This window comes from Nocardia veterana NBRC 100344 (assembly GCF_000308855.1).
GTDB classification, from domain to species: domain Bacteria; phylum Actinomycetota; class Actinomycetes; order Mycobacteriales; family Mycobacteriaceae; genus Nocardia; species Nocardia veterana.
In genome coordinates, this window is sequence record NZ_BAGM01000056.1 from 1 (window position 1) to 114,518 (window position 114,518).

The window sequence follows — 114,518 nt, forward strand, 5'->3', positions numbered from 1 at the left end:
GCCGCGATCGCGGTTCGATCCGGCTCACTACGAACTCGTCGTCCGGGCACTCGGTGTTAACGGGGGTAACGGTTGTACCGGCGGGGACCGGACCGGTCCGGCGGCTCACGGAACGGTCGAGCCGTCCGAAATGTGTTGGCGCGCAATGTATTCGGTGGATGTGCGCGAAACGGTCGCGGCCGACGGACTCCGGTCGTTCGAACGGTTGTCGCCCTGCCACATCTGCCGACGCCGGCCCGGAATGCGATCAAAGTCGTTGGTGCCCAAGAGTTCCGGCGCGGGCGTGCTTCGTGATGGGTTGGTTCCCGGGGTAGATGAGCGAACCGGCGCGTGCGAGGCCGCCCGCCGACGGGGTATGGATGTGTGTGAGAGGGCCACGTCCGATTCCGAAGCCGGCGGTCCCGGCTGGGGCAGCCGGAGCCGCCCATTTGGTGCCGAGTGTGGGACTCGAACCCACACGTCCGTGAGGACAACGGTTTTTGAGACCGTCGCGTCTGCCAGTTCCGCCAACTCGGCGCACCGGGAGGAAATGATAGCCGGTGGGTGCCCAGGTTGCCGAATCGGTCCGGCACGGCCGGGTTCGCGCTGGGTAGATGGGTTGTGTGCGAGGTTGAACGGTACGCTTTAGGACACTCGGGTGTGCGTGGCCGGTGACGGGGCGGGTCGGCTGCGCACATCGGGTGTCGGCATCGGAATATCGAGGGGTCTGTCTATGGGAACGAATGCAGGGGGCGCGGGCGCGAAGCAGGACGCGCCGGCTGCCGCGAAGCGTGTCGTGGTGGCCGAGGACGAGGCGCTCATCCGGATGGACCTTGTGGAGATGCTCTCCGAGGAGGGCTACCAGGTCGTCGGCGAGGCCGGTGACGGCCAGCAGGCGGTCGACCTGGCCGTGGAGTTGCGGCCCGATCTGGTCATCATGGATGTGAAGATGCCGCGTCGCGACGGTATCGATGCTGCCGCCGAGATTGCGTCCAAACGTGTTGCGCCCGTGGTGATTTTAACCGCCTTCAGTCAGCGGGACCTGGTGGAGCGGGCGCGCGACGCGGGCGCCATGGCCTATCTGGTGAAGCCGTTCACGAAATCGGATCTGGTGCCCGCGATCGAATTGGCGGCCAGTCGTTTTCACGAGATCTCCGCGCTGGAACAGGAGGTCGCGACGCTGTCGGACCGGCTGGAGACGCGCAAGCTCGTGGAGCGGGCGAAGGGCGTGCTGATGCAGACCCAGGGCCTGACGGAACCCCAGGCGTTCAAGTGGATTCAGCGCACCGCGATGGATCGGCGCACCACGATGAAGGCGGTCGCCGAAGTGGTCCTGGAGAATCTCGCGCCGAAGTCCTGACCGGTCGGCGCGCGGTTGCGGATGCGGGCCGGTGGCACGGCCGGTGGTCGCTGATCGAGGCGTGCCTGTGACCGGTGGCGTGAACGCGCCGGGCCGGGTCGTCGTGCCGGCGGAAACAGCGGAGGGTGGCCGCGCCCGCGTCCGACATGCGCCGGTCGCGCCCGGTGCCGGGGGATGTCGGTGCATATCCCTAGACTCTGTGCCGTGACTCCAGCCTCCACCGATCAGCGTCAGGGCAGTGTGTCGTCCACCACCGCCGCAGCGGCAGCGCCGAAAGCCGGCAGTGCCGGTTCGGCCGCGCCCGGCGAGCGGCCCACGTTGTTGTTGCTGGACGGCCATTCCCTGGCCTACCGCGCGTTCTACGCGCTTCCGGCGGAGAATTTCAAGACGGTCACCGGGCAGACCACGAATGCCGTCTACGGCTTCACGGCCATGCTGATCAATCTGCTTCGCGACGAGCGGCCCACGCATGTGGCGGCCGCGTTCGACGTCAGCCGTAAGACGTTCCGGGTCGAGGCGTATCCGGAGTACAAGGCCAACCGGATCACTACTCCGGACGAGTTCCGCGGGCAGGTGGAGATCACCCAGGAGGTGCTGGGCGCGCTCGGCATCCCGGTGATGGCGATCGAGGGATACGAGGCCGACGACATCATCGCGACGCTCGCGACTCAGGCTGTGCCGCAAGGGTTTCGGGTGCTGATCGTCACCGGCGACCGGGATTCGCTGCAATTGGTGAACCCCGATGTGACGGTGCTGTATCCGAAGAAGGGCGTTTCCGAGCTCACCCGGTTCACCCCGGCGGCGGTCGAGGAGAAATACGGCCTCACTCCCGCTCAGTACCCGGATTTCGCCGCGTTGCGGGGCGACCCGAGCGACAACCTGCCCGGTATCCCGGGGGTGGGTGAGAAGACGGCGACCAAGTGGATTCGTGAATTCGGTGATCTGGCCACTCTGGTGGAACGGGTCGACGAGGTGCGCGGCAAGGTCGGCGACGCGCTGCGCGCGAATCTGTCGAATGTGGTGCTGAACCGCCAGCTCACCGAGATGGTCCGGGATGTTCCGCTGCCGTACACGCCGGAGCAGCTGGCCCAGCAGCCGTGGGATCGCGACAAGATCCACCGGCTGTTCGACGATCTCGAATTCCGGGTGCTGCGGGACCGGCTGTTCGAGACCCTGGCCCCGCCCGAGCCCGAGGCCGAGAGCGGTTTCGAGATCAGTGGCGGTCCGATCGCGCCCGGCGCCGCCGCGGACTGGCTGGCCGAACATGCGAAATCCGGTGCTCGCCATGGCGTTTCGATCGTCGGGACGACCACGCCGGTGCACGGTGACGTGAAGGCGATCGCGATCGCCGCCGCCGACGGCGAGGGTGGCTATTTCGATGTGGTCGCGCTGACGCCCGAGGACGAGTTGGCCCTGGGCCGCTGGCTCGCCGACGCCGACATCGCCAAGGCGGTGCACGAGGCCAAGGCGGCCGTGCACGCCCTGCGCGGGCGCGGCTGGCGGCTGGCCGGGCTGACCAGTGACACCGCGCTGGCGGCCTATCTGGTCCGGCCCGGCCAGCGCACCTTCAACCTCGACGATCTGTCGCTGCGCTATCTGTCGCGTGAGCTGCGAGTCGAGGCGGCCGAGGACGCCCAGCTCTCGTTGCTCGACGACGAGGACCAGGTCGACACCGAACTCGCCCAGGCCGAGATCCTGCGGGCGCGGGCGGTGGCGGACCTCGCCGAAGCCTTCGACGCGGAATTGGATCGCATCGAGTCCCGGTCCCTGCTCACCGAGATGGAGCTGCCGCTGCTCGGCGTCCTGGCCGAGCTGGAACACGCCGGTATCGCGGTGGATACCGACCAACTCGAGCAACTCCAGCGCGAATTCGCGGATCGGGTGGCCGCCGCGGCGGACGCGGCCTACGAGGTGATCGGCAAACAGATCAACCTCGGTTCGCCGAAACAACTCCAGGTGGTGCTGTTCGACGAACTGGACATGCCCAAGACCAAGCGGACCAAGACGGGCTACACCACCGATGCCGACGCGCTCGAGTCGCTGTTCGAGAAGACCCAGCATCCGTTCCTGGAGCACCTGCTCGCCCACCGCGACGCGACCCGGCTGAAGGTGACCGTCGACGGCCTGCTCAAGTCGGTGGCCGACGACGGTCGGATCCACACCACCTTCAATCAGACCATCGCCGCGACCGGTCGGCTGTCCTCCACCGAACCGAACCTGCAGAACATTCCGATCCGCACCGACACCGGCCGCCGGATCCGGGACACGTTCGTGGTGGGGCCCGGTTACGAATCGTTGATGACCGCGGACTACAGCCAGATCGAGATGCGGATCATGGCCCATCTGTCCAAGGATGCGGGCCTGATCGAGGCGTTCAACTCGGGCGAGGACCTGCACAGCTTCGTCGCCTCGAAGGCCTTCGACATTCCGATCGCCGAGGTGCATCCGGAGATGCGCCGCCGCATCAAGGCGATGTCCTACGGTCTGGCCTACGGGCTGTCGGCCTACGGCCTGTCGCAGCAGCTGCGAATCAGTGCCGAGGAGGCCAAGGCCCAGATGGAGGTGTATTTCTCCCGGTTCGGGGCCATTCGCGACTATCTGCGGGATGCGGTGGACCAGGCCCGCAAGGTCGGCTACACCGAGACGCTCTTCGGGCGCCGGCGCTATCTGCCCGACCTGGATTCCAGTAACCGCCAGCGTCGTGAGGCCGCGGAGCGGATGGCGCTCAACGCGCCGATCCAGGGCACCGCCGCCGACATCATCAAGGTCGCGATGATCAATATGCAGACCGCGATCGCCGAGGCCGGTCTGCGCTCACGCATGCTGCTGCAGATCCACGACGAACTGGTCTTCGAGGTGGCGGCCGGTGAGCGCGAAGCGCTGGAGTCGCTGGCCCGCCGGCAGATGTGCAACGCCATCGAACTGTCGGTGCCGCTCGAGGTGGTGGTGGGTGTCGGCCACAGCTGGGATTCCGCGGCGCACTGACCACGGCCGGTCCGTCCCGTCGGTGCGGTGACCCGGCCCGACCGCGTGCGTAGGCTGGCGGCGATGAGTGTGATCGACTGGGACCACAACGCCTTCTACCACTCGACGCTGCTGCGGCGGCTTCCGGCCGGATGTGGGCCGGTGCTCGAAGTCGGTTGCGGGGCAGGAACATTGGCCGCGGCGCTGGCCGGGCGTGCGGAGCGGGTCGATGCGCTCGACCGCTCGCCGGAGATGATCGCGGCGGCGCGGCGGGTCGTGCCCGCCACGGTGACGTGCACGGTGGCCGATGTGCTCGACCATCCGCTGCCCGAGGCCGCCTACGACGCGGTGGTCTCGCTCACCGCCCTGCACCACATGCCGCTGGATCTCGTCCTGCCGCGGTTGGCCCGGGCGCTGCGACCGGGCGGCGTGCTGGCGGCGATCGCGTTGCCTCGACCGGATCCGCTGCGCGAATGGCCGGTCGAAGTCGCCGCCGCGGCGGGGCATCGAATCTTCGGAGCGGCATTCGCGGTGCTGCGCGCGACCGGGCACCGATCGTGGTTCGCGCACGAACCGTCGCACGACGCGATGCCCGTCGTCCTCGATCCGCCGTTGACCACCCGTGAAGTGGCCCGCCGGGCGCAGGCCGTCCTGCCCGGCGCACGGGTGCGGCGGCTGGTGTTCTGGCGCTATCTACTGGTCTGGCACAAGCCGGGAGTGGCCGGCAACTGAACCCGCCGAGCGCATCCGGGCGCGCTCAGCGCCACCCGCCGTGGCCTGCGCCGATGCCTCCCGCGCCACGGCACGGATCGTTCGTGTGCCGTTCACGGAAAAATGTGACGAAGTTACTCGTGGGTTCCGCGGCGATATTGTTGCCATCGCCGAGTCGAATCCATATTCTCGAAGCCGTGCCGAATCCCGCCGCAAGCCACAGCGCCGCGCGCAGTGTCGCCGATCGCGACCGCGTGGTGCTCCTGCCGCTTACCGCGATGGTGGCTGCTGCGCGACTTCTCGTAGTACCTCGCCGTAGCGGGAGCTGATTCGGACCGGCCCCCTCGCTGCGGCCGTTGAAGATTGTTTGCGCTGGTCCCCTCTGTCATCCGACCAACGACAAAGCTTCGGGAAGACCTAGTCCAATGACGATCACGATCGATACACATGCCTTCATCGCGGCCGCGCCCAAGGGGCTGCGCGCCGAATCCGCCGACCTGACGCCCGCCGAATTCTACGAGCGCTACTGCGGCCACAACGGTCCGATCAAGCTCAGCGACTGGTCGCCGGTGGGCCGGGAGGCCACCGCGACCTACACCGCGACCCTCGAAATGGCCGGTCACCTGCGGACCGTGGTGTCCGCGGGTAGCCCGGTCGCGGCGCTGACCTCCGCCCTCTACGACGAGGGTTATCCGCTCGAGATCCTGCAGTTCCATCAGCGCCGCACCGACGCCGGCACCGCCACCTTCGTCCAGTGCGAATGCAACGGGCGCCGCGGCTGGGGTGCGGCGATCGCCGGCGACGGACCGGAATCGACGGTGCGGGCCATGATCGCCGGCATCAACAAGCTCGGTAACTGACACCCGCTGAGCGGCGAAAAACCAAGTGCCGCATCCTGTTTCGATTCGAAATCGGATGCGGCACCGGTGTGTCGGCAGCTTCGGTGATCAGCCCTGCTGCTGCTCTTGCTCGGCGAGCTGCTTGCGCACCTCGTCCATATCGAGCGCCTTCACCTGGGAGACGAGATCTTCCAGGGCGGCCGGCGGCAGGGCGCCCGGCTGCGCGAACACCAGCACACCCTCGCGGAACGCCATGATCGTGGGGATGGAGCGGATGTTGGCGGCGGCCGCGAGGCTCTGCTCGGCCTCGGTGTCCACCTTGCCGTGGACGACGTCGGGATGCTGCTCCGAGGACGCCTCGAACGTGGGCGCGAACGCCTTGCAGGGCCCGCACCAATCGGCCCAGAAATCGACGAGCACGACGTCGTTTCCGGTCACGATCTCGTCGAAATTCTGCGCGGTCAGGGTCTGGGTGGCCATGGGTTCCTCTCGTGTCGTTGTATGCGGTGCAACGCGGGCTGGTGCGGTTATCTTCCGCGGGTCAACCGTGGAGCCCGCCCCCCGGGGCGATCGGCCACTCGATCCGCCGATCACCGTCCCACCGCCGGATACCCACCACCGTAGCCGCAGAACCCCGGTCGGACGCCACAGCGTCGACGGCGGTGGCCATCAGATCCGGCCGCAGCCGCCGAGCCAGCGTCACGTGCGGGGTCCACGCGCCGGGCCGCATGGTCGCCGGAACTCCCGGGCAGGCGTCGACCGCGGCGGCCACGTGGCGGTGCAATGCGAGCAGCTCGTCGGTGGGCACCACCATCCGCACCAGAATCGGATGCCGGGCGCCGAAGATCAGCAGTCCACCCAGCCGGATCGGTAGCGGCCGAAACGGAAGGGCGCCGAGCGTGCGGTCCAGCCGCGGCCAGATTTCGCGGGCGACGGCGACGGTGATGTGCGGCCGGTGATCCGGTGTGGGACTGTGGATTCCGGCCGCGGCCAGCGACCGCCACTGCCGTCGGATCTCCGCCTCGGCCGCGTCGTCGAGCACCAATTCCACCGATTGCACCATGGTTCCCGTCAATGTACGCGCGCCGGCGAGCCCGGTTCGGGGATCGGTGGACACCGGGATCGCCCGGTCGCCGCGCCCGGGGGCCGGCGGGGCCGATGCGGGTGTGGTCGGGCGGCACCCAATAGGGTTGCCCGGGCGGACGGCCGGGACGGGGTGCGAACACAAGGAGTGGGTGCGGTGGAAACGCGGCGGACGGTGCGACTCGGGCTGATCGAGGGCGACGGCATCGGCCCGGAAGTGGTGCGGGCGACTCGTTCGGTGGTGGACGAAGCGCTCGGGGCCGTCGGCGCGCCCGCGCCGGAGTGGGTCGAGTTGCCGATCGGGCATGCGGCGATCGCGGACTGCGGCGATCCGCTGCCGGAGACCACCCTCTCCGCGCTCGCCGAACTCGACGCCTGGGTTCTCGGCCCGCACGACAACGCGTCCTACGCCCCCCAGCACCGCACCGGAACCCCACCCGGCGGTGCGATCCGCAAGCGCTTCGGTCTGTACGCCAATATCCGACCGGCCCGGGCGTTTCCCGGGGTGCGGGCAGCGGCGCGGGATATCGACCTGGTGATCGTGCGGGAGAACAGCGAGGGCTTCTACGCCGACCGCAACATGTTCGCCGGGTCGGGTGAATTCCGTCCCACCCCCGATGTGGCGATGGCGGTCGCCGTGATCACCCGGGCCGCCTGTGCCCGCATCGCCCATCAGGCCTGCGCCCTCGCGGCGGCTCGGCGCGGCCGGTTGACCATCGTGCACAAGGCGAATGTGCTGCCGATGACGATGGGTTTGTTCCGCGAGGTCTGCTTCGAGGTGGCGGCCGGATATGCGGGTGTCGAGGTCGACGACGAACATGTCGATGCCGCCGCGGCCCACTTGGTGCGGGCTCCCGGCGACTACGACGTGCTGGTCACGGAGAACCTGTTCGGCGATATCCTCTCCGATCTCGCCGGTGAGCTGGCCGGTTCGCTCGGCCTGGCGGCGTCGCTGAACTGCTCGGCCGACCAGGCGATGGCCCAGGCCGTCCACGGCGCGGCCCCCGCCCTGGCCGGTCGCAACCGGGCGAATCCGGGAGCGCTGCAACTGTCGGCGGCGATGCTGTTGCGCTGGCTCGGCACCCGGGACGACGCGCCGGCGCTGAGCGAGGCCGCCGACCGCATCGAGCGGGCCGTGGCGGCCACCCTGGCCGCCGGTATCGCCACCGCCGACCTGGGCGGACTCGCCTCGACCAGCGAATTCACCGAGCAGGTGTGCGCCCGTGTGCATCGCCGCTGAATCGGCGTGTACCCGCGCCGCCCGGTGCCGGCGCCCGTTAACCTGCGCATTAACCTTCGGTAACCGACCGGCGCATTCCGTGCCGATCACCTAGATTTCGAATGCTGGATTGCTACACGGCGGCCTGTCCGGTGACGACGGCTGCGCGAAGACGGAGGGCTGCGTGTCTGGTCGAGTCGGCGCCCGCGGGTACATCCTGCGGGTCGCGTGTGCGATCGCCGGTGCGGCGGTGCTGGCGACCGGATGCGTCGACAACACCGAAGACGAATCGCCCAAGGTGCCCAAGGTGCCGGTGACGAAGGTGGAATCGATCGCCGCGCAACTGCCCCCGAAGATCGCGCAGGGGGGCCGGCTGGTGGTCGGTGTGAACGTGCCCTATCAGCCGAACGAGTACCGCGATCCGCATACCGGACAGATCATCGGCTTCGACGTGGATCTGATGGACGCGGTGGCCGCGGTACTCGGCGTGCGCGCCGACTATCAGGAAGCGGACTTCGAGAAGATCATTCCGGCGATCGAGGCCGGCACCGTCGATGTCGGCATGTCCTCGTTCACCGACAACCGGAACCGGGAGAAGACCGTCGATTTCGTCGACTACTTCTCCGCCGGGATCCAGTGGGCGCAGCGCAAGGGCCGGCCCGTCGATCCGAACAACGCCTGCGGTAAGAAGGTCGCGGTGCAGCGCACCACCACCGAGGACATCGACGAGATCCCCGCCAAATCCAAGGCCTGCACCGACGCCGGGAAGCCCGAGATCCACAAGATGGCCTACGACGAACAGAGCGCGGCGGCCACGGCCCTCGTCCTCGGTCAGGTCGATGCCATGTCGGCCGATTCACCGGTCACCGCCTACGCGATCAAGCGCAATTCCGACACCATCGAGGCAGCCGGCCCGGTCTTCGAGGCCGAACCGTACGGCTGGCCGGTGCCGAAGGGCTCACCGCTGGCGCCGGTCCTGCAGGCCGCGCTGCAACATCTGATCGACACCGGCGCCTACCGCACCATCGCGCAGAACTGGGGCGTGGAGGCCGGTGCGATCACCACCTCGGTCATCAACGGCGCGAAAGGCTGAGTGCACATGTCCGCGCAACATTCGTCCGGCTCGCCGGGCCGCCCGTCCGAGCCGGATCTGCCCGAGACCATCGAGGCGGTGCCGCTGCGGCGGCCGGGCCGCTGGCTGGCGGCGGCGGTGCTGCTGATCCTGCTCGCGCTGTTCGTCTACGGTGCCGCCACCAACCCCGCCTACCGCTGGGACACCTACGCCAAATACCTGTTCGATCGCCGGATATCCGAGGGCGCGCTGGTCACCCTGGAGCTGACCGTGCTCGCGATGGCCATCGGCGTGATCCTCGGGGTGATCCTCGCGGTGATGCGGTTGTCGCCGAATCCGGTGCTGCGGTCGGTGTCGTGGGTGTATCTGTGGATCTTCCGCGGCACCCCGGTGTACATCCAGCTCGTCTTCTGGGGCCTGTTCCCCGCGCTGTACAAATCCATTCAGCTCGGAATCCCGTTCGGCGGGCCCAGTTTCGTGCAGTGGGACGTGCAGGACTGGTCGCAACCGTTCATCTTCGCCATGATCGGGCTGGGCCTGAACGAGGCCGCCTACATGGCCGAAATCGTGCGCGCCGGTGTCAATTCGGTGGGTGAGGGTCAGCGTGAGGCCTCGATCGCGCTGGGCATGTCCTGGGGCCAGACCATGCGTCGTACCGTGTTGCCGCAGGCGATGCGGGTGATCATCCCGCCGACCGGCAACGAGCTGATCTCCATGCTCAAGACCACATCGCTGGTCACCGCGATCCCGTTGACCACCGATCTCTACGGACGCGCCCGCGACATCTACGGCATCAACTTCCAGCCGATCCCGCTGCTGCTGGTGAGTGCCACCTGGTACCTGGCGATCACCAGCGTGCTGATGGTCGGCCAGTTCTATCTCGAGCGGTACTACTCGCGCGGTGTGACCCGGCAGTTGACCGGTCGGCAGCTGCGTGCGCTGGCCACCGCGAAGCACACCACGGAGGCCGGAAAATGAGCGCTGCCGCAACCTCTTCGGAGGTGCCGATGATCCGGGCCGAGCGCGTGTGCAAGAACTTCGGCACCCTGCAGGTGTTGCAGGGCGTCTCGCTCGAGGTCGCCCGCGGGCAGGTGATGTGCCTGATCGGCCCGTCGGGGTCGGGGAAGTCGACCTTTCTGCGCTGCATCAATCATCTGGAGCGGGTGAATGCCGGCCGGCTCTACGTCGACGGCGAGCTGGTCGGCTATCGCGAGCGGGGCGGCAAACTCTATGAACTGCATCCGCGCGAAGCGGCCCGCCAGCGCCGCGACATCGGCATGGTGTTCCAGCATTTCAACCTGTTTCCGCACCGCACCGCGCTGGCGAACGTGATCGAGGCGCCGATCCACGTGAAGAAGGTCGCCCGCTCGGAGGCGGTGGCCCGGGCGCGGGAACTACTGGATCGAGTCGGTTTGGCGGACAAGGCCGATGCGTACCCGGCGCAGCTGTCGGGTGGGCAGCAGCAGCGGGTCGCGATCGCCCGAGCGCTCGCCATGGACCCGAAGCTGATGCTCTTCGACGAGCCGACGTCGGCCCTGGACCCGGAACTGGTCGGCGAGGTCCTCACGGTCATGCGGGAATTGGCGGATTCGGGGATGACGATGGTCGTCGTCACGCACGAAATGGGGTTCGCTCGCGAGGTGGCCGACCAGTTGGTGTTCATGGACGGGGGCGTGGTCGTGGAGGCGGGTGATCCGCGCGCGCTGCTGGCCGACCCGCAACAGGAGCGGACCCGGGCCTTCCTGTCCCGAATCCTCTAGCGCGGAAACGGGACTCGGCAAGCCCGGGGTCGGTCAGGAGCGGCGGGTGAGGACGACCCGATCGGCCAGCACCTCCGCGCCGCCCGCCGGGGTGAAATAGATCTCCATCACCGTGCGGTCGGGTGATTCGAACCGGATCACGGTGCGCATCGGCGTGGTCTTGCCGGCGTTGGCCGGACCGAGGATGCCCGGATCGGTGAAATCTCCGGTCATGACGATATCGGCGGCGGAACCGCTGTTCTTCGCGCCCCGATAGGTCATCATCATCGGCGTCATGCTGTCCACGGTCGACCATTCGTAACGGTCGTCGGTGGGGGAGTAGCCGAGCGCGCCCTGCCGATAGTACGGCTTGTCACCGAGAGTGCCGTCGACCTCCTCCTGGAGAAAGTTGTTGCCGGTCTTCGTGATCCAGTGCCAGCGCGAGACGGTATCGTGCGCGACCAGCGGGTGGTCGGGGGTGCCGCCGGCCACATAGGTGGATTTCTCGACCGACCATTCACCGACCAGCCGGTCCAGCCGGGTGTGTCCGGCATCCTGGTGGGCGACCGCGGTGGCGATGGTGGTGGGGGCAGCGGACGGCTCGGCATCGGAGCCGCCGCAGGCCGCCGTCACGACGGCGACGAGGACGAGGACCGGCGCCAGCCGCATTCGCAGGGACGTCTTCACGATCGACACCTCAGTTCCCGTCGAATGCCGTTGCGCGCGAGACCTTCTCCCACGCGTGAATGTCGTCCCGCACCGCGTCGAGGTGGCCGAGCAGGGTATCCACCGAATCGCTGCCCAGCGGCAGTCGCAGCGGTGTCCGCTCGGCCTCCAGCGCGGTACGGATCGCCGCCGCGGCCTTGGCCGGATCGCCCGGCTGGGTGCCGTCACCGTCTCGGACCATCCGGCGGGTCTTACCCGCGGTGTCGGCGTACACCTCGGATTCGGCGCTGAAATAGGCTGCGCCCGAACCGAACAGGCCGGTGCGGAAGGCACCGGGCTCCACGACGAGCACCTGGATGCCGAACGGCGCGACCTCGTCGGCGAGGGCCTCGGAAAAACCCTCCAGCGCGAATTTGGTGGCGCTGTAGGCGGAAAAGCCCGCGAACGACATCTGACCGCCCACGCTGCTCATCATGACGATCGCGCCGCTGCGCTGGGCCCGCATCTGCGGGAGCACCGCGCGGGTGAGGGCGGCGGGACCGAACACGTGCAGATCGAACAGGTCGCGCAGCTCCCGATCGGTGGTCTCCTCGACTGCCCCCACCTGCGTGCGGCCGGCGTTGTTGACCAGGACGTCGATCCGCCCGTAGCGGGCGATCACATCGGCGACCACCGCGTCGATGCGGTCGGTGTCGGTCACGTCCAGTGCGACGGCCTCGATCCGATCGGGATGGGCGGTGACGAGATCGTCCAGTGCCGCGGTGCGGCGGGCCACCGCGACCACGATATCTCCGGCGTCGATCGCCTCCTGGGCGATCGCGCGGCCGAAGCCGCTGCTGGCCCCGGTGATCAGCCAGACCTTGTCTGTACTCACGCGAAATTCTCCTCGGTAGTTCTCGGTACGAGAGAAATCTTCGACTGTCCCCAGTGGTGGAGTCCAAGACCTTCGGCTATAACCATCGGTTATGGACGTGCACGGGCGTGATCTGCGATATTTCGTCGCGGTGGCCGAGGAGCTGAACTTCACCCGGGCGGCGCAGGCCCTGTTCATCTCCCAGCCCGCGCTGTCGAAACAGATCCGCGCGCTGGAAGCGCAGATCGGCGGTCCCCTGTTCGACCGCGACGGCCGCTCGGTCCGCCTGACGCCGGTGGGCCGGGTGCTGCTGCCGCACGCCCGGAAACTGCTGGCGGATTGGGATCGGGCGTGGACGGAAGTGGAGGCCGCGAAGGCCGGTCAGCACGCGACCGTGACCATCGGAATCAGTACCAGCCCGGGGCGCGGCCTGCTCCCGGCGATCCGGTCTCGGTTCGGCACCGCCTTTCCCCTCGCGAAACCGGTACTGCGCCAAACGGGTTGGTCGGACCCGACCGCGGGCTTGGCCGACGGTAGCGCCGATGTCGCCTTCGTCTGGCTGCCGTTGGCCGAACCGGACCGCTACGAATGGCTCGTGGTGGCCCGCGAGCCGCGGCTGGTGGCGCTGCCCGCCGATCACCGGCTGGCCGAGCACTCGGTGATCGACTTCGCGGATCTGCTCGACGAGCCGTTTCTCGCGCTGCCGAAATCCGCGGGCGCACTGCGTGATTACTGGCTCGCCGTGGATGCCCGCGGTGGCCGCGCACCGATTGTCGGCGCGGAGATCACCAGCACCGAGGAAACCTACGAGGCGCTGCTCAACGGCGACGGGGTCGTGCTTCTCGCCGCCGGCAACGTTCCGCTCGTCGCGCACGAAGGAGTGGTGGTCCGGCAGGTGCGTGGGATCAGCGCGAGCGAACTCGCGCTGGCCTGGCGGCGTGGTGAGACGCGCCCCCTCGTGCTCGGCTACCTCGAGGCATGTCGCCGGGCGGTCGGCCCGCGTTAGGGCGGCGTCGCCCGCCGCGATCGGTCACCGGAGCAGCGCCTTCGCCCGGCCCAGCGCGATCCGCAACTGTCCGAGCAGCACTTTCGCCGCGGGCGATGCGGGGCGGTCCGAACGCCAGGCGAGGGCGAGCTGTCCGTGCATCCGCGGCTCGGTGATCTCGACCATCCGGACACCTGCCGCCGCGGCCTGTTCCGCGCTGAGCGCCGGAGCCACCGCGATGCCGAGTCCACCCGCGGCGAGCCGAACCAGCAGCGCCGGTGCGGCCGCTTCGAATTCGATGCGCGGCGTGAAACCCGCGGCGGCACAGCAATGTTCGAGCACTCCGCGGATTCCGGTTCCGCGCGGGAGGCAGATCAGGGAGCGCTCGCGCAGTTCGGTGAGGGCGATCCGATCGCCGAACTCGTCGTCGTCGCGGGCCACCGCCGCCGCCAGCGGGGTCTCGAAGATGATGTCGACGCCGAGGCGCCGGTCGAGGTCGTCGCCGGTCAAGCCGATCAGGGCGATATCGAGTTCGCCGTGGACCAGCGCGGCGAGCATCTTCTCGGTGGTGTCCTCGGTGAGGGTGATGCCGACCTGCGGATGATCGCGGTGGAAGGCGGACAACACCGCCGCCACGTCGAACTCCTCGGTCGCGGCGCCGGAGATGAGGCCGACCCGGACCTGGCCACGCAACAGTCCGGTGAACTCGTCGACGGTGAACGAAACCTGTTGCGCGGCTGCCAATGCCGCGCGGGCGTGTGGCAGCACGGCGGCGCCGGCGGCGGTCAGGGTCACGGTCCGGCCCGAGCGGTCCAGCAGCGGTTGGCCGAGTTCACGTTCCAGCTGCCGGATCTGCGCCGACAGTCCGGGTTGCGCCAGATGCAGCCGCTGTGCTGCCCGGGTGAAATTGGCCTCCTCGGCGACGGTGACGAAGTAGCGCAACTGCCGAATTTCCATAACTGAGGATTCTAGTATCGAGAAGAACTATCTGTTTTACTTCTCACATCGGCCGCGGCAGAGTTCGAGATATGACGAAGTCGACCTTTCCCTCCGAACTGCCCACCGTCACCGGCCCGATCTTCCGTCCGGGTGCGGACGGGTACGACGCCGAGATCTCCGGATTCCAGACCGCCTACACCCACCGCCCGGATCTCGTCGTCGGCGCGGTCCATGCCGAGGACGTCCGCGCGGCCGTGGAATTCGCCGCCCGTCACCGCCTGCCCGTCGCGGTGCAGGCGACCGGGCACGGCCTGTCGGTACCGGCCGACGGCGGTGTGCTGATCAGTACCCGGCGCATGACCGAGGTGCGCGTCGATGCACACGCCCGCACCGCCTGGGTGGCCGCCGGCGTCCAGGCCGAGGCGTTGATCGCGGCCGCGGTCGCTCACGGGCTCGCGCCGCTGAACGGCTCCTCGCCCTCGGTCGGCGTGGTCGGTTATCACCTCGGTGGCGGGCTCGGCATTCTGGCCCGGACCTTCGGCTATGCCGCCGACCACGTGCGCGCCCTGGACCTGGTGACCGCCGACGGGCGCCTGCGCCGGCTCACACCCGGCGACGAATTGTTCGGCGCCGTACTGGGTTCCGGCGGGAATTTCGGTGTCGTCACCGGGATGGAACTGGAGTTGTTCCCGATCACCGAGGTCTACGGTGGCCGGCTGATCTTCGATACCGCGCTGGTGGAGTCCGCCCTCGAGGTGTGGCGGCAGTGGACCGCCGAGGTGCCGGAGGAGATGACCGCCGCGATCACGATGATGACCATGCCGGATGTCCCGGCGATCCCGGAACCGCTGCGTGGCCGCTATGTGGCCACGGTGAATATCGCCTTCACGGGATCCGCAGCGGCGGGCGAGCGGTTGGTCCGGCCGCTGCGCGAGGTCGGCCCCCGGCTCGCCGACGACCTGCGGACGATGCCGTACAGCGACACCCACGGGATCTACAGTGACCCGCCCTTCCCGCACGCCTACACCGCGACCAATGCCCTGCTGACGGACCTGCCCGCGGATGCGGCGGCCGCCTTCCTGGATGTCACCGGTCCCGGAGCGCCGATCGCGGCGGTGGCCGGCTTCCGTCATCTGGGCGGTGCGCTGCGCCGGCCCGGGCCCGTCGGCATCGCGATGGATCATCGAGAGGCCGAATACAACGCGCGCATCATCACGATGCCGAGCGCCGAGACCGCCGAGGTGCGCGGTTTCCACGAGCTGGTCGCGAAGACGCTGTCGCCCTGGACCGTCGGGCACAACCTGAACTTCCTCTACGGCGGCGGCGACTGGGCCGACGAGAGTCAGACCCGCGCCGGATACACCCCCGCGACCTACGCGCGACTGCAGGCGCTCAAAGCCGAATACGACCCGGCGAATCTGTTCCGCTGCAATCGCAACATCGTCCCGGCCTGACCCGGCGCTGGACGGCCGGAATATCTCGGCGCTATCGTCGTGATATCACTTCAATATTGGGAGGATGTCATGGCGCTGCGCCCGGCCTTTCGGCTGAACGGGTTCTTGATGCTGCTGGTGCTACTGGTGGTCGGTGCCGCCGGCTTGATCGGCGGGGTCGCGGCCACCGACGCGGTCCGTGCGGACGGCGGCCCCGGCGCGGCGATCGGCGCGGGTGCGGGCTACGTGATCGTCGGGGTGGCGGTGGTTCTGCTGACCGGTCTGACCACGGTGAGTCCGAACGAGGCCAAGGTGCTGCAGTTCTTCGGCCGCTACATCGGGTCGGTGGCCGATCCCGGCTTCTTCTGGGTGGTGCCGCTGACCACCCGGCGGCGAATCTCGTTGCGAGTCCGCAACTTCGAGACACAGAAGCTGAAGGTCAACGATTTCGACGGCAATCCGGTGGAGATCGCGGCGGTCGTGGTCTACCGCGTGGTGGACAGCTTCAAATCCGCCTTCGCCGTCGACGACTACGAGGAGTACGTGCAGACCCAGTCCGAGGCCGCGGTCCGGCATCTGGCCACCGTGCATCCGTACGACGCCGCGCCGGAGGCCGCGCCCACCGGGTTCGCCGCCACCGCGGACTCGGCTCCGGCGGGTGATTCCGCGCCGACGAGCCTGCGAAACGGGACCGAGGTGGCCGAGGAACTGACCGCCGAACTGCGCGAGCGCACCGCCCTGGCCGGTATCGAGATCCTCGAAGCCCGGATCACCCACCTGGCCTACGCGCCGGAGATCGCACAGTCGATGCTGGTCCGTCAGCAGGCCGCCCAGGTGGTGGCCGCGCGCAGCCGGATCGTGGAGGGCGCGGTCGGCATGGTCGGGATGGCGCTGCAACGGCTGACCGACGAGGGCATGGTCGACCTGGACGAGGAGCGGCGGGCCTCGATGGTGTCGAATCTGCTCGTCGTGCTCTGCGGCGATCGGTCGGCGCAGCCCGTCGTCAACACCGGAACCCTGTACTCCTGATGGTCAAGCGCGAGCCCAAGAAGGTGCTCGTCCGGCTCGATCCGGCCGTCCACGAGGCGATCGCCAAGTGGGCGGCCGACGACCTGCGCAGCATCAACGCACAGATCGAGTACGCCCTGCGGATGGCGCTCGACCAGGTGGGGCGGTCGCCGCGGCGCGCTGGGGAGACCCCCGAATGAAAACAAACCTGACACCCGTTTAGTCCGGAATTTATTACCACCTGGTCACGCATTGAACACAAAACGCCCCAGGAAGTGCGAAAAGGTCACAGATGGGTAGCTTGGTTGCGTGCCAATCGTGTTCGAAACCGGGGGACTGCAGCAGCTTGACCAGACCACGTGGGGGAATCCGGCCACCCGTGACATCATCACGCTGAGCTACATCGATCTGGTACCGGACTTACCCGCCCCGCTGTCCGACATCGACACATTGCGCCGCCGTCTCACCGAACTGCAGGCCGAATTCGGCTGCCTGATCGAGGCCCACGCCATCACCGTGGACTCGCAACCGGCGCTGTTGCGGCTGGAGAAGTTCCCCCTGGCCGATCAGGCCAGCGGCCTCGGCTTCACCGCCGGCATCGTCGTGCCGAAGGCCGGCTGCAGTGCCATTCTCAAGATCATGTGCCCCGAAACCGGACGGTCTGGGGTGCGGGAGGCCGCGGTGGTGCCGAAGGTCGGGTTCGCGAACATGTTCCCGCCGCATCCGTACGCGCCCGAGGTGAAGGGCAAACTGCCCTACAACGTCGCCGACGACGCCCGTTGGGATCCGCAGTTCCCGGACCATCCGCTGACCCGGGCGCGGCGCTGGATCACCCACATCAGCCGGACCGCTCGCATCGATCCCCGCTTCGCGGCGCTGCCACCGTTCCCGGGCCCGGCCGCCGACGCCACCGCCGGTGCGGTGGAACCGGCAACACAGCCCGCGCCGGCGGCCAAACCGGATCCGGGCAAGACCACGCCGATTCCGGCGCAGGCGCCGGTGACCGACGGCAAGGCGCCCGCGACGCCGCCGCCGTTGCCGCGGGCCGCCCGAGCTAGTGCGGCCGCGGCTTCTCGGTGACGAAAATCGCTGTGCCGGGAAAGATCTCCCCGCGCAACGGGCTCCACTGACCCCATTCCCGGTCCAGCCACTCCGGCCACTCCGGTTCGACGATGTCGAGCAGGACCAGGCCCGCGCCGACGATGTCGCGGACCCGGTCGCCGATGGTGCGGTGATGCTCGACGTAGACCGGCTCGTCGTCGGCGTCGACCTCGACATAGGGAGTGCGGTCGAAGTAGGGGACGGTGGCATGCAGGCCGTCGGGGCCCGGATCGTCGGGGAAGATCCAGCGCATCGGATGGTTGACCGAGAACACCCAGCGCCCGCCGGGGCGCAGCACTCGCGCCACCTCGCGCATCACCTGGCCGGCATCGGCGACGAACGGCACCGCGCCGAAGGCCGAACACGCCAGATCGAACGATTCCGCCGCGAACGGCAGCGCCTCGGCACCGGCCTGCACCAGCGGCACCTGCGGCCCGCCCCGGGCCATCGCGGCGAGCCCGCGATCGAGCATCGCGCGTGACAGGTCCAGGCCGACCGGATCGGCGCCCTGCGCGGCCAGCCAGCGCGAACACGGCGCGGACCCGCAGCCGATCTCGAGGACGCGCCGCCCGCGCACCTCACCGAGCAGATGCCAATCGCCCTCGTGCAGGCCCTCCGGACACCAGACGAATTCCCCGGAGTCGGAGTCGACGCCCAGGAAATCGGCGTGAGCGTCGTGATACTGCGCGGCGTCGGCGTCCCACCAGCGGCGGCTGGCCCGCTGGCTGGCCGCCGACCCGACCTTCGTGCGACTCACCCGAGCCGTGCCGAGGACGGCCTCGGCCTGGGCGTGGCGCTGCGCACCGGACGATTCCGGAGACTGCTCATCCGACATGGCTGGCAGCGTATGGCACGGGCGGGAGGTACCGGGCCGCGGCGGCACGGTTGACATTCGACGTGACGGGTACCACAGTGTGCGGGAACGGTGTTCGAGGCCGGATGCGTGATGGGGGTGCGGGCAGGGGCCCGTGTTTGCTTGGCGTAAGTCACGTCGCGTACGCTGTTTCCCGCGAGTGTCTTCGGCATTTGCGTAACCGCTGACGGTACTGTAGCGCTCGGTACTGCGGAGCCACTGGTGCTACACGGCCAATGGTATTGCGGAGCACCGGTGTAGCGGGGTTTCGCAGCAGCAGGGGTTACGGATTTCGGAAGTCGCCCGCAGGCTGTGGTTCCACAGCCGGTGCTGTGAGTTTCTGCAGTGAGTACAGCGTTGTGCTGTGTCGCAGCGATGTGCTGTGCATGGCCGTCAACGTAGTTCCACCGCTGTGACTTCACAGCAAAACCGAGAGTTCCAATGTCCACTACCGACCACAATCCGTCCGGAGCAACCCAACATATGCCCACCACCGTCACCTCGCCGCAGGTAGCCGTCAACGACATCGGCTCCGCCGAGGACTTCCTCGCCGCCATCGACAAGACGATCAAGTACTTCAACGATGGAGATATCGTCGAAGGCACCATCGTCAAGGTCGATCGGGACGAGGTTCTGCTCGACATCGGTTACAAGACCGAAGGCGTCATCCCTTCCCGCGAACTGTCCATCAAGCACGATGTCGACCCGGCCGAGGTCGTTTCCGTGGGCGATGAGGTCGAGGCCCTCGTTCTCACCAAGGAGGACAAGGAAGGCCGCCTGATCCTGTCGAAGAAGCGCGCGCAGTACGAGCGGGCGTGGGGCACCATCGAGGAGCTCAAGGAGAAGGACGAGGCCGTCAAGGGCACCGTCATCGAGGTCGTCAAGGGTGGTCTGATCCTGGACATCGGCCTGCGTGGCTTCCTCCCGGCCTCCCTGGTCGAGATGCGTCGCGTCCGCGATCTGCAGCCGTACGTCGGCAAGGAGATCGAGGCGAAGATCATCGAACTGGACAAGAACCGCAACAACGTGGTCCTGTCCCGCCGCGCCTGGCTGGAGCAGACCCAGTCGGAGGTCCGCAGCGAGTTCCTGCACCAGCTGCAGAAGGGCCAGGTCCGCAAGGGCGTCGTGTCCTCGATCGTCAACTTCGGCGCGTTCGTCGATCTCGGCGGCGTCGACGGTCTGGTGCACGTCTCCGAGCTGTCCTGGAAGCACATCGACCACCCGTCCGAGGTCGTCGAGGTCGGTATGGAGGTCACCGTCGAGGTGCTCGACGTCGACCTGGACCGCGAGCGGGTCTCGCTGTCGCTCAAGGCGACCCAGGAAGACCCGTGGCGTCAGTTCGCCCGCACCCACGCCATCGGCCAGATCGTGCCCGGCAAGGTCACCAAGCTGGTTCCGTTCGGTGCGTTCGTGCGCGTCGAGGAGGGCATCGAGGGCCTGGTGCACATCTCCGAGCTGGCCGAGCGCCACGTCGAGGTGCCGGACCAGGTTGTCGCCGTGGGCGACGACGCGATGGTCAAGGTCATCGACATCGACCTGGAGCGTCGCCGGATCTCGCTGTCGCTGAAGCAGGCGAACGAGGACTACCACGCCGAGTTCGACCCGTCGAAGTACGGCATGGCCGACAGCTACGACGAGCAGGGCAACTACATCTTCCCCGAGGGCTTCGACCCCGAGACCAACGAATGGCTCGAGGGCTACGAGAAGCAGCGGGAGGAGTGGGAGAACCGCTACGCCGAGGCGGAGCGTCGCCACAAGATGCACACCGCTCAGATGGAGAAGATGGCGGCCGACGCCGCCGCCGAGGCCGCCAACGGTGGTGCCTCCGGCAACTACTCCTCCGAGAGCGGCGCGCAGGCCTCGTCCTCGAGCTCCGCTGAGCCGGCCGGTGGTTCGCTGGCGAGCGACGCCCAGCTGGCCGCGCTGCGCGAAAAGCTGTCCGGCAACGCGTAATCGCTGAGCTGTACGAAGGCTCCGGTCCGAAAGGGTCGGAGCCTTCGTCGTTGTTGGGGTCGGTCGGACGCGCCGAGGAGAAGGTGGCATCGTGACCGACCACAGGCCGGGCTCCCGGTGCAGCAGGGCTGTCCGGGTGCCGCCGATTGCGCGCCCTTTCCGGGCGGCACGGGGGCTAGGACCGGGGCGGTCCCGGCGCCGGGGCTGTGCGGCCTCGGCGCCGCGGAGACCGGTCGAGACATCGCCGATGGATGGTTTCCGAAGGCGCCACCGGCCGGTCGACCGGATTGAACCCGTTGCCCGTCCGCGGTTCCCGGCGGTCCGTTATTGTCGGCGCAGATCTTGACACTGTCCTTTTCACCTACGCGGAAGGTCTCGGCACCGGCATGGGTCTGTTCGACGGCATCAATCGGCGTGATTTTCTGGCGAAGGCGATGGCGGCCGGTGGTGTCGGCGCGATGGCGGCCTGGGCGAACCCGATCATCGAACGCGCGTACGCCGCCGATCCGGCGGGGATGGGCGGGCTCGGTGACATCGAGCATTTCGTCCTGCTCATGCAGGAGAACCGCTCCTTCGACCACTATTTCGGAACCCTTTCCGGCGTATGCGGATTCGACGACGCGTCGACGGCCTGGAAACAGTACGGCTACGCACCCGGTGTGGGCCCGACGTCCGAGGGCTACCTTCTCCCGTTCCGGCTCGACACCACTCGCGGCGCCACCCTCGACGGCGAATGCATCAACGATCCGGACCACTCCTGGGCCGGCATGCACGAAGCGTGGAACGGCGGCGGCAACGATCGCTGGATGCCGATGTCGGTGGCCAGCGTCGGCGCCGCGAACGGCCCGGCGGCCATGGGTTACTACACCCGCGCCGACATTCCGGTGCACCACGATCTCGCCGACGCGTTCACGCTGTGCGACCACTACCACTGTTCGGTCCTCGGGCCGACCGACCCCAACCGTCTGTACTGGGTGTCGGCCACCATCGATCCCGACGGCCGGGCCGGCGGTCCGCTGGTCGAAACCCCGACCCTGATCCCGCAGAACGCCTACAGCTGGCGTACCTATCCGGAGAATCTGTCGGACGCGGGGGTCAGCTGGAAGATCTACAACAACCGTGACGTCGGGCCGATCTCGTCGGTGATCCTCGACGGCATGATGGGCTGTTTCAAGCAGGCCGCCGACCCGAATTCCGAACTGGCGCAACGGGGTAAGGCACCGGTCTATCCGCAGGACTTCGCCGCCGACGTCGCCGCGGATCGGCTGCCGTCGGTGTCCTGGGTTATTCCACCGCTGTTCAACTGCGAGCATCCCGCACTGCCGCCGGCCCTGGGCGCGGTCGGCATCATGCAGGTGCTCGACATCCTGACATCGAATCCGCGGGTCTGGGAGAAGACGGCCCTGATCGTCAGCTACGACGAGAACGGTGGCTTCTTCGACCACGTCACCCCGCCCACCCCGCCGCCCGGGACGCCGGGGGAGTACCTGACGGTAGATCTGAACCGGGTGCCGGCCGCCAAAGGTGTGGCCGGCCCGATCGGATTGGGTTATCGGGTCCCGTGTTTCGTCATTTCACCGTATTCGCGCGGCGGTTTGGTCGCCTCGCAGACCTTCGACCACACCTCGCAATTGCGTTTGCTCGAGCGTCGTTTCGGCGTGGAGGTCCCCAATCTCACCGCCTGGCGACGCAGCGTTACCGGGGATATGACGTCGGCATTCGATTTCGCGAAAGCGCCGGATGCCACGCCGCCGCGGATCACCGACCCGAAACCGAAATCGGATGCCGCACTGGCCCAGTGCGGGCCGAATATCGCGCTCGGAACCGCCGGTTCGGGAATTCCCTATCCGGTCCCGCCCAATGCCATGCCCACCCAGGAGCCCGGTAGCCGCCGCAGTCCGAGCGGTCTGGTCTGAGTCGGGAAAAGACCGGCGGCCCACCGGATCCGGTGGGCCGCCGCGAGCCGAAGGTCCTGGTCAGCTCGCCGTGGCCGGAACCCAGCGGGCCGCGGCGCCACGACTGCGCATGGCCGCGAAGCTGTGCCGTGCCGGACTGAGCAGGGCGGTGAACCACGAGCGGCGATGTTCGGCCAGTGCGGCGGCAACGGCGGGAATTCGGACGCAGTGCACGGTGCCTGCCATACCCAGCCGGTGGCGACCCGACTGGATGTTTGTGGTGCGCAATGATCTTCCTTCGCTAGCTCGGTGGCCTGGATCGCCTGCGGCGAAACAGTAGCGGAACAAAGGTGACGGGTTGCGGATTTTGCCTGACTTTCACCCCGGCGTGTCGGAAAGTTGCCGACCGCAGGTCGGTATCCGGCGGAAAAAGTTGCGAATTGATATCGCCCGCGTCACGGAATGGGTAATTGCCGTCCGGGCCGGGTGAGAATCGTTCGGGCGATGGGTAATCAGTTTCGCCGGGGCACGGGCCGGGATGCGGACGCGCGAGCCGGTCGGGCGGATGCGAGACTGGGGAAATGTTGCGTATCGGTCTCACCGGAGGCATGGGAGCGGGAAAGTCGACGGTGGCACGGCTGCTGGTCGAGCACGGAGCGGTGCTCGTGGACAGTGACGCCATCGCGCGCGAAGTCGTCGAACCCGGCACCGAGGGCCTGGCCGCCCTCGTCGACGCCTTCGGCCCGGAGATCCTGGCCGAGGACGGCAGCCTGAACCGCCCGGCGCTTGCGGCGGTCGCCTTCGCCGACGAGCAGTCGCGCACCACCCTGAACTCGATCACCCATCCGCTGGTCGGGCGCCGCACGACCGAGCTGATCGCCGCCGCGCCCGCGGATGCCATTGTGGTGCAAGATGTTCCGCTGCTGGTCGAGAACAATCTCGGCGCGATGATGAATCTCGTCGTGGTGGTGATGGCCGACGAGCAGATCCGCGTGCACCGGCTCGAGCAGTTCCGGGGCGTGAGCCGCGCGGACGCGCGGGCGCGGATCGAGGCGCAAGCCAGCGACGAGCAGCGGCGGGCGGCCGCGGATGTCTTGTTGGACAACAACTCCGGCGCCGAGGCGTTGGCGCCGCAGGTGCAGGCGCTCTGGGAGCGGCGCCTGGTGCCCTTCGAACACAATGTGCGCACCCGGACTCCGGCGAGTTCGTCCGGTGCGGTGCGCTTGGTCGAGCCGGATCCGCAGTGGCCGGCGCAGGCGCAGCGGCTGATCGGTCGCCTGTGGCTGGCCTGCGGTGGCGACGCCCGCCGCATCGACCACATCGGTTCCACCGCGGTGCCCGGGCTGGCCGCCAAGGATGTGATCGATATCCAGATCACGGTCGCCGACCTCGCCACGGCCGACGCGTTGCGAGATCGGTTGGCGGACGCCGGTTTCCCGCCGATCGATTCGGTGACCCGTGACAACCCGAAGCCCACGGCACAGGATCCCGCGGGTACCGATACCGCGTTGTGGGCGAAACGCCTGCACGGCAGCGCGGATCCGGGCCGGCTCGCGAATGTTCATGTGCGCGTGGAAGGTTCGCCGGGGCAGCGGTTCGCCCTGGATTTCCGGGACTGGCTGCGCGCCGACGCCGACGCCCGCGCCGAGTATCTGGAGATCAAACGCCGCGGCGAGGCGGAGGCGGCGGGGAAGCTGGGCGACGAGGCCGTAGTGGCCTACCTGGCGGTGAAGGAACCCTGGTTCGACAAGGTCTACGAGCGGATTTCACCGGCCTAGTCGCGGCTGGGCGCGGCCCGCCGGCCGTCGAGTTCTCGCCGGCCGTCGCCCCGGGCCGGCTCTCTCAGCGCCGGCCGAGCGTGATGCCACGCGAGCGCAGCCATGCCTCGAAATCGTGTCCGTGCGAGGCGATTCCGTCGATGGCGGTGGTGGCGGCCTCGATGGCCTGCTGTGCCTGCGCGGCGCTCAGATATCCGGCGGCGTGGGCGGCCAGGAGTTCGTCGACGTCGAGCAGAATCGCCTCCCGTCCGGTGCGTACCACGATGTCGAGGTAATGGTCGACCGACTTCCACCGCTGCGGCCCCGTCTTGGTGAAATCGCCGATATCGAGGTAGAAGTCCTGATCACGCAGGTGAGTGGGGCGGAAGTGGAAGACGGTGGCGCGCAGCGACAGTTCCGGTAGCAGCCAGGACTCGAGGTAGTGGAATTCCGGGTGATCGGCCGGGCGGGCCATGTAGAGCCCCCAGGGCTCGCTCCGAAACGTCTCGACCGGCCGCACGAAACCCTTCGGATCGGTATTGGTGGACTCGGCGAGGTCGAAGTATTCGATTTTCGGCCGATGCAGATCGACCACATGCCCCTGCGTCATGCCCTGAATCTACCGTCGCGAGGCCGCGGAAGGCCCGCTCGCGCCGATGATCGTTCCGTCGCGGCGCGAGCGGGTCGGGACGCGGTCACAGCCAGTGCAGCGTGATGCCCTGGGTGGCGAGCCAGCGTTCGAAGTTGTGATCGTGCGAGGCGATGCCGTCGACGACGGCCGTGGCCCGTTCGAACGCGCGCTGTGCCGTCTCGGCCGACACATGGCCGGCCGCATGCGCGGCGAACAGTTCGTCGACCCCGCGCAACTCGCAGACGTGGCCGTTGCGAGCGACGATATCGATGTAGTGGTATTCGGCGCGCCAGCGCTTCGGCTCGATCTTGGCGAAGTTGCCGATATAGATGTGATAGATCGGATCGCGATCGTGCGCCGCGTTGACGTGGTGCATCGTGACGCGGATCGCCTGCTCCGGCAGCAACCAGGTCTCGGTGTAGCGGTAGGGCGGGGTATCGGCAGCTCGTACCAGATACAGTCCCCACGGTTCGACGTGATAACTGTCGACCGAATGGACGAAACCGCGGGAATCGGTTCTGGTGAGATCGGCGATGTCGAAATATTCGACGTGCGGTCTATGCGCCGCCGTATCCGATGGGGGCACCGGAATCGGTGTTTTTCGGCCCGGAATGTTGCGATTCGACGGCATTGGGCTGACTCCATTGGGCGCGGCAGTGCGCAGAGTCCGGGTGACACGTTCAGCGAGGAAACCGGCCATAACACTTGCCCTTCTCGACTTCCGACCGGATCAGCGTACACCCGGGCAACCCCCTCCGGCGGGGTGAAAACGACACGCAATTCCCCTGATTCGGCCGTGTCGTTATCGACGAGGCGGCTTGCGCTACCGGACATTTCGGGCATTTGGTCAGTTGATTCACAGCCGGGTGAGTGGTTGCCGAAGTAGTGCTCCCGCAGTCCTGGCAAACCTCCGGCCCGAGTGTGGCGCCGGGCCGGATTCCGCGCCGGCGGGGGCGCCGGTGGCCGAACGGGTGGCGGCAGGTTGGGCGAAATGTCGAATTATTCTGCGCGCCAGGGATTCCGGCCCATGGTTGGCGAAAGATGGTGCGATATTTCGGATTGTTCGAAATGTCCGAAAAGGTCGGCCGGGAATTGCGTTCCGGAGAGCGTGCCTGGGGGCGAAATGGTTGGAATTCAGCGTGTTTCGAGGGGGTGGATTCGGCGCGCCCGCCGGCGGGATCGACGCCCGAGCGCGGCCGGCTCCCACCTTCGGTGGGTGATGTCGGGCGCTCCGGGTGCGACGGTGTGCCGGCGGGGCCCGTGACCCGGTCCCGGCGCCGAGGAGCGGGGGCGCATGTTTTGCCTCGCGGTTGCCCGCACGGCCGGATTCACCCCACGCGATCCGACGGGCGGCCCGGGTCCGAGCCAGGTGCGAGACCCACCGCACCGATACGCAGTCGTGCCCGGAAAACAAATCTCCGGGCGTGTCGCTGTGCCCGCGGTCACGGCGCCGGTACTTGTCGGTGGGGCGGCCTACCCTGGTGACCATGGCTTTCGCAACGGAGATCCCCGCGGATTCGGACGCACCCGGCGGGCAGCCGCTGGCGCATTCGGAATTCCGGCCGATCGGGTCGATCGAACGCTCCGACGGGCGGTTCGAGGTCGTGAGCGAGCATCAGCCCGCCGGTGACCAGCCCGCCGCGATCGCGGAGCTGGAGCGGCGGCTCCGGGCAGGGGAGAAGGATGTGGTGCTGCTCGGCGCCACCGGTACCGGTAAGTCGGCGACCGCCGCCTGGCTGATCGAGCGGGTGCAGCGACCCACCCTGGTGATGGCGCCGAACAAGACGCTGGCCGCCCAGTTGGCCAACGAGCTGCGCGAGATGCTGCCGCACAACGCGGTGGAGTACTTCGTCTCCTACTACGACTACTACCAGCCCGAGGCCTACATCGCGCAGACCGATACCTACATCGAGAAGGACTCCTCGATCAACGACGATGTGGAGCGGCTACGGCATTCGGCGACGTCGAGCCTGCTCTCGCGCCGCGATGTGGTCGTGGTCGCCTCGGTCTCGTGCATCTACGGCCTGGGTACGCCGCAGTCGTATCTCGATCGTTCGATCCAGCTGGAGGTGGGTAGCGAGGTCGACCGCGACCGGCTGCTGCGGCTGTTGGTCGACGTTCAGTACACGCGCAACGACATGGCCTTCACCCGGGGCTCGTTCCGGGTCCGCGGCGATACGGTCGAGATCATCCCCTCCTACGAGGAACTCGCGGTGCGCATCGAGTTCTTCGGCGACGAGATCGAGGCGCTGTACTACCTGCACCCGTTGACCGGCGATGTGGTGCGTCAGGTCGACACGCTGCGTATCTTCCCCGCGACACACTACGTCGCCGGGCCGGAACGAATGGAGCGCGCGGTCGCCGATATCGAGACCGAACTCGAGCAGCGGCTGGCCGAACTGGAGCGGCAGGGCAAACTGCTCGAGGCCCAGCGGCTGCGGATGCGCACCCAGTACGACCTGGAGATGATCCGGCAGGTCGGGTTCTGCTCCGGGATCGAGAACTATTCGCGCCACATCGACGGCCGCCCGGCCGGGTCCGCGCCGGCGACGCTGCTCGACTACTTCCCGGAGGACTTCCTGCTGATCATCGACGAGTCGCATGTGACCGTCCCGCAGATCGGCGGAATGTACGAAGGCGATATGTCGCGCAAGCGCAACCTGGTCGAATACGGATTCCGGCTGCCGTCCGCCGTGGACAACCGGCCGCTGACCTGGGAGGAGTTCGCCGACCGCATCGGCCAGACCGTATACATGTCGGCGACCCCGGGTCCCTACGAACTGGGCAGCACCGGCGGTGAGTTCGTCGAGCAGGTGATTCGCCCGACCGGCCTCGTCGACCCCCAGGTGGTGGTGAAACCGACGAAGGGGCAGATCGACGATCTGGTGCACGAGATCCGGCTGCGCACCGAGCGCGACGAGCGGGTGCTGGTCACCACCCTGACCAAGAAGATGGCCGAGGATCTCACCGACTATCTACTCGGACTGGGGGTGCGGGTGCGGTACCTGCACTCGGAGATCGACACCCTGCGACGGGTCGAGCTGCTGCGTCAGCTCCGGTTGGGCGAATACGACGTGTTGGTCGGCATCAACCTCCTGCGCGAAGGTCTCGACCTGCCCGAGGTGTCGCTGGTGGCGATCCTGGATGCCGACAAGGAGGGCTTCCTGCGCAGTAGCACGAGCCTCATCCAGACGATCGGCCGCGCCGCCCGCAACGTGTCCGGTGAAGTGCACATGTACGCCGACAAGATCACCGACTCGATGCGGCAGGCCATCGACGAGACCGAGCGCCGGCGCGCCAAGCAGATCGCCTACAACGAGGCGAACGGCATCGATCCGAAACCGCTGCGCAAGAAGATCGCCGACATTCTCGATCAGGTGTATCGGGAGGCGGACGAGACGGAGGTCGAGGTCGGCGGCTCGGGCCGCAACGCCAGTCGCGGCCGTCGCGCCCAGGGGGAGCCAGGCCGGGCCGTCAGCGCCGGCGTCTACGAGGGTCGCGATATCGCGAATATGCCGCGCGCCGAACTGGCCGACCTGGTCGCCCAGCTCACCGATCAGATGATGAACGCCGCCCGCGAACTGCAATTCGAGCTGGCCGGCCGGCTGCGTGACGAGATCGCGGATCTGAAGAAGGAGTTGCGGGGGATGGATGCCGCCGGGTTGAAATGAGCTCCCGGACAGTCTCTTTCCCGCGAACGTGGCGGTGCCCCGGTCGGGCCGGGGCACCCGCGCGGCCCGGATCAGCCCTGGGTGGCCATCCATTCGTCCACCCGCCGCTCGGCCTCTTCGCGGGAGACGTCCTCGATCCGCGTCATGACGACCCACCGATGGCCGAACGGATCCATCACCAGGCCGTAGCGGTCGCCGGTGACGAAGGTCTGCGGTTGCTCGACCCGGGCCGCGCCGTGCGCCTCGGCGCGGGCCACGACCGCGTCCGCGTCGGGGCAGTAGTGCACGATGCTGGTGTGAACCCAGCCCGATTCGGGTGCGCGCACCCCGTGGTCGGGGATCGGCATACCCACCTGGATCGTCGAATCGCCGATGGCCAGTTCGGCGTGCGCCGCCTGACCGTCGGGAAGGTCGTTGCGGCTCAGCACCTTTGCGCCGAAGACCGCGGAATAGAACTCGATGGCCTTGTTGCCGTCCGGCACCGCGAGGAAACAGTTGATGGCGTGATAGCCCTCGGGGATCGGGTTGACATCGTTGCTCATGCCCACCACTTTCGGCGAAGCCGCCGCGAAGATCTTGTAAGAACGCGACCGGCGCCAGGAGGCGGCCGTGTCGCGGGCTGACGCTCGGCCGCAACCGGCTGCGCTGCAGCCGGTTCCGGTGCCGCCGCCGGAGGTGACCAAAGGGATCCTGCATCCGCGGGAGCAGGCGCGTTACCGCCGCCTGGAACGGTTCCCGGCCGGGCCGGTCACGGCGGAGTACGTCGAGTGGTATTGGTCGGTGTCCTGGGATCTGCGCGGCCGCGAGCCGTATCAGGCGCAGGTGTTGCCGTTTCCCTCGATCAATGTGACCTTCGAGGACAGCGACACCCGCCGCGGCGGATTCGTCAATGGCGTCAGTACCGCCAAGTTCGTCCGGGAATTGTCCGGCCGGGGGCAGACCTTCGCCGCCAAGTTCCGGCCCGGCGGTTTCGGCGCCTTCACCGGCGTCGACGTGGGTGCGCTGCGTGATACGGCGGTCGAGCTGACCGAGGTGCTTCCGGAATCCGCCGGTCTGGCCGAACAGGTGCTCGCGGCCTCCCATGCCGAGCAGCGGCGCGCGATCGTCGACGCCTTCTTCGCCCGCGCGGTACGGCACACCGAGCCCGATGACACCTATCGGCTGGTGCTGCGCATCATCGCGGCGATGGAAGCCGACCGCGATCTCACCCGCGTCGATCAGGTCACCGACCGGTTCGACATCCCGGTCCGGACCCTGCAGCGGTTGTTCCGTCGCTATGTCGGCGCCGGACCAAAATGGGTGCTGCGCCGCTATCGCCTGCAGGACGGTGCGCAACTGCTGGCGCAGGGCCGCACCGACGACCTGGCGGCGCTGGCGCTGGATCTTGGCTATTTCGATCAGGCCCATTTCAGCCGCGAATTTGCGAACGAGATCGGAATGGCACCGCTGGAATACGCCCGCGCCTCGTTACTGTCACAGCACGCCACACCGCAGTAGCCGGCCCCGGAGCGATGATCCCCCGTGGATCCGGGGGCGGGGAATATCGGGAACCATAAGTAGTTGAATTCTGTACTACCAGCCCGGCAGTAGCGCTGCCGGTCGACAGAGGAGTTCGCGATGAGTGTTCTGGTATTGATCGGGCGCATCCTGTTCGTCATCCTGTTCGCCAGTTCGGCCATCGGGCATCTGACCCAGGCGGATGCGATGGCGGGTTACGCCCGCAGCAAGGGTGTTCCCATGCCGAAGGAGGCCGTGCTGGGGTCGGGCGTGGTCCTGCTGCTCGGTGCGCTGAGCGTGCTGCTCGGCGTCTGGGCCGATCTGGGCGCGCTGTTGCTGTTCGTATTCCTGGTGCCGACCGCATTCCTCATGCATCCGTTCTGGAAGGAATCCGATGCGCAGGCCAAACAGGGCGAGATGATCCATTTCAACAAGGATCTGGCGTTGGCGGGCGCGGCGCTGATGCTGTTCGCCTTCTTCGCGCACGTCGACGATCTCGGCGCCACAATCACCGGTCCGCTATTCCACCTCGGCTGAACGTCGCACAGTCACGCAATTTCGTAATCCCGGTAATTGCGCGGCCATTCCATCGGGCCGCGGTTCCGTGACCGACAGCGCGAATTGTGAGTTCTCACGAGTGGCCCGGCCGCCGTTCGTGTGCTCGGGGCAATCGGCGGGCGGGCAAATGGAGAATGTGTTGTTGTGACGAAAATCCCAGTGCCCCAACCAGGTTCGGCGCTGCGATGCCGGTCGCATCCGGCTTGCGCCGCCGACCGCATCGGCGCTGGTGAGGCGGGTTCGGCCGGCCTTCCGACGCGGTCGGTGTGGGATGGGTGGCGAAGGGCACCGGGTGTGATGTGTTGCGATTTCTGAGGATTCCGGCTCGATAACGGTTATGGTCTAGCGCAGTTGCCGCGCGTGTGTTTCTGCTCGGAATTGCGCGCCGGCATCCGCCCACTTGTACGTTTGGAGGAAAGATGACCGCCTACCGGTCCATTGTCGTCGGTACCGATGGCTCGGACTCGTCGTATGTCGCTGTCGAGAAGGCCGCCGCATTGGCCGGCGACGCGGGCGCCACCCTGTACGTCGCGTGCGCGTACTACCCGACCGACGACCGCGATGTGGCCGCCGCGGCCGACGTCCTCAAGGACGAGGCCTATCAGGTGCGCGGCTCCGCCCCGACCAACGAGATCCTGCGGGTCGCGCGGGACAAGGCCGTCGCCGCCGGCGCGACCAACGTCATCGAGAAGGCCGTTGTCGGCGAACCCGTGGAATCGCTGCTGAATCTGGTCAAGGAGGTCGACGCCGATCTGCTGGTCGTCGGTAACCGGGGCCTCAACACCCTCACCGGCCGCCTGCTCGGCTCCGTGCCGTCGGACGTCGCCCGCAAGTCTCGTAGCGACGTCCTCATCGTGCACACCGTTCGCTGACCCGCCGATCGTCCCGGCCCGGGGTGCTCAGCGCAGTGCGCCGAGGACCTCGGGCAGCGCGCCGGTGTGCACGACCGATAATCGCTGCGTCGCGCGAGTGAGCGCCACGTAGAGATCGTTGAGGCCGCGCGGCGATTCGTCCAGGATCGCCTGCGGTTCCACCAGTACGACGGCGTCGAATTCCAGGCCCTTCACCTCCGCGACCGTCAGCACCCGGACGGAATCGCCTGCCAGCGAAGCGAATTCACCGACGGTCGCATGCGGGGCGAGGACGGCGGTGATACCCGGCCGCTCCGCCTCCGCCGCCACCAACTCGGTGACCGCGGCGAGCGATCCACCCACCGGCACCTGCACCGCCCGCGGCGGGAAGCCGGATTCGCGCACCGACCGCGGGATCGTCGCCTCCGGATCGATGGCCGCCAGCACATCGGCGGCCACCGCCATGATCTCGGCGGGGGTGCGGTAGTTGACCGTCAGTTCGGTCAGCTTCCAGCGTTGGGCGACATACGGTTCGAGCATTCGCTGCCAGGACGAGGCACCGGCCGGATCGCCGGTCTGCGCCACATCTCCGACCACTGTCACCCAGCGGTTCGGGATCCGTCGCATCACCATTCGCCAGGCCATCTCCGACAGCTCCTGGGCCTCGTCGATGATCACGTGGCCGTAGGTCCAGCTCCGATCGCCCGCCGCGCGTTCCGCGGTGGTCTGGCGATTGCGCACATGCTGGCGTTCGGCGAGTTGGCCGGCGTCGATGAGGTCGTAGGCCATCAGGATCTCCGGATCCAGATCGTCTTCGAGGTCCTGCGGCGCCGAACCGGTCAGGATGTCGAGCGCCTCCTGGGCCTCGGCCAGCTGCGCCCGCCAGCGGCGTCGCGACCGCTCCCGCTCCTCGGCGTCGTCGATGCCGAGCAGTTCGGCCAGCTCGTCGAGCAGCGGCGCATCGGCGGCGGAGAATTCGGGCTCGCCGCCCGGTCCGGCGGCGCGGAACAGCTCCTTGCGGTCCTCGGCGCTCAGCTTGTCCGCCGCGCGGGCCAAGCGCTGGGGGTCGGCCCACAGCTCCGCCAGCACCTGTTGCGGGGTGAGGATCGGCCACAGCTGTGCGATCGCGTGCTGGATACCGGCGTCGGCGCGCATCTCGTCGCGGATCTCGGTGAGATCGGCCTGGCTCAGCAGATTGCGGGCGTTACCCGCGGGCCGGCGGCCGGCGGCGGCATCGGCTTCGTCGACGGTGTCGGCGAACTGGTCCTTACCGATGATCTGAGCCAGCTGATCGGTCAGCGCGTCGACCACCGCCGCCGCGAAGATCGGGCGAGCGAGGTTGTGCGGCCGCCGGGACGAGCGCGCCCGGCCCCGGGCCCGGGTGGCGATCTTGCGATCCAGCGTCAGCTCGTACCCGTCGAAGTCGAGGCGGACCGGTTCACTCGGGACCTCCTGCCGGTCGCGCACCGCCTTCTTCAGCACATCGATCATCTCCAGCGAACCCTTGAGCTCGCCGGCGCGCAGCGAATCCTCCAGTGTCGCTTCCACTCCCGGATAGAGATTGCCGATAGTGGAAAGCAGCACCCCGGTTTCCCCGAGCGAGGGCAGCACCTGGCCGATGTAGTCGAGGAAGGTCGAATTGGGTCCGATGATCAGGACGCCGGCCTTGTCCAGCTGCTGGCGGTAGGTGTAGAGCAGATAGGCCGCGCGATGCAGTGCCACCGCCGTCTTCCCGGTGCCCGGGCCGCCCTGAACGACCAGCACACTGCGGTGCTCGGAGCGGATGATGGCATCCTGCTCGCTCTGGATCGTCTCGACGATATCGGTCATATGCCCGGTGCGAGCGGCGTTGAGGGCCGTCAGCAGGGCGCTCTCACTGCCGACCCCACCGTCGTCGGAATCGATGGCCCCGGCGCGGCGCGCGGCGTCGAGATCGAGATATTCGTCGCTGATCCCGGTGACCGTGCGGTTGCGCGACCGGATGTGGCGGCGGCGGGTCACCCCGTCGGGCGCGGCGGTGGTCGCCAGGTAGAACGGGCGTGCCAGCGGCGCCCGCCAATCCAGCAGCAGCGTGGCGTAGTCGTCCTCCTCGTCGAGGATGCCGAGCCGGCCGATGTAGCGGTATTCGCCGTCGGCCGTGTCGGAGCTCGCCTCGGCCGCCAGATCGATGCGGCCGAAACACAGACCGTTCTCGGCGGCATCGTATTTCGCCAGGTCCTCGGAGTAGAGCTGGGTGAACGATTCGCGCTCGCTGCGAGCCTGCGGCGTCCCGCCGGATTCGAGCAGTACCGTGCGCAGCCGGCGTTGAGCGTATGCGCGCATCCCGTCCAGCCGCTCGTAGAGCAGGCTGAGGTAGCTCTGCTCACGCTCCAATTCGGCCGCACGGTCGCCGGCCGGGCGATCCTCGGTGAGGCGATCGGGCAAAACGGAACTCCTTGTCACCACAGGGCCGAGCCGGCCGCGCGCGAAGAGAACGGAATCGTCGAGTCTAGTTCGGCTTTCCCGGACTTGCCGTATCCGCAGGTGAACGCGGTGCCGACCCGGTAGTGAAATAGTGCACCACCGGACCGGAACGGTACTAGGGCGCTCAGGAGGCGTGCGTATTGTTCGGTCGCCGCCCCAGGGCGCTGCTCTCGGAGGTGGCCGGTTTGGCGCGGTACATCGCCAGGTCCGCGTCGTGCAGGACCGCCTCCGGGGTGCGCGGGTCGCCCGGCTGTAGCGCAGTGACGCCGATCGAGGCCTCGATGTGGATGCGGTGTCCCCGGGCGATGATCGGTTCCGCCATCGTCTGGCGCAGCCGGGCGATCAGCCCGTCCAGGTCGGCGGGCTGGGTTCGGCCCGACAGCAGCACCAGGAATTCGTCCCCGCCGATGCGGCCGACCACATCGTCGGTACGCAACCCGCGTTGCAGGCGCTGGGCCACGATCTGCAGCACGGTATCGCCGATGGCATGGCCGAGGGTGTCGTTGATGGATTTGAATCCGTCGAGATCGATGAACAGCACATTCGAGACCGGAGCCTGTTCGTCGACACCGAGCGCGGTCGCCAGCCGGGAGAGCACCAGTGAGCGGTTGGCCAGCCCGGTGAGCGGGTCGTGGGTGGCCTGGTACTCCAATTGCCTTCGGCTGGCACGGAATTCGGTGACATCGTTGAACGAGGACACGGCCGGTGAATCGGGCGCGCCGGGATTGAGCAGACGGCTCGAACCCGACAGCCAGCGGCGCTGCCCGTCCGGGCGGTCCACGCCGAAGACGTAGCGGGAGATGGTCTCGCCGGTGGCGAGGGTCCGGGCCACCGGATGATGGTTCGGCGCCAGCGGCTGGGCGTTGGAGTCCAGCAGGGACAGCGGCAGCGAGTCGATGCGCCGGCCGACCAGGTTGTCGCCCTCGTGGCCGAAGATGCGCAGTGCGGCGGGGTTGATCGATTCGATCCGGCCGTCGCGGTCGATGACGACCACACCCTCCTCGAGTTGTGACACCACGGCGGTGAAATGTTGTTCGGCGCGGCGCTGGGCGGCCTCGGCCCGCCGCTGCGCGGTGAGGTCGTGGATCACCACCTGGTACGCGAGCCGGTTCTGCCAGACGGTCAGCACGGATACCGTCTCCACGTCGACCGCTCGGCCGTCGCACCGGATCAGCGTCATCTCCGCGGTCTCGGAGGCATCGCCGGTCTGGTGCAAGCGGGCGATGCGCTCCATCATCGCCGGTACGTCCCGATGCGCCACGAACTGGGTCACCGGGTGGCCGACCACCTCGTCCACGCCGGACGCGGCCAACAGTCGCACGATCGCCGGATTCGCGTACACGACGACGCCGTCCTCGTGGACGACGACCCCGTCGGGACTGTGCTCGACCAGGGTGCGGTACCGCTGGGCGAGCTGTTCGGCATCGATCACGGCGTCGGTCCGGTTCTCACCTGCCTCAACCACATGTAACCCCCTGATCATGGACTGTTCAGGTCAATCGGCGCACGGATCATTCTCATGGTGACGCATGAGGGATCACAGCGCCTGTGATATTGGTTCGGTCACAGTTCGAGTTCTTCATCGGGCCTGTGAGTGATCATGACAGGTGGCCGATTCCATTGTGATCAGGAACGGTACGCTGTCGGGTTCGGGTTCGAGACCGGAGGCGGTGTCGGACCGGGCGAACGCCGGGCGCATCAGCCGGGCCGGGTGTAGGAGCAGGAATGCCGAGCACGATCCCGAGATACAGACAACACTATCAAGATCGTATGCCGATCGCGGGTATCGGCGTGGTCAGCGGTTACGGCTGGGGCCGGGAGACGCTGTGGCGTGGTCTGAACAGCGGTAAAGCGGCCGCCGGCCTGTACCCCGGTTACGGGCCCGACCGCGACGAGTACGCCTGGGTGTCGGTGGTGCCCCCCGGCGGCGACGAATCCCTCGGTCCGAGCCGGTACGCGCGTGCGGTCCAGGAGGCCGCCCGGGAGGCGATCGCCGATGCCACCCGACGCGGCTGGCGGCCGGGCGGCACGGTCGGGGTGGTGCACGCGATCGTGCTCGGCGATGTGCGCGACTGGCAGGACTTCTACACCGCCGACGGGGGCCGGCGCCGGACGCGGGACTACCTGCGGCTGCTGCCGTCCACGCCGATCTCGGTGCTGATGCAGGAATTCGGCTTCCACGGCCCGTCGATGAACGTCTCCGCGGCCTGTAGTTCCGCCAACGTCGGCCTGATCACCGCGCAGATGTGGCTCGACCAGGGCTTCGCCGACGACGTGATCTGCGTGACCACCGATCTGTCCGCGAGTCCGGAGATGGTGCACCACTTCGTGCAGATGGGCGCGGCGGTCGCCGATGCCGAACCCCTCGACGCCTGCCGGCCGTTCCAGGCGGGCAGCCGCGGCTTCAGCTTCGGTGAGGCGTCGGTCGCGTTCGTCCTGTCCCGCCGAGCCGACCGACCGTACTGCGCGGTGCTCGGTGGGGCGATGACGAATGATGCTTATCACGTCGTCTCCGTGGACCCGGGGATCGAGCGGATACTGGAGTGTGCACATCAGGCCCTGGACCGGGCGGGCGTGCGGCCTGCGGAGGTCGCGTACTACAACGCCCACGGGCCCGGGACCCACCAGTCCGATGCCGCCGAGCGGATGCTGCTGGCGCAATTGTTCGACGATCGCCCGCAGATCTATTCGATCAAGCCGCTGACCGGGCACTGCATGGGCGCGGCGGCCGGCGTCGAGATCGCGGCGGCGGCGCTGGGCTACGAGCGCGGTGTGGTGGCGGCGCCACCGATCGTGGCCGAGGCGCACCCGCGCCTGCTGGACGGGCCGACCCCGTTCGAGGGCGGGGTCACCGTCAAGACCTCGCTCGGGATGGGCGGGCACAACTCCGTGGTCGTGCTCGGACCGGCGGACTAGTCGCCGCCGGGAACGACGCCGGCGCCTGGCCCGGACCCGGCGCCGCATCGAACTTGTCGGTGGGTGTGCTTAGCATGGCGGCTGGGGGTGATTCTGGACGCCGAATTTCGATCGAGAAGGGACAGCCGGTGGCGGATCTGTTGACCGTGCGCGGAGCTCGGGAGCACAACCTGAAGGGAGTGGACCTCGACCTGCCACGTGACAGCCTGATCGTGTTCACCGGGTTGTCCGGCTCCGGGAAGTCGAGCCTCGCCTTCGACACGATCTTCGCCGAGGGACAGCGCCGCTACGTCGAATCGCTGTCGGCCTATGCCCGCCAGTTCCTCGGGCAGATGGACAAGCCGGACGTCGACTTCATCGAGGGTTTGTCCCCGGCGGTGTCGATCGACCAGAAGTCGACCAACCGCAATCCGCGCTCGACCGTCGGCACCATCACCGAGGTCTACGACTATCTACGTCTGCTCTACGCCCGTGCCGGTACGCCGCACTGCCCGACCTGTGGTGAGCTGATCGCCAAGCAGACTCCGCAGCAGATCGTGGACCAGGTGCTGGAGATGGAGGCCGGGACCCGCTTCCAGGTCCTCGCACCGGTGGTGCGCACCCGTAAGGGCGAATTCGTGGACCTGTTCGACCAGTTGAACACCCAGGGCTACTCCCGGGTGCGGGTGGACGGTGTGGTCTATCCACTCACCGAGCCGCCGAAGCTGAAGAAGCAGGAGAAGCACGACATCGAGGTCGTGGTGGATCGGCTCGCGGTCAAGCCGAGCTCGAAACAGCGCCTGACCGATTCGATCGAAACGGCATTGCGGCTGGCCGACGGCATCGTGGTGCTGGATTTCGTCGATCGCGACGAGCACGCGCACGACCGCGAGCGGCGGTTCTCCGAGAAGCTGGCCTGCCCCAACGGCCACCCCCTGGATATCGAGGATCTGGAACCGCGCTCGTTCTCGTTCAATTCGCCCTACGGCGCCTGCCCCGACTGCGCGGGCCTGGGTATCCGCAAGGAGGTCGACCCGGAGCTGGTGGTGCCGGACCCGGAGCTCAGCCTCAACGAGGGCGCGATCGCGCCGTGGTCGCGCGGACAGACCGCCGAATACTTCAACCGGTTGCTGTCCGGCCTGGCCGAAGCCATCGGATTCTCGATGGACGCCCCGTGGAATAGCTTGCCGCTCAAGGCCCGCAAGGCGGTGCTGGAGGGCAGCTCCGATCAGGTGCACGTGTCCTACACCAACCGCTACGGCCGCAAGCGGTCCTACTACGCGGATTTCGAGGGTGTGATGCCGTTCCTGCAGCGGCGACTGGAGAGCACCGAATCCGAGCAGATGAAAGAGCACTACGACGGGTACATGCGCGATGTGCCGTGCCCGGTGTGCCAGGGTGCGCGGCTGCGGCCGGAGATTCTCGCGGTCACCCTCAACGCCGAATCCGGTCGCCGCTCCATCGCCGAAGTGTGTGATCTGTCGATTCGCGACTGCTCGCGTTTCCTCAACTCGCTCGAGCTGGGTGAGCGGGAGGCCGCGATCGCGGGTCAGGTACTCAAGGAGATTCAGGCCCGGTTGGGGTTCCTGCTCGATGTCGGCCTGGAATATCTGACCCTCTCGCGGGCGGCGGCGACCCTGTCCGGTGGTGAGGCGCAGCGTATCCGGCTGGCCACCCAGATCGGCTCGGGCCTGGTCGGCGTGCTCTACGTGCTGGACGAACCGTCGATCGGTCTGCATCAGCGGGACAACCGCCGACTGATCGAAACCCTCACCCGGCTACGGGATCTCGGGAACACCCTGATCGTGGTCGAACACGACGAGGACACCATTCACGCCTCGGACTGGGTGGTCGATATCGGCCCGCTCGCCGGTGAACACGGCGGTCAGGTCGTCTACAGCGGTCCGTATCCCGGACTGCTCGCGGATCCGAATTCGCTCACCGGCGCGTATCTGTCGGGCCGGGAGGCGATCGAGGTCCCGCTCATGCGGCGGCCGGTGTCGAAGAAGAAGCAGCTCACCGTCGTCGGCGCGAGCGAACACAACCTGCGGGGCATCGACGTCGCCTTCCCGCTGGGCGTGCTCACCTCGGTCACCGGCGTCTCCGGCTCGGGTAAGTCGACACTGGTCAACGACATCCTGGCGACCGTCCTGGCCAACAAACTCAACGGCGCGCGGCAGGTGCCCGGCCGGCACACCCGCATCAACGGACTCGATCATCTGGACAAACTGGTGCAGGTCGATCAGTCGCCGATCGGCCGGACGCCGCGCTCGAATCCGGCCACCTACACCGGAGTCTTCGACAAGATCCGGACGCTGTTCGCGGCTACCACCGAGGCCAAGGTGCGCGGTTACCAGCCGGGGCGGTTCTCGTTCAACGTCAAAGGCGGCCGTTGCGAGGCCTGTTCGGGCGACGGCACATTGAAGATCGAGATGAACTTCCTGCCGGATGTGTACGTGCCGTGCGAGGTGTGCCATGGCGCTCGGTACAACCGGGAGACGCTCGAGGTGCACTACAAGGGCAAGACCATCGCCGAGGTGCTGGATATGCCGATCGAGGAGGCCGCCGAATTCTTCGAACCGGTCACCTCGATCCATCGGTATCTCAAGACCCTCGTCGATGTCGGGCTCGGTTATGTGCGCCTGGGGCAGAGCGCGCCGACGCTGTCCGGTGGTGAGGCGCAGCGGGTGAAGCTGGCGGCGGAACTGCAGAAGCGGTCCACCGGTCGTACCGTCTACATCCTCGACGAGCCCACCACGGGTCTGCACTTCGAAGACATCCGCAAACTGCTCGGCGTCATCAACGGTCTGGTGGACAAGGGCAACACCGTGATCGTCATCGAGCACAACCTCGACGTGATCAAGACCTCCGACTGGGTGATCGACATGGGGCCCGAGGGCGGGTCCGGCGGTGGCACGGTGATCGCGCAGGGCACGCCGGAAGATGTTGCGGCCGTGGCCGAGAGCTACACCGGGCAGTTCCTGCGCGAGGTGCTCGGCAAGCCGGGTGCCGCGGCGACCACAAGCACCAAGGCGAAGAAGCCCGCGGCCAAAACCGCAGCGCGCAAGACCACCGCTCGCCGCCGGACCGCTGCGGTCGGCTGATGCGGCGCGCTGCGCGACCCACCGGTCTCCGGCGGGTCGCGCAGAGCCGGCACCGTGCCCTCCGCGGGTACCGGATCAGACGGCGTCCCAGCTCTCCGCCCCGCGCCGGCGGCCGAGCTGGCGACGCCGGAAGAAGACCTCCTCCACCGAAACCGAACCGGCCGCCACCGCTGCGGCGATCGTGGCCAGCCGCGGATCGTCGTTGCGTTCGTCCAGATGCCATTGCACACCGGCGCGGCGTTCGGGCGGCAGTGCTGCCCAGATGCTGCCAATGCGCGCCTGCACCGAACGGTCGCCCGCCGCAACGATTTCCAGTAGCGCGGGCCACAGATCGGCCTCGGTCGCATGCGACGGCAGCGTCGCGATGAGGGCATCCGCCTGCTGGGCGAACATCCGGGCCAGTTCCGGGCGCAGCGCACCGTCCGTCTGCGCCAGCACAGCGAACAGACCGCGCCACGGCGCCGGGTCGGAGCAGTCGGCCAGCCCCTGTACCAGGGCGGCGGCCACCGCGGTATCGGCGAAGATCGGCAGCCTGGCGATCGTGGCCACGGCGGGCGGGTGCATGGCGGCGAAGAAGACGGTCAAATCCCGGACCGCGTTCCCGTGGATCGCGGTCACCACCAGATCGCACAGCGCGCCGGGCGAACCCACCTGGACGGCGATATCGCCAACGGCCGCAACGACATCGGCGTCGCAGCGGGCGAAAATAGACAGCGCGGCCAGGCACAGTTCCGGTGAACCGTGGAGCACCGTGTGCAGCATCCGCGGCATCCGGCGGGCCGGGCCGGTGAGCAGCTGACGCAGCACGGAGGTCAGTGCGGTCGTGGAGTACGCGAACGATGCCGAGAAGATCAACCCCTCGTCGTCGGGGACGCCGCGTTCCACCGCCGCGATCAATCGCGGGGTGGCGTAGCCCAGAAACGGTCCCGCCGTGATGTAGTCACGGCGGCGCAGCACCTCGTTGAGGATGTGCACGATCGGCTCGGGCGGCGCGATATCGGCCAGTTCGCCGACGGTGCGGGGGTCGAGGTACGGCGCGCAGTCGGCGGCATAACCGACACCCAGCAGCGCCACGGTCTCGGCGGCCTTCTTCGGGTGGTCGATGCCGACCGCGCCGGCGGCCCGGCCGGTCAGCGCCGGTGGCACGAGCTTCTGCACCAGCGGCATCGAGATACTGAGCGGGATGATCGGCACCAATCGGCTGATCCGCCGGAAGGTTTCGGCATGTTGGTCGAAGATGATCGCCGCCATGCGCTGCTGAATATCGTGCAGGTGGTGTGCGCCCAGTCGTTCGAGGTGGGCGATCCGTTCCGGCGGAACGTGCAGGGTGCGGGCCAGCAGGATGAGTTGTGCGCGGGTTACCGGATCCGTCATCAGTCCAGCAGATTCCCGAACATGACCTTCTTCGCCGGTCCCCGCAGCGGTCGCGGCAGGGCTCCGATCATCGCATCCACTGCGTGCGAGAGGCCCTGCGCCTCGGCACGTTTGGCGGCGGCGAACAGGGCCGCCAGGTCGGCGCATTCCGCATCGGTCAGCAGATCCGTGGCGGGCAGTGGCCCGCCGAGTTCGTTGTCCAGATCACCTCTGGCCGTCATGGTGCACCCCGGTATCTTCGCTTCTTCCGCTGGAACGTACCCACGGAGACCTCGGGCGAATCATAGAAGCGATCTATGGGACGCCGGGGCGAAATGTGGTGGCTTTGGGCCACTTCACCGCCGCACCCGGCCGTGCTCGAGGACGACAACGAGACCGCGCGAACGACCGCGGGACTGCCGCGTGCGAATCGAGCCGTGGAACCTGCGACGATCGAGAGATGGCGATTCCGACTGCATTCACCGAACTCCTCCGCGTCCGGCATCCGATCGTGTCCGCGCCGATGGGTGGTGAGGCCGGGGGAGCGCTGGCCGCCGCGGTGTCCGAGGGCGGCGGCCTCGGTTTGATCGGCGGCGGTCGCGGCGATCGGGATTGGGTCGAGCGGGAACTGCGCCTGGTGACCGAGAACACCACGGCCCCATGGGGAATCGGATTTCTGAGCTGGGCGATCGACCGGGCCGTGCTCGAGCACGCGCTGGCCTGGCAGCCGGCGGCGGTGCTGCTGTCGTTCGGCGACCCGACGCCGCTGGCGGCGACGGTTCGAGACGCCGGGGCGATTCTCATCGCGCAGGTCACCGACGTGACCGAAGCGCAGGTGGCGTTGGATGCCGGTGCGGAGGTGCTGGTGGCGCAGGGCAGCGACGCCGGCGGGCACTGCGCCGCCGCGGGAATCGGAACGCTGTCGTTCGTGCCGACGGTCGTCGATCTGGCCGGGTCGGTGCCGGTCCTGGCGGCGGGCGGTATCGCCGACGGGCGGGCGATCGCGGCGGCGCTGGCCCTGGGCGCCGCCGGCGCGATGCTCGGCACCCGCTTCGAGGCCACCCACGAGGCATTGGTGACCGGTCCGGTGAGCAAGGCGTTGGTCGATGCCCGCGGTGCCGACACCGAGGTGAACTGGACCCTCGATATCGCGCGCGGCGCGCCCTGGCCGGAGAAGTATCCCGCCCGCACCCTGCGCAATGCCTTCCTCGACCGATGGCGCGGTCGAGACGACGAGTTGCGCGCCGACGAGGCCGCCCTGCGCGAGTATCGCGCGGCCGCCGCCCGCGACGATGTTGCCGCCGTCCCGGTCTGGGCGGGCCAGGCCGTCGACCGCGTCGCCTCGATTGCCTCGGCCACCGAACTGGTCGGCGAGCTGGCGGCGGACACCGAAGCGGCCCTTCGTCGTATTTCCTTGCGCGGCAACTGATTGCGGCCGGCCCGGCCCGGCTCCACTCCGATGCGCGGCACCTGTCCGGCTGTCGAGTGAGCCCCGGCCTTGACGGCCCCTGTCGCCGGGCGTCATTATGAACACACGTTCATGAACAAGTGTTCATAATGCGGGAGGAGACCGTGATGGCCGAGATCGTCAACACCGCGCAAGCCGAGGCGTGGAACGGATATGAAGGGGAACACTGGGCCGGCCATGTGGACCGATACGACGCGGTGAACGCCGGAATCAACGAACCGTTGCTCTCCGCCGCGCGGCTGACGGCAGGGGATCGGGTGCTCGATATCGGGTGCGGGAACGGGCAATTGACGCGGCTCGCGGCGCGGCGTGTCCGGACTGCCACCGGTGTCGATCTGTCCGGGCCGATGCTTGCCCGGGCTCGGCAGCTCGCCACGGAGCAGGGCGTGGACAACGTGTCGTTCCACCAGGGCGATGCGCAGGTGTTCGAGTTCGACCCGGGCTCGTTCGACGTGGCGCTGAGCCGCTACGGCATCATGTTCTTCGCCGACCCGGTCGCGGCCTTCGCCAATATCGCCCGGGCGCTGGTGCCCGGCGGCCGGCTCGCGATCGCCGTGCCGATTCTCGCGGGGTCGCAGGTCGGAGCCGTCTTCGCCGCGATCGCCACCCACTTGCCGGGATTCGGGATCGGGCACGGGTTCAGCGCTTTCGCCGATCCGGGGGCCACGGCGGAACTACTGGGTGCCGCCGGATTCACCGACGTCACCAACGAGCGGGTCGACACCGTCGGTGTCTGGGGTGCCGATGTCGCCGACGCCACCGAATTCATGCTCGGGTGGGGCCCCGTGCGATACCACCGGCAACGCAACGATTTCGCCACCGACGACGCGGTTCGCGCGGCGCTCGGTACCGCCCTGGCACCCTACGCCGGGGATGAGGCGATCCGGCTGCGCTCGGCCTCCCGGCTCATCACGGCCACGGTCGCACTACCGTAGGTTTCATGTCACCCAGACGGGCAGCGGCACTGCACGACCGCGACATTCCCGATCTCCGCGCTCATCTGATCGCGACCGCCGAGAAATTGTTCGCCGACCAGGGCAGTGCCGGGCTGACCGTCCGTGCCATCGCGCGGGCGGCCGGGGTGTCCGACGGGGTGCTCTACAACCATTTCGCGGACAAGGAGGAACTCCTCGCCGCCGCGCTGCGCGCCCACGTCGACTCGGTCGGCCGCGGCTTCGGACCGCTGCCTGCACCCGGCAGCGCCACCGTGGCGGAGAACCTGATGGTCTGCCTGCGGCAGGGCCTGGCCCTCCATCGGGCGGTGCTGCCCGTGTTCGCGGGTTTGCTCACCCAGCCGGCCGTCCTGGCCCGCTTCGCCGAAGCCGAAGGGCGGCAACGACTCTGGCGCGACGAACTGATCGATTATCTGCGCGCCGAACGCGAACTGGGCCGATTGGCGGCGGAAGCGGATGTCGAGGCGGCGGCTGCCGTGCTGGTGGGCATCTGTCACGACGAGGTGCTGTCGGCGCTGCTCGCCGGTGCGTCACATCCGGCCGACCCGCCGCCGCTCGAATCCGTCGTCGCGACCCTGCTGCGGGGGATCGCCCCGAACCGGCCGGAATCCACGCCCGGTGGAGCCGAGTGAGGCCGGCTTCGCGGGGCGCGCGTTACCCGGAGGGGTCGGGCGCTCAGTAGACCGGTCCGGTGTACTTCTCGCCCGGTCCCGCACCGGGTGCGTCCGGATGCGCCGACGATTCGCGGAACGCGCGCTGCAGCGACTGCAGGCCCTCGCGAATCGGTCCGGCGTGCGGGCCGAGGTATTCCACCGAGGCGGTCACCAGTCCCGCGAGCGCGGTGATGACGCGACGGGCCTCGTCGAGGTCGCGGCGCGGGCTGGAATCGGGGTCCTCGTCGGCCAGACCGAGCTTTTCGGCGGCCGAACTCATCAGCATCACCGCGGCCCGGCTGATCACCTCGACAGCGGGGATATCGGCCAGTTCCCGGACGTTCTCCGCCTCGTCGGACACGGTCGGGATGGGGTCGCCGGCATGCTCGCTCATATCCGTAGCATGTCATCGAGTTCGTGCCGACGGGTTGCGGGGGCGGCCGATTGGGAGTAGAGGCCCATCCGGTGTTAAAGTGGTCGGCGACGACCGCCCCGGTCCCGCGTTGGAACCGATCCAGCTCACCGGCTCGGGGCTGTAAGTGGAGCCCGACTCCCACCACCGGCCGGCCTGCGTGCCTGGCTCGATGGTCCGGTCACCCGCCGCGACGGCGGGTTCTCGTTCGGATTCGTCCGTGACGAGGTCGAGGTGGCAACCCGCGTGACGGGTGCCCGCGACGACCGGTCGACATTCGGGCCCCGTAGCGGTGAAATACCGCGACGGGGCTTTCGTGTTGGGTATGGGGTTGCAGTTGTTGCTCGCGGTCGTTGGATGACACCGCTTGACCTAGGAGGCCCCATCAGCACTGAGACCCGCATCAACGATCGCATCCGCGTGCCCGAGGTCCGACTCATCGGACCGGGGGGTGAGCAGGTGGGGATCGTGCGTGTTGAAGATGCACTACGCGTCGCCCAAGAGGCTGACCTCGACCTCGTCGAGGTCGCACCGGACGCGCGTCCACCGGTCTGCAAGATCATGGACTACGGCAAGTTCAAGTACGAGACCGCGCAGAAGGCGCGCGAGTCCCGCAAGAACCAGCAGCAGACCGTGATCAAGGAGCAGAAGCTCCGTCCGAAGATCGATGACCACGACTACGCGACCAAACGGGGACACGTGATGCGGTTCCTCGAGGCCGGGTCGAAGGTCAAGGTCACCATCATGTTCCGTGGTCGTGAGCAGTCGCGGCCCGAACTCGGTTTCCGGCTGCTGCAGCGGCTGGCCTCCGACGTCGCCGATCTCGGCTTCGTGGAGACCTCCGCCAAGCAGGACGGCCGGAACATGACGATGGTCCTCGCGCCTCACAAGGGTGCGAAGACCCGCGCGAAGGCGCAGACCGCCGCGCAGCAGAGCGCGCAGCGCGGTGCGGCGCCCGCTGGGGGCGACGCCACGGCCGGGACGGCGGCGCCCGCACCGGAAACCGAAGCGGCCAGCCCGCAGTAAACCGATACAGCCCGGCGGTATCGCAGGAATGCGATGCCGCCGGAACGAGACGAGATTGAGGAATCCATGCCGAAGATGAAGAGCCACAGCGGCACCTCGAAGCGATTCAAGGTGTCCGGTCGCGGCAAGCTGCTGCGCCAGCAGGCGAACCGTCGCCACCTGCTCGAGCACAAGCCGAGCCGCCGGACTCGTCGTCTGGACGGCACGGAGGTCGTCGCGCCCGCTGACGTGCGTCGCGTGAAGAAGCTGCTCGGTATCTGAGCGCACTCGCGCACCGTTCCCTCTCCCAACCTGTGGGCGCCGCCGCGCCCCTCGATCGAACAAGGACTGACCAGTGGCACGCGTCAAAAGGGCCGTCAACGCTCAGAAGAAGCGCCGTTCCGTGCTCGAGGCCTCCAAGGGCTACCGCGGGCAGCGCTCGCGGCTGTACCGCAAGGCCAAGGAACAGCAGCTGCACTCGCTCACCTACGCCTACCGCGACCGCCGGGCCCGCAAGGGTGACTTCCGCAAGCTGTGGATCGCGCGTATCAACGCCGCGGCTCGGCTGAACGACATCACCTACAACCGCTTCATCCAGGGCCTGAAGGCCGCGGGTGTCGAGGTCGACCGCAAGATCCTCGCCGAGCTCGCCGTCTCCGACGCCGAGGCGTTCGCCGGCCTGGTGGCGGTGGCCAAGGCCGCCCTGCCGGAGGATGTCAACGCTCCGGCCGCCTGAGCTGCGACCAGTTGACCAACACGTCGAAACGACCCGCGGAGCGCGGCTCCGACGACCGGACGAATCCGGAACTGTCGGAACGTAATCCGCGGGTCGTTTCCGCTGTCAAGCTGCACCGCTCCGCCGCTCGCCGCAAAACCGGCCGGTTCCTGGCCGAGGGCGCCAATTCCGTTGCCGCGGCGCTGGATACCGAGCGGGTCGAGGAGCTGTTCTATTCGCATCGCGCCGCCGAACGGGAACACGAGCTGGTGGCCACGGCCGCCGCGCTGGGCGTGCGTACCAGCCTCGTGAGTGAGCGGGCCGCCGAACATCTGGGGGAGACCGTCACGCCGCCGGGTTTGGTCGCGGTGTGCCGGCTCGTGGATGTGCCGCTGGAACAGGTGCTTTCGGGCACCGCGTCGCCGCAGGCACGCGATGCGGCGGAAAGCGGAGCGGCCCCGGCCCGGATGCTGGCGGTGCCGGTCGAGATGTCCGACCCGGGTAATGCGGGCACGTTGATTCGCGTGGCCGATGCCGTCGGCGCGAACGGTGTCGTGCTGGCCGGCGACTCGGTGGATCCGCACAACGGCAAATGTGTGCGCGCCTGCGCGGGCAGCCTCTTCCATGTGCCGATCGCGCGCGAGCGCGATATCGACACGGTCCTGACCGCGTTGCGCGACAACGACATCACCGTGCTCGCCACCACCGCGCGCGGCGAGGTCGATCTCGACGACGCCGACGAGCTGCTCCGCACCGCCGGTGAGTCCGGGGGCACCGCATGGCTTTTCGGTAACGAGGCGCACGGTCTGGACCCGGCGCTCGCCGCCCGCGCCGATCATCGCATCCGAATCCCCATCCGCGGCCGCGCGGAAAGCCTCAACCTGGCGGCGGCCGCCGCGATCTGTCTCTACGCCGACGCGCGCGTGCGTCATCGCCGATAGCACCCGGTCGGGTGGGGGCTTCTCGGGATCGCCGGCGATTTCTCCGCCCGGCTCGCGGCGGCCGGCAGTCCGCGCTCCCGCGCGGCGGCCACGGTGTCCGGTCCACCACGCATGCTGTGCCGACCGGTGCGACACGGCGACAAGTAGCGAATACGACTGTGGGCGCCGGACATTCCTGCCCGGCGCCCACTCGTGTGCCGATCAGTCCCGCGGGTGCGCCAACTCGATCACATGGTCGTCGTCGGTGCCCGCGGCCAGGGTGAGTGTGGAGGTGGTCGCCGGGTAACCGGCCGCCACCACCGTGTAGTCGCCGACCGCCAGATCGGCGAACCGGTAGCTGCCATCCGCGCCGGTGGTGGTGCTGTCGAGCACCGCACCCCCGGCATCGATGAGGGTCACCCGGGCATCGCGCAGCGGACCGTGGGCGCCGTGCACGACACCGCGCAGCTGGGCGCCGCGGGAGAGCACCACGTCGAGTTGGGTGATGCCCTGCCCGGAGACTTCCGCCGGTACCGCCACCGGCTGGAATGTGGCGGCGTTGACCGCGACGGTCACCGGTCCGGGCACGAGGTCGGTCAGCGCGTAGTCACCCTCGGGTCCCGACGCACCTGCCGCCAGGACGTCGCCGCGGCTGTCGGTGACGATCACCAGCGCATCGGCCACCGGCGTCCCGTCGTCGGCCGCCCGCACGGTACCGGCCAGACCGCTCATCCCGCTCAGTCGCACATCGTGTTCCAGCGGCCGCGCGGCTACGGTGACCGTCGTGGCCTGCGGCTGGAAGCCGTCGGCCGAGGCGATCAGCACATACGAACCGGGTTCCGGTGCGTCGAGCGCGTAGTGTCCGTCGCCGCGGGCGATGGTGCGGCCGATCTGGCGCCCGGTGGGGGAGATCAGGGTGAGCGCCGCGCGCGTCACCGGCGTGCCGTCGCCGGACCGGACGCGGCCGTGCACCGTGATCCCGGTGCTCACGAACTCCTCCGGTACCAGGCCGGACGCGTCTTCGGCCATGACCTGGGCCGGCAGCACCGGCTCCGAGGAGGACTCGGCGACCTGTGCCAGTGCGCCGGTGGTGCGCAGGGCGACCTCCTTGATGAACAGGGTCAGCAGGAACGCGACCAGTGCGATGGGCGCGGCGAACAGGAACACATCGGCGATGCCGTGGCCGTAGCCGTCCTCGACGATCGTGCGGACCGGGCCGGGCAGCGCGGCGAGGTCCGGGATCTGGCTGCCGCCACCCATGCTCTGTGCCGCGGCCGGGCCGAGATGACTCAGGCCGTCGCTGATGTAGTCCTTGACCCGCTCGGCCATCACCGCGCCCAGTGCCGACACCCCGATCGCGCCGCCCAGGCTGCGGAAGAAGGTGACCAGTGAACTCGCCGCGCCCAGTTCGTGCGGCGCCACTTGGTTCTGCGTGCACAGCACCAGGTTCTGCATCGTCATACCGATGCCCAGGCCCATCATCGCCATGTAGAGCGCGACCAGCCAGTAGTCGGTGTCGTAGCGGATGGTGCCGAGCAGGCCCAGCCCGGCGGTCACCAGGAATCCGCCGCTGACCAGCCACGCCTTCCACCGGCCGGTCCGGGTGATGATCTGGCCCGACACCGTCGAGGAGATGAACAGGCCGCCGATCATCGGGATGGTCATGATGCCCGACATCGTCGGCGATTCACCGCGTGCGAGCTGGAAGTACTGGCTGAAGAACACGGTGCCCGCGAACATCGCCACACCGATGAACAGCGAGGCCGCCGAGGCCAGGCTGATGGTGCGGTTGGCGAACAGGTGCATCGGCACGATCGGCTCGGCGGCCCGCAGCTCGACGAAGACGAACGCCACCGCCAGCACCACCGCGCCGAGCACCATCGCCAGCGTCTGCCAGGACAGCCACGCGTACTTGTCGCCGGCGAAGGTGACCCACACCAGCAGCAGGCAGACCGCGGCCGTCACCAGGAAGGCGCCGAGCCAGTCGACCTTCACCTCCCGCTTGGTGACGGGCAGGCGCAGCGTGCGCTGCAGCACGACCAGCGCGACCACGGCGAACGGGACGCCGACATAGAAGCACCAGCGCCAGCCCAGCCAGCTGGTATCGGTGATGACCCCGCCGAGCAGCGGGCCGCCGACGGTCGCGACCGCGAAGACCGCGCCCAGATAGCCGCTGTAGCGGCCGCGTTCGCGCGGCGAGATCATCGCCGCCATCACGATCTGGGCGAGGGCGGACAACCCGCCCGCGCCGATGCCCTGCACCGCGCGACAGGCGATCAGCATGCCCGGATTCTGGGACAGACCCGCGACGACCGAACCTGCCACGTAGATCAGGAGGGCGATCTGGACGAGGGCCTTCTTGCTGAAGAGATCGGCGAGTTTGCCCCACAGCGGGGTGGTGGCCGTCATCGCGAGCAGGGACGCGGTGACGACCCAGGTGTAGGCGGACTGTCCGCCGCCGAGGGTGCCGATGATCTTCGGCAGCGCGTTGGTGACGATCGTCGAGGAGATGATCGCGACGAACATGCCCAGCAGCAGGCCGGAGAGGGCCTCCATGATCTGCCGGTGCGTCATCGGCGCCGCGTCGCCCGAATCCGGGGATCTGCGCGCGACGTCGTTCGCGGAGGTGGTTGCCATCGTTCTCTTTCGGAAGCGGTCGATGCGGCGGCCGGGTCGGCTGCGCCGCATCAAGACGTGTTCGGGGACTTATCAAACAAGTTGATTAACGAAAGTAACTATAATCCGGTGAGAACGCCGCGCAAAGGCCGAACGGCCGGTGTGTTCGATCACATCCGGTCGGAACGGGTGAAACGGACGGTCAGTCGTCCCGAAGGCAGGCGTTGATCTCCTCGGCCCATCGGGGTGTCCGCACCGCGTCGGGGCCGATCACCTGCATGGCCGTCATGACGGTGATGAGCATGCCCGTGGCCATGAATTGCCGGGCATCGTCGGTGTCGGCGCCGGTCAGTTCGCGCACCAGGTCGTAGATGCGGCCGAACCGCTCGCGCACGTGGTCGCCGATCGCGGGATCGGCACTGGCGGAGAAGCCGTGCAGCATGATCAGCGGCAGTTCCCGCTCGGCGAGGAACACCTCGTAACCCTTGCCGAGCGCCTGCAAGGCTTCCTGCGGCGTCGCATTCGCCGGGGCATCGGCGCGGGCAGCGCGGAAGACCTCTTCGATCCGTCCGCAGGCCCGGTTGACCGCGGCGACGAACAGGCGCTCCTTGGTTCCGAACAGCCGGATCACGTACGGCTGCGATACTCCGGCGAGCCGGGCGATCTCATCGGTTTTCGTTGCGGCGTAGCCACTTTCGGCGAAGGCGTGGACGGCGGCCGCGAGTACCTGCTCGCTGCGCTCGGCCGCGGTCAGGCGGGTGCGGGTCGAGTCCGCCATGGTCCTCCTCGCAATCGTCGGGAACGGTCACCGTAGCGCGGCGGCGGGCGGATCGAGGCCGGCGCCGGCGCCTGTTGACATGTTATCAGCGGATGCATACTGTGACTCACATCAAGTTATCAGTCGATAACAACAAAGGATTCGCAATGACCACCATCACCCTCGACACGCCACCTCGCGCCGGGAGTTCCGCACCCGGTCGGCGCCCGCTCGCGGCGATCCTCGCCGCCGTCGGCATCCCGATGTTCATGGTCACCCTGGACAACCTGGTCGTGACCAACGCCTTACCGGTGATCCGGACCGAACTCGGCGCATCCCTCGCCGACCTGCAATGGTTCGTCAACGCCTACACTCTGTCCTTCGCATCGCTGCTGCTCACCGCCGCCGCGCTCGGCGACCGGTTCGGGCGGCGCCGGGTCTATCTCGCGGGCATCGCCCTGTTCACGCTGGCCTCGGCCGCCTGCGCGCTGGCGACCGAACCGTGGATGCTCATCGCCGCCCGGGCCATCCAGGGCTTCGGCGGCGCCGCGGTGATGCCGTTGTCGTTGACCCTGCTGGCGAATGCGGTGCCGGTCGCCAAGCGCAGTGCCGCGATCGGAATCTGGGGCGGCATTTCCGGCCTCGGCATCGCGGTCGGACCCGTGGTCGGCGGCCTGGTCGTCGACGGACTGAGCTGGCAGTGGATCTTCTGGCTCAACGTGCCCATCGGAGTGCTGGCACTGCCGTTCGTGGCACGCACGCTGAGCGAATCCTTCGGTGGCGGAAAGCGTTTGGATCCGCTCGGACTGGTGCTGTCCGCCGGTGGTGTGCTGTCGCTCGTCTGGGGCGTGGTGCACGGCGCCGACGACGGCTGGACTTCCGGACCGGTGCCGGCCACCCTGATCGGTGGGGCCGTGGCCCTGGTGGCGTTCATCGGCTGGGAGCTGCGCACAGCGGCGCCGATGCTGCCGATGCGGTTGTTCCGCTCGCGGGCGTTCGGGGTGATGAACGTCTCGGCGTTCGCGTTCGCGGTGGGCGTCTTCGGCTCGATCTTCCTGCTGGCGCAGTTCTTCCAGGTCGTGCAGGGCTACTCGCCGCTGGCAGCCGGGGTGCGGACCCTGCCGTGGACGATGGCGCCGATGGTGGTCGCACCGCTGGCGGGGCTGGTGGTCGATCGGGTCGGGGCGCGCACGCTCATCGTCGCGGGTCAGGTCTTGCAGGCGGCGGCGCTGGCCTGGATCGCAGCGTTGCTCTCGGCGGACACGTCCTACAGCGCGGTCATCGGACCGTTCGTCCTCGCTGGTGTCGGGATGGGCCTGACCTTCGCTCCCGGCTCGACCGTCGTGATGGCCAGCGTCGCACCCGGCGACCAGGGCGTGGCCTCGGGCACCAACAACACGATCCGCGAGGTCGGCGTGGCGATGGGGGTGGCGGTGCTGGCATCGATCTTCGCCTCCTACGGCTCCTATCTCAGCCCGGCAGATTTCGTCGCCGGGATGGTGCCGGCGATCCGGGTGGGAGCGGTGATCGTGGCGCTCGGTGCGTGCGCCACCCTGCTGCTGCCGCGCCGGATCACGCGGTCGAGTAGAGCCGTCGGCTCGACGCTGGTGACGGCCACCGTCGCAGCGGCCAGGAGGCGCACTGCCCGGATGTCCGGGCGGTGCGCCGGCTGCGTCGATCACCTCGACGTCCCGGGCGCCACGCCGTCCTCGTCGCGGCTGCCGAGACGGTGATGCCGGTGTTCGAGGCGTGGCCCCGCCTTTCGATTGCCGGAAATCTCCGTGCGGGCGGGCTGCTGTCATCACCTACTATCCGACCGGCGACAATATAGTTTCGATGCCGACTGGATAGCATCAATACTCAGATGACGCGTCGCGACATTGTCCGGAGCGACCGCCCAGGACCCGTACCAGCCCAGGGGAGAGACGAACCATCGTGGCCGACGAGAAGGATGCAGCCGAGCAGTCAGCGACGCCGGCGGAGGCGCTCAGCGAAGAGGCTCTCTCCGCTGCTGCCGCCGCCGCGGAGAAGGCGTTCGCCGCGGCGGCCGACCTGGATGCGCTCGCCGCCGCCAAGACCGAGCACATGGGCGGCAAATCGCCGATCGCGCTGGCCCAGCGGGCGATGGGCAGCCTGCCCAAACAGGACAAGGCCGATGCCGGTAAGCGGGTGAACGTGGCCCGCGGCCGTGTCGCGGAGGCATTCGAGGCCCGCCGCGCCCAGCTGCTCGCCGAACGCGACGCCGCGGTCCTGGTCGCCGAAACCATCGATGTCACGCTGCCGGCGCGCCGCGGCCCGATCGGCGCGCGGCACCCCATCACGGTGATCTCCGAGCAGATCGAGGACGTGTTCGTCGGGATGGGCTGGGAGGTCGCGGAGGGCCCCGAGGTCGAGACCGAACACTTCAACTTCGACGCGCTGAACTTCCTGCCCGACCACCCGGCCCGCACGATGCAGGACACGTTCCACGTCGCGCCGTACGTGCCGGCGTCCGAGGCGGGAGCCTCGGGGGCACGCTCCGTCGCCGATCCGGACGCGGAAGGCTCCCGCCAGGTCCTGCGCACCCATACCTCGCCGGTGCAGGTGCGTTCGATGCTGTCGCGCGAGCTGCCGATCTACGTGGTGTGCCCGGGCCGCACCTTCCGCACCGACGAACTGGACGCCACCCATACCCCGGTCTTCTCCCAGGTCGAGGGCCTGGCGGTGGACAAGGGGCTGACCATGGCGCATCTGCGCGGCACGCTGGACGCCTTCGCGCGGGCGCTGTTCGGTCCGGAGACGCGAACTCGGATGCGGCCCAACTACTTCCCGTTCACCGAGCCCTCCGCCGAGGTCGACGTGTGGTTCCCGGACAAGAAGGGCGGCGCCGGCTGGGTCGAGTGGGGCGGCTGCGGCATGGTCAACCCGAAGGTGCTCGTCGCCAGCGGAATCGATCCCGAGGTCTACAGCGGATTCGCCTTCGGTATGGGACTCGAGCGCACCCTGCAGTTCCGCAACGGCATTCCGGATATGCGCGACATCGTCGAGGGCGATGTCCGCTTCACGCTGCCGTTCGGCATCCGCGCCTGAGTCCGGCCGACACCCCCCAACCCGAGAACCTTCTTACGAGGAAGCGAAACGTCAAGTGCGAGTAGCGCAGTCCTGGCTGACCGAAACCCTGCGGCGGACCACTCCCGACTGGTCGCTGACGCCCGAGGAACTCGACGCCGGTTTCGTCCGCGTGGGCCTCGAGGTCGAGGAACTCGACACGCTGCAGCCGGTGACCGGCGATATCGAGCATCCGCTGGTGGTCGGCCGGGTCGCCGAGATCACCGAGCTGACCGAGTTCAAGAAGCCGATCCGCTTCTGCAAGGTCGATGTCGGCAAGCCGGAACTGCAGGAGATCATCTGCGGCGCACGCAATTTCGCGGTCGGTGACCTCGTCGTGGTAGTGCTGCCGGGCGGGGTACTGCCCGGCGGATTCCGGATCACCTCGCGTAAGACCTACGGGCACGTGTCCAACGGCATGATCTGCTCGGTCGCCGAACTCGGGATCGGTAAGGACCACTCGGGCATTCTGGTGCTGGAGCCGGGCACCGCCGAACCGGGCGCTGATGCCAACGAACTGCTGGGCCTCGACGATACGGTGGTCGAACTCAACATCACCCCGGACCGCGGTTACTGCTTCTCGGTGCGCGGCCTGGCCCGCGAACTGGCCTGCGGTTTCGACCTCGACTACGCCGATCCGGCGGTCCGCACCCTGCCCGACGACGAGGCCGATGCCTATGCCGTCACGGTGGAACCGGAATCCGGTTGCACCCGCTTCGCCGTTCGGAAGGTGACCGGCGTCGACCCGAACGCGGTGAGCCCCTGGTGGTTACAGCGCCGCCTGCTGCTGGCGGGCGTGCGCCCGATCTCACCGGCGGTCGACGTGACCAACTACGTCATGCTCGAACTCGGACAGCCCCTGCACGCCTTCGACGCCGCGAAAGTGACCGGCCCGCTGGTGGTTCGGCGCGCCCACACCGGGGAGACGCTGCGCACCCTCGACGATGTCGAGCGGGTGCTGAACGCCGAGGACGTCGTCATCACCGACGATTCGGGCGTGATCTCGCTGGCCGGCGTCATGGGCGGTGCGAGCACCGAAGTCGGTGCGGCCACCACCGACGTACTGCTGGAGGCGGCCACCTGGAATCCGCTCGCGGTCTATCGCACCGCGCGCCGGCACAAGCTGGTCTCGGAGGCCGGCAAGCGCTACGAGCGCGTGGTGGACCCGGAGATCAATGTCGCCGCGCTGGATCGGGCTGCCACCCTGCTGGCCGAAATCGCCGGTGGCACAGTCGAAGCCGCGTTGACCGACGTCCGGTTGCCGGTGCCCGCCGTGGAACCGATCCGGATGGACATCGATCTGGCCGATCGGACCGCCGGTGTGGTCTACCCGACCGGCACCTCGGCGCGGCGGCTCGCGCAGATCGGCTGTGCGGTCGAGGTGAGCGTGAGCGAGACCGGGCACGGTCAGCTGGTCGTGACCCCGCCGAGCTGGCGCCCGGACCTGGCGCAGCCCGCCGATCTAGTGGAGGAGGTGCTGCGGCTGGAGGGACTCGAGCAGATTCCCTCGGTACTGCCGACCGCCCCCGCCGGCCGCGGCTTGACCCCGGTGCAGCGTCGTCGCCGAGCCGTCAGCCGCGCGCTCGCCTTCGCCGGCTGCGTCGAGGTGCCCGCGCCGATCTTCATGACCGCCGGTGTCTTCGACACCTGGGGCCTCGACGAGGACGATCCGCGGCGCAACACCCTGCGCGTGCTCAACCCCCTCGATGTGGAGAAGGCGGAGCTGGCGACGACGCTGTTGCCCGCGTTGCTGGAGGTCGCCGCCCGCAACATCTCCCGCGGCGAACGCGATCTGTCGATCTACGGCATCGCGCAGGTCGTGCTGCCCGGTCCGAATACGCACGGCGTCGCCGCGCTCCCGGTCGACCGGCGGCCCAGCGACGAGCAGATCCGGGAACTGATCGACTCGCTCCCCGACCAGCCCGTGCACGTGGCCGCAGTTCTCACCGGCCGCCGGGAGCCGCGCGGACCGTGGGGTCCGGGCCGGGCCGCCGAGGCCGCCGACGCCTTCGCCCTGGCCGATGCCGTCGCCGATGCCGCGGGTGTCACGATCGAGCGCCGGGCCGCGGCCTATCTGCCGTTCCACCCCGGCCGCTGCGCGGAACTGCTGGTCGACGGCACCGTGGTCGGACACGCCGGAGAGTTGCACCCGGCGGTCCTCGAACGCAGCGGGTTGCCGCCGCGAACCTGCGCGTTGGAATTGGATCTGGACGCCCTGCCGCTGCGCGAATCCCGGCCGGCCCCCGTGGTTTCCGCCTTCCCGGCGGTACTGCAGGACGTGTCGGTGAGCGTCGAGAAGTCGGTGGGTGCGGCGCAGGTGGAGTCCGCACTCCGCACCGGCGCGGGTGAGCTGCTCGAGGACATCGCGCTGTTCGATGTGTACGAGGGCGCCCAGGCGGGCGAGGGCCGCAAATCGCTCACCTACGCCCTGCGGTTCCGCGCCACCGACCGCACCTTGACCGAGGACGAGGCCAGCGCGGCGCGGGATGCCGCGGTCGCCGCGGCGGCCGATGCGGTGGGAGCCGTGCTGCGCGGCTGACGACCGGGCTACGCGTAGATCTCGCCCGGCCACATCTCGCCGGTGATCATGCCCCGGGTCCGCATCTCCTCGAGCCGGGCCTGGGCCGCGGCGATCTCGGCGCCGCGAATGCCGTGGAGATCGCCGACCACCGCCGCCAATCGCTGCGGCGTCGCCTGTTCGACGGCGCGCATCGTGTTCTCGCTCAACGGTTGGTACTGGAACTCCTTGACGAACGGCGACACCAGCTGCAGACCTTTCACGGGACGCGGGAAGGTCATGCGGTTGTCGTAGCCGGTGAGGTCGCCGGCGGGTGTGGCGCCGTGGTTCACATCCCGGTCGACCGCGCCGACGGTGTAATCGAGCACCGCCATCTGTTCGCGCTGTTCCGGGTGATACCGCTCGAGCGGCTGTGGTGGGCTGAGCCCGGGCACGAATTCCTGGCCGGACCCCGGGCCCAGCGGTCCGGAGATCCGGCCGGTCGGCGGGATCCGTCCGAATTCGAACAGCCGGTCCGCGCGGTAGGTGCCGATATCGCGTGAGGTCCGGGACCGAGGGTCGCTGGGAAAGCCCTTGAAACTGTAGGTCGAATCGCGCGACTCCGGTTTGTAGATGTACTTCTTTCCGTCGTCGCCGTCGACCAGGAAGGTGTTCCCGCGCCGGTCCCCGTGCGGCGTCATATTCCGGTACTGCTGGCCGAGCAGCCGATTCTCCGGCACCGTCAGCTCGCTCTTGAACCGGATGAGATCCTCGCCCGCGGCGATGTCCGCCTTGTCGAACACGCCGCCGGACAACTGATCAGGCGGGCATTCTCGGCGAGGAAGTTCGCCGCGGCACGCCCCTCCAAACCGAGATCGTCGACGGCCCGTTTGGCAATCCGCTCCAGGGCCTGTGCGATCGCGCGATTCACAGGAGCGATCGTAGAATGCCGGACGGGGCCATGACGCTGTGCCGGCGTGGTCGTCGGCGGTAGGAAGGTGATATGCGACATCCGGCCGAGGGCGTACTCAATGCGCTGACCTTTCATCCCGAGCGGCGGATCACCATGACGCCGGCGCAGTTCGGTCTCGAGTACGAGGATCTCTGGCTCACCGCCGCCGACGGCGCCCGGATCAATGCCTGGTTCGTGCGGGCGGAGCAGCCGGTTGCACATGTCCTCTACGCGCACGGCAACGGCGGCAATATCGGTGACCGCTCGCCGATCCTGGCCCTGCTGGCCGCCGCCGGGCTCGACGTGCTGACCTTCGACTACCGCGGGTACGGCCGCAGTCCCGGCCGGCCGAGCGAACGCGGTCTGTACCTGGACGCCCGTGCCGCCCGCGCGGCGTTGTCGGAGCAGCCCGGGGTGGATCCGAAACGGGTTGTCTACCTTGGTAAATCGCTCGGCGGCGCGGTGGTGACCGAGTTGGCCACCGAGTATCCGCCCGCCGCGATGATTCTCATGTCGACGTTCACCGGTCTGCGCGACGCGGCCCGCGCGGTCTATCCGTTCATCCCGAAACCCTTGGTGCCGAACGCGTTTCCGACGCTGCGACGGATCCGGGACGTGCACGTGCCGACCTTCGTCATGCACGGTGACGCCGACGAACTGCTCCCGGTGGCGATGGGCCGGGCGCTGTATGCGGCGGCGCCCGGACCGAAGCGGCTGCTGATCTATCCGAAGGCCGGCCACAACACGCTGGTCTCCATTCCCGGCTGGTCCGGCACCGTATCGGCGTGGGTTCGCGATGTTCTCGCCGGGGTCGCGCCGGTGTCCGGCGACTGAAAGCGGCCCGAGCGCCGCGGCGATGCGTAGCCTGGGAGCATGTCCGAAACCGGTGATATGGCGGCCCTGCTCGCTGCGCTGCAGGATGCGGATCTGCTCGAGGTCGTGGCGACCGCGACCACGGGCCGGCCCGGGCTGGAGAAGTTGCATCTGACCGCGGTCGAACTGGCGTCGCGCGACACTCGTACCGCACCCGTGCCGGATGTGAGTTCCGACACTCCGGGTGCGGCTGCCGCCGTCCCGCCGCCGATCTCCGGCGGATTCGGGCAGGTCGCGGTGGGGTCAGGGGTGCCGCTGCCGCCGGAGGGGTTCGGCGTGCCCGGTGGATACTCCGAATCCGGAGTCCCTACTTTCGAGTCAGTTCGCGATAAGGTCGAGCAGCGCTACGGCACCGCGCAGGGGATGAGCGAACTCGATCGGCAGACACCGGCGGGCCGCAGCGCCGACGAACAATGGCAGGCGCGGGAGAAGGCCGCGCGGGACCGCCTGGACGAGATCCGGAAGTCGATACACGGCGACGACGTGTGATTCCGCCTGGTCCGGGGCCCGGACAGGTGAAGGGGAACCGATGACCGCAGCACAGGACATCGCCGCGAAACTGCTCGACGCGCAGGTGGACTATCTGCTCGCGGAGGTGACGGGAGATCGGTTCGCCGAGGTCGTCGCCCGCGATGTCGACGATGTGCTGGCGGTCGCCGACACCATCGTCTTCCGCGATGTGGTCTCGGTCGACGACGCTCGGCAGACGGTGCACACCGTTGTGAACCGCATCGGCGGCAGCCCCGTACTGCAGGATTCGGTGGCGGTTTTCGCCGACGCCATCTACGACAACATCGCCGAGAACAACGACTACACCCTCGGCGACGTGGTGGACCGCGAGCCGGTGGAAGCGTTGCTGGAGAAGATCTTCGGCATGCACCAGGCCCAGGAACGCATCCTGGAGCGATTGACCGAGAGCCCGCTCGTCGCGACCGCGGCCTCGAAATTCGTCGACAAGCTGATCGACGATTTCATGGAGTCGAACCGGCAGATGGCGAGCAAGGTGCCGGGTGTCGGATCGCTGGTGTCGTTCGGCACCAACGCGGCCAAGTCCGCCCGCAGGGCCGCCGAGAAGGCCAGCAGCGGGACCTTCATCGGCGATATGGCCGGCAAGGGTGCGATGTTCGCGCTCAAACGCACCAACAACGCGATCCGGGAAATGCTGCGCGACGCGCCCGTGCACGGCGCGGCGATGGAGTTCTGGGACCTGCACGCCGGCGAGCCGGTCAGCGGCCTGCGCGACTACCTGACCCAGGCCGATCTGCGCGAGCTCGCCCTGCTGGTGCATCGCATCGTCGTCACCACCCGCGACAAGGAGTACGTGGGTGTGTTGCTCGACGAGTGCGTGGACGTGTTCTTCGCCAAGTACGGTGACCACACCCTCGGTGCGCTGCTGCCCGAACTCGGTCTGTCCGCCGACGACATCCGGACCGAGATTCTGCGCTACGGCCCGGCGGTGGTCGAGGCGGCGAAGCGAAACGGCGTGCTCGCCAAGCTGATTCGCGAACGCCTGGAACCGTTCTACACCTCCGAGCCGGTGCTGGCCATCCTGGCCGACGCCGCGTCGTAGCCGCCGGATCGAAGGAGCCCCGCGAGCCGCGCGAGCTGGCCGGTGAATTCGGTGGGGTCGAGCGCGGCGATCCGCAGGAGAATGTGCTCGGCACCGGCGCGGGCGTAGCGATCGAGTTGTGCCGCAAGGTATTCGGGTGTGCCGGTCAGCAGCACCTGGATCGCTTCGACCGTCTCGACCGGCATCGCGTAGGTTGCCCGCGTGTAGCGTTCGAGCGCCGAAAGGCCCACTTCGGGGTCGTCGGATACGTAGACGGTCGCGAAAAGCGCAGGCGTCACCGATGATTCGCCGCGCCCGGCCGCGACGGCAGCGGCGCGAACGGTGGCGAGCCCTTCGCTGTAGGTGTTCACTTCCGGCGGGTAGGGGAGCCAGCCGTCGTAGTGGCGCCCGGTGCGGGCCAGCGCGGCGGGGGTGATCCCGGTGGCCCAGATCGGCGGTCCGCCCGGTCGGTCCGGCTGCGGCACCTCCGGCAGCCAGTCGTAGTGCAGCACCCTGCCGTGGAAGGGGGCGGTATCGCCGGACCACAGCCGCCGCCACAGTGCGACCGTCTCGTCGAGATGGGTGAAGCGGGTCCGGTAGTCGACGCCGACCAGGTCGAATTCGGCCCGGCTGAGCTCCGGGAACCCGGCGCCGACGCCGAGGATCAGCCGACCGGAGGCGAGCTGATCCAGCGAGGCCAGGGTGGCCGCGGCGTGCACCGGATGCCGGTAGGCCGGCATCAGCGCGGCGGTGCCGAGCGTGATCCGCTCGGTCATGGCCGCGGCGGCGGCCAGGATCGTCAACGGTTCGATGCGGGCCCGGCTCAGCGAGTCGCCCAGCCATACCGAATCGAAGCCCATACCCTCGGCGGTTGCCGCCAGGTCTGCCAGCCCTCGGGCCGCGCCGCCACGCTCCAACTGCGCCACTCCGCCGGGGAGGAGGAGGCCGTATCGAATGTCGTTCACGCCCAGCAGTCTTCGCGTGGCGGCCGGGTAGGGACAATTCCCTGGCGGGTATCGCCGGGTGTCGGCATCGCGCGCTCGACGTCCGGCGGACGTACCGGTACGACGGTTCGAACACGGCGAATTCGCAGCTTCCTATTCAGTTCGCGTTTCCTAACTGGTTTGAAATGGCGGTAAATGGGGTAAAGTCGGTCGTTTTGTGAGAACCAACCGCACGGTATTTCGATATCTTCCCAGTCCTGGCCGCAACGGTTTACGGCAGTACGTTGTTTGAAGTTTCAAAGTTGTCCACCGGAAGGTCCGGTCATGAGTACAGACCACCGGCCCGTCGAATTGTCGGCTCTGGCCGCAGCGTTGCACACCGAGCAGGACGGCTATCGAAAGTCGTTACGCAGCCGCCAGTTGCAGATGATCGCGATCGGCGGGGTGATCGGCACCGGACTCTTCCTCGGTGCCGGCGGACGTCTCGCCGGCGCAGGTCCGGGGCTGTTTCTGGTCTACGCGGTCTGCGGCGTGTTCGTCTACTTCGTACTGCGGGCACTCGGGGAGTTGGTGCTGTATCGGCCCTCGTCCGGCTCCTTCGTTTCCTACGCGCGCGAATTCTATGGCGAGAAGCTGGCATTCGCCGTCGGTTGGATGTATTTCTTTCACTGGTGTATGACCGGCATTGTCGACATCACCGCGATCGCGACGTATGTCCGATATTGGAATGCCTTCACGGGGGTGCCACACTGGGTCATCGCACTGGTCGCGCTGGTTGCGGTCGTGGGCACGAATTTGATCTCGGTGCGCTGGTTCGGCGAACTCGAATTCTGGGTGGCGCTGGTGAAAGTCGTCGCCCTCGTCGGGTTCCTGGTCGTGGGCTCGGTCTTTCTGGCCGGCCGATTCGTCATCCGGGGAGAGCCCACCGGGCCGAGCGTGCTCGCTCATCACGGCGGCTTGTTCCCGACCGGCGTGCTGCCGCTCGTCACGGTGACCACCGGTGTCGTATTCGCTTACGCGGCAGTGGAATTGGTCGGTATCGCGGCCGGGGAGACGGAAAACCCGCACGAGGTGATGCCGCGCGCCATCAATTCGGTCATCGCCCGCATCGGGGTGTTCTATGTCGGTTCGCTCGTCCTGCTCGGACTGTTGTTGCCCTACACGGCCTTTCGTGAGGGCGAGAGCCCGTTCGTCACCTTCTTCGCCCGTATCGGTGTCCCAGCCGCCGGATCGATGATGAATCTGATCGTGCTCACCGCCGCGTTCTCCAGCCTCAACGCCGGCCTGTATTCGACCGGCCGCATTCTGCGTTCGATGTCGGCGAACGGCAGCGCCCCCGCGGTGGCCGCCCGGATGTCGCGCACCGGCGTGCCCTACGTCGGAATTCTGGCCACCGGCGCGATCGCGCTGATCGGCGTCGGGCTCGAAGCGATCGTGCCGGACCAGGCCTTCGAGATCGTGCTGAACGTCTCCGCCCTCGGCACGATCATGTCCTGGATGGTGGTCCTGCTCTGCCAGCTGCGGTTGTGGCGACGCTGGTGGGACGGTATTTCCCACCGGCCCGCCTACCGCATGATCGGCGCACCCTACACCGGCATCGCCACCCTCGTATTCCTCGCCGGCGTAATCGTGCTGATGGCATGCAGCGGCGACGCGATTCAACGCTGGGCGGTCGTGGCCACGGTCGGGGTGATGGGACCGGTGCTGGTCGGGGGATGGTTCCTGACGCGCCGAAAGGTCTTGCGCATCGCGGCCATCCGACACGACCACACCGGGCAGTTCCCGGTGGTCGCCGAGCGACCGTGGCCCGGGCGGCCCGCGGAGCCGGAAGTGATCGTGATGGACCGACAGCAATTCGGCGCGCGCAGTGAGGGACATCGCTGACGCGGCGGGATGCGGCTCGCCCGTGCCGCCCCGGAGAGGCACAGTCGACCGGCGGATGGCGTCCGCGCTGTCGTGCGTGCGGAAAGGCCGCCGGGTAGGGTCTCGGAAATGCCGATCCTGTTCGACACCAGCGGGTTACAGCAGACCGGTCCGGATATCTGGGACTCGCCGCGGACGGGTGATCGGGTGATCCGCCAATACACCCCCGGAGTCCCGACGATCCCCGCTCCGCTGGAAGATCTGCCGGCTCTGCGGCGCGAGCTCGCCGAAGCCAGTGCCGAGCGGGGCTGTCTGATCGAAGCGCACGTCGTTTCCTTCGCGGACCTGCCGGCGCTGGTGCGTTTCGAGAAGGTACCGCATTGGAACCGGCCGCACGGCCTGATCTACACCGCCTCGATCATCGTGCCGAGAGCGACCGGCGCTGCATCGTTGCTCGTGCTGTGCGCCGAGAACGGCCCCACCGGATACCGCGACGTCACGGTCGCGGCCAGAACGGGAATCGACGCCGCCCATCCGCCGCACCCGTACGCACCCGATCGTGCGAGTGCCCTGCCCTACAGCGCGGCCGATGACGCTCGGTGGGACCCCGAGTTCCCCGATCACGCGCTGACCCGTGCCCGTCGATGGTTCGCCGAGCTCGCCCGCACTGCGCGCCTCGATCCGCACTTCGCGGCGCTGCCACCGTTCACCGGCCCGATTCCGGATTTCCCGGGTATGACCCCGCTGAGCGATCCGCCACCGTCCTGGCTTCGGTAGGCCCGAACGGCGGGACGTCGGTCCTGGCGCGGCGTGACAGCCTGTGCCGCAAAGGGTTTCGGGCGGCCGTCCGCGCAGCGGTTGCGCCGACGGTCGGGCGCGGTCGAGACCGCGCGGGTGCGAACCGTCCGTCTCGGCCGCGGAAGCAGCGCTGCGGCGGCCGAGGTTCGGCTCCACGTCCGAGACCGTTTCCGCGCCGGTACGCCCGGTAGTATCCGGAGCGATCGCGAATCTGTTTCATCCGGTAAGCGAGCTTCGGCTCGGGGCGACGGTGGCGTGCCGCCGCCGATCACAGCGGTGGAGGAGAGCGGATGGCGAAAACGAATGTGGCCGATCAATTCGTGCACGTTCTCGTGCAGGCCGGAGTACGGCGGATCTACGGTGTGGTGGGCGACAGCCTCAACCCGATCGTCGACGCGGTGCGCCGCACCCCGGACATCGAATGGGTGCATGTGCGCAACGAGGAAGCCGCCGCCTTCGCCGCGGCGGCCGAGGCGCAACTCACCGGCCGCCTGGCCGTCTGCGCCGGCAGTTGCGGCCCAGGGAACACGCACCTCATCCAGGGCCTCTACGACGCCCATCGCACCGGTGCGCCGGTCCTGGCGCTGGCCTCCCACATCCCGTCCGATCAGATCGGCACCCAGTTCTTTCAGGAGACGCACCCGGAACGACTCTTCGTCGAATGCAGCGGCTACTGCGAAATGATCAGCCGGCCCGAGCAGATGCCACGCATGCTCCGGATCGCGATCCAGCACGCCCTGGCGCGCAACGAGGTGGCGGTGGTGGTGCTGCCGGGCGATGTCGCGCAGTTGGACGCCGCGCACCCGACCGGCGAAACGAGCCTCGTCGCCGAACTCGGCCGCGTCGTACCCCCGCCCGATCAGGTGCGGGCGCTCGCCGACGCCCTGAATGCGGCGCGAACCGTCACCCTGTTCTGCGGCGCCGGTGCGCGGGACGCGCACGCGGAGGTGATGCGGCTCGCGGAGCTGGTGCACGCACCCATCGGGCACAGCCTGCGCGGTAAGGAATGGATCCAGTTCGACAACCCCTACGACGTGGGAATGAGCGGCCTGCTCGGCTACGGCGCCTGCTACCAGGCCATGCACGACGCCGATCTCGTCGTCCTGGTCGGCACCGACTTTCCCTACGACGAATTCCTGCCCGGAGCCCGCACCGTGCAGATCGACCACGATGCCGCCCGGCTCGGCCGTCGCACACCGCTGCAACTGGCCGTGCACGGCGACGTCCGGGAAACTCTGCGCGCGGTTCTGCCCCTGGTGGAACAGAAACCGGACCGTGAATTCCTGGACCGCATGCTCGCCGAGCACTGCCGGCTGCTCGAGCAGGTGGTCGCGGCCTACACTCGAAATGTCGCCGACCACAAGCCGATTCACCCCGAATACGCCGCCGACATCCTCGACGAACTCGCAGCCGACGATGCGATCTTCACCGTCGACACCGGCATGTGCAATGTGTGGGCGGCCCGCTATCTGACCCCGAACGGCCGCCGCCGGGTGATCGGGTCGTTCCTGCACGGCACGATGGCCAACGCGCTGCCGCATGCGATCGGGGCGCAATTCGCCTATCCGGGCCGGCAGGTGATCTCGATGTCCGGCGACGGCGGGCTGGGCATGCTGATGGGCGAACTGCTCACCGTCGCGCTGCACCGGCTGCCGGTCAAGATCGTGGTCTTCGACAATGCGTCGTTGGGGATGGTACGACTGGAAATGCTGGTGGACGGGCTGCCGAATTTCGAAACCGACCATGCGCCGGTCGATTTCGCCGCCGTCGCCCGAGCCGCCGGTATCCACGGCGTCCGGGTCACCGAGCCGTCCGATATTCGCGCGGCCCTGGCCGAGGCGCTGGCGCATCCGGGCCCCGCGCTCGTCGACCTGGTGACGGATCCGAACGCGTTGTCCCTGCCGCCGCACATCACCGCCGCGCAGGTTCGCGGCTTCGCGCTGGCCGCCAGCAAGATCGTGCTGACCGGTGGGGTGGGCCGCATGATCGATATGGCCCGATCCAATCTGCGCAACGTGCCGCGCTGACGTCGTCCGCGGGGCACGCGCCCGGCGGCGCTCAGGCGTACCGCTCGCGGAGTTTGCCCTTGACCAGCTTGCCCGTCGGGGTGCGGGGCAGTTCGTCGGCGAAGTCGACGCTGCGCGGCACCTTGTAGTGGGCGATGCGCGCACGCAGGAAGTCGCGGAGCCGTTGTGCCAGTTCGGGTCCGGGTTCGGCGCCCGGTGCGGGCTGGACGATCGCTTTCACCGATTCGCCCATCTCTTCGTCGGGCACGCCGATCACCGCCACATCGAGAACGTCGGGGTGCAGCGCCAGCGCATCCTCGATCTCCTGCGGATAGATGTTCACCCCGCCGGAGATGATCATGAATGCCTTGCGATCGGTCAGGAACAGATAGCCGTCGGTGTCGAGGTAGCCGATATCGCCGGTCGTGGTCCAGGTCGGATGGTCCGGATGGATCGCCTTCGCCGTCTTCTCCGGATCGTTGTGATAGTCGAACGGGACTTCCTCGCGCTCGAAATAGACGGTGCCGATCTCGCCCGCGGGCAGCTCGCGCCCGTCGTCGGCGCAGATGCGAATGGTGCCCAGCCCCGCCCGGCCGACCGAGCCGGGTTTGCGCAACCACTGCTCGCTGTCGATGAAGGTGGCGCCGTTTCCCTCGGTCGAGGCGTAGTACTCGTGCAGCACCGGGCCCCACCAGTCGATCATCGCCCGCTTCACCTCCACCGGGCACGGCGCGGCGGCGTGGACGGCGACGCGCATACTCGAGACGTCGTAACGGGCCCGCACGCTCTCGTCGAGTTTCAGCATCCGCACGAACATCGTCGGCACCCATTGACTGTGGGTGACGCGATAGCGCTCGATCGCGGCCAGCGCCCGTTCGGCGTCGAACCGTTCCATCACGACCACGGTTCCGCCGAGGGCGTGCACCACACCGCCGAACCGCAACGGCGCGGCGTGGTAGAGCGGCGCCGGCGAGAGGTACACGGTGTCGGTATCGAAACCGTAGAGCGGGCCGAAGACGGCGGTGTAGGTGTCCCCCGGTGGATCGCCGACCTGCCGGTCCGGCAGTGGATGTTCGATGCCCTTCGGGCGTCCCGTGGTGCCCGACGAGTACAACATGTCGGCACCCCGCGGCTGATCGGGCAGCGGTGCGGAAGACGATGCGGCCAAAGCCTTTTCATACGAGTCGTACCCTGCGACCTCACCACCGAACGCCAGCCCGATCTCGACGCCCGGGGTCTGCGTCGTCACCTGGGTGGCGACCTGCGCCAGTTCCGCCGACACGATCAGCGCGCGGGCCCCGCAATCGTTGACGATGTAGCTGATCTCGTCGGCCGACAGATGCCGGTTGACGGCCGTGATGTAAAGCCCGGATCGCAGCGCGGCCCAGTACACCTCGTACACCTCGAGCACGTTGCCGGACAGCAGTGCGATGTGATCGCCACGCCGCAATCCCGCCTCGCGCAGATGGCGAGCCAGGCGCACGGAGTTGTCCTCCAGCTCGCGATAGGTCAGCGCCGTCCCGCTCTCGGCCAGGACAACCGCCGGTTTATCAGGGAAACGATCGACATGTGCACCGGGATACACAGCACTCCTCCACACCGCGGCCGACGGCCGCACCGCGCCCGCCGGTCGATCCGGGGCCTGCCGCGCCGCTGCGATCCGGCCCCGCCGGAACACCGTTCCGGCGAGCGCGACGATAGCGGAAAGTGAACGACAATTCTGCAGTAATCGGCAAATTGCCATGAGGTGTGCCGGTGCGTGATCGCCTCCCGGCCACGGGCGGCGAGCGATCCGGTTGCGTTGCGCAGGGCAGTGCTGGCGGGCCCTGATCCGGCTCGGCGCCGATGAGAAGCGGGTGGGCGATGAATGGCAGTTCGCCCACCGCGCCCGGTCTGCGGCGTCGTCCGATGCCCAGGTTTTTCGGGGCATAACAGCCGGACCGCTGATTCGATAATCGGGTAGAGCCCATCGCGAAACAGGAGGTTTCCATGCGTATCAGGCGTTTCTGGGCCATTGCCGCCGGTGCCGCGGTGGCAGCGGCCGCCATGGTCGGCTTCGCCGTTCCCGCGCAAGCGGATTCGGCCGGCGCGGACCTCGAGGTGTACACCTACTGCGGCGGTGCGCTGCCGGGATTGCCTCCCCAGCTGAGCGTCATCATCCGCAATATCGGTGACGCGCCGGCGCAGAACGTGACGGTCGACTACTGGACGCCGTTCGGTCCGGCCGGTTCGCGCTCGGAATCCGTTGTGGCGCCGGGACAGATCATCAACTACCCGATCGGCACGGCGCGCACACTGGAACTCGTCACCGCGCGGGTGCGCAGCGCGACACCGGACGTCAACGTCGCGAACAATGTGGTGGTGGACCCGATGTACTGCACCGTGTCGTTCTGAGTTGCGGCGACGCCGGTGTCGGTCTCGGGCCGCCGTCCGCGGCACAGTGCCGGAGCGCGCGCTCCTGACTGCCCGTCACGAGTGGCGCGGCGCTCGCCGGTCCGCGACTGCATCGCGACAGTTCGGTGAGTGCGCGGCGCGGATCGCGCTCGCTTAGGCTGAGCCGCACGCGATGTCGACAAGGGGAGCGCCGACCGATGAATCCGTACCCGCCCGGATATTCCGCAGTACCACCGCCGGCCTGGGGTGCGCCGCCGAACTACCCTGGCGTTCAGCAGTTTTCGCGGCCCGGGCCGGCGCGGAACCGCAGCGCTGCCGACATCGTCGCCGGTGTCGGTTTGATGGTCGCCGCGATCGTCAGTGCGGCGCATTCGATATGGGGGATGTTCGGCCGGGGTGGCGGCTACTCCGTCTTCGAATACGGGATGGGCGTCGTCTTGATCCCGTTCTGGGTGGTCTGTCTCGTCGCACTGGTCGGCGGCATCGGGTTGTCGGTCGCCGGGTCCGGATCGATGCGACTGCGTACCGTCGCATCGTTGGGAGCGGGACCGCTGCTTCTCACGGTGGCCCAGCATGTTGTCGCGCTCTTCTTCGACTCCTACCTGCGATGGTCGGACAACGGCAATTGGCTGGTGATCCCGACAGCCGTCGCCGTCCTCGCCGCGGTGGGAGGTTTGGTCGCGGGAAGGCCCGGGACGTCCGCAGGCCCGGCGTACCCGCCGCTGCCTGCGGGTTTCGCCCCGTACCCGGGCATGTCTGGCCACCCCGGCGCGCCCGCCGCCCCGCCCGGTTACCCGGTCCACCCCGGCCCGGCGGCGCCCCAGTCCTCGACGCCCCAGTCCTGGCCGCAACATCCCGGCCTGGCCGCTCCCGATGCGTCACCCTTGTCCGGCCCCAGTGGGACGCAGCGGCCGGAGCCGAGTACGCCGCAGCACTGACACCGGTTCGGGTGGTCGCTCTTCGGAGCCCACCGCGTCCCCTGGCGGTGCCGCGACTGCCCACGCGCACCGGGATCGGATCGGTGACGCAACGGATCGTGCGAACCCCGGCGATTCCGGCGGTTCTCCCGCATGCCCGCAGAGGTGTGCACGAATCGTTCCGGCCTGCCGCTTCGAGGGCTGACTGCGATAGCGGAACAGGCGTCCCCGACAGGTGGGCGAGGACGCGATGTCCATTGGTGAGTTCGACGGCGAATCCCGCATCCCGCAGACATTCCACGACGTGCCCGTGTACCTCGATGGCCGCCTGCTTCATCCCCACACCAACTCCACGGCATTGCTCGAATATTCGGCGCCGATGCTCGCGAACAGGGCGGCGGCAGTGGTGTCGGCTTCGTCGATTTCGGCCGAGTCCCAGGGTTTCCCGGCGTGATGGAGTGACGTCAGTGCGCACCTGAGCAGGGCTCCGGCGATGCCGCGGCGCCGCGCGTCGGCCCGCACCGTTTCTGCCCCACTGTGAGAAGGGCGGACAATACTGCTCCGACAGCTGTTGTGGTGGAGGCCTCGGATATGGCGGGTGAGCTCGAGCTGCGGTACGTAGGGCCGCTGATCGTCCGGCGCATGAGCGAGGCCGTCGACGATATCGCGGGTGCGTTCGCTCGCAGGTTGACCGGCGGCGCGGGTGAACTGACGCGCTCCGCGGGGCATGCGCGGCACACCGACGGCGAGGCCCGGGACATCCTCGAGGGGACCGTGCTCGAGAGTCCGGGCGTGCGCATGTCGGGGGACAGGATCGTGGCGTTGCGCGGCACGGATGTCTACGGGGCTCCGATCGAGGTGGATCCGAAGCGGATCGCCTACGAGCCGTTGCGCGACAGCGACGGCGAATACGTGGGTATCTCCTTCCCGACCAGTGCGGCGAGCGCACGTGCTGCCGGAGACTGGGCCGCCGGTCGAATGCTGGGGATCGAGACCGCCGGTGTCGTCAAGCTGCCCGGTGCGGTCGTTAATCGAGCGGGGCCGGGACTTCCGCACGAGCCCGGCGCGGCGCTGCCGCGAGCGGTGGAGGTTCGCCGCACCTCTGACCTGCGGACTCCGTTCGTCGTGATGGGAAGGTTCGACAACGACGGCGCCGTGGTCATGGTGCGCAACACTCCCGGTGACGGCCGTCCCGAGGTCGAACCGGTACATCTGCCGGCCGAGTACGTCGGTCGTGTCATTCGTGACAACACCGTGTACGCGATGAAGAGTCTCGACGAACCGCGGCGCCCCGTCACCCTGGTGTCGCAGAACGACAGTCCGGTCGACGGCTCGGTGTCGAAAGCCATCGCCGAGCAACTGCACGAGTCCGCCGCCCGCCCGACCTACCCCTTCGACCGGGTTCCCGGCGAGCAGGGAACGGTCACCGGCGTCGTCCACCCGACCCGGACGATCGGACCGCTGTGGCCCGAATCCACTCTGGAAGCCCGCGGGTCGGTGACCGCCGACGGGCGCTTGACCAGTGAATACGCTGTCCATGAGCCGCCTTCCGGCTAGGTCGTCGAACCACCCGGTGCGGCGTGGATCCGGCCCGATGCAGCGCTGGGTCGACACATCGAGACCGGGGTCATGCCGGTGCGCGCTAAGCTCGGCTTCACCCCACCCGTGAATGAGCTTGCATGATCGTGCATAATCATCACATGGCGGATACCTCGAGTGGGCCCGTGCTGCGGGTCGCGGTAGCTGGTGCGAGCGGATACGCGGGCGGTGAGGTCCTGCGCGTGCTGCTGGGGCATCCGGAGTACCGAGCCGGGCGCCTCGAGATCGGGGCGCTGACCGCGGGATCCAACGCCGGGACCACGCTGGCGCAGCTGCAGCCGCATCTGCTGCCGCTCGCCGATCGGGTGCTCGAGGCGACCACCCCGGAGGTGCTGGCCGGGCACGACGTGGTGTTCCTCGGGCTGCCGCACGGGCAGTCCGCGGCCATCGCGCAGCAGTTGCCGGAGTCCACGGTGATCATCGACTGCGGTGCCGATTTCCGGCTCACCGATCCGCAGGACTGGGAGACCTATTACGGATCCCCGCACGCCGGCAGCTGGCCCTACGGGTTGCCCGAGCTGCCCGGCGCCCGGGAACGGTTGCGCGGGGCCACCCGGATCGCGGTACCGGGCTGCTATCCGACGGTGTCGAGTCTGGCGCTGGCCCCGGCGGTCGGGGCCGGCATCGTCGAACCGGATGTGACGGTGGTCGCGGTCAGCGGCACCTCGGGCGCGGGCCGCAAGCTCGACGTGGGGTTGCTGGGTTCGGAGGTGATGGGTTCGGTCCGCGCCTACAACATCGCCGGCGCGCATCGGCACACCCCCGAGATCGCGCAGAACCTGAAGGCCGCCGCCGCGGCGACGGGTGCCGAGATCGGCGATATCACAGTCTCTTTCACGCCGGTGCTGGCTCCGATGCCCCGCGGCATCCTGGCCACCTGCACCGCGCGCCTGCGGCCGGACGCCGCCGGTGCGGTGGCCGACCAGGCCGCCGTCCGGGCGGTCTACGACAAGGCCTACGGCGACGAACCGTTCATCCACCTGCTGCCCGAAGGCGTACTGCCGCAGACGGGTTCGGTGGTCGGCTCCAATGCCATCACCCTGCAGGTGGCCGTCGACACCGCCGCGCGGACGCTGGTGGTGATCGGCGCGATCGACAATCTGACCAAGGGCACCGCGGGCGCCGCGGTGCAATCGATGAATCTCGCTCTCGGTCTCGACGAGACCGCCGGACTTTCCACCGTAGGAGTGGCACCGTGACCGATACCGATATCGCCGGCGGCAAATTGGTCCGCACCCAGGGCGTGACCGCACCGCTCGGCTACCGGGCCGCCGGGATCGCCGCCGGTATCAAGGCCAACGGAAAGCTCGATCTGGCACTGGTTTTCAACGAGGGCCCGGAATACGCGGCCGCGGGTGTGTTCACCCGCAACAAGGTGAAGGCCGCCCCGGTGCTGTGGTCACAGCAGGTGCTGACCGGCGGCCGCCTGCGCGCGGTGATCCTGAATTCCGGCGGCGCCAACGCCTGCACCGGTCCCGGCGGCTTCCAGGACACCCACGCCACGGCCGAGGAACTGGCGAAGGCGTTGAGCAACTGGGGAACCGAAACCGGCGCCGGTGAAATCGCGGTCTGCTCAACGGGTTTGATCGGTGACCGGTTGCCGATGGACAAACTGCTGCCCGGGGTGACCGAGATCGTGCACGAGATGGCGGGCGGGCTGTCCGGCGGCACCGATGCCGCGCACGCCATCATGACCACCGACACCGTGCCCAAGCAGACCGCGTTCCACCACGCCGACAAATGGAATGTCGGTGCGATGGCCAAGGGCGCGGGCATGCTCGCCCCGTCGCTGGCCACCATGCTCGTGGTGGTCACCACCGATGCCGTCGCCACCCCGCAACAGCTGGACACCGCGTTGCGCAACGCGACGCGGCTCACCTTCGACCGGCTCGACGTCGACGGTTCCTGCTCGACCAACGACACCGTGCTGCTGCTGGCCAACGGCGCCAGCGGCGTCACCCCGAGTCAGGAGGAACTCGATGCCGCCGTGCTGGCGGTCTGCGACGACCTGGCCGCGCAGCTGATGGCGGATGCCGAAGGCGTGACCAAGCGGGTCGAGATCACGGTGACCGGCGCGGTGAGCGAGGACGAGGCGCTGATCGCTGCCCGCGCGGTCGCCCGTGACTCGCTGGTCAAGACCGCCTTCTTCGGCTCCGATCCGAACTGGGGCCGGGTGCTGGCCGCGGTGGGCATCGCCCCCATCGAATTGGATCCGGATCGGGTCACCGTCTCGTTCAACGGAAATCCGGTGTGCGTGAACGGAACCGGCGCTCCCGGCGCACGGTCGGTGGACCTGTCCGGGCCGGACATCGCGGTCCTGGTGGAACTGGGTCTCGGGGACGGCACCGCCACCGTGCGCACGACCGACCTCTCGCACGGCTACGTCGAAGAGAATTCGGCCTACAGCTCATGAGTACCGAAGCGACACCGGAGGTTCCGGTGACCACTCAGGATCTGTCGGCGCTCGACAAGGCCCACGTGCTGGCCGGTGCGCTGCCGTGGCTGCAGAAGTTCCGGGACAAGATCGTGGTCGTCAAATACGGCGGCAACGCGATGATCGACGACGATCTCAAGCACGCCTTCGCCGCCGACATGGCGTTCCTGCGCACCGTCGGCGTCCATCCGGTGGTGGTGCACGGAGGCGGCCCGCAGATCAGTGCCATGCTGAAAAAGCTGGGGCTGCAGGGGGAATTCCGTGGCGGCTTCCGCGTCACCACCCCCGAGGTGATGGATGTGGTGCGGATGGTGCTGTTCGGTCAGGTCGGCCGCGAACTGGTCGGACTGATCAACGCGCACGGCCCGTACGCGGTCGGCATCTCCGGTGAGGACGCGCGGCTGTTCACCGCCACCCGCCGCACCGTCACCGTCGACGGCGAGCAGACCGATATCGGCCTGGTCGGCGACGTCACCGCCGTCAATCCGGACGCGGTGCTGGATCTCGTGCGCGCCGGGCGCATTCCGGTGGTGTCCACCATCGCGCCCGATGCCGACGGCGTGGTGCACAACATCAACGCCGATACCGCCGCCGCGGCGCTGGCGCAGGGCATCGGCGCGGAGAAACTCGTGGTGCTCACCGATGTCGAAGGCCTGTACACGAATTGGCCCGACCGCTCGTCGCTGACCACCCATATCGACACCGACGCCTTGGCCGCCCTGCTGCCGAGCCTGGACGCCGGCATGGTGCCGAAGATGGAGGCCTGCCTGCGCGCGGTGCAGGCCGGTGTCCCGACCGCGCACGTGATCGACGGCCGGGTGCCGCATGCGGTACTGCTGGAACTGTTCACCGGGGAAGGTATCGGAACGATGGTGACCCCACCCGAGACGGCAGGAACGACGAACTCATGAGCGACAACGGAACGAGCACGGAGCAATTGCAGCAGCGGTGGTCGTCCGCGCTGATGAACAACTACGGCACCCCGAAGGTGGCGCTGGTGCGCGGCTCGGGCGCGGTCGTGTACGACGCCGAGGGCAACCGTTACGTCGACTTCCTCGGCGGTATCGCGGTCAACAGCCTGGGCCACGCCCATCCGGCGATTCTGGAGGCCGTCACCCAGCAGCTCGGGATCCTCGGCCACGTCTCGAATCTGTATGTGAGCGAACCGGTTCTGGAACTGGCCGAGAAGCTGCTGGCGCATTTCGGTGACGGCAACGGCCGGGCGTTCTTCTGCAATTCGGGCACCGAGGCGAACGAGGCGGCGTTCAAGATCGCGCGCCTCACCGGCCGGCACAAGATCGTCGCCTGCGACGAGGCCTTCCACGGCCGCACCATGGGCGCGCTCGCGCTGACCGGCCAGCCGTCGAAGCGGGCGCCGTTCGAGCCGATGCCGCCGGGCGTCGTGCACGTACCCTACGGCGATGCCGCGGCCCTGGCCGCCGCGGTGGATTCCGATACCGCCGCCGTCTTCCTCGAGCCGATCATGGGGGAGAGCGGCGTGGTCGTGCCGCCGCCGGACTATCTGGCCGAGGCCCGCCGGATCACCGCCGAGCACGGCGCGCTGCTGATCCTCGACGAGGTGCAGACCGGAATCTGCCGCACCGGACCGTTTTTCGCCCATCACGCCGCGGGCATCGTGCCCGATGTGATGACGCTGGCCAAGGGGCTCGGTGGCGGTCTGCCCATCGGCGCGGTGCTGGCGCAGGGCCGGGCCGCGGAGCTGCTCACTCCCGGCCTGCACGGCACCACCTTCGGTGGTAACCCGGTCAGCGCCGCGGCGGCGCTGGCGGTGCTGCGGACCATCGACGAGCAGGGGCTGGCGGCGCATGTCGAATCGGTCGGCAAGACGCTGATCGACGGCATCGAGGACCTCGGCCACCCGCTGATCGACCACGTGCGCGGCGCGGGTCTGCTCATCGGAATCCAACTGACACAGGACGTTTCGGCGAAGGTCGAGCAGGCCGCGCGCGCCGCCGGCTATCTGATCAACCCGCCGAAACCGAATGTGATCCGGTTGGCCCCGCCGCTGATCCTGACCGAGGCGCAGGCGGAGGGCTTCCTCGCCGATCTGCCCGGCATCCTCGACGCGGCTTCCCAGGAGAGTGAGTGACCATGGTGCGGCATTTCCTGCGCGACGACGACGTCACGCCCGCCGAACAGGCCGAAATCCTCGCGCTGGCAGCGGAATTGAAGGCGGCGCCGATCTCCCGGCGGCCGCTGGAAGGCCCGCGCGGCGTGGGGGTGATCTTCGAGAAGAACTCCACCCGCACCCGGTTCTCCTTCGAGATGGGTATCGCGCAACTCGGCGGGCACGCGGTGGTCGTCGACGGCCGGGACACCCAGCTGGGCCGTGAGGAAACCCTCGCCGATACCGGCCGGGTGCTCTCACGCTACGTCGACGCCGTCGTCTGGCGGACCTTCGAACAGCATCGGCTCGACGAGATGGCCTCGGCGGCAACGGTTCCGGTGGTGAACGCGCTGTCCAACGAATTCCATCCGTGCCAGGTGCTGGCCGATCTGCTGACCTTGCGGGAGCACAAAGGCGAGCTCGCGGGTCGCAAACTCACCTATTTCGGCGACGGTGCGAACAATATGGCGCATTCGCTGCTGCTGGGCGGCGTCACGGCCGGGCTGGACGTCACCATCGCCGCGCCCGAGGGTTTCCAGCCCTACGACTGGGTGCTCGAGGCCGCCCGCAAACGGGCCGCCGAAACCGGCGCCACGATCACCCTGACCGACGATCCCGTCGCGGCGGCCACCGGTGCCGACGCCCTGGTCACCGACACCTGGACCTCGATGGGGCAGGAGAACGACGGCCTCGACCGGGTCGGCCCGTTCCGTCCGTTCCAGCTGAACGCCGAACTGCTTGCCCACGCCGCCTCGGATGTGGTTGTGCTGCACTGCCTTCCGGCGCATCGCGGCGAGGAGATCACCGACGAGGTGCTCGACGGTCCGCACAGTGTGGTATGGGACGAGGCCGAGAATCGGCTGCACGCGCAGAAGGCGCTGCTGGTGTGGTTGCTGGAGCGACGATCGGGCGGTGCGGCGTGAGCACGGCGAGAGCGAACGGGTCGGCTGCCGGATCGGAGGGTCCGCGCACCGGCCCGGCCATCGCGCGTACCCGCGCCGGGCGCCAGCAGCGCATCGTGGAATTGTTGTCCGCCCACGCGGTTCGCAGCCAGACCGAGTTGGCGGCCCTGCTCGCCGACGAGGGCATCGAAACCACTCAGGCCACGCTGTCGCGCGATCTGGACGAGCTCGGCGCGGTGAAGCTGCGCGCGGCCGACGGTGGCGCCGGCATCTACGTCGTCCCCGAGGACGGCAGCCCCGTGCGTGGTGTCACCGGCGGTACGTCCCGGCTCTCGAAACTGCTCGGCGACCTGCTGGTCTCCACCGATCACAGCGGTAACCTCGCGGTCCTGCGCACACCGCCGGGCGCGGCGCACTTCCTGGCCAGCGCGCTCGACCGCGCGGCCCTGCCCGAGGTGGTCGGTACCATCGCCGGCGACGACACCATCGCGGTGATCGCCCGTGAACCCATGACGGGTGCGGAACTGGCCGCGAAGATCGAACACCTGGCATAGACGGCCGAACCGGGGATCGACCCGCCTGATACGTGTGCGTTACGGCGTCAGCCCCAAGGCCGCTCGAAGTGCCGCCCTCCCGCGTTCAGCGGCGCGGGGATCCTCGAGGAGTTGTATTTCCTGGTTGACGGCCATCGTGATGCCGATGACAGTGGTGACCAGTTCGTCCGCCGGACGATGGGCGCCCCCCGATTCCGCCTGGTAGGCAAGGATTTCGGACTCCAGCGCCGCACGTGCGCTGGTCACGTAGTCGCGGAGACGGTCGCGCAGCACTCCCGGCCGGCCGTCGAGTTCGGTCGAGGCCGCGGTGACGAAACAGCCTCCCGGAAACGGGCATTCGGCCAGATAGCCGATCCAGTTGTCGATCAGATGCGTCAGCCGCTCGGTGCCCGGCGGTAACCCGTCCAGCGGGGCGATCACCGCGTCTCGAAAGATCGTCCCGGCCTGCTCCAACGCGCTCAGCTGCAACTGCTCACGCGATCCGAAGGGCCCCACGACCCCGGCCTTGCTCATGTCCAGGCTCTCGGCGAGCGATCCGATGGTCACCCCCTCCACGCCGATCAGCGAGGCCTGTTCGACCGTGGCCGAGATGATGCGCTCGCGGGTCTGGGCGGCATCGGCGGCGGAACGGCGAGGGGACATGAGCCAAGTATAGCGTCCGATCGTTTGCTATAGTCATTTGGCGAACGCTCGTACGCTAAAATGTGAAAGGTGTTGTCATGAGCGAACTTCTGCGGCTGGACGCGATGGCTCTGGCCCTGATCGGCCATGATGTGGTTACGCTCGAGGACGCGGATCTCACCGCGCCGACGCCGTGCGCGGGATGGAATGTCGCCGACCTGATTACGCATATGAACGAGCGGCACGAGGCGGTCAACGCCTCCGTGCTCGGCACCTCGGCCGAATTCGCGGACGATCCGCGCGCCGCGTTCGCGCACATCACCGCCCGGTGGATCGCGGCGATCGAGCGCTCCGGCGAGGTCGTGGAACTGCCGCGGTCCGGCCCGCTCGCCACCGAGCGAGTGCTGGGCATCCATCTGGTGGACATGCTCACTCACCGCTGGGATCTCGCGCGGGCGTTGAACCGCCCCTGTCCCGTCCCGCGGCGAATGGCGGCGGTGGCATTGCCGATCGCCCGGTCGATCACCGCGCCCGGCAGCCCGCTCAACGGCCCGGGCGGCGCCTACCGGCCCCGGCTCGCCGAGGACGAATCCCGCCCGCCACTGGACAATATTGTCGCCCTCCTCGGCCGCGACCCGGACTGGCGCGCCTGAGCGCCGGCCCTACGGCTTGCGCGCGACCGCGCCCCAGCAGTTGACCTGGGCGTCGAGCCAGGACGGGGGCTCGATGGCGGGTCGCCAGCGGTTGACGGCGACGACACCCGGGTCCAGCAGTTCGAGTCCGTCGAAGAACGAGGCGAATTCGTCACGCGTGCGGGCCTGCACATAGACGGCGCTGCGCCGATACATCTCGAGCGCCCGCGCCATACCGTCGGGATCGAGGTCTTCGGTGATGTGGGATGCGATGACGAACGAGCCGGGGGCCAGCGCGTCGAGCAGCGTTTTCAGCACACCGGCCGGATTCTGTTCGGCGGACAGGAAGTGCAGCACGGCAACCAGACTCAGCGCGACTGGACTGGACAGATCCAGCGTCTCGCGCAATTCCGGTGCGGACAGGATGGATTCGGGCTCGGTCAGATCGGCCTGCACGTAGGCGGTGCGGCCCTCGGGCGATCCGGTGAGCAGAGCGCGCGCGTGCGCGAGCACCACCGGGTCGTTGTCGACGTAGACGACACGGGCCTCCGGGGCCCGCTCCTGGGCCACCTGGTGCAGATTGGGCTCGGTCGGAATGCCCGTGCCGATGTCGAGGAACTGTTTCACTCCGGCGTCGGCGAGGACATCGACCGCTCGATGCATGAACTGGCGGTTGTGCCGGGCCCCGATCCGCACGGTCGGGAACCCCTCCATCACCTTCTCGAGGGCGAGCCGGTCGACTTCGTAGTTGTCCTTTCCGCCCAATGCGTAATCGTAGATGCGGGCACTGCTGGGTACCCGGGCATCGGCGGTCGCACTGCTGTCGGATGCGGTCATCACAGTCCTGTCGGCACGAGGGCTTTTCGTCGGATGATAGGCGAAATCAAGCGCTCGTGCACGGATTATGTACGGGCAAACGCGTTGCCGACCAACAGGATTGGCCGATCTCCCGGTCGGAAGCGGATTCCGGCCGGGCGGGATCGGCTTCGCCGTCGAGATTCGGAACGGGAGTCAGCCGACGACCGCGGGTGCGAGAACGTCGGCACACCATTGCCGGAAACCGGTGGGGGAGTAGGACTCCGGTGTGCGCGGGGTGTCGTAGAGGCCGTTCTCGACGGCGGTGGACATGTCGATCAGACCCTGGGCCCAGGCCGCGCTCACCCCATGGCCGGTCAGTGCGGCCTTCTGGTCGGCCGCCGAGATCTGCCGGTAGTGGATCGGGCGGCCGAGCACCTCGGACATGATGCGGGCCATGTCGTGATGGGACAGATCCTCCGGGCCGCGGATCTCGATGCTGTCCTGCCCGGTCCAGGAACGGTCGAGCAGCAGGCGGGACGCGGTGGCGGCGATGTCGCGGGTGGCGCAGCTGGGTAGGGGCAGATCGCCGGTGATGGTGCCGAAGAACGCCCCGGTATCCCGGATCGAATCGACCTGGTGGAGCAGGTTGTCCATGAATCCGGGCGGGCACAGCGACCGGTAGTGCACGCCGCTGCTCTCGATCAGCGCGTCCATCGCGAAGATCGCCGAGATCTGGCCCGCTTTCCGGCCGTGCCCGCGGCCCAGGCTGGAGACGGCGACCACTCGGTCGACCTCGTCGAGCGCGGCGCACAGCGGCGTCACGAACTCCAGCACGTGGCCCGGCACGCTCGACGCCGACGGATCCGGCGGAACCAGCCAGAACACCGAGTCGGCGCCCTTCAGTGCCGCCGCCACGACCTCCCGGTCGGTGGTCGAGCCCTGCACCACCTCCACTCGCGGGCGCAGCCGCGGGTCCAGCCGCCCCGGATCGCGGGCGATCACCCGGATCTCCTCGTCGCTGTCGGCGAGGGCGATGAGGACCTGGTGCCCGATACTGCCTGTAGGTGTGGTCACGACGATCATGAACTGCTCCTGAACGAGTACGAGATAAGTAAACTACACCGTACCGTTTACTTTGGTGGAAGGGAAGACCGTATGGCGAGGCGTGGCGATCGACTGCGCGAGCACATCCTCTGGACGGCCAAGGACGTCTTCCTCGAGCTCGGTTTCGAACGCACCTCGATGGATGTGCTGGCGGCGCGCGCCGAAACCTCCAAACGCACCCTCTATGCGCACTTCGACAACAAGGACACGCTGTTCCTCGCCGTCGTCGGCTTCATCCGCGGTCTCCATCTGGCCCGCCTGCGCACTCCCGAGGAGTACGGCGACGACCGGATCGAGGCGGTGACTCGATACTGCGTTCGGTTCCTGCAGTCGCTGGTGTGGATCCAGTCGGTGCGGACCTGCCGGCTGGTGGTTGCGGAGGCCGCGCGTGTTCCGCAGGCCGCCGCCGACTACTACGACGCGCTCTTCGGAACCACTCGCCGTAACCTCGCGGCGTACCTCGGGGCCGAGTGGTCGCTTCCGGACGCGGAGGCCTTCGCCGCGGTGGACGACATCCTCGGGCGCGCGGTCTATCCGCGCTTCACGGCGGTGCTGTTCGGTGTGGCGGAAGCGCCCGCGGAATGGCCGGACGACCTTCCGGGGCCGACGGATCCGGACTATCGGCGGATCCACCGGATCGTCACGGCGACTCTCGACGCCGGCTGAGCGACGATCGGGCCGAGGTGTCGGTGCCCGTGCCTATGGTGTTGCCCATGACGCTGACCTTCGAGCGCTACTGCGACGAGATCGTTTCCCAGACAGAGTTGTTGCGGCAGACGCTCGCCGGGGCGGACACCGCGACACCGGTGCCCAGCTGCCCCGGGTGGTCGGTCGGGCAGTTGGGTCGTCATCTGGGCGGGGCGCAGCGCTGGGCCACCGCCGCCGTGAGCCGGCGGGTACGAGAACCGTTGCCGGAGGACGAATTCGCCTTCCGTGACCTGTCCGGCTATCTCGACGAGGATTCGGAACAGTTGCGGCAGTGGCTGGCCGCCGGCGCCGACAAGTTGGCCGCGGCATTACGCGAGGCCGGCCCGGGCCTGCCGTTGTGGACACCCGTGCCGGTGCAACCCACGAGCGATTTCTACGCGCGTCGGTTCACCCACGAAACGTTGATCCACCGCGCCGATGCCACCCTCGCTCTCGGCGCCGACTACCACGCGGATCCGGTGGTCGCCACCGATGCGATCGACGAGTGGCTGACGCTCGGTTCGCTGCCGTTGATGTTCGAGTACAAGCCCGAGACGCGGGAGCTGCTCGGCCCGGGGCGCACACTGCACTTCCATGCCACCGATGCCGATCCTGATCTCCACGCCGAATGGACCGTCGACCTCACCGGCGAGGCCATCGCCTGGCGGCGGGCGCACGAGCGGGCGGCCGTCGCCGTCCGCGGGCCGCTGACCGAGCTACTGCTGGTGATCTATCGGCGCCGCCCGCTCGCTGACGCCGATATCGAGGTGCTGGGCGATGGCGAGCTGTTCGACTTCTGGTTGGACCGCGTCAGTTTCGGCTGATCCGGGCAGGGCTCGCCGGGTGGCCTCAGGCCAGCGGGTACTGTCCCGGCGGGTAGCTGCCGCCGTGGCCGCCGGGCGCGCTCGAACTTCCGGCGCTGATCAGGTCGGCGATGAGGTTGATCACCGATTGGCCGATCGCGAGGACGTCGGATCCGATCGTGCTGAAATAGCCCGCAAACGTGGACAGCATGGTTCGGCCTTTCCCAGGGCGTTGGTGCCGTTGGTTTCCAGGGTGACATACCGGGCGCGACGGAGTGCCGCAATCGTGTTGAACCTCACGGGCTTTCGCCGTGAATGTCCGTGGTTGTCCGGTCCGGCGCCGAGCGGTGCGGCGGGCCGGGCCGAGACCGAAGCGGACTCCCGCACCCCCGGTTATGAATGGGATTGCATCATCATGCATAATCATTTGCAGTCGATGTGAGCCGACCGCCGGCGGGAGCGGCAGCACATCCTCGCTGGTGACAGCGCGCACACCGCATACGTACGAACCTGAGGAGCATTAGTCATGGCCGATCGCGTCGTACTCGCCTATTCCGGCGGGTTGGACACCTCCGTTGCCATCAGCTGGATCGGCAAGGAGACCGGGGCCGAGGTGGTCGCCGTCGCGATCGATCTGGGCCAGGGCGGCGAGGATATGAACCTGGTGCGCCAGCGCGCCCTGGACTGCGGCGCGGTGGAGGCCATCGTGGTCGACGCCCGCGACGAGTTCGCCGACGAGTACTGCCTGCCCACCGTGCAGGCCAATGCCCTCTACATGGGCCGCTACCCGCTGGTGTCGGCGATCAGCCGGCCGCTGATCGTCAAGCACCTGGTCGAGGCCGCGGAGTATCACGGCGCGACCACGGTCGCCCACGGCTGCACCGGAAAGGGCAACGACCAGGTCCGCTTCGAGGTCGGCATCGGCGCGCTGGCTCCCGATCTGAACGTCATCGCCCCCGTGCGCGACTATGCGTGGACCCGCGAGAAGGCCATCGCGTTCGCCGAGGAGAACGCGCTGCCGATCACCGTGACCAAGAAGTCGCCGTTCTCGATCGATCAGAACCTGTGGGGCCGCGCGGTGGAGACCGGCTTCCTCGAGGATCTGTGGAACGCCCCGACCAAGGACGTCTACGACTACACCGTCGACCCGACCATCAACTTCGAGGCGCCCGACGAACTGATCGTCACCTTCGACAAGGGTGTGCCGGTCGCCATCGACGGTCGTCCGGTCAGCGTGCTCGAGGCCATCACCGAGTTGAACAAGCGGGCCGGCCGCCAGGGCGTGGGCCGCCTGGATATGGTCGAGGACCGCCTCGTCGGTATCAAGAGCCGCGAAATCTACGAGGCGCCGGGCGCGATCGCCCTGATCACCGCGCATCAGGAGCTCGAAGCCGTCACGATCGAGCGCGAGCTCGGCCGCTACAAGCGCCAGGTCGAGCAGCGCTGGGGCGAGCTGGTTTACGACGGCCTGTGGTTCTCCCCGCTCAAGCGCGCCCTCGACGCATTCGTCCGCGACACCCAGGAGCACGTCTCCGGCGAGGTTCGCATGGTGCTGCACGGCGGCAACGTCGTGGTCAACGGCCGCCGCAGCGAGGAGTCGCTCTACGACTTCAACCTGGCCACCTACGATGAGGGCGACAGCTTCGACCAGTCGCTGGCCAAGGGCTTCGTCCAGATCCACGGCCTGTCCTCCAAGGTCGCCGCCCGCCGGGACCTGTCGAAGAAGTAAGGCGTTCGCACTGCCGGCCGGGCCGCGCGGCGGGCCCGGCCGGTGCGTGGCCCGGCCGCTCGCTCCTCGATCGTCGTGGCCCCTCCGGCCCGGGCGGGTTTCGGTATCGCAGGCATCGCCGAGGACGGTATCTCGGCGGCCCGGACCGGCGATGTGCCGCGGATCCGGTGCGCACGACGGCGCGGAGTAGCCTGCGACCGGGCGGAACGACACGACCGCAGGATGCGCGACGTGCGGCGCCGCCGGCCGAACGGGAGGAGATGTCCGTGCGCAGTGACGACGACAGCTGGGATATCACCGAAAGCGTCGGCGCGACCGCCCTCGGTGTCGCCGTGATGCGGGCGGCGGAGACCCGGCGCTCTGATGCGCTGTTTCGCGATCCCTACGCCGCGCGTCTGGTCGAGGCCGCCGGATCGGGCTGGAACCACATCATGCGCGCGCAGGTCGCGGCCACGTCGGACGGTGCCGATTCCGACGGCGAGGGCGGACGGGGTTACAGCTCGGCCTGGATGCTCGTCGCCCGCACGGTCTACTTCGACGAATACCTCGCCGCCGCCTCCGCGGCGGGTGTCCGGCAGGTCGTGATCCTCGCGAGCGGGCTCGATGCCCGCGCCTACCGGCTCGAATGGCCCTCTGGCACCGTCGTATTCGAGATCGACCAGCCGAAGGTGCTGGAGTACAAGGACTCCGTGCTCGCCGGGGTGCAACCGGCCGCCGACCGGCGCGTGATCGGCGTGGATCTGCGCCAGGACTGGCCGAAAAGGCTGTGCGACAACGGTTTCGATTCCGCCGCGCCGACCGCATGGCTGGCGGAGGGACTGCTGCGCTACCTGCCGGGCGAGGCGCAGGACCGGTTGTGCGGCGATATCGCGGCGCTCAGCGCGCCCGGCAGCCGGATCGCGCTGAACATCGGTCGCGGCGGGCGGGAGGATTCGCCCGCACTGCACGCGCTGCGGGAACGCCGCAAACGACTGCTCGCCGAGGCCGGCATCAGGCTGAAGCTCGAAGAGCTCTGGTATCCCTGGGAAGGCCGCACCGACCCGCGCGATTGGTTCACCGCGCACGGCTGGGCGGTGACCGCCGGCGATCCGGCTGTCGTCTTGTCCGACCACGGCCGTGAGCTGCCCGAGGCCGCTCGCGCCGAACTGAACCGCCACATTCTGATGACCGCCACACGAGGAGACGAGAACCGATGAGCCGAGCCACCAACGAAGGCGCGCTGTGGGGTGGGCGTTTCGCCTCCGGCCCTGCCGCGGCCATGGCGGCGCTGAGCAAATCGACCCACTTCGACTGGGCGTTGGCGCCCTACGACATCCGTGCGTCCAAGGCCCACGCCCGCGTCCTGCACAAGGCCGGGTTGCTGTCGGATGCGGATCTGGCGGGCATGCTGGACGGGCTCGACCGGCTCGCCGCCGACGTCGAGTCCGGGGCCTTCACCCCGGCCGAATCCGATGAGGATGTGCACGGCGCGCTCGAGCGCGGTCTCATCGAGCGGGTCGGCGCGGAGCTCGGTGGCCGGTTGCGCGCGGGACGTTCGCGCAACGATCAGGTGGCGACCCTGTTCCGGATGTGGTTGCGGGATGCGGTGCGCCGCATCGCCTTCGGTGTGCTCGAGGTCGTCGACGCGCTGGTCGAACAGGCCGCGGCCCACCCCGACGCGGTGATGCCCGGGAAAACCCACCTGCAGGCCGCGCAGCCGGTGCTGCTGTCCCATCAGCTGCTGGCTCATGCGCATCCGTTGCTGCGCGATATCGACCGGTTGCGCGATTTCGACAAGCGGGCCGCGATCTCCCCCTACGGCTCCGGGGCGCTGGCCGGTTCGTCGCTCGGCCTGGACCCCGAGGCCATCGCCGCCGACCTGGATTTCGATGCGGCCGCCGCCAATTCGATCGATGCCACCTCCGCCCGCGATTTCGCCGCGGAGGCCGCGTTCGTCCTGGCCATGATCGCGGTGGATCTTTCGCGCATGGCCGAGGAGATCATCATCTGGAGCACGCCGGAATTCGGCTACATCACCCTCGCCGACGCCTGGTCGACCGGCTCCTCGATCATGCCGCAGAAGAAGAATCCGGACGTCTCCGAACTGACGCGCGGTAAGGCCGGTCGTCTCATCGGCAATCTCACCGGTCTGCTCGCGACCCTCAAGGCGCAACCGCTGGCCTACAACCGCGATCTGCAGGAGGACAAGGAGCCGCTGTTCGATTCGGTGGCCCAGCTCGAGCTGCTGCTGCCGGCCATCGCCGGGCTGGTCGCCACCCTCACCTTCCACACCGATCGGATGGCCGAACTGGCGCCCGCCGGATACACGCTGGCCACCGACATCGCGGAATGGCTGGTGCGCCAAGGGGTTCCGTTCCGGGTGGCACACGAGGCGGCCGGGGCGTGCGTGCGTGCCGCCGAGGCGCGCGGCGTCGGCCTCGACGAGTTGACCGATGCCGAGTTCGCCGCGGTCGATCCCGCCCTCACGCCGCAGGTGCGTGCGGTGCTCACCGTGCAGGGATCGATCGCGTCCCGCAGCTCGCGCGGCGGTACCGCCGGGGTCCGGGTGGCCGAACAGCTGGCCGAGGTCCGCGCCACCGCCGCCCAGGCGCGGGACTGGCTGAGCTGACCGCCGGGCGGTGCGGTCGCCGCGCCCGATATCGTGCGCGCATGATGTTCCTGCTGCTCGGTTTGGCCATCGTGTCCGAGGTGACGGCGACCGTATCGCTGAAGTTGTCGGAGGGTTTCACCAAACCGGTGCCCTCGGTCGTGGTGGTGATCGGTTATATCGCTGCCTTCGCCTTCCTGTCGCAGGCGTTGAAGCGGGGGATGTCGGTCGGCGTCGCCTACGGCGTGTGGTCGGCGATCGGCGTGGCCCTGGTCGCCACCATCGGCGCCCTGTTCCTCGACGAGCGTCTCTCGGCGGTACAGATCGGCGGTATCGGTCTGCTCATCGTCGGCGTGCTGGCGCTGGAACTCGGGGGCGCGCACTGAGGCGGTCGCGCCCGGCCGGCAGCTAGGGTCAGTCCTGAACCCGCACAGCGTATTCCGCGCTTTCGAGGGCGTCGAGAACATCGTCGCGATGAGCCGGCCCGCGGGTCTCCAGGGTCAGCAGTACCTCCACCTCGTCGATGGCGAGGTTGGCGGGGGTGCGGGCGTGCACGACGTCGAGCACATTGGCGCCGGTGCCCGCGACGGCATCGAGTAGCCGGCTCAGGCTGCCCGGCCGGTCGGAGATCGTGATCCGGACCGCCAGGTAGCGCCCGCCGGTGCTGAGCCCGTGACCGATGATGCGGGTCAGCAGGATCGGATCCACATTGCCGCCGGAGATGACGGCGCAGACCGGCCCCTGCAGGCGCAATTGCTCGGCCGGCAGGCTCAGCAGCGCCGCGACCGCCGCCGCGCCCGCCGGTTCGACGACGAGTTTGGCCCGTTCCAGACACAGCAGAACGGCGGCGGACAGAGCATCCTCGCCCACCGTGACGATCGCCGGCTGATGGGCGATGACGTGCGCGAAAGGCACCTCCCCGGGCCGCCCCACCGCGATACCGTCGGCCATCGTCGACATTCGTTGCAGGGCCACCGGCTGTCCGGAGCGTAGCGAGTCCGGCCAGGCTGCCGCGAGGGCCGCTTGCACGCCGATCACCCGCACCTGCGGCGCGACCGGATGCAGCGCCGCGGCGATCCCCGCGAGCAGTCCGCCGCCGCCGGTGGGAACCAGCACCGTACCCACGTCGGGAAACTGTTCCAGCAGTTCCGATCCCACGGTGGCCTGGCCCGCGACGATATCCGGATGGTCGAAGGGATGGATCAGCGTGGCGCCGGTGCGATCGGCGAATTCCTGTGCGGCCGAGAGTGCCTCGTCCACGGTGTCGCCCACCTGGTGAATCGTGGCGCCGTAGGCGCGGGTGGCGACAAGCTTCGGCAGCGGCGCACCCAGCGGCATGAAGACCGTGGATGCGATCCCGAGACTCGCTGCCGCCCAGGCGACACCCTGCGCATGATTGCCGGCGCTGGCCGCCACCACCCCGAATTCACGTTCGGCCGGGGTCAGATTGGCGATCCGGAAATACGCGCCGCGTGGTTTGAACGAGCCGGTGCGCTGCAGATTCTCACATTTGAGCCGCACCTCCGATCCGGTTCGCTCGGACAGGACGCGAGAGGCCAGCAGCGGTGTGCGCCGAATCACGGGCGCCAGCAGCTCCCGAGCCGCGCTGATGCGATCGAACCCGATCAGCTCCATGGCCGCCATGCTGCCAGAGGCCGGCCCGGAATCCGCGTATCCGGCGGGCCGGTGCGTTCGACCGCCGAATCGGCGGCCCCGACGACCGGCTGCTCGCGCGCCGAGCCGCCGCTCAGCGCGCGGCCCGTGCGGCGGTCAGCACGCCGTGCAGCCACGGCGTGAAATCCGCTGGGCCGGAGGCGATGTCGGCCTCGAGGCGATCCGCCTCCATCCAGCGCACCGCGGCGACCTCCGCCGGATCGGGATCGTCGGGCAGGTGGTCGAATTCCCCGACCAGCACGTGATCCCATTCGTCTTCGACCCGTCCGGTCGCGGGATCGTCCGCTCGATACCGGTAGACGCCGACTTCGCGCACCGGTGCGGTGATGCGCAGTTCCTCGGCCAACCGGACGGCGGCGGCCTCGGCAACCGACTGCCGCGGGGCCGGATGCCCGCAGCAGGTATTCGACCAGCGCAGCGGGAAGCGAGTCTTGACCCCGGCTCGCTGCTGCAACAGCACCCGCCCGTCCGGTGCGAACAACAGCACGGAGAAGGCGCGGTGCAGCCGTCCGGGCGCGGTGTGGGCCTCGGCCACCGCGCAGTTACCGATCGCGCGGCCCTGCTCGTCGACCAATTCGACGGGCAGGGACTCGCGGTCGGCCGTGCTGTCGGGCGATGTGGTCTGGGTGCCGGTCACCGCCCTACCTTATCGGCGGCGATCACCAGGTACTGGAAGCTGCCCTCGCGGTAGGCCGTGAGAAACGGTTCCTCCACCCCGGTGGCCAGCTCGCATTCGCTGCGCAGTTCCCAGTACGGGATGGTGGCCGCGGTCAGATCGGTGACCGCGATGGGGACCAATCCGTTGGCGCTCATCGCCCGGAAGTACTCGCCACGCGTATGGATCATGCAGCCGTAATGGGCATCGATCCAGCTCACCGCCGCCGATCGCCCGCCCGTCACGTCGTTGGAGCAGCCGGTCACGCAGACGTAGCGCCCACCGGGTTCGAGCAACCGGGAGAATTCGGCGAACAGGTCGGGCAGTTCGACGTACATGTCGGTCTCGTTGGTCCAGATGGCGCGCATGGAGCCGGAGTCGAAACCGGGGGGAATCGAGGTCATGCGTGGTCGTGATAGCGGCGGCTGTCGGCGTGCCAGGCGCGGTTGCCGCCCATCCAGGCCCAGAGCCCGGCCAGGAAGCGGCGCTGCTGCGGAGAGCCGGCGGCCGCCAGCGCCGTGGCTTCGGCTTCGAAACGATGCACCAGTTCGTCGTGGACGGCCGCGGTGCGCTGCACGGCCGCACGGCGCGAACATCCCTCCTCCGCGGCCAGCACGGTCGGCAGGTTGAATTCCCTTCCGCCGGAAAGGTCTTCGCGGGCCATCGAATACAGATCGTTGACCATCTGGGCGGCCAACGCCGCCGTGGTGACCGCGCGGCGCATGCGTGGATCGCAGTATCCGGCCGCATCCAGTTCGTAGCCGCCGACCGCGTCGATCGGGGCCATACAGGGTAGGAAGCTGTGCGGTTGGCGATTCGCGAGATACTCCCAGACCGGCGGCATCCGGTGAGCCGCCCGCCAGCCGGCCTCGGCGCCCAGAGCGATGAACCAGCCGCCGATTTCGGTCCGCAACCGGGCCAGCTGGGCCGGGCTGGAGTACCGCGCCAGATGCTCGAACGAGGTGCGAAAGGCCCGCAGGATCGGATCGCCGTCCAGCGCCTGCTCCAGCTGTGCTTGATATCGGGCGGGCAGGTGGACCGGATCCATGACGGCCATGGCCAATTCGAGCCGTGGGCCCAGTTCGGCGGCCGCGTCCGAGGGGGTGCCGTCGGGTGCGTGATCGTCGGCGTCCTCCTCGCAGTAGTAGTCGTCCACCGACCATTCCGAGACCGCGCATTTCGCCGCCGCGAGCAGCCGGTCGGCATCGTCGCAGTCCGGATGGGCCAGCATGATCAGCCGCCCGAATCCCGCCTTCGCCAATTCGTCCAGACGTCCCTCGTAGAGCCCGATATCCCGGGCCCATCGCAGAATCCCCTCGTCGACCGCGGCGGCAAGGGCGTGATCGTCTCGCTCCGGCGGCGGGCAGTACAGCGGCGGGATGTCCGATGCGCTGCCCGGTCTACCCGAAAGCGTTGACCCAGTGGATATTTCGCCGGTGGCTCCGGCCGGTGGAACGAATTTCTCGCGTGGTGGTCGCAGCGGTGCGAGCAGCCCCGAGGTGCCGAGCCCGGTCGGGGCGAGCAGTCCGCGTGGAACGGTGTCCGCGACCATCCTGTGCGCCGTGATCGGGCCGGTCGGCAACGGACCCGAGAGCGGAATCCGAGCCGGGGGAGCGTGGTCGAGACTGCCGAGCAGGGTGGCGATCGCCCCGGCCAGATCATCACGAGCCGGCGGTGCGGCGACCCGGGAGAGTAACGACATCCGCGCTCACCCCGTCAATCGCTCTGCCGGGCGACGGCCACATTGTCGAGAATTCCCAGTGCGTCCGGAACGAGGACGGCCGCCGAGTAGTAACAGCTGACCAGATACGAAATGATCGATTGGTCGTCGATGCCCTTGAAACGCACGTTCAGGCTCGGCTCGTACTCGTCCGGAATTCCGGTCTGATGCAGTCCGATCACACCCTGATCCTTCTCACCGACCCGCATCGCCAGAATCGATGTGATCTGGGTGTCGCTGACCGGGATTTTTCCGCACGGGAGGATGGGAACACCGCGCCACGCCGGTACGCGACGGCCCTCGATATCGACCGGGTCGGGATAGAGGCCGCGTTTGTTGCATTCCCGCCCGAACGCCGCGATCGCCTTCGGATGGGCGAGGAAGAATTTCGTACTCCGGCGCATACTCAGCAATTCGTCGAGATCGTCCGGCGTCGGCGGGCCCGATTCGGTGTAGATGCGCTGTTTCAGGTCGCAACTGTGCAGCAGACCGAACTCGGGGCTGTTGACCAGATCGTATTCGCGGCGTTCGTGCAGGGCCTCGATCGTGAGCCGCAATTGCTGTTCGATCTGGTTGTGCGGATCGTTGAACAGATCCGCCACTCGCGTGTGGATCCGCAGCACACTCTGCGCGGCGCTGAGTTCGTATTCGCGCGGAGAACTGTCGTAGTCGACGAAGGTGCCGTCCAGCACGGGCTCTCCGGCATGCCCGGAGGTGATCTCGATATTCGCCTCGCCGTATTTGTTCTGCGGCCGCACCGGCGATTCCGCGACGCGCGACAGATGATCCGCCAGCGCCGGTGCCTGGTCGACCAGCCGGTCGAATGCGGTGCGCGCCAAGGTGAGCAGTGTGACCGGCGTCGCCGTTTTCACCGTGACCGGCCAGATGGCATCGCGATCGGTCAGCATGGCGTCGCCGAAATAGTCGCCGTCGCCGAGTATCCCGAGTTTCGTGGCTTCGCCGTATTCGCCGGTGCCGATTTTGGTGAGTTTTCCGTGCACGATCAGCATCAGCTGGTCCACCGGATTACCGAATTCGGCGATCACCGCGCCGGGCTCGAGGTCGCGCTGGACGAACTGCTGGGCCATGGCCGCGAGAATCTCCTCGTCGTCGACCTCCCGCAGTGCGGGCAGTTCCTGCAGTTCCAACGGGATGACCTGGGCGCGGCCGCCGTCGATGACGAATTCCACCTCGCCGTTGCCCACCGTGTGCGTGAGCCGCCGGTTGACCCGGTAGACACCACCCTCCACCTGGGTCCAGGGCAGCATCCGGGTCAGCCAGCGCGAGGAGATCCCCTGCATCTGGGGTTCGGACTTGGTGGTGTGGGCGAGTTGATGGGCGGCGGCGGTGGACAGGGACTTGCGGACGTGGTTGTCGGTCTGCACGGGAAGTTCGAGAGTCATCTGCGGTCCTCACCTCGGAGAGTGGGCGACGGATGCGGACAGCGCCGAGCCTGTTCGGCGCGCGAGACAACGCGGACACGAGACCGGTCTACGGACCGGTTCTGCCACCTGGAACGAACGGAAGAAGAGACGAGCCTGGCGAACTAGACGTCTGATCGAATAGTCGTGTGCTACATGGGCTTCCGGCATCAATGGTAGGTGCGGGGAGGCGCGTGCGCAGGAACATTCGGCGAATCGATGGGAAACGGCCGCGCCGGGGCCGGTCGCAGTGGGTACGCGCGGCGGTGACCCGGCCCGGTTGCCGCCGCTCGTCACCCGGCAACCCGTGGCCGCGGATGGGACCGATCACACCACCCCCGCAGTAGGCTGTCGGTGTGGCAGGCTCGACCCGCACGCAGGGGGCGTGCCGGTGTCAGGCGCAGGGCAAGGGCTGGGAGCGAGCGTGAAATTCGATACGAGAACCCTCACGGGACCGGTGCAGCGGTTGATGGCGACGGCGCAGAACGGCCTCGAGGTGATCCGTTTCGGCGGCCTCGCTCACGACGTCGAGGCCTCGCCCTACGAGGTCACCGAACGCAAGCGCATGTACCGGCTGCGGCACTACTTCCCCGACGATCCGGCGACCGGCCGCCCGGTGGCGCTGCTGGTGCCGCCGCTGATGGTCAATGCCGACATCTACGACGTCAACGCCGAAGGTGGTGCGGTCGGGATTCTGCACCGTTCCGGAATCGATTGCTGGGTCCTGGATTTCGGTTCCCCCGCGACGGAGGAAGGTGGCTGGCAGCGGGACCTTGCCGACCATGTGCTGGCACTGTCGAGCGCGATCGACACGGTCAACGAACTGACCGGGCGCCCGGTCCACCTCATGGGGTACTCACAGGGCGGCATGTTCGCCTACCAGACCACGGCCTTCCGCTACGGCAAGGGCGTGCAGAGCATCGTCACCTTCGGTAGTCCGGTCGACATCGTGGCCGGGCTACCGTTCGGCCTGCCCTACGGGCTGGTGTCGGAGGTGGCCGATTTCGTCGCCGACCACGTCCTCAACCGGCTCCCGATCACCGACGCCATGGTCCGGGTCGGATTCCAGATGCTCGATCCGGTGAAGACCGCCAAGGCCCGGATCGATTTTCTGCGCCAGCTGCACGACCGAGAAGCGTTGCTGCCCAAGGAACGTCAGCGTCGGTTCCTCGAACGCGACGGCTGGGTGGGCTATTCGGGGCCGGCGGCCGCCGATCTGCTCAAGCAGTTCGTGGCGCACAACCGAATGATGTCCGGCGGCTTCGTGATTCGGGACCAGCCGGTATCGCTGGCCGAACTCAAATGCCCCATTCTCGCCTTCGTCGGCGAGGTCGACGATATCGGCCAGCCGGGCGCCGTGCGCGGTATCGTGCGCGCGGCCCCGAACGCCGAGGTCTACGAGGCCTCGCTAGTGGCCGGCCATTTCGGCCTGGTCGCGGGCAGTACGGCGACCAACCAGACCTGGCCGCTGGTCCGCGATTGGGTGAACTGGTTGAGCGGGCAGGGCGACCTGCCCGAGCAGATCGCGCCGATGCGCGAACACGTCGCCACCGACCGCCAGACCACCGCGGCCACCCGGGTCGTCCATACCGCCGCCACCCTGGCCGAGGCGGGCGCCGGAATCGGCGCGGCTCTCGGTGGGCTGGCCGGCAATGCGCTGCGCGGATCGATGGAGTTGACCGGAGAGGCGGCGCGGGCGCTGCCCCGCCTGGCCCGTCTCGGCATGATCCAGCCGCACACCCGGATCTCGTTGGGCCGCCTGCTCGCCGAACAACAGCGCAATGCGCCGCTGCGTGAGCTGTTCCTGTTCGACGACCGCGTCCACACGCATGCTGCCGTCGGCGCACGCATCGACAATGTGGTGCGCGGGCTGATTTCCGAGGGCGTACGACCGGGCAGCCGGGTCGGCGTCCTGATGGAGACCCGGCCGAGTGCGCTGGCCGCGGTGGCCGCCCTCTCGCGCATCGGCGCGGTGGCGGTACTGCTGGCGCCGGGCGGCGAGGTCGCCCGGGCCGTCGAATCCACCGGCGCCACCATGATCGTCGCCGATCCGGAGAACCTGCGCGCCGCGGCCGCCACCGGCACCCGGGTACTCGTGCTCGGTGGCGGCGATGCCCGCGGTCTCGACATTCCGGACGGGGCCGAGGTGGTGGACCTCGAGCAGATCGATCCGGCCGGGGTCGCCCTGCCCGGCTGGTTCCGGCCCGATCCGGGCCTGGCGCGGGAGCTGGCGTTCATCCTGGTCACCGGCACGGGCGACAAACTCGATCTGAAATACATCACCAACCACCGCTGGGCGCTGTCGGCCTTCGGCACCGCCTCGGCCGCGGACCTCGATCGCCGCGACACCGTGTATTGCCTTGCCCCGCTGCATCATTCGTCCGGCCTGCTGGTGAGTCTCGGCGGCGCGGTGGCCGGCGGCAGCCGGATCGCGCTCGCCCGATCGCTGAACCCGCCCACGTTCGCCGAGGAAGTGCATCGCTACGGAGTCACCGTCGTCACCTACACCTGGACGATGCTGCGCGACATTCTCGATGCCGACACCTTCCCGGCCGGGCATCCGCATCCGATCCGCCTGTTCATCGGGTCCGGTATGCCGGCCGGGCTGTGGCGGCGCACCACCGAACGCTTCGCACCCGCTGGGGTGCTGGAGTTCTATGCCAGCATCGAGGGCGACGTGGTGCTCGCCAACGTGGCCGGAGTGAAGATCGGCTGCAAGGGCCGCCCGGTACCGGGCACCGCGAAGGTGGAACTGATCGCCTACGACCCGGTCACCGAGCAGATCGCCACCGACGCCCGCGGTTTCGCGCGCCGGGCCGCCGACAACGAGGTGGGACTGCTGATCGGGCGGGCATCCGACACGGTCGACATCTCCCGCGGCGGGCTGCGGGGAGTCTTCGCCCCGGGAGACGCCTGGATGCCGACGGAGAACCTGTTCCGGCGCGACAGCGACGGCGACTATTGGCTGATGGACCGGCGCGACACCGTCATCAAGACCGCGCGCGGCCCGGTCTACACCCAGCCGATCGAGGATGCGCTCAACGACATCACCGCCGTCGACATGGAGGTCGCCTTCGGCCGCCGCACGCCGAGCACCACGCTCGCGGTCGCGGTGGTGAGTGTTCGCGAGGGCCACCGCCTGGACGCCGCCGATCTGACGGAGGGTCTGCGTGCCCTCGACGTCGCACAGCGACCCGATATCGTTCGGGTCGTCGACGAGATCCCGCGCAGCTCCAGCTTCCGCCCGTCCACCCACGCGGTGCGATCGTCGCTGCGCCTCGAGCCCGATGAGCACACCTGGTACTACAACCGGGAATCGGACGCCTACGAAGTGCTCACCCCGGAGGTCGCGGCCGCCCTGCTGGCGTGAGATCGCCGCCCCGGGCTCCTGCGGCCCGGGGCGATGCGGTGCCGGCGCGGACCGTGGATCGCGACCGGCCCGCTCCGGCTACACCGTGTAGGCGGTGACAGTCTCGATCACCCGCGCCACCTGCTGGTCGCTGAGGTCGGGCCACAGCGGCAGCCGGAGCAGTGTGGCGGAGAATTCGTCGGTACGCGGACAGGGGACCGTGGTGCGGCCGAGTTTCTGCCCGGCGGGACTGGAATGCAGCGGCACGTAGTGGAATGGGGCCGAAATGCCGTGTTCGCGAAGATAACCGATCAACGCGTCGCGGGTGTGCTCGCTCGGGGTGCGCAGATAGTACAGATGAGCGGTGTGCTCGCGATCGGCCGGAACCTGCATGAGCCGCACATCGTTGCGCGCGGCCCAGTCCGGCAGCGCGGCCGCATAGGAGTTCCAGACCCGCATCCGCCCGGCCTGAATCCGATCGAATTCGGCCAGTTGCGCGTCCAGGACGGCGGCATTCAACTCACTGGGAAGATAACTCGATCCGATGTCCTGCCAGGAGTACTTGTCGACCGCTCCGCGCAGGAACCGGGCACGGTCGGTGCCCTTCTCCCGGATGATCTCGGCGCGGCCCATCAGGATGTCGTCGGTGAGCAGCAGGGCCCCGCCCTCACCGCAGTGCACATTCTTGGTGTCGTGGAAGCTGAGCGCGCCGATGGTGCCGATCGTGCCCAGCGGCCGGCCCCGCCAGCGGCCGCCGAGGCCGTGCGCGGTGTCCTCGACGATCGCCAGTCCGTGCGATTCGGCCACCGCGAGCAGCCGGTCCATATCGGCGCCGACCCCGCCGTAATGGATCACCACGATCGCCTTCGTCCGCTCGGTGACCGCGGCCGCCACCGACTCCGGATCGAGATTGCCGCGGTCGTCGATATCGGCGAAAACGCACGTCGCTCCGCGCATCGCGACCGCGGTCGCGGTGGAGGTGAACGCGAAACTCGGGACGATCACCTCGTCATCGGGTCCCAGTTCGAGCAGCAGGCCGGCCATCTCCAGGGCATGGGTGCACGAGGTGGTCAGCAGTGCGTGCGGGGCGCCGGTGATCGCGCGCAGCTTGGCCGTGGCCGCCGCGGTGAACCGGCCGTCGCCGTGGCTGTGGTCGGACTCCAGCACGGCGGCCAGATTGCGCAGCTCGGCGGCCGCGCGATAGGGGCGGCTGAAAAGGATCTGGTCAGTGCTCACCCGGATTGTGTCCCCCGATAGCTGCGGCCGTGGTCGAAACCCGCGCCTCGTGCTCCGGGCGCGGTGTCGGCGAATCTACCGTCAGATACAGGGGTTTGCCCACCAGGACGTGCAATGCCACACCGAGATACTCCGCGATCAGACCCAGTGAGAACAGAATCGCGCCCGAAACCAGAAGCAGAACCACGATGATCGAGGCCCAGCCCTCGGGGTCGTGGCCGTGCCCGAACAGCGCCTGCCAGATCACCACGGCGGCCATCAGCGCACCACCGGCCGCCAGGGTGACCCCGAGCAGGCTCACCAGACGCAGACCACGAGTTCCGCTGCACAGCACCATTTTCCAGAACAGGGAGAACAGCCGCCGGTAGTTGTAACCGGACTCCTCGCGGCCCTCGGCCCGCAGGACCACGGGGGCCTGCGCGGTGTTGTCGACCACCCAGGTCAGGGCGACGTCGAGGTAGACGCCGTTGGAGGCGACCTCGGCCAGTTGCCGGCCGATATCGCCGCGGATGAGGCGGAAGCTCTCGAACCGGGTGGAATCGGGGAAGGCGAAGACGGTCGCCAGCACCACCTTGGCGCCGCGGGAGGTGAGATTGCGCAGCAGGCCGTGTGGACGGGTGTTGGTCGGCTTGGAGTAGACCAGGTCCGCTCGCCGGGCGAGCGCGGTGTCGAGGAAGGCGCCGATGAATGCCGGATCGTGCTGGCCGTCCTCGTCCATGGTGACGATCCATTCCCCGCGCGCCGCGGCCATCCCGGCGATGGTGGCCGCGTCCTGACCGAAGTTGCGGCTCAACCAGATCACCCGGACCTGCTGATATTGTGCGGCAAGCTGCTGCAGGACCACATCGGAGCGGTCGGGACCGTGGTCGTGCACCAGGACGATCTCCTCGACCACGAAGCTGTGGCCATCGGGGGTGGCGGCCGGTTGCGACAGCTGGTGGAGTTCGGCGACGAGCCCGGCGATGGTCTGCTCGCCGCGATACACCGGGACGACCACCGAGACCGCATGCACCCGCTGCCCGCCGGCGCCGGTGACCGGAAGATGAACATCCGGTGTCGGGGGCCGGCCGGTGCCGGGGGACTGTGCGGTTGCGGACGGAATCGGCATCAGCTGGTTCGACTTTCGATGACGGTGCGCACCGGAACTCCTCGCCTGTATGCAGAGCCCGAATCGGGGTGCACTCTAACACGCTGCAGGTCACCGGTTTCGGTGTCGCGATTCGGGCGGCGTTCGCACGCGCGATGCTCGGGCGCGTATGGACATGTAGGGTCTGTCAATCGTGGTGGAAAGTGCAGTGTCGACGGCGGCGCTCGCGGAGCCGGTGAGCGAGGGTCGGCCCGCCGCCGCGCCCGGACCGCAACCGAGCGTCGCCGGGCAGCCGCGAAGAATGGTGTTCCGGTGGGGGGCGATCACCGCACTCGGTGTGGTCGCCGGATATATCGCGGTGCTGCTCGCGAACGCGCGGCACTTCTACACCGACGACACCGAATCCCAGTACACCCCGCTGTGGGTGATGCTCGGGCGGCATCTGCGCGCGGGCCACCTCCCGCTGATGGTGCCCGAACAGTGGATGACCGGTAACTACACCATGGAAGAGGCGGGGCTGTTCAACCCGCCGCAACTGCTGATCGACCTGATCGCGCCCTCGGTCGACAATCTCGCGCTGCTGGCGACGATCGTGAAGCTGATCTTCTCGATCATCGCCGCGCTCGGAATCTATCGCATCTGCCTGGTCTACGGCAGCCGCGCGCCGTGGGCGGCGGTAGCGGGCATCGCCTTTCCGCTGACGGGCTGGTTCCTGTTCTTCGACGAGGCCAGCTGGGTCACCTCGCTGACCGGCACCGCGTGGATGCTGCATGCCTGGGCGTCGGCGGTCCGGTACGCGCGCGGACCGGCCGGAGACCGCTCCCGGTATCGGACCGGCACCCGCGGGTACGGGCCGATCCCACTGTTCGTCTTTCTGTATCTGGCGATCTCCGTCGAGTACGTCTTCCCCGCGGTCGAGGCCGCGCTGATGCTGGTGGCCGTGGCGGTGGGGGAGCTCGTGGTCCAGCGCGCGTGGCGTCCGGTGCTGCGGGTCGCGGTGGTCGCGGGTGCGGCCGGGATGGCCGGCCTGATGACCTACCTGCCGAGCATGCTCTCGGCGACGGTGAGCTGGCGGGGTAATTCCCAGATCAACAACGACCGCTTCCTGACCGTGCCGTGGTCGGAATCGCTGAACGCCAGTCTGCCCTCGGCCATGCCGGCATTCACCTCCTGGTGGGGGTACGTGCAGCCGATGCCGGTCACCTACATCGCGTGGTTCCTGATTCCGGCGCTGGCCTTCGTCGACTGGGATCGAGCGCGCCGGGCCTGGCGCGAATTCGTCACCGTCGCGCTGTTCGCCGTCATGTTCCTGATGTGGGCGGCGGGGCCGGGCACGGTGGGGCCGTTGCGCTGGCCCGCTCGGGTGCTGCCGATGGTGGCGGTCGGACTGCTGATCCTGGTGTGCGTGCTGCTCGGCCGGTTCGGCACGGTCCGCGACCGGCGTCCGCGCGCGACAGCCGCCGCCGTGCTGATCGGATTGCTCTGGGTACGAACGTTTTCCGCCGACCCGCACGACGTCTGGTGGCATGTGCTCTCGGCGCTCGGCGTGGCCGCGGTAGGCGCGGCCGTGGTGTGGCTGGGCCTGCGCCGCGGTACCGCCGCGGCCGCCGCGCTGACCGTCGTAGCCATGTTCCCGATCGCGTACCTGCAGGTGTATGCCGCGCAGCCGACGCCGATGGGGTGGAATCTGCCGGCACATCGGGCCGAGGCCGAGGCGGCGTTCCCCGAATTCGACGGAGTCACCATCCAACTCGGCGATCGCGGGTTGCTGCAGCCGGCGGACAGGAGCATCCAGGGTGCCTACGGATCGCTGGTGTTCGGCAACTACGCCAAGGATGTGCACCGCAACTACGTCAACGGCTACACCCCCAACGGCCACTACTGGTTCGGCGAGATGCTGTGCATGCGCTGGGATTCCAGTGTCTGCCCGGATTCGTTCCGGCGGCTGTTCACGCCCGAACCCAGCACCGGACGGCCGCCGGTGGATCTGATGAAACTCGATCGGGTGGTGTTGCAGCGGGCGATGTTCCCCGATGCCGGCAATCATCCCGCCCCGCCGGGGTGGAAGTGGGTCGACTATCCGGGCCACGAGCGCTACATCCTGGTGCTGGAACGCGAGCAGGGACTGATCTCGACCGAAAACGGCCGGATTGCCGACGCCCATCAGGTGGAGGCGACGTCGCTGTCGGAGACCGACCGCACCAGCCGGGCTCGGGTCGGTTCGGAGAGCGGTGGCCGTGTGGTCTTCGCCCGGCTGGCCTGGCCCGGGTATCGGGCCTCGCTGAACGGCCGTGAACTCCCGGTACGCGAGGTGTCGAAAGCCTTTGTCGCCGTGGATATTCCCCCGGGCACGACGGACGCCGACCTCACGGTGTCCTGGGAGCCGCCCGGATGGCGGCTGGGCGTCGCGAGTGCGGCCGGCGGACTCGTTGTGCTGGCGGTGATGCAGTGGCTGTATCTGCGCTCTCGTCGCGCCGGCGATTCCGCGGAGCGTGCGAAAACGGAAGTACCGGAAGTGGTTTCGTGAAGATCGGGACCGGAGGCGTAGCGGCGCAGCGGGCGGCGGATCAGCCGTCCGCGCCACCACCGGGTCTGCTGTTGCGGCTGCTGCGCCGCCAGGAAATCGTGTTCGCGGCGGTCGGGGTGGTCAACACCCTGCTCGGCATGCTCCTCACGGTGGCCTGGTTGGCGCTGTTGCCTTCCGGCTGGCCGCCGGCGGTGGCGGTGGCGCTGGCCTATTCCATCAGCATCGTGTTCGCCTTCTTCGCGCACCGCACGCTGGTGTTCCGGGTGCGCGGCCGGCTGCTCGGGGACTTCGTCCGGTTCGTCGCGGTGAATTCCGGCGGGCTGGTGCTGAACATGGTCGGAGTGCAGCTGGCCGTCGGTGTTCTGGACCTGCCCGGCACCCCGGCCACGGTCGTCGTGATGGGGATGGTCGCCGTGCTCAGCTTCTTCGGCCACCGCTACATCTCGTTCCGGCGGGCGGAAGCGGCAGTGGATCGGACGGCCGGGTAGGTTGTCGGATATGGCGGAGCACACTCTGGATCCCACCTTGTTGAGCCTGCTGGCCTGCCCGCAGGACAAGGGACCGCTGTCATTGGTGCGCGACGCGGAGGGCAACAGCGTGCTCTACAACCCGCGTCTGCGCCGCGCGTACTCGATCGACAACGGCATCCCGGTGCTGCTCGTGGACGAGGCTCGCGAGGTCGGCGAGGCCGAACACGAGGCGTTCCTCGCCCAGGGCTGAACGCCTCGGTCCGGATCAGTCCCCGGCGCCCGTGATCGGTAGCTCGCCGGTGAGATACCGCTGAACAGTCGGCCCGACGGTCGCGGCCAGTTCGTCCAGCGGCATCGAGGCCACGGGCTCGACCTGCAGAATCTTGCGGGCCACCAGGATCCCGAGCATTTGCGAGACGGCCAGCACCACCCGTGCGGTCCCGGTCCCCGGCGGCGAATCCACCTTCTGCCGAACATCTTTCAGTGCCACCTCGAGCAGGAAGCTGCGCGCCAGCGCGGCGTCGCCGCCGGCCAGGATGCCGCGAAATGCCGCCACCGCGTGGACGCCGACCGAGGAATCCCACGCGCCGACCACCGTCCGGACCACCGTCTCACCGAGGTCGTCCGGTGCCGCGGCCCGGATCGGAGCGCGGATCACCTCCGGATCGATCGGCAGATTCAAGGCGGCCGAGAACAATTGCTGTTTGGTGCCGAAGTAGTGGTGTACCAACGCGGGATCGACCCCGGCCGCGCTCGCGATCGAGCGGATCGATGCCTTGTCGAAGCCGACCTCGGCGAACCGGGAGCGCGCCGCATCCAGAATCGCCGCCCGCGTGCCCGACTCACCGGCCCGCCGCCCACTGCGCGGGGCCGCGCCGCTCATGCGGTTTTCCTCGGGGCGCTGCGTGGTAATGCTGCGCTGCCGCCTCCGCGCCTGGCCGCTCATGCCGTGCGCCGCCGGAGTGTGGCCGCGCCCAGGGTCAGCGCGACGGCGGCGAAGGCGGCGACGATCCCCAGGTCCCGCCACATCGCTGCGGTGGCTCCGGGATGCCGGGATACCTCCTGGAGCGCGTCGACGGCATAGCTGAGCGGCAGTACGTCGCTGATGATCTCCAGCCAGCGCGGTAGTTGGTCGCGTGGCACCAGCAGGCCGCACAGGAAGAACTGCGGCCCGACCACCAGCGGCATGAATTGCACCGCCTGGAATTCGGTGCGGGCGAACGCGCTGGCCAGCAGTCCGAGTGCCACGCCGAGCACCGCGTCGACGACGGCGATCATCAGCACCAGCCAGGCGCTGCCGGCCGCGTCCAAACCCAGGAGCCCGAAGGATACGAGGCAGGCCAAACCAGCCTGCGCCGCCGCCGCGACCGAGAAGGCGGTGCCGTAGCCGGCCAGCAGGTCGAGTTTGGACAGGGGCGTGGTCATCAATCGTTCCAGGGTGCCCGAGGTCCGCTCCCGCTGCATGGCGATCGCGGTGATCAGGAACATCACGATGAACGGCAGAATGCCGAGCATGCTGATGCCGACCCGGTCGAACAGCGACGGCACGCCCGGCATCGTCGGGGTGTCGTGATAAACGAAGTACAGCAGGGCCAGCAGCAGCGTCGGCACCAGCAGCAGCATGGCAACCGTGCGGCGGTCGGCGCGTAACTGCCGCAGAATCCGGGTCGATGTGGCGGTGTAGCAGCGCAGCGGCCGGCCGGCCGGGCGAGCGAGGGTCGTGCTCATCGCGGCTGTCCCATCGTGATGAGAGCGAGAAATGCGTTCTCCAAACTGGTTTCGCCGGTGTCGGCGCGCAGCTGGTCGGGGGTGAGCTGGGCGAGCAGATGGCCCTCGCGCATCAGCAGCAGCTGATCGCAGTGTTCGGCCTCGTCCATCACATGACTCGACACCACCAGGGTGCGTCCCTGCGCGGCCAGGTCGTGGAACTGCTTCCACAATTCGGCGCGCAACACCGGATCCAAGCCGACGGTCGGTTCGTCGAGCACCAGCAGCTCGGGGTCTGCGACCAGCGCACAGGCCAGCGAGACCCGGGTGCGCTGACCGCCGGAGAGCTGATTGCCGCGATGTGCCCGATGGGCGCCCAGTCCGACCTGGTCGATCGCGGCGGTCACCGCCTCGGAGCCGCGGCCGTAGAGCGCGGCGAAGTACGAGACGTTGTCGGTGACGGTCAGATCGTCGTAGATGCTCGGTGCCTGCGTGACGTAGCCGACGCGTGAGCGCAGTGCGCGACTGCCCGCGATGTCGCCGAGTACTCGCACACTGCCCGCCTGGATGAGCTGGGTTCCGACGATACTGCGCATCAGGGTGGTCTTCCCGCAGCCCGAGGGACCGAGCAGCCCGGTGATGCTCCCGGTCGGCACGGTCAGCGAAATATCGTGTAGCACTTCGTGTCCCCCGCGTCGCACCCGAAGATGTTCGACGGTGATCGCCGGGGACGAATCCGGTTTCGCCACGGTCCACCTCTCGCGTCACACGATCGGCGAGATTATTCACCGAGCGTTGAATTCATTGTGTGTTGAATTCTGCCCCGGGTGTGGGCGTGACGCAAGGGCGTGTGGAGATCAGTGGTGATGGTCCGGACGCGGGGTGGTCGCGACGGTGGCCCCCGGCTCCACGACGACGAATTGGCCCATCATGCCCTGGTCCTCGTGCCAGAGCAGATGACAGTGGTACATGTACGGATGGTCCGGATCCGCGGGCCCGTCGAAGCGCAGGACCAGGCGCATCTCGGTGCCGGGCGGCAGCAGGACGGTGTCCTTGGGGCCGCGCAAGTGCGGCGGAGGCGGCGCGCCGTCGACGGCCGCGACCGCGAACTGCACGTCGTGGACGTGGAAATTGTGGGTCATCCCATCGGAGTTGCGGACGATCCAGGTCTCGGTGCTGCCCCGTTCGACCACGGTGTCGATCCGGTCCATCGCCATCGGACGACCGTTGATATTCGGCAATCGGAGATCGAAGTGCCGCTCCCGTACGGAGTCCGCCGCACGTGGCGGCGCCGACGACACCAGCCGGTCCGGCACAACCGTTGTGGTGCGCAGGGTTTCGGCCGCGCGCAGTTCGAGGACGTCGAACGTGTCGTCGCCGCCGGAGAAGCGGCGATTCCAGAAGCCGTCGCCGAGGTCGGTGCGCAGGCCGCGCAGCGTGACCCGCTCGGCCGGGCGCATGCGCACCACGATCTCGGCCCGCTCACCGGGGGACAATCGGATGCCGGTCATGGTGACCGGGCGCTCCAGCAGCCCGCCGTCGGTGCCGATCAGCGCGAAGGGGCGCTCGTCGGAGAGGCCGAAGGTGAACACCCGCGCCGACGCCGCGTTGAGCAACCGCAATCGGATCAGTTCGTCGCTCACCTCGCGATAGGGCGCGAGGGTGCCGTTAACCATGGTGCGATCACCGAGCAGGCCGGTATCGGCGAAGATGTGCCGCCGGTGATCGAACTGCGCACCGCGGAACCGCACGTCCTGCACGATGACCGGGAGGTCGTCGACGCCGTAGGTAGCGGGTAACCCGGTCCGAGCGTCGTCGTCGATCAGGAAGAGCCCCGCCAGCCCCCTTCGGACGTGAGATTCGGTGGCGCCGTGCGGATGTGGGTGATACCACAGCGTCGCGGCGGGTTGGTCGACGGTCCACTGTGGCGACCACCGCGCGCCGGGCTCGATCGGCTGATGCGGCCCACCGTCGGCGGCCGCGGGCAGATGCATTCCGTGCCAGTGCACGGTCGACGCTTCCGGCAAGTGATTGCGGATGTCGACGCGCACCCGTTCGCCACGGTGGGCCCGCAGGGTGGGGCCGAGATACGTCCCGTTGAAGCCCCAGGTCGGAGTGTCTCGATCGGCCAGGAAACGGGTTGTGCCGGAACGCATCTCGAGATCGAACACCCGGGTGCCGTCCGCCGTCACACGCCCCTCGGTCAGCGGCGGGATACGCAGTTGCTCGGTGAATTCCGCGCCCACGGTCGATACCCGCGCCGACGAATACGCCCACGCCACCCCGGCGCCGACCGCGCCGGTGAGGAGAACCGCGAAGACGCTGAGCCACAACAGTATTCGGCGCAGACGTGGCCGAGGGCGGGAAGCCATGCCTCGACGCTAAGCCCGGCCCCGTGATCGGAAACATCGGTGAGCGCCCGGATTTTCACCCGGACGACCCCCGAGCGAACCCCGACTCCGCGCAGTATTGCACCCGGGGCCTGCTCGCTCGGACACATCACCGGCTTCGGTCGGACCGGCCCGCCGCGGTCAGTCGCGCCCGGCGGGGTCGGGTACCGCGCAGCCGTCCGGCCCGCACGCATCGCCGGCGCCGAACATCTGCACGGCGGGCTCGCGATCCGCCCACGCCCGTGCCAGCGCCTGGCCGAACACCTCCGGCGGCTGTGCACCCGATACCCCATAGGTCCGGTCGAAGACGAAGAACGGAACACCGCGCGCGCCCATCCGCGCGGCGGTCTCCTCGTCGGCGCGCACGGCCTCGGCATAGGCCTCCGGATCGTCGAGTACCGCCCGTACCGCGACCGGGTCCAGCCCGGCCCGCGAGGCCACCTCGACGAGGCGTTCGGGATCGCCGAACAGGGGCGCTTCGTCCGCGAAATTGCCCTCGTACAGGGCGTCGAGCAGCTGTTCCTGTCGGCCCTCGGCGAGGGCGTAGTGCAGCAGGCGGTGCATATCGAAGCTGTTGCCGAAGTCGCGCCCCTCGGTCCGGTACGGCAGCCCGAGCTCTCGCGCCTGCGCGGCGATTCCGCGTTCGTTGGCGGCGGCCTGCGCCTCGCTGATGCCGTACTTCTCCGCGATATGAGCGATCACCGGGCCGCTGTGCTCGACCGGCAGCGTGGGATCCAGTTCGAAGGATCGGTGGACCACCTGGACCTGGTCGCGGTGCTCGAAGTCGGCCAGCGCCTGTTCGAAGCGCCGCTTACCCAGATAGCAGAAGGGGCAGTTGATATCGGTCCAGATCTCGACCTGTACGGGCACGGGTCACCTCGTTCGTTCGCGGATTTCGGAAGTCTTGATATGTCAACCGCCGTATGCGGCGCCCTGTTCCCTCCCTTGTGACGCACACCACTTCCGCGGCTGTCACGTCCGCGCCCGCTCACTTGTCGCATCTGGTGAATCGCCCGGTCGCCACGACAGGAAAGGCAGAACAGTCATGAACACCACCACTACCGATGTGCGCCCGCACGAGGTCGTCGTACTCGGCGCCGGATACACCGGAATGTTGGCCACCATCCGCCTGGCCCGCCGCACCCGTCACCAGGCGGTGCACATCACGCTCGTCGATCCGTCGGATCGGTTCACCGAGCGGCTGCGCATGCACCAGGTCGCCGCCGGCACCGAACTGGCCGACCACCGTATACCGGACCTGCTGGCCGGCACCGGCGTCACCTTCCGGCGGGCCGCGGCCACCGGCATCGACCCGGCCGCGCGGCGGGTGCGCTGTGACGACGGCACCGAACTCGGTTACGACACCCTCGTCTACGCCGTCGGCAGCCGCGCCGACACCACGACCGTGCCCGGGGCCGACACCCATGCCTGGACCCTCGACGATCCGCGCACGGCCCGGCGTCTGTCCGAGCGTCTCGCCGAGCTGGCGGCGGCCGGCGCGCCGATCGCCGTCTGCGGGGGCGGTCTCACCGGCGTCGAGGCCGCGACCGAGATCGCCGAATCCCATCCCGGGCTCACGGTCACGCTGATCAGTACCGGTGAGCCCGCCGCCATGCTGGGCCCCCGTCCGCGCGCCCACCTCGAACGGGCGCTGGACCGGCTGCACATCGTGCGCCGCACCGGGGCCCGGGTGACGGCGGTGCTCCCCGACGCGGTCCGGCTCGACAGCGGTGCCCTGGTTCCCGCCGCGTTGACGTTGTGGACCGCCGGTATCCGCGTCCCGGATCTGGCCGCTGAAGCCGGAATCGCCACGGACGCCGCCGGTTTCGTCCGCACCGACCCGACCCTGCGGTCGATCTCGCATCCCGAGATATACGCCGTCGGCGACGCCGCGGCGGTGGACCAGCCATGGGGCCGGATCCACGGCACCTGCCAGAGCGGTATGCCGACGGCGGCCTATGCGGCCGACGCGATCGCCCGGCGGCTACGCGGAAAGTCCGTGCGGCCGTTCCGATTCGGCTACTTCCATCAACCGGTCAGCTTGGGCCGCCGCGATGCGGTCATCGGTTTCACCCATGCCGACGACACCCCACGGCGCTGGTATCTGCGCGGCCGTGCGGCGGTGATCTACAAGGAATCGGTCAGCAGCAGTCCGCTGCCCACCTTCCGATTGAGCCGGCGGATGACCGTCTCGGTCAGTCTCTCCCGCGGGGGCCGCGCGACCCGTGCGGCCGGCCGAGCCCACAACAGCGGGGTCTCGCCGTTGCACGCGCCGGACGAGCGGATCAGGATGGGCGCATGACCGGTGATTCCGAGGCCGCCGGCGGCGCGGTGGCCTCGCGGCGGGAGGTTGGGCGAGCTCCGGGCGATGCGTTCGACGAGCATCGCCGGCTGCTGTTCGCCACCGCGTACCAGCTGCTCGGCAGTGTGGCCGACGCCGAGGACGTCCTGCAGGACGCCTGGCTGAAATGGCACGAGGTCGATTCGGATCGGGTACGCCACCCGAAGGCGTACCTGGTCCGCACGGTGACCAACCTGGCATTGAACCGCCTCACCAGTGCCCGTGCGGTGCGCGAAACCTATGTCGGCCCTTGGCTTCCCGAGCCGCTGCTCAGCGAACCCGATGCCGCCGAACGCGCGGAGGTCGCCGAGACGGTGTCGACCGCGATGCTGGTGGTGCTGGAGACGCTGGGCCCGGTCGAGCGGGCGGTCTTCGTACTGCGTGACGTATTCGGTTTCGCACCCGCCGAAATCGCCGGTTTCCTGGACCGGCCGGAGCCGACGGTGCGCCAGATCTCGCATCGCGCCCGTCGCCACGTTCAGGCCCGGCGGCCGCGGTTCGATACCGACCCCGCCGTCCGGCAACGCATCACCCAGCGCTTCCTGGCCGCGGCCGACGGCGGCGATGTGAATGCGCTGATGCAACTGCTGGCTCCGGACGTCACCCTCTGGAACGACGGCGGCGGCAAGGTCACCGCGGCTCGGCGGCCGCTGCACGGCCCCGATCACGTCGCGCGCTGGCTGCTCGGGGTGCTGGCCAAACCGGTCGTGGCCGGTATCCGGATGCGGGCGGCGACGGTGAACGGCGAGCTCAGCGTGATCGGGGAGATCCGCGGTGTCCCGGTCGGAGCGCTCACCTACGACATCGTCGACGGCCTGGTGGTGAATCTGCGATTCCAGGTCAACCCCGACAAACTGGCGGGGCTGAGCGGTTTCCGGCCGTAGTTCGTCCCTGTCCGGACGGCAGCCGGCGGGCGGCGCCGAGCGTCGACCGGGACGGTGACGCCGGTCACCAGCGGTCTCGAGCCACAATGAGAACCCGTGTCTGCCGAGGAACTCGCCGTCGAACCGCTGGCCGCCGCCCGTCGCCTGTTGGGTGCGACGCTGTGGTCCGGCCCGGTGGCGGCGCGCATCGTCGAAGTCGAGGCCTACGGTGGTGACCCCGCCGGACCGTGGCCCGATCCGGCCGCGCATTCGGGACGCGGCCGCACGCCGCGGAACGCCGTCATGTTCGGCCCACCCGGCATGTTGTACGTCTACTTCAGCTACGGCATGCACACCTGCGTGAATGTGACCAGCGGCCCCGACGGCGTCGCGAGCGCGGTGTTGATGCGCGCCGGCGAGGTGGTCGAGGGGCTCGACGTCGCCCGGGCACGCCGGCCCACGGCACGCACCGATGCCGATCTGGCCCGGGGTCCCGGCAATTTCGGCAGCGCCCTGGGCATCACCTTGGCCGACTACGGCACCGCCCTGTTCGATCCGGCCGCGCCGATCCGGCTGGACCTGGCTCCCGAAATCACCGATTCCGCCGCGATCGGAGTGGGACCGCGGGTCGGGGTCAGCCTCGCCGCCGACCGTCCGTGGCGGTTGTGGTTGCGGGATTCACCGGCCGTGTCGGCGTATCGTCGCAGCCCGCGTGCCCCGGAGGTCGGCCGCTCGGCATGATGGTCAGGCCGCCGGCACGGGCATCCGCGCCCGCCGGGCCGCCGCGGTGAGCGCCGCCAACTCCGCGGCGACCACGGACGTGCCGAATCCGGCAGCCCACTGGACGGCGCCGGCGGCGCGGAATTCGGTGTAGGCCACGAAGCCGGCGTCGCGGGCCTGATGGCTCGTGGCGAGGATATCGATCGCAATCCCTTGTGCGACAACCAGTTTCGCGAGCGCGGCCGCCGCCTCCGACGCCGAGACGGTGGTTTCGGCCGGCCCGTCCGCACCCGGCGCGGTGAGTACGACGCGTCCGGAGTCGGTGTGCCGCCATTCGATCCGGCCGGCCGGGCAGTCGATGTCGGTGCTCGGGGAGCTGTAGATCGATCGGAACAGCTCCCACAGCCACTCGGCGCTCACTTCGCTGCCGCTGTCGTCGGTGCGGCGCTGGACTTCCCGGGCGAAATCGATCTGCAATCGGCGCGGCAATTCCAGTCCGTACCCGGTCTGCAGCAGATAGGCGATCCCGCCCTTACCGGACTGTGAATTCACTCGGATCACCGCGTCGTAGCTGCGGCCGACATCCGCCGGGTCGATCGGCAGGTACGGCACCTGCCACTCGATCTCCGACTCCGGCCGCCCGGCCTGGGCCGCCCGCCGGCGATGCTCGGCGAACCCCTTCTTGATGGCGTCCTGATGCGTGCCGGAGAACGCCGTGTAGACGAGGTCGCCGACGTACGGATGGCGCTCGGGCACCGGCATCCTCGTGCAGTACTCCACGGTCCGGCGGATCCGGTCGATATCGGAGAAGTCGATCATCGGATTCACGCCCTGGGCATGCAGATTCAGCGCCAGCGTCGCGATGTCGACGTTGCCGGTGCGCTCGCCGTTGCCGAAAACGCAGCCCTCCACCCGCTGGGCGCCGGCCAGCACGGCCAGTTCGGCGCAGGCGATGCCGGTGCCGCGGTCGTTGTGCGGATGCACCGACAGGATCACCCCGTCGCGGCGGCTCAGGTTGCGGTCCATGTACTCGATCTGGTCGGCATAGACGTTCGGCGTGGCCACCTCGACCGTGGCGGGCAGGTTCAGCACCACCGGCCGCTGTGGCGCGGCATCCCACAGTTCGGTCATCGCATCGCACACCTCCAGCACGAAGTCCGGTTCGGTGAGCATGAAAACCTCGGGGGAGAACTGGAATCGGCGGTTGGGCCGATCGCCCGCCAGCCGCGCGATCTCCCGTCCACCGGCGAGGATCAGCTCGGCCACCTCGGCCCGGGTCCGGCCCAGCACCACATCCCGCCACAGCGGCGCGGTGGCGGTGTACATGTGAATGACGACGTCGTTGTCGATTCCCGCCACCGATTCCAGTGTGCGCTCGATGAGATCGGCCCGGGCCGGGGTGAATACGACCAGGGTGACGTCGTCCGGCGCCAGCTCGGCGTCGTGGATCAGGCGGACGAAGTCGAAATCGGTCTGCGATGCGCTCGGGTAGCCGACCTCGATCTCCTTGTAGCCGATCTCGACCAGCATCTCGAAGAAGCGGCGCTTCCGCTCCGGATCCATCGGTTCGGCCAGCGCCTGATTGCCGTCGCGCAGGTCGACCGGAACCCACAGGGGGGCGGCTTCGATACGGTTGGCGGGCCAGCGGCGATCGGTCAACGGAACCGAAACTCGGTGGTACACATCATGATAACGATGCGAGGGCATCGTGGAGGGGCGCTGGCGATTCCAGGTGGGAACGGGGTTGTGCACGGTGGTCGCTTTCGCTCGAAGGTGACGACCGGCGCAGCCCAGCAACCCGCGGGCAGGGTGCCGGTCGATCAGACCCCGCCGCGGCGGCCGAGGAGAAGCAGTCCCTGTCCCATGTCGGATACGATAGCGAGCGGAAACTCCTCAGACAAGTAGAGAGGTCAGCGTCGATGGCGACCGTGCAGAGGCAACCGCTGGCGGCCCAGGCCGCTCGGCTCCTACTGGACCGGATCCGGGCAGGGGAGTGGCAACTCGGCCACAAGCTGCCGGGCGAGACCACGCTCGCGGCCCAACTGGGTGTGGGGCGCTCGACGTTGCGCGAGGCGATTCGCGAGCTGTCGGGGCAGGGCGTTCTCGAAAGTCGCCAGGGCGCAGGGGTTTTCGTCACCGCCCTGGAGGTGACCGAGGACTGGGACGCGGTCCTGCGACGCGCCGACATCGTCGCCGTGATCGAGGCCCGGATCGCGATCGAGGCCGAAGCCGCGGCCCTGGCCGCCCAGCGCCGCACACCCGCGGACCTGCGCACCATGCGCCGTGCCCTGGCGGTGCGGGCCCGCGCGGACGATTCCGTCGAACATCTCGTCGACGCCGACACCGCCTTCCACCGCACCGTGATCGCGGCGGCCCACAACGAGATCCTGCTGCAACTGTTCGACGCCTTCGTCCCCCGGGTGCACCGGGCGATGTCGGAGATGCTGCGGATCCGGCCGATGCCGGACCCGGCCGCCGACCACGCCGCGCACGAGGCGCTGTTCGCCGCGATCCGCGACCGCGCCGCCGAGGCCGCGTCCACCGCGAGCCGGGTCCACCTGAGCGCACTCACCGCCGCGCTCGGCTGACCGATGAATTCCGCCGGGACGGTCCGTCTGTTGTGGTGAGCGCGCTCGAACGGATACCGAGAACCCGGAAGGACACCGCACCCATGACCGCCGTCACCGCCCCGACCTCGACCGTCGCCACCCGATCCGGCCGCGCCCGCACCCGCGTGCTGTGGACTCTGCAGATCGTGTTGGGCCTGTTCTTCGTGATCGCCTCCGGGCTGCCGAAAATGGTCGGCCAGGCCGATGCCGTCCGCATTTTCCACGAGATCGGCTGGGGCGACTGGTTCCGCTATTTCACCGGCCTGGTGGAGATTTCGGGCGGGATCGGCCTGATGGTCCCGCGCCTGACCCGATTCGCCGCCGCCGGTCTGTCGATCACCACGGTGTGTGCGGCCGCCACCCAGGCCTTCGTGCTCGACTCCCCGGCGGGTGCCGTTTTCCCGCTGGTCCTGGCCGCCGTGTTCGCTATTCCGTTGTGGCGCTGGGGCTTCCCTGCGGGACCGAAGCCGGGCGGCGGCAAAGCCCGCCGGTCCCCCTACCGAGCGCCGGTCTCCCGCTCCGCTCCGGTCTCCTCGGCGGCGGAGCGCCGATGCATTCCCGGGCTCACGCCGTAGCGTCGTTTGAACGCCGCGCTCAAACTGAATGCGGTGCCGTATCCGACCTGTCGCGCGATCGATTCGATGGTGGCATCGGTGCCGCGCAACAGGTCCGCGGCGCGGGCGAGCCGCCACTCGGTGAGGTAGGCGATCGGCGGATCGCCGACCAGTTCGGTGAACCGCCGGGCCAGCGCCGCCCGTGAGGTGCCGACCGTCGCCGCCAGCTCGGCCACCGTCCAATCGTGCGCCGGATTGTGCTCGAGCAACCGCAGCGCCTGCCCCACCACAGGGTCGGCATAGGCGCTGTACCACCGCGGCGCCTCCGCTCGCGCGAACCAGGTACGCAGTGCCGCGATGGTCAGCAGATCCAGTAGCCGATCCAACACCGATGCCTGGCCGGGTCCGTCGCGTCCGGATTCGTCGACGAGCAGGCTCAGCAGCCGCTCGTCGACCTCGTGCCCGTCGAGGACGGCGCGGGCCGGCAGGGCACGCAGCAGACGGTCGCTGACCGTACCGGCCACCTCGTAGGTGCCGGTCAGCAGCGCGGTCGTTCCGGCGAGATTCGTGCCCCAGCTGCGGACGCCGAGATCCCATGTCTCGCAGAGCAATTCGCCTTCGGGTGTCGTCGTGGTCTGGCCCGGGTGGACGATGACCTGCGGTGGCGTCGACGGCGTATCCGCCACCGTGTACGGGTCCGGCCCCCGCAGGATCGCGACCCCACCCTGGTCGAGCCGGATCGGGTCGTCGTCGTCCGGCACCAGATAGGCGGATCCGCGGGTGACGACCACGACGGTGAGGGGCGCGCGATCCTGAATCCGCAGCGACCACGGCGGGTCCAGCAGCGAACGCATCACGAACGCGCCCCGGGCGCGCGGGCCGTCGAGCAGATCGGCGAGGGCATCCATGCCACGACGATCGCGCATGGCGGCGAGCCCGGCAAGCGCGTGCCCGGCGCCGGCGGGACGCCGGCAACCGGGGAAATCGGTCCCGAGCACCGGCACCGGAGATCACGCCCGCGCCGCGTCGGCCGCGGCGACCTGAGCGGCCGGCCAGCCTCTCTGGGCCGCCGTCCTGCGGGCGTACTCGGTGAACGAACGCGGTGGGCGGCCGAGCGCCCGCTCGACTCCGTCGGCGACGGCGGTGTTCCGGCCGTCGAGGACCGTGCCGAACAGATAGGTCAGCGAGTCGATCACCGCGCCCGGCAGCCCCATATCCGACATTCCGGCGGCGTAGTCGGCCAGGCCGACCGATCGATAGCCGATATCGCGACCGGTGGCCTCGCCGATCGTGGCCACGGCCTCGGCGAAGGTCAGTGCCCGCGGTCCGGTCAGCTCGTAGATTTCCCCGGCGTGCCCGTCCTCGGTGAGCGCGGCCACGGCGACATCGGCGATATCCTCCGCGTCCACGAACGGTTCGGCCACCGTGTCGGCCGGCAGGGTCACCTGTCCGGCCACGATCTGCTCGGCCAGGAAATCCTCGCTGAAATTCTGCGCGAACCAGCTGCACCGCACAACGGTCGTCGCCGGGCCGCTGCGCAACGCGATCTCCTCGCAGCGCTGGGCCTCGGGCTCCCCGCGCCCGGACAGCAGCACCAGTCGCTGCGCGCCGGCCCGCCGGGCCGCGGTGGTCAGTGCGGCCACGGCGTCGTCGGCGCCCGGCGCCGCCAGATCCGGCTGGTAGGCGAGGTAGACCGCCCGCGCGCCGGCCAACGCGGCGGCCCAGGTCGAACGATCGGTCCAGTCGAACGGGATCGCCGTCGACCGCGAGACCGGCCGGACGTCGATGCCCCGCTCGGCGAGCCGCGCCGCGACCCGGCGGCCCGTCTTTCCGGTGCCGCCCAGGACGACCACGGGACCGGCGGCGGTGCGGCCTCGGCCGGCGGAACCGGTCGTTCGGGCAGTCGTGCCGTGCCCGTCTCGATCGACGGAAACAGCTGCGGCGCTGCGATTTTCGTTGGCAGTCACGGTGTTCTCGGTGATGTATCCAGTACATCCGGGGCAGCGGCCGTCGGCCATGGTCCGGACGCTCGAGGACATACGCGGGCGTCCAGGGCGGGCTGCGTCGGTATCGAGATCCGGATCCGGTCGGAGTGGACGGGCCGCTTCGGCCGTTCGATGCGTGATGTCGCCATCCGGCCGTGGCGCAGGTCCCGATATCGGCGACCCAGCGCAGCCCACCACCTCCGGTGCGGAAAGATAGGAGAGCGTGAGCGCCGACATCATCGACGAACTGACCTGGCGTGGACTGATCGCCCAGTCCACGGATCTGGACGCCCTACGGGCCGAGACGGCGAAGGGTCCGATCACGCTGTATGCGGGCTTCGACCCCACCGCGGCCAGTCTGCACGCGGGTCACCTCGTGCCGCTGCTCACGCTGAAGCGGTTCCAGCAGGCCGGGCATCGGCCGATCGTGCTCGCGGGTGGCGCCACCGGTTTGATCGGCGACCCGCGGGACGTCGGGGAGCGGGTGATGAACTCGACCGACACCGTCGCCGAATGGGCGGACCGCATCCGCGGCCAGCTGCAACGCTTCGTCGACTTCGACGATTCACCGACCGGCGCGATCATCGCCAACAATATGGACTGGACCGGCAACCTCACCGCCGTCGACTTCCTGCGCGATATCGGCAAGCACTTCTCCGTGAACGTGATGCTGGCCCGCGAGACGGTCAAGCGCCGCCTCGACACCGACGGCATCTCCTACACCGAATTCAGCTACATGCTGTTGCAGGCTAACGACTTCGTGCAGCTGCGTCGCGCCCACGACTGCCGGCTGCAGGTGGGCGGCTCCGACCAGTGGGGCAACATCATCGCCGGTGTCGAGCTCAACCGCCGCCTCGACGGCGAACAGGTCCACGCCCTGACCACCCCCCTGGTCACCTCGGCCGACGGCAAGAAGTTCGGCAAGTCCACCGGCGGCGGCAGTCTGTGGCTCGACCCCGAGATGACCAGCCCGTACGCCTGGTACCAGTACTTCGTGAACACTGGCGACGCCGACGTGATCCGCTACCTGCGCTGGTTCACCTTCCTCGACCGTGAGGAACTCGCCGAACTGGAAAAAGCGACGGCCGAACGCCCGCATGCCCGCGAGGCGCAGCGACGTCTGGCCGCGGAGATGACCACGCTGGTACACGGCGAGGAGCACACCCGCGCGGTGCAACTGGCCAGCCAGGCCCTGTTCGGTCGCGGCGATCTGCACGATCTGGACGAATCGACGCTCGGTTCGGCGCTGGCCGAGGCCGCCGGCGACGGCACCGTCGCGGAGGCGGGACCGGAATCGACGATCGTCGATCTGCTGGTGGCCACCGGGCTGTCCGACAGCCGCGGTGCCGCCCGGCGCGCGGTCGCCGATGGCGGTGCCTCGGTGAACAACGTCCGCATCGCGGACCCGGAATGGGTGCCTGCCGAGTCCGACTACCTGCACGGACGCTGGCTCGTCCTGCGGCGCGGCAAGAAGAATTTCGCCGGCGCTCGCCGCGCCGGAAGCTGATCTTGACCATGACCTGAGTCACATCGGTGTGATTCGCCCGGTCTCCGGGCCGGCTCCGAGGTCGGTGACCTGCGCAAATGCCTGCTGACGTGGCGATTTGACGTTCCGTTCTCCGCCACGTAACTTATTCCAGGTCAGAGCGACACGGACACCGACCCGGAGCCCAACGGCCCGGGACACGAGGTTGGACGAGGAGCGCCTGACGGCCAGTAAGATCGAGTGAGATCGCGGGTTGACTTCGCGAGCTCCGATGGTTAGGCTGGAAAAGTTGCCTCTCAGGAAGGTCGGTAAACCGGCCGGACTGTTTGTGCGCC

The 114,518-nt window shown here is 68.6% G+C and carries 104 protein-coding genes, 1 tRNA gene and 1 pseudogene; 64 read left to right on the forward strand and 42 right to left on the reverse strand.

Annotation, left to right across the window (positions count from 1 at the left end; translation table 11 throughout):
- Window positions 1–429 precede the first annotated feature (429 nt).
- Window positions 430–516, reverse strand: a tRNA-Leu gene (locus ON37_RS09440).
- 196 nt (window positions 517–712) lie between these two features.
- Here ON37_RS09440 and ON37_RS09445 point away from each other — a divergent pair.
- The 4 genes from ON37_RS09445 to ON37_RS09460 all read left to right on the forward strand — a co-directional run bounded on the left by ON37_RS09445 (window position 713) and on the right by ON37_RS09460 (window position 5,874).
- Complete coding sequence (locus ON37_RS09445) at window positions 713–1,339, forward strand: ANTAR domain-containing response regulator (protein WP_040718488.1); 627 nt, start codon at window positions 713–715, stop codon at window positions 1,337–1,339.
- A gap of 204 nt (window positions 1,340–1,543) precedes the next feature.
- Complete coding sequence (polA, locus tag ON37_RS09450; protein ID WP_373281996.1) at window positions 1,544–4,324, forward strand: DNA polymerase I; 2,781 nt, start codon at window positions 1,544–1,546, stop codon at window positions 4,322–4,324.
- 63 nt (window positions 4,325–4,387) lie between these two features.
- The gene (locus ON37_RS09455; protein WP_210741941.1) at window positions 4,388–5,035 is read left to right on the forward strand and encodes a class I SAM-dependent methyltransferase; all 648 of its coding nucleotides are present in this window, start codon (window positions 4,388–4,390) and stop codon (window positions 5,033–5,035) included.
- Between the two features lie 404 nt (window positions 5,036–5,439).
- Window positions 5,440–5,874, forward strand: a complete 435-nt coding sequence (locus ON37_RS09460) for an alpha-isopropylmalate synthase regulatory domain-containing protein (RefSeq protein WP_040718490.1) — start codon at window positions 5,440–5,442, stop codon at window positions 5,872–5,874.
- An 87-nt stretch (window positions 5,875–5,961) separates the two neighbouring features.
- Here ON37_RS09460 and trxA read toward each other — a convergent pair whose 3' ends face one another.
- Both trxA and ON37_RS09470 read right to left on the reverse strand, forming a co-directional pair.
- The gene (trxA, locus tag ON37_RS09465) at window positions 5,962–6,333 is read right to left on the reverse strand and encodes a thioredoxin (RefSeq protein WP_040718491.1); all 372 of its coding nucleotides are present in this window, start codon (window positions 6,331–6,333) and stop codon (window positions 5,962–5,964) included.
- A gap of 61 nt (window positions 6,334–6,394) precedes the next feature.
- Window positions 6,395–6,916 (reverse strand): 2'-5' RNA ligase family protein, encoded by a 522-nt coding sequence (locus ON37_RS09470; RefSeq protein ID WP_040718564.1) that lies wholly within the window; start codon window positions 6,914–6,916, stop codon window positions 6,395–6,397.
- Window positions 6,917–7,084: 168 nt separating this feature from the next.
- Here ON37_RS09470 and ON37_RS09475 point away from each other — a divergent pair, with 168 nt between their 5' ends.
- The 4 genes from ON37_RS09475 to ON37_RS09490 all read left to right on the forward strand — a co-directional run bounded on the left by ON37_RS09475 (window position 7,085) and on the right by ON37_RS09490 (window position 10,987).
- On the forward strand, window positions 7,085–8,176 hold the full coding sequence (locus tag ON37_RS09475; RefSeq protein WP_083892855.1) for an isocitrate/isopropylmalate dehydrogenase family protein: 1,092 nt from the start codon (window positions 7,085–7,087) through the stop codon (window positions 8,174–8,176).
- Window positions 8,177–8,339: 163 nt separating this feature from the next.
- Window positions 8,340–9,248 (forward strand): ABC transporter substrate-binding protein, encoded by a 909-nt coding sequence (locus ON37_RS09480; RefSeq protein ID WP_040718566.1) that lies wholly within the window; start codon window positions 8,340–8,342, stop codon window positions 9,246–9,248.
- A 6-nt stretch (window positions 9,249–9,254) separates the two neighbouring features.
- Window positions 9,255–10,205, forward strand: a complete 951-nt coding sequence (locus ON37_RS09485) for an amino acid ABC transporter permease (RefSeq protein ID WP_040718567.1) — start codon at window positions 9,255–9,257, stop codon at window positions 10,203–10,205.
- Window positions 10,202–10,987, forward strand: a complete 786-nt coding sequence (locus tag ON37_RS09490) for an amino acid ABC transporter ATP-binding protein (RefSeq protein ID WP_040718492.1) — start codon at window positions 10,202–10,204, stop codon at window positions 10,985–10,987. The genes ON37_RS09485 and ON37_RS09490 overlap by 4 nt, the downstream gene beginning before the upstream one ends.
- 33 nt (window positions 10,988–11,020) lie before the next feature.
- Here ON37_RS09490 and ON37_RS09495 read toward each other — a convergent pair whose 3' ends face one another.
- Window positions 11,021–11,653 (reverse strand): DUF1579 family protein, encoded by a 633-nt coding sequence (locus ON37_RS09495; RefSeq protein WP_157171398.1) that lies wholly within the window; start codon window positions 11,651–11,653, stop codon window positions 11,021–11,023.
- A gap of 10 nt (window positions 11,654–11,663) precedes the next feature.
- Window positions 11,664–12,506, reverse strand: a complete 843-nt coding sequence (locus ON37_RS09500) for an oxidoreductase (protein WP_040718493.1) — start codon at window positions 12,504–12,506, stop codon at window positions 11,664–11,666.
- Window positions 12,507–12,597: 91 nt separating this feature from the next.
- On the opposite strand from ON37_RS09500, the gene ON37_RS09505 reads away from it, so the two are divergent.
- Window positions 12,598–13,491, forward strand: coding sequence for a LysR family transcriptional regulator (locus ON37_RS09505; protein WP_040718494.1), 894 nt, complete (start codon window positions 12,598–12,600; stop codon window positions 13,489–13,491).
- A 24-nt stretch (window positions 13,492–13,515) separates the two neighbouring features.
- Here ON37_RS09505 and ON37_RS09510 read toward each other — a convergent pair whose 3' ends face one another.
- The gene (locus ON37_RS09510) at window positions 13,516–14,427 is read right to left on the reverse strand and encodes a LysR family transcriptional regulator (protein WP_040718496.1); all 912 of its coding nucleotides are present in this window, start codon (window positions 14,425–14,427) and stop codon (window positions 13,516–13,518) included.
- 71 nt (window positions 14,428–14,498) lie between these two features.
- On the opposite strand from ON37_RS09510, the gene ON37_RS09515 reads away from it, so the two are divergent.
- The 4 genes from ON37_RS09515 to ON37_RS09530 all read left to right on the forward strand — a co-directional run bounded on the left by ON37_RS09515 (window position 14,499) and on the right by ON37_RS09530 (window position 17,930).
- Entirely contained in the window at window positions 14,499–15,863 is a 1,365-nt protein-coding gene (locus ON37_RS09515) for an FAD-binding oxidoreductase (protein WP_040718497.1), read from the forward strand.
- Window positions 15,864–15,932: 69 nt separating this feature from the next.
- The gene (locus ON37_RS09520; RefSeq protein ID WP_040718498.1) at window positions 15,933–16,871 is read left to right on the forward strand and encodes an SPFH domain-containing protein; all 939 of its coding nucleotides are present in this window, start codon (window positions 15,933–15,935) and stop codon (window positions 16,869–16,871) included.
- Window positions 16,871–17,050 carry a type II toxin-antitoxin system antitoxin gene (locus tag ON37_RS09525; protein ID WP_040718500.1) on the forward strand — a complete coding sequence of 60 codons (180 nt, stop codon included), beginning with the start codon at window positions 16,871–16,873 and terminating at the stop codon, window positions 17,048–17,050. The genes ON37_RS09520 and ON37_RS09525 overlap by 1 nt, the downstream gene beginning before the upstream one ends.
- 109 nt (window positions 17,051–17,159) lie before the next feature.
- Complete coding sequence (locus ON37_RS09530) at window positions 17,160–17,930, forward strand: hypothetical protein (RefSeq protein WP_174362089.1); 771 nt, start codon at window positions 17,160–17,162, stop codon at window positions 17,928–17,930.
- Here ON37_RS09530 and ON37_RS09535 read toward each other — a convergent pair.
- On the reverse strand, window positions 17,905–18,786 hold the full coding sequence (locus ON37_RS09535) for a class I SAM-dependent methyltransferase (protein ID WP_040718502.1): 882 nt from the start codon (window positions 18,784–18,786) through the stop codon (window positions 17,905–17,907). The genes ON37_RS09530 and ON37_RS09535 overlap by 26 nt on opposite strands.
- Window positions 18,787–19,287: 501 nt before the next feature.
- Here ON37_RS09535 and rpsA point away from each other — a divergent pair.
- Complete coding sequence (gene rpsA / locus ON37_RS09540; RefSeq protein ID WP_040718505.1) at window positions 19,288–20,757, forward strand: 30S ribosomal protein S1; 1,470 nt, start codon at window positions 19,288–19,290, stop codon at window positions 20,755–20,757.
- A gap of 386 nt (window positions 20,758–21,143) precedes the next feature.
- Window positions 21,144–22,673: a phospholipase C gene (locus ON37_RS09545; RefSeq protein WP_040718570.1), complete on the forward strand. Its 1,530-nt coding sequence runs from the start codon at window positions 21,144–21,146 to the stop codon at window positions 22,671–22,673.
- Window positions 22,674–22,733: 60 nt separating this feature from the next.
- Here the strand turns inward: ON37_RS09545 and ON37_RS31660 are convergent, their stop codons facing one another.
- The gene (locus ON37_RS31660; RefSeq protein WP_040718506.1) at window positions 22,734–22,940 is read right to left on the reverse strand and encodes a hypothetical protein; all 207 of its coding nucleotides are present in this window, start codon (window positions 22,938–22,940) and stop codon (window positions 22,734–22,736) included.
- Window positions 22,941–23,233: 293 nt separating this feature from the next.
- On the opposite strand from ON37_RS31660, the gene coaE reads away from it, so the two are divergent.
- Window positions 23,234–24,430, forward strand: a complete 1,197-nt coding sequence (gene coaE / locus ON37_RS09555; protein WP_040718507.1) for a dephospho-CoA kinase — start codon at window positions 23,234–23,236, stop codon at window positions 24,428–24,430.
- Window positions 24,431–24,494: 64 nt separating this feature from the next.
- On the opposite strand, the gene ON37_RS09560 is transcribed toward coaE, so the two are convergent.
- Both ON37_RS09560 and ON37_RS09565 read right to left on the reverse strand, forming a co-directional pair.
- Window positions 24,495–25,019, reverse strand: coding sequence for a ribonuclease FAU-1 family protein (locus tag ON37_RS09560; RefSeq protein WP_040718509.1), 525 nt, complete (start codon window positions 25,017–25,019; stop codon window positions 24,495–24,497).
- 85 nt (window positions 25,020–25,104) lie between these two features.
- A complete protein-coding gene (locus tag ON37_RS09565) occupies window positions 25,105–25,671 on the reverse strand; it encodes a DUF402 domain-containing protein (protein ID WP_210741939.1) in 567 nt (188 codons plus the stop codon).
- Window positions 25,672–26,527: 856 nt separating this feature from the next.
- Between ON37_RS09565 and uvrB the strand changes: the two genes are divergently transcribed.
- On the forward strand, window positions 26,528–28,711 hold the full coding sequence (uvrB, locus tag ON37_RS09570; protein ID WP_040718572.1) for an excinuclease ABC subunit UvrB: 2,184 nt from the start codon (window positions 26,528–26,530) through the stop codon (window positions 28,709–28,711).
- A gap of 71 nt (window positions 28,712–28,782) precedes the next feature.
- Here the strand turns inward: uvrB and ON37_RS09575 are convergent, their stop codons facing one another.
- A complete protein-coding gene (locus tag ON37_RS09575) occupies window positions 28,783–29,253 on the reverse strand; it encodes a VOC family protein (RefSeq protein ID WP_040718510.1) in 471 nt (156 codons plus the stop codon).
- A 67-nt stretch (window positions 29,254–29,320) separates the two neighbouring features.
- On the opposite strand from ON37_RS09575, the gene ON37_RS09580 reads away from it, so the two are divergent.
- The 3 genes from ON37_RS09580 (at window position 29,321) to ON37_RS09590 (ending at window position 31,638) form a co-directional block, all read left to right on the forward strand.
- Window positions 29,321–30,208: an AraC family transcriptional regulator gene (locus tag ON37_RS09580; protein ID WP_245553131.1), complete on the forward strand. Its 888-nt coding sequence runs from the start codon at window positions 29,321–29,323 to the stop codon at window positions 30,206–30,208.
- 120 nt (window positions 30,209–30,328) lie between these two features.
- On the forward strand, window positions 30,329–30,745 hold the full coding sequence (locus ON37_RS09585; RefSeq protein WP_040718512.1) for a DoxX family protein: 417 nt from the start codon (window positions 30,329–30,331) through the stop codon (window positions 30,743–30,745).
- A 440-nt stretch (window positions 30,746–31,185) separates the two neighbouring features.
- Window positions 31,186–31,638 carry a universal stress protein gene (locus ON37_RS09590; protein ID WP_040718513.1) on the forward strand — a complete coding sequence of 151 codons (453 nt, stop codon included), beginning with the start codon at window positions 31,186–31,188 and terminating at the stop codon, window positions 31,636–31,638.
- Window positions 31,639–31,665: 27 nt separating this feature from the next.
- Here ON37_RS09590 and ON37_RS09595 read toward each other — a convergent pair whose 3' ends face one another.
- Both ON37_RS09595 and ON37_RS09600 read right to left on the reverse strand, forming a co-directional pair.
- Window positions 31,666–34,041, reverse strand: coding sequence for a HelD family protein (locus ON37_RS09595; RefSeq protein WP_051031393.1), 2,376 nt, complete (start codon window positions 34,039–34,041; stop codon window positions 31,666–31,668).
- A gap of 163 nt (window positions 34,042–34,204) precedes the next feature.
- The gene (locus tag ON37_RS09600; RefSeq protein WP_306306468.1) at window positions 34,205–35,545 is read right to left on the reverse strand and encodes a diguanylate cyclase domain-containing protein; all 1,341 of its coding nucleotides are present in this window, start codon (window positions 35,543–35,545) and stop codon (window positions 34,205–34,207) included.
- A gap of 305 nt (window positions 35,546–35,850) precedes the next feature.
- Between ON37_RS09600 and ON37_RS09605 the strand changes: the two genes are divergently transcribed.
- Entirely contained in the window at window positions 35,851–36,996 is a 1,146-nt protein-coding gene (locus ON37_RS09605) for a beta-ketoacyl synthase N-terminal-like domain-containing protein (RefSeq protein ID WP_040718515.1), read from the forward strand.
- Between the two features lie 128 nt (window positions 36,997–37,124).
- A complete protein-coding gene (gene uvrA, locus ON37_RS09610; RefSeq protein WP_040718516.1) occupies window positions 37,125–40,079 on the forward strand; it encodes an excinuclease ABC subunit UvrA in 2,955 nt (984 codons plus the stop codon).
- A 75-nt stretch (window positions 40,080–40,154) separates the two neighbouring features.
- Here the strand turns inward: uvrA and ON37_RS09615 are convergent, their stop codons facing one another.
- Both ON37_RS09615 and ON37_RS09620 read right to left on the reverse strand, forming a co-directional pair.
- Window positions 40,155–41,453, reverse strand: coding sequence for a hypothetical protein (locus ON37_RS09615; protein WP_040718517.1), 1,299 nt, complete (start codon window positions 41,451–41,453; stop codon window positions 40,155–40,157).
- Complete coding sequence (locus ON37_RS09620; protein WP_040718518.1) at window positions 41,453–41,674, reverse strand: hypothetical protein; 222 nt, start codon at window positions 41,672–41,674, stop codon at window positions 41,453–41,455. The genes ON37_RS09615 and ON37_RS09620 overlap by 1 nt, the downstream gene beginning before the upstream one ends.
- 218 nt (window positions 41,675–41,892) lie before the next feature.
- Between ON37_RS09620 and ON37_RS09625 the strand changes: the two genes are divergently transcribed.
- The 3 genes from ON37_RS09625 (at window position 41,893) to ON37_RS09635 (ending at window position 44,485) form a co-directional block, all read left to right on the forward strand.
- Window positions 41,893–42,861, forward strand: a complete 969-nt coding sequence (locus ON37_RS09625; protein ID WP_040718519.1) for an NAD(P)H-dependent flavin oxidoreductase — start codon at window positions 41,893–41,895, stop codon at window positions 42,859–42,861.
- A 146-nt stretch (window positions 42,862–43,007) separates the two neighbouring features.
- Window positions 43,008–43,835, forward strand: a complete 828-nt coding sequence (locus ON37_RS09630; protein WP_040718575.1) for a class I SAM-dependent methyltransferase — start codon at window positions 43,008–43,010, stop codon at window positions 43,833–43,835.
- 5 nt (window positions 43,836–43,840) lie between these two features.
- Window positions 43,841–44,485, forward strand: coding sequence for a TetR/AcrR family transcriptional regulator (locus ON37_RS09635; RefSeq protein ID WP_051031394.1), 645 nt, complete (start codon window positions 43,841–43,843; stop codon window positions 44,483–44,485).
- 43 nt (window positions 44,486–44,528) lie between these two features.
- Here the strand turns inward: ON37_RS09635 and ON37_RS09640 are convergent, their stop codons facing one another.
- Window positions 44,529–44,900, reverse strand: coding sequence for a DUF1844 domain-containing protein (locus tag ON37_RS09640; RefSeq protein WP_051031395.1), 372 nt, complete (start codon window positions 44,898–44,900; stop codon window positions 44,529–44,531).
- Window positions 44,901–45,275: 375 nt separating this feature from the next.
- On the opposite strand from ON37_RS09640, the gene infC reads away from it, so the two are divergent.
- The 4 genes from infC to ON37_RS09660 all read left to right on the forward strand — a co-directional run bounded on the left by infC (window position 45,276) and on the right by ON37_RS09660 (window position 47,579).
- Window positions 45,276–45,944, forward strand: coding sequence for a translation initiation factor IF-3 (infC, locus tag ON37_RS09645; protein WP_040718521.1), 669 nt, complete (start codon window positions 45,276–45,278; stop codon window positions 45,942–45,944).
- Window positions 45,945–46,010: 66 nt separating this feature from the next.
- Entirely contained in the window at window positions 46,011–46,205 is a 195-nt protein-coding gene (gene rpmI, locus ON37_RS09650) for a 50S ribosomal protein L35 (RefSeq protein ID WP_040718578.1), read from the forward strand.
- Window positions 46,206–46,278: 73 nt separating this feature from the next.
- A complete protein-coding gene (gene rplT, locus ON37_RS09655) occupies window positions 46,279–46,659 on the forward strand; it encodes a 50S ribosomal protein L20 (protein WP_025348785.1) in 381 nt (126 codons plus the stop codon).
- Between the two features lie 71 nt (window positions 46,660–46,730).
- Window positions 46,731–47,579: a TrmH family RNA methyltransferase gene (locus ON37_RS09660; protein WP_040718579.1), complete on the forward strand. Its 849-nt coding sequence runs from the start codon at window positions 46,731–46,733 to the stop codon at window positions 47,577–47,579.
- 201 nt (window positions 47,580–47,780) lie between these two features.
- On the opposite strand, the gene ON37_RS09665 is transcribed toward ON37_RS09660, so the two are convergent.
- Both ON37_RS09665 and ON37_RS09670 read right to left on the reverse strand, forming a co-directional pair.
- Window positions 47,781–50,195, reverse strand: a complete 2,415-nt coding sequence (locus tag ON37_RS09665) for an MFS transporter (protein WP_040718522.1) — start codon at window positions 50,193–50,195, stop codon at window positions 47,781–47,783.
- Window positions 50,196–50,376: 181 nt separating this feature from the next.
- A complete protein-coding gene (locus ON37_RS09670; protein ID WP_040718523.1) occupies window positions 50,377–50,952 on the reverse strand; it encodes a TetR/AcrR family transcriptional regulator in 576 nt (191 codons plus the stop codon).
- A 146-nt stretch (window positions 50,953–51,098) separates the two neighbouring features.
- On the opposite strand from ON37_RS09670, the gene ON37_RS09675 reads away from it, so the two are divergent.
- The 3 genes from ON37_RS09675 to pheT all read left to right on the forward strand — a co-directional run bounded on the left by ON37_RS09675 (window position 51,099) and on the right by pheT (window position 56,557).
- Window positions 51,099–52,664 carry a DHA2 family efflux MFS transporter permease subunit gene (locus ON37_RS09675; RefSeq protein WP_083892856.1) on the forward strand — a complete coding sequence of 522 codons (1,566 nt, stop codon included), beginning with the start codon at window positions 51,099–51,101 and terminating at the stop codon, window positions 52,662–52,664.
- Between the two features lie 202 nt (window positions 52,665–52,866).
- Window positions 52,867–54,000: a phenylalanine--tRNA ligase subunit alpha gene (gene pheS / locus ON37_RS09680; RefSeq protein WP_040718525.1), complete on the forward strand. Its 1,134-nt coding sequence runs from the start codon at window positions 52,867–52,869 to the stop codon at window positions 53,998–54,000.
- A 55-nt stretch (window positions 54,001–54,055) separates the two neighbouring features.
- Complete coding sequence (gene pheT / locus ON37_RS09685; protein WP_040718526.1) at window positions 54,056–56,557, forward strand: phenylalanine--tRNA ligase subunit beta; 2,502 nt, start codon at window positions 54,056–54,058, stop codon at window positions 56,555–56,557.
- Between the two features lie 8 nt (window positions 56,558–56,565).
- Here pheT and ON37_RS09690 read toward each other — a convergent pair whose 3' ends face one another.
- Complete coding sequence (locus tag ON37_RS09690; protein ID WP_040718527.1) at window positions 56,566–57,318, reverse strand: hypothetical protein; 753 nt, start codon at window positions 57,316–57,318, stop codon at window positions 56,566–56,568.
- 200 nt (window positions 57,319–57,518) lie between these two features.
- Between ON37_RS09690 and ON37_RS09695 the strand changes: the two genes are divergently transcribed.
- The 3 genes from ON37_RS09695 to ON37_RS09705 are packed head-to-tail and all read left to right on the forward strand — an operon-like array spanning window position 57,519 to window position 59,910.
- Complete coding sequence (locus ON37_RS09695) at window positions 57,519–58,301, forward strand: alpha/beta hydrolase (protein ID WP_040718528.1); 783 nt, start codon at window positions 57,519–57,521, stop codon at window positions 58,299–58,301.
- Window positions 58,302–58,340: 39 nt separating this feature from the next.
- Complete coding sequence (locus tag ON37_RS32370) at window positions 58,341–58,829, forward strand: PspA/IM30 family protein (protein WP_040718529.1); 489 nt, start codon at window positions 58,341–58,343, stop codon at window positions 58,827–58,829.
- Between the two features lie 40 nt (window positions 58,830–58,869).
- On the forward strand, window positions 58,870–59,910 hold the full coding sequence (locus ON37_RS09705; RefSeq protein ID WP_040718531.1) for a hypothetical protein: 1,041 nt from the start codon (window positions 58,870–58,872) through the stop codon (window positions 59,908–59,910).
- On the opposite strand, the gene ON37_RS09710 is transcribed toward ON37_RS09705, so the two are convergent.
- Window positions 59,862–60,854 (reverse strand): LLM class flavin-dependent oxidoreductase, encoded by a 993-nt coding sequence (locus tag ON37_RS09710; protein ID WP_210741934.1) that lies wholly within the window; start codon window positions 60,852–60,854, stop codon window positions 59,862–59,864. The two genes, ON37_RS09705 and ON37_RS09710, sit on opposite strands and share 49 nt — an antisense overlap.
- Before the next feature lie 303 nt (window positions 60,855–61,157).
- On the opposite strand from ON37_RS09710, the gene ON37_RS09715 reads away from it, so the two are divergent.
- The 3 genes from ON37_RS09715 to ON37_RS09725 all read left to right on the forward strand — a co-directional run bounded on the left by ON37_RS09715 (window position 61,158) and on the right by ON37_RS09725 (window position 65,521).
- Window positions 61,158–62,717, forward strand: coding sequence for an amino acid permease (locus ON37_RS09715; protein WP_051031396.1), 1,560 nt, complete (start codon window positions 61,158–61,160; stop codon window positions 62,715–62,717).
- A gap of 108 nt (window positions 62,718–62,825) precedes the next feature.
- Complete coding sequence (locus ON37_RS09720) at window positions 62,826–63,473, forward strand: hypothetical protein (RefSeq protein WP_051031397.1); 648 nt, start codon at window positions 62,826–62,828, stop codon at window positions 63,471–63,473.
- 311 nt (window positions 63,474–63,784) lie between these two features.
- Window positions 63,785–65,521, forward strand: coding sequence for a pyruvate dehydrogenase (locus tag ON37_RS09725; RefSeq protein ID WP_040718532.1), 1,737 nt, complete (start codon window positions 63,785–63,787; stop codon window positions 65,519–65,521).
- A 31-nt stretch (window positions 65,522–65,552) separates the two neighbouring features.
- Here the strand turns inward: ON37_RS09725 and ON37_RS09730 are convergent, their stop codons facing one another.
- Complete coding sequence (locus tag ON37_RS09730; protein WP_040718584.1) at window positions 65,553–67,085, reverse strand: acyl-CoA synthetase; 1,533 nt, start codon at window positions 67,083–67,085, stop codon at window positions 65,553–65,555.
- A gap of 404 nt (window positions 67,086–67,489) precedes the next feature.
- Between ON37_RS09730 and ON37_RS09735 the strand changes: the two genes are divergently transcribed.
- Together ON37_RS09735 and ON37_RS32835 are read left to right on the forward strand one after the other, a co-directional pair.
- A complete protein-coding gene (locus tag ON37_RS09735) occupies window positions 67,490–67,894 on the forward strand; it encodes a hypothetical protein (protein WP_040718534.1) in 405 nt (134 codons plus the stop codon).
- A 197-nt stretch (window positions 67,895–68,091) separates the two neighbouring features.
- Window positions 68,092–68,832 (forward strand): hypothetical protein, encoded by a 741-nt coding sequence (locus ON37_RS32835; RefSeq protein WP_040718535.1) that lies wholly within the window; start codon window positions 68,092–68,094, stop codon window positions 68,830–68,832.
- A 205-nt stretch (window positions 68,833–69,037) separates the two neighbouring features.
- On the opposite strand, the pseudogene ON37_RS34055 reads toward ON37_RS32835, so the two are convergent.
- A pseudogene (locus tag ON37_RS34055) lies at window positions 69,038–69,148 on the reverse strand (translation initiation factor IF-1); the annotation flags it as partial.
- Window positions 69,145–69,333, reverse strand: a complete 189-nt coding sequence (locus ON37_RS34060) for an N-acetyltransferase (RefSeq protein ID WP_040718537.1) — start codon at window positions 69,331–69,333, stop codon at window positions 69,145–69,147. The pseudogene ON37_RS34055 and the gene ON37_RS34060, both read right to left, overlap by 4 nt.
- 69 nt (window positions 69,334–69,402) lie before the next feature.
- On the opposite strand from ON37_RS34060, the gene ON37_RS09750 reads away from it, so the two are divergent.
- The 7 genes from ON37_RS09750 (at window position 69,403) to ON37_RS09780 (ending at window position 76,428) form a co-directional block, all read left to right on the forward strand.
- A complete protein-coding gene (locus ON37_RS09750) occupies window positions 69,403–70,368 on the forward strand; it encodes a hypothetical protein (protein WP_157171400.1) in 966 nt (321 codons plus the stop codon).
- A gap of 143 nt (window positions 70,369–70,511) precedes the next feature.
- A complete protein-coding gene (gene argC, locus ON37_RS09755) occupies window positions 70,512–71,609 on the forward strand; it encodes an N-acetyl-gamma-glutamyl-phosphate reductase (protein WP_040718585.1) in 1,098 nt (365 codons plus the stop codon).
- Window positions 71,606–72,823, forward strand: coding sequence for a bifunctional glutamate N-acetyltransferase/amino-acid acetyltransferase ArgJ (gene argJ / locus ON37_RS09760; protein ID WP_040718539.1), 1,218 nt, complete (start codon window positions 71,606–71,608; stop codon window positions 72,821–72,823). Before argC ends, argJ begins: the two co-directional genes overlap by 4 nt.
- Window positions 72,820–73,755 (forward strand): acetylglutamate kinase, encoded by a 936-nt coding sequence (gene argB / locus ON37_RS09765; RefSeq protein ID WP_051031398.1) that lies wholly within the window; start codon window positions 72,820–72,822, stop codon window positions 73,753–73,755. The genes argJ and argB overlap by 4 nt, the downstream gene beginning before the upstream one ends.
- A complete protein-coding gene (locus tag ON37_RS09770; RefSeq protein ID WP_040718540.1) occupies window positions 73,752–74,954 on the forward strand; it encodes an acetylornithine transaminase in 1,203 nt (400 codons plus the stop codon). The genes argB and ON37_RS09770 overlap by 4 nt, the downstream gene beginning before the upstream one ends.
- Before the next feature lie 2 nt (window positions 74,955–74,956).
- Window positions 74,957–75,895 (forward strand): ornithine carbamoyltransferase, encoded by a 939-nt coding sequence (gene argF, locus ON37_RS09775; RefSeq protein WP_040718541.1) that lies wholly within the window; start codon window positions 74,957–74,959, stop codon window positions 75,893–75,895.
- Window positions 75,896–75,954: 59 nt separating this feature from the next.
- A complete protein-coding gene (locus ON37_RS09780) occupies window positions 75,955–76,428 on the forward strand; it encodes an arginine repressor (RefSeq protein ID WP_039777686.1) in 474 nt (157 codons plus the stop codon).
- A 39-nt stretch (window positions 76,429–76,467) separates the two neighbouring features.
- Here ON37_RS09780 and ON37_RS09785 read toward each other — a convergent pair whose 3' ends face one another.
- Window positions 76,468–77,070, reverse strand: coding sequence for a TetR/AcrR family transcriptional regulator (locus tag ON37_RS09785; RefSeq protein WP_040718542.1), 603 nt, complete (start codon window positions 77,068–77,070; stop codon window positions 76,468–76,470).
- Window positions 77,071–77,147: 77 nt separating this feature from the next.
- Between ON37_RS09785 and ON37_RS09790 the strand changes: the two genes are divergently transcribed.
- Window positions 77,148–77,702: a TIGR03086 family metal-binding protein gene (locus tag ON37_RS09790; protein ID WP_040718543.1), complete on the forward strand. Its 555-nt coding sequence runs from the start codon at window positions 77,148–77,150 to the stop codon at window positions 77,700–77,702.
- Between the two features lie 9 nt (window positions 77,703–77,711).
- Here ON37_RS09790 and ON37_RS09795 read toward each other — a convergent pair whose 3' ends face one another.
- Together ON37_RS09795 and ON37_RS09800 are read right to left on the reverse strand one after the other, a co-directional pair.
- Window positions 77,712–78,518, reverse strand: coding sequence for an SAM-dependent methyltransferase (locus ON37_RS09795; protein WP_051031399.1), 807 nt, complete (start codon window positions 78,516–78,518; stop codon window positions 77,712–77,714).
- Between the two features lie 174 nt (window positions 78,519–78,692).
- A complete protein-coding gene (locus ON37_RS09800) occupies window positions 78,693–79,562 on the reverse strand; it encodes an NAD(P)H-binding protein (protein WP_040718544.1) in 870 nt (289 codons plus the stop codon).
- 72 nt (window positions 79,563–79,634) lie between these two features.
- Between ON37_RS09800 and ON37_RS09805 the strand changes: the two genes are divergently transcribed.
- Entirely contained in the window at window positions 79,635–80,249 is a 615-nt protein-coding gene (locus tag ON37_RS09805) for a TetR/AcrR family transcriptional regulator (RefSeq protein WP_051031400.1), read from the forward strand.
- A 47-nt stretch (window positions 80,250–80,296) separates the two neighbouring features.
- Window positions 80,297–81,094 (forward strand): maleylpyruvate isomerase family mycothiol-dependent enzyme, encoded by a 798-nt coding sequence (locus ON37_RS09810; protein ID WP_040718589.1) that lies wholly within the window; start codon window positions 80,297–80,299, stop codon window positions 81,092–81,094.
- 25 nt (window positions 81,095–81,119) lie between these two features.
- On the opposite strand, the gene ON37_RS32845 is transcribed toward ON37_RS09810, so the two are convergent.
- Window positions 81,120–81,284, reverse strand: coding sequence for a hypothetical protein (locus tag ON37_RS32845; protein WP_157171401.1), 165 nt, complete (start codon window positions 81,282–81,284; stop codon window positions 81,120–81,122).
- Window positions 81,285–81,599: 315 nt separating this feature from the next.
- On the opposite strand from ON37_RS32845, the gene ON37_RS09815 reads away from it, so the two are divergent.
- The 4 genes from ON37_RS09815 (at window position 81,600) to ON37_RS09830 (ending at window position 85,775) form a co-directional block, all read left to right on the forward strand.
- On the forward strand, window positions 81,600–82,802 hold the full coding sequence (locus tag ON37_RS09815) for an argininosuccinate synthase (protein WP_040718545.1): 1,203 nt from the start codon (window positions 81,600–81,602) through the stop codon (window positions 82,800–82,802).
- 266 nt (window positions 82,803–83,068) lie between these two features.
- Entirely contained in the window at window positions 83,069–83,998 is a 930-nt protein-coding gene (locus tag ON37_RS09820) for a class I SAM-dependent methyltransferase (protein WP_373281998.1), read from the forward strand.
- Window positions 83,995–85,410: an argininosuccinate lyase gene (gene argH / locus ON37_RS09825; RefSeq protein ID WP_040718547.1), complete on the forward strand. Its 1,416-nt coding sequence runs from the start codon at window positions 83,995–83,997 to the stop codon at window positions 85,408–85,410. The genes ON37_RS09820 and argH overlap by 4 nt, the downstream gene beginning before the upstream one ends.
- A 41-nt stretch (window positions 85,411–85,451) precedes the next feature.
- On the forward strand, window positions 85,452–85,775 hold the full coding sequence (locus ON37_RS09830; RefSeq protein ID WP_040718548.1) for a DMT family transporter: 324 nt from the start codon (window positions 85,452–85,454) through the stop codon (window positions 85,773–85,775).
- A 28-nt stretch (window positions 85,776–85,803) separates the two neighbouring features.
- On the opposite strand, the gene ilvA is transcribed toward ON37_RS09830, so the two are convergent.
- From ilvA to ON37_RS09855, 5 genes are all read right to left on the reverse strand, one after another.
- The gene (ilvA, locus tag ON37_RS09835) at window positions 85,804–87,033 is read right to left on the reverse strand and encodes a threonine ammonia-lyase (protein ID WP_040718549.1); all 1,230 of its coding nucleotides are present in this window, start codon (window positions 87,031–87,033) and stop codon (window positions 85,804–85,806) included.
- 103 nt (window positions 87,034–87,136) lie between these two features.
- Window positions 87,137–87,700 carry an isopentenyl-diphosphate Delta-isomerase gene (gene idi / locus ON37_RS09840; RefSeq protein WP_245553132.1) on the reverse strand — a complete coding sequence of 188 codons (564 nt, stop codon included), beginning with the start codon at window positions 87,698–87,700 and terminating at the stop codon, window positions 87,137–87,139.
- Window positions 87,697–88,122: a hypothetical protein gene (locus tag ON37_RS09845; RefSeq protein ID WP_210741932.1), complete on the reverse strand. Its 426-nt coding sequence runs from the start codon at window positions 88,120–88,122 to the stop codon at window positions 87,697–87,699. Before ON37_RS09845 ends, idi begins: the two co-directional genes overlap by 4 nt.
- Window positions 88,119–89,420: a family 2 encapsulin nanocompartment cargo protein terpene cyclase gene (locus ON37_RS09850; protein ID WP_040718550.1), complete on the reverse strand. Its 1,302-nt coding sequence runs from the start codon at window positions 89,418–89,420 to the stop codon at window positions 88,119–88,121. The genes ON37_RS09845 and ON37_RS09850 overlap by 4 nt, the downstream gene beginning before the upstream one ends.
- 14 nt (window positions 89,421–89,434) lie before the next feature.
- Window positions 89,435–90,841 carry a family 2B encapsulin nanocompartment shell protein gene (locus tag ON37_RS09855; RefSeq protein WP_040718552.1) on the reverse strand — a complete coding sequence of 469 codons (1,407 nt, stop codon included), beginning with the start codon at window positions 90,839–90,841 and terminating at the stop codon, window positions 89,435–89,437.
- Window positions 90,842–91,283: 442 nt separating this feature from the next.
- Here ON37_RS09855 and ON37_RS09860 point away from each other — a divergent pair, with 442 nt between their 5' ends.
- Entirely contained in the window at window positions 91,284–94,229 is a 2,946-nt protein-coding gene (locus ON37_RS09860; RefSeq protein ID WP_040718553.1) for an AMP-binding protein, read from the forward strand.
- Between the two features lie 78 nt (window positions 94,230–94,307).
- Here ON37_RS09860 and rffA read toward each other — a convergent pair whose 3' ends face one another.
- On the reverse strand, window positions 94,308–95,444 hold the full coding sequence (gene rffA / locus ON37_RS09865) for a dTDP-4-amino-4,6-dideoxygalactose transaminase (RefSeq protein ID WP_040718554.1): 1,137 nt from the start codon (window positions 95,442–95,444) through the stop codon (window positions 94,308–94,310).
- Complete coding sequence (locus ON37_RS09870) at window positions 95,434–96,456, reverse strand: glycosyltransferase (RefSeq protein WP_051031410.1); 1,023 nt, start codon at window positions 96,454–96,456, stop codon at window positions 95,434–95,436. Before ON37_RS09870 ends, rffA begins: the two co-directional genes overlap by 11 nt.
- 376 nt (window positions 96,457–96,832) lie before the next feature.
- Between ON37_RS09870 and ON37_RS09875 the strand changes: the two genes are divergently transcribed.
- From ON37_RS09875 to ON37_RS09885, 3 genes are read left to right on the forward strand one after another with little or no spacing between them, the layout of a single operon-like run.
- The gene (locus ON37_RS09875) at window positions 96,833–99,058 is read left to right on the forward strand and encodes a putative glycosyltransferase family protein (protein ID WP_040718593.1); all 2,226 of its coding nucleotides are present in this window, start codon (window positions 96,833–96,835) and stop codon (window positions 99,056–99,058) included.
- On the forward strand, window positions 99,055–99,546 hold the full coding sequence (locus ON37_RS09880; protein WP_245553133.1) for a GtrA family protein: 492 nt from the start codon (window positions 99,055–99,057) through the stop codon (window positions 99,544–99,546). The genes ON37_RS09875 and ON37_RS09880 overlap by 4 nt, the downstream gene beginning before the upstream one ends.
- Before the next feature lie 10 nt (window positions 99,547–99,556).
- Window positions 99,557–99,778 (forward strand): Trm112 family protein, encoded by a 222-nt coding sequence (locus ON37_RS09885; RefSeq protein ID WP_040718555.1) that lies wholly within the window; start codon window positions 99,557–99,559, stop codon window positions 99,776–99,778.
- 15 nt (window positions 99,779–99,793) lie between these two features.
- On the opposite strand, the gene ON37_RS09890 is transcribed toward ON37_RS09885, so the two are convergent.
- The 5 genes from ON37_RS09890 to ON37_RS09910 form a co-directional block, all read right to left on the reverse strand.
- On the reverse strand, window positions 99,794–100,411 hold the full coding sequence (locus ON37_RS09890) for a TetR/AcrR family transcriptional regulator (RefSeq protein ID WP_040718556.1): 618 nt from the start codon (window positions 100,409–100,411) through the stop codon (window positions 99,794–99,796).
- Window positions 100,412–100,470: 59 nt separating this feature from the next.
- Window positions 100,471–101,256 carry an ABC transporter permease gene (locus tag ON37_RS09895; protein ID WP_051031402.1) on the reverse strand — a complete coding sequence of 262 codons (786 nt, stop codon included), beginning with the start codon at window positions 101,254–101,256 and terminating at the stop codon, window positions 100,471–100,473.
- Window positions 101,253–101,984 (reverse strand): ABC transporter ATP-binding protein, encoded by a 732-nt coding sequence (locus ON37_RS09900; protein ID WP_040718557.1) that lies wholly within the window; start codon window positions 101,982–101,984, stop codon window positions 101,253–101,255. The genes ON37_RS09895 and ON37_RS09900 overlap by 4 nt, the downstream gene beginning before the upstream one ends.
- A gap of 108 nt (window positions 101,985–102,092) precedes the next feature.
- Window positions 102,093–103,607, reverse strand: a complete 1,515-nt coding sequence (locus tag ON37_RS09905) for a multicopper oxidase family protein (RefSeq protein ID WP_051031403.1) — start codon at window positions 103,605–103,607, stop codon at window positions 102,093–102,095.
- A gap of 159 nt (window positions 103,608–103,766) precedes the next feature.
- Window positions 103,767–104,495: a DsbA family oxidoreductase gene (locus ON37_RS09910; RefSeq protein ID WP_040718558.1), complete on the reverse strand. Its 729-nt coding sequence runs from the start codon at window positions 104,493–104,495 to the stop codon at window positions 103,767–103,769.
- A 175-nt stretch (window positions 104,496–104,670) separates the two neighbouring features.
- Between ON37_RS09910 and ON37_RS09915 the strand changes: the two genes are divergently transcribed.
- From ON37_RS09915 to ON37_RS09925, 3 genes are all read left to right on the forward strand, one after another.
- Window positions 104,671–105,927 (forward strand): NAD(P)/FAD-dependent oxidoreductase, encoded by a 1,257-nt coding sequence (locus ON37_RS09915; RefSeq protein ID WP_051031404.1) that lies wholly within the window; start codon window positions 104,671–104,673, stop codon window positions 105,925–105,927.
- Window positions 105,924–106,850 (forward strand): RNA polymerase sigma factor SigJ, encoded by a 927-nt coding sequence (gene sigJ / locus ON37_RS09920; protein WP_051031405.1) that lies wholly within the window; start codon window positions 105,924–105,926, stop codon window positions 106,848–106,850. Before ON37_RS09915 ends, sigJ begins: the two co-directional genes overlap by 4 nt.
- A gap of 96 nt (window positions 106,851–106,946) precedes the next feature.
- Window positions 106,947–107,570 (forward strand): DNA-3-methyladenine glycosylase, encoded by a 624-nt coding sequence (locus tag ON37_RS09925; protein WP_040718559.1) that lies wholly within the window; start codon window positions 106,947–106,949, stop codon window positions 107,568–107,570.
- Between the two features lie 3 nt (window positions 107,571–107,573).
- On the opposite strand, the gene ON37_RS09930 is transcribed toward ON37_RS09925, so the two are convergent.
- On the reverse strand, window positions 107,574–109,256 hold the full coding sequence (locus ON37_RS09930; RefSeq protein WP_040718560.1) for a 2-isopropylmalate synthase: 1,683 nt from the start codon (window positions 109,254–109,256) through the stop codon (window positions 107,574–107,576).
- Between the two features lie 212 nt (window positions 109,257–109,468).
- Here ON37_RS09930 and ON37_RS09935 point away from each other — a divergent pair, with 212 nt between their 5' ends.
- Together ON37_RS09935 and ON37_RS09940 are read left to right on the forward strand one after the other, a co-directional pair.
- A complete protein-coding gene (locus ON37_RS09935; protein WP_040718561.1) occupies window positions 109,469–110,137 on the forward strand; it encodes a FadR/GntR family transcriptional regulator in 669 nt (222 codons plus the stop codon).
- An 83-nt stretch (window positions 110,138–110,220) separates the two neighbouring features.
- Window positions 110,221–110,733, forward strand: a complete 513-nt coding sequence (locus ON37_RS09940; RefSeq protein WP_083892860.1) for a DoxX family protein — start codon at window positions 110,221–110,223, stop codon at window positions 110,731–110,733.
- On the opposite strand, the gene ON37_RS09945 is transcribed toward ON37_RS09940, so the two are convergent.
- Both ON37_RS09945 and ON37_RS09950 read right to left on the reverse strand, forming a co-directional pair.
- Entirely contained in the window at window positions 110,655–111,620 is a 966-nt protein-coding gene (locus ON37_RS09945) for an AraC family transcriptional regulator (protein ID WP_040718600.1), read from the reverse strand. The two genes, ON37_RS09940 and ON37_RS09945, sit on opposite strands and share 79 nt — an antisense overlap.
- A gap of 102 nt (window positions 111,621–111,722) precedes the next feature.
- Window positions 111,723–112,565 (reverse strand): NAD(P)H-binding protein, encoded by an 843-nt coding sequence (locus tag ON37_RS09950; protein ID WP_051031412.1) that lies wholly within the window; start codon window positions 112,563–112,565, stop codon window positions 111,723–111,725.
- Between the two features lie 355 nt (window positions 112,566–112,920).
- Between ON37_RS09950 and tyrS the strand changes: the two genes are divergently transcribed.
- Window positions 112,921–114,204: a tyrosine--tRNA ligase gene (gene tyrS / locus ON37_RS09955; RefSeq protein ID WP_040718562.1), complete on the forward strand. Its 1,284-nt coding sequence runs from the start codon at window positions 112,921–112,923 to the stop codon at window positions 114,202–114,204.
- Window positions 114,205–114,518: the final 314 nt, after the last annotated feature.

Bases quoted from the DNA above. Each gene is read 5' to 3' on its own strand.
- ON37_RS09445 (WP_040718488.1), top strand. From the start codon at position 713: ATGGGAACGAATGCAGGGGGCGCGGGCGCGAAGCAGGACGCGCCGGCT.
- ON37_RS09455 (WP_210741941.1), top strand. From the start codon at position 4,388: ATGAGTGTGATCGACTGGGACCACAACGCCTTCTACCACTCGACGCTG.
- ON37_RS09460 (WP_040718490.1), top strand. From the start codon at position 5,440: ATGACGATCACGATCGATACACATGCCTTCATCGCGGCCGCGCCCAAG.
- trxA (WP_040718491.1), bottom strand. From the start codon at position 6,333: ATGGCCACCCAGACCCTGACCGCGCAGAATTTCGACGAGATCGTGACC.
- ON37_RS09470 (WP_040718564.1), bottom strand. From the start codon at position 6,916: ATGGTGCAATCGGTGGAATTGGTGCTCGACGACGCGGCCGAGGCGGAG.
- ON37_RS09485 (WP_040718567.1), top strand. From the start codon at position 9,255: ATGTCCGCGCAACATTCGTCCGGCTCGCCGGGCCGCCCGTCCGAGCCG.
- ON37_RS09490 (WP_040718492.1), top strand. From the start codon at position 10,202: ATGAGCGCTGCCGCAACCTCTTCGGAGGTGCCGATGATCCGGGCCGAG.
- ON37_RS09505 (WP_040718494.1), top strand. From the start codon at position 12,598: ATGGACGTGCACGGGCGTGATCTGCGATATTTCGTCGCGGTGGCCGAG.
- ON37_RS09510 (WP_040718496.1), bottom strand. From the start codon at position 14,427: ATGGAAATTCGGCAGTTGCGCTACTTCGTCACCGTCGCCGAGGAGGCC.
- ON37_RS09515 (WP_040718497.1), top strand. From the start codon at position 14,499: ATGACGAAGTCGACCTTTCCCTCCGAACTGCCCACCGTCACCGGCCCG.
- ON37_RS09520 (WP_040718498.1), top strand. From the start codon at position 15,933: ATGGCGCTGCGCCCGGCCTTTCGGCTGAACGGGTTCTTGATGCTGCTG.
- ON37_RS09525 (WP_040718500.1), top strand. From the start codon at position 16,871: ATGGTCAAGCGCGAGCCCAAGAAGGTGCTCGTCCGGCTCGATCCGGCC.
- ON37_RS09535 (WP_040718502.1), bottom strand. From the start codon at position 18,786: ATGTCGGATGAGCAGTCTCCGGAATCGTCCGGTGCGCAGCGCCACGCC.
- rpsA (WP_040718505.1), top strand. From the start codon at position 19,288: ATGCCCACCACCGTCACCTCGCCGCAGGTAGCCGTCAACGACATCGGC.
- ON37_RS09545 (WP_040718570.1), top strand. From the start codon at position 21,144: ATGGGTCTGTTCGACGGCATCAATCGGCGTGATTTTCTGGCGAAGGCG.
- coaE (WP_040718507.1), top strand. From the start codon at position 23,234: ATGTTGCGTATCGGTCTCACCGGAGGCATGGGAGCGGGAAAGTCGACG.
- ON37_RS09560 (WP_040718509.1), bottom strand. From the start codon at position 25,019: ATGACGCAGGGGCATGTGGTCGATCTGCATCGGCCGAAAATCGAATAC.
- ON37_RS09565 (WP_210741939.1), bottom strand. From the start codon at position 25,671: ATGCCGTCGAATCGCAACATTCCGGGCCGAAAAACACCGATTCCGGTG.
- uvrB (WP_040718572.1), top strand. From the start codon at position 26,528: ATGGCTTTCGCAACGGAGATCCCCGCGGATTCGGACGCACCCGGCGGG.
- ON37_RS09575 (WP_040718510.1), bottom strand. From the start codon at position 29,253: ATGAGCAACGATGTCAACCCGATCCCCGAGGGCTATCACGCCATCAAC.
- ON37_RS09585 (WP_040718512.1), top strand. From the start codon at position 30,329: ATGAGTGTTCTGGTATTGATCGGGCGCATCCTGTTCGTCATCCTGTTC.
- ON37_RS09590 (WP_040718513.1), top strand. From the start codon at position 31,186: ATGACCGCCTACCGGTCCATTGTCGTCGGTACCGATGGCTCGGACTCG.
- ON37_RS09605 (WP_040718515.1), top strand. From the start codon at position 35,851: ATGCCGATCGCGGGTATCGGCGTGGTCAGCGGTTACGGCTGGGGCCGG.
- ON37_RS09615 (WP_040718517.1), bottom strand. From the start codon at position 41,453: ATGACGGATCCGGTAACCCGCGCACAACTCATCCTGCTGGCCCGCACC.
- ON37_RS09620 (WP_040718518.1), bottom strand. From the start codon at position 41,674: ATGACGGCCAGAGGTGATCTGGACAACGAACTCGGCGGGCCACTGCCC.
- ON37_RS09625 (WP_040718519.1), top strand. From the start codon at position 41,893: ATGGCGATTCCGACTGCATTCACCGAACTCCTCCGCGTCCGGCATCCG.
- ON37_RS09630 (WP_040718575.1), top strand. From the start codon at position 43,008: ATGGCCGAGATCGTCAACACCGCGCAAGCCGAGGCGTGGAACGGATAT.
- ON37_RS09635 (WP_051031394.1), top strand. From the start codon at position 43,841: ATGTCACCCAGACGGGCAGCGGCACTGCACGACCGCGACATTCCCGAT.
- ON37_RS09640 (WP_051031395.1), bottom strand. From the start codon at position 44,900: ATGAGCGAGCATGCCGGCGACCCCATCCCGACCGTGTCCGACGAGGCG.
- infC (WP_040718521.1), top strand. From the start codon at position 45,276: ATGACACCGCTTGACCTAGGAGGCCCCATCAGCACTGAGACCCGCATC.
- rpmI (WP_040718578.1), top strand. From the start codon at position 46,011: ATGCCGAAGATGAAGAGCCACAGCGGCACCTCGAAGCGATTCAAGGTG.
- ON37_RS09665 (WP_040718522.1), bottom strand. From the start codon at position 50,195: ATGGCAACCACCTCCGCGAACGACGTCGCGCGCAGATCCCCGGATTCG.
- ON37_RS09670 (WP_040718523.1), bottom strand. From the start codon at position 50,952: ATGGCGGACTCGACCCGCACCCGCCTGACCGCGGCCGAGCGCAGCGAG.
- ON37_RS09675 (WP_083892856.1), top strand. From the start codon at position 51,099: ATGACCACCATCACCCTCGACACGCCACCTCGCGCCGGGAGTTCCGCA.
- ON37_RS09695 (WP_040718528.1), top strand. From the start codon at position 57,519: ATGCGACATCCGGCCGAGGGCGTACTCAATGCGCTGACCTTTCATCCC.
- ON37_RS32370 (WP_040718529.1), top strand. From the start codon at position 58,341: ATGTCCGAAACCGGTGATATGGCGGCCCTGCTCGCTGCGCTGCAGGAT.
- ON37_RS09705 (WP_040718531.1), top strand. From the start codon at position 58,870: ATGACCGCAGCACAGGACATCGCCGCGAAACTGCTCGACGCGCAGGTG.
- ON37_RS09715 (WP_051031396.1), top strand. From the start codon at position 61,158: ATGAGTACAGACCACCGGCCCGTCGAATTGTCGGCTCTGGCCGCAGCG.
- ON37_RS09720 (WP_051031397.1), top strand. From the start codon at position 62,826: ATGCCGATCCTGTTCGACACCAGCGGGTTACAGCAGACCGGTCCGGAT.
- ON37_RS09725 (WP_040718532.1), top strand. From the start codon at position 63,785: ATGGCGAAAACGAATGTGGCCGATCAATTCGTGCACGTTCTCGTGCAG.
- ON37_RS09735 (WP_040718534.1), top strand. From the start codon at position 67,490: ATGCGTATCAGGCGTTTCTGGGCCATTGCCGCCGGTGCCGCGGTGGCA.
- ON37_RS32835 (WP_040718535.1), top strand. From the start codon at position 68,092: ATGAATCCGTACCCGCCCGGATATTCCGCAGTACCACCGCCGGCCTGG.
- ON37_RS09750 (WP_157171400.1), top strand. From the start codon at position 69,403: ATGGCGGGTGAGCTCGAGCTGCGGTACGTAGGGCCGCTGATCGTCCGG.
- argC (WP_040718585.1), top strand. From the start codon at position 70,512: ATGGCGGATACCTCGAGTGGGCCCGTGCTGCGGGTCGCGGTAGCTGGT.
- argB (WP_051031398.1), top strand. From the start codon at position 72,820: ATGAGTACCGAAGCGACACCGGAGGTTCCGGTGACCACTCAGGATCTG.
- ON37_RS09770 (WP_040718540.1), top strand. From the start codon at position 73,752: ATGAGCGACAACGGAACGAGCACGGAGCAATTGCAGCAGCGGTGGTCG.
- argF (WP_040718541.1), top strand. From the start codon at position 74,957: ATGGTGCGGCATTTCCTGCGCGACGACGACGTCACGCCCGCCGAACAG.
- ON37_RS09785 (WP_040718542.1), bottom strand. From the start codon at position 77,070: ATGTCCCCTCGCCGTTCCGCCGCCGATGCCGCCCAGACCCGCGAGCGC.
- ON37_RS09790 (WP_040718543.1), top strand. From the start codon at position 77,148: ATGAGCGAACTTCTGCGGCTGGACGCGATGGCTCTGGCCCTGATCGGC.
- ON37_RS09795 (WP_051031399.1), bottom strand. From the start codon at position 78,518: ATGACCGCATCCGACAGCAGTGCGACCGCCGATGCCCGGGTACCCAGC.
- ON37_RS09800 (WP_040718544.1), bottom strand. From the start codon at position 79,562: ATGATCGTCGTGACCACACCTACAGGCAGTATCGGGCACCAGGTCCTC.
- ON37_RS09805 (WP_051031400.1), top strand. From the start codon at position 79,635: ATGGCGAGGCGTGGCGATCGACTGCGCGAGCACATCCTCTGGACGGCC.
- ON37_RS09810 (WP_040718589.1), top strand. From the start codon at position 80,297: ATGACGCTGACCTTCGAGCGCTACTGCGACGAGATCGTTTCCCAGACA.
- ON37_RS32845 (WP_157171401.1), bottom strand. From the start codon at position 81,284: ATGCTGTCCACGTTTGCGGGCTATTTCAGCACGATCGGATCCGACGTC.
- ON37_RS09815 (WP_040718545.1), top strand. From the start codon at position 81,600: ATGGCCGATCGCGTCGTACTCGCCTATTCCGGCGGGTTGGACACCTCC.
- argH (WP_040718547.1), top strand. From the start codon at position 83,995: ATGAGCCGAGCCACCAACGAAGGCGCGCTGTGGGGTGGGCGTTTCGCC.
- ON37_RS09830 (WP_040718548.1), top strand. From the start codon at position 85,452: ATGATGTTCCTGCTGCTCGGTTTGGCCATCGTGTCCGAGGTGACGGCG.
- ilvA (WP_040718549.1), bottom strand. From the start codon at position 87,033: ATGGCGGCCATGGAGCTGATCGGGTTCGATCGCATCAGCGCGGCTCGG.
- ON37_RS09845 (WP_210741932.1), bottom strand. From the start codon at position 88,122: ATGACCTCGATTCCCCCCGGTTTCGACTCCGGCTCCATGCGCGCCATC.
- ON37_RS09850 (WP_040718550.1), bottom strand. From the start codon at position 89,420: ATGTCGTTACTCTCCCGGGTCGCCGCACCGCCGGCTCGTGATGATCTG.
- ON37_RS09855 (WP_040718552.1), bottom strand. From the start codon at position 90,841: ATGACTCTCGAACTTCCCGTGCAGACCGACAACCACGTCCGCAAGTCC.
- ON37_RS09875 (WP_040718593.1), top strand. From the start codon at position 96,833: ATGGTGTTCCGGTGGGGGGCGATCACCGCACTCGGTGTGGTCGCCGGA.
- ON37_RS09885 (WP_040718555.1), top strand. From the start codon at position 99,557: ATGGCGGAGCACACTCTGGATCCCACCTTGTTGAGCCTGCTGGCCTGC.
- ON37_RS09890 (WP_040718556.1), bottom strand. From the start codon at position 100,411: ATGAGCGGCGCGGCCCCGCGCAGTGGGCGGCGGGCCGGTGAGTCGGGC.
- ON37_RS09895 (WP_051031402.1), bottom strand. From the start codon at position 101,256: ATGAGCACGACCCTCGCTCGCCCGGCCGGCCGGCCGCTGCGCTGCTAC.
- ON37_RS09905 (WP_051031403.1), bottom strand. From the start codon at position 103,607: ATGGCTTCCCGCCCTCGGCCACGTCTGCGCCGAATACTGTTGTGGCTC.
- ON37_RS09915 (WP_051031404.1), top strand. From the start codon at position 104,671: ATGAACACCACCACTACCGATGTGCGCCCGCACGAGGTCGTCGTACTC.
- sigJ (WP_051031405.1), top strand. From the start codon at position 105,924: ATGACCGGTGATTCCGAGGCCGCCGGCGGCGCGGTGGCCTCGCGGCGG.
- ON37_RS09930 (WP_040718560.1), bottom strand. From the start codon at position 109,256: ATGCCCTCGCATCGTTATCATGATGTGTACCACCGAGTTTCGGTTCCG.
- ON37_RS09935 (WP_040718561.1), top strand. From the start codon at position 109,469: ATGGCGACCGTGCAGAGGCAACCGCTGGCGGCCCAGGCCGCTCGGCTC.
- ON37_RS09940 (WP_083892860.1), top strand. From the start codon at position 110,221: ATGACCGCCGTCACCGCCCCGACCTCGACCGTCGCCACCCGATCCGGC.
- ON37_RS09945 (WP_040718600.1), bottom strand. From the start codon at position 111,620: ATGGATGCCCTCGCCGATCTGCTCGACGGCCCGCGCGCCCGGGGCGCG.